This window comes from Pseudomonas sp. NPDC089401 (assembly GCF_044749485.1).
Lineage (GTDB): Bacteria > Pseudomonadota > Gammaproteobacteria > Pseudomonadales > Pseudomonadaceae > Aquipseudomonas.
The window spans coordinates 1-115,343 of record NZ_JBIVIA010000009.1 but is presented as its reverse complement, the minus strand read 5'-3'; the positions used below and the strand labels follow the sequence as shown (position 1 = coordinate 115,343).

Below are 115,343 nucleotides of genomic sequence, written 5' to 3'. Positions count from 1 at the left end.
CAGCCAGAGAGCCCTGCAGGCCCCGGACACCCCCGGTGAGGCCGAACACTTCATCTCCCACCTGAAAGCCCGTCACACCAGGCCCCGTCTCGGCGATCACGCCCGCCAAATCAGTGCCCAATATTGCTGGGAGCTCTGGCATAGCGTAAGGCGCTAGTCCTTGACGAATCTTGTTGTCGATCGGATTTACGCCACTCGCGACTATCCGTACAAGTACCTCACCGGCGCGTGGTGATGGGCGCGGCACAGTCTTCTCCACCAATGTCCCGGTAGCGTAATCGTCCAGCACCATAGCCCGCATCGTGAGGGAACTGCTCATTCGGATCTCCTAACTATTGTTTACAGTGTTTCGCTTAGCGAATAGGGTTAGCTTGAGCCCTTAGGGCAAAACTGTCGATTAGGCACCTTTTTGGATCATAGGCACCTAGAGGTAACCATGAAAAACCCAACTGCTCGCGATCCGGGAAGCCCATTGGTTGTATGTGAGCAATGCCCACCTCGACGGATCCATTTCTTACTGGCTCCAAAATGGTCGTCGATGGTGATCTATGTCTTGAGCTTTGGCCCGCTCAGAACTGGTCAGCTTCAGCGCTCCATGCCCGGCATCTCAAAGAAAATGCTCACACAGACCTTGCGAGAGCTTGAGATTGACCGACTGATTGCCCGCAAGGTGCATGAGGTAGTGCCGCCCAAGGTGGAATACTCGCTCACTGAGTCAGGCCAACGGTTTGTGGAACCATTGATGGCCCTTTATGACTGGGCTGAAGCAAACGCTGACTTGCTGGATGATATTCAGAGCCATCGAGCCGAGGCGGCCAGCCGGGATCTGCAGGTCGGATAGAACAGACGAGCTTTGCATTTACCCCCCACTTGGCTGGCGACAGCCTGTAGGCAAACACACACATGAATATGATCGAGGAAATGGAAATCTTCGTTGCTGTAGTGGAGCAAGGTAGCTACACCCGTGCCGCCGACGCTCTCCAATTGCACCGTCCAGCGTTATCCAAGGCCATCCAGAATCTTGAACAAGAACTTGGTGTGCAGCTGCTCCATCGCACCACCCGCAGGATTCACGTAACCCGTGAAGGTGAAGAGTTCTACGCACGTGCAAAGCAGCACCTGGCTGACCTATCGGACACTCTCGCTTGGTTCTCACCCAATCGCCCACCGCGGGGAAAGCTGCGCGTAGATGCTCCAGTAACTCTGGCGAAGGCATTTATCATCCCTTCCCTCCCTGCATTTCGGGACAAATATCCAGAAATTGAGCTAATCCTCGGCTCGACAGACCATCAAATAGATCTCATCGCCGGAGGTGTGGATTGTGCCATCCGCTTAGGAGAGCTGGATTCTTCGAGCTTGATTGCACGGCGCATCGGAAATGTTTCTATGGTGGCTTGTGCGGCGCCTGTCTACATTGAGCGCTATGGGACACCTACCGGGATAGATGACCTAGCCAGTCATTTCGCTGTGAATGTCCTCATCGACCACCGTCGTCAGATCATGCCCTGGAAATTTCAGCTGAACGGCCAGGAAGGACTGTAGTGGTGATATCGATACGACGATGGCGCTTATCAACGATGGAGAGGTTGAGGTGCTGACTGGTGAAGACATCCAGATCTTCACGAACCTCGCACTGGGCGGTGCTGGCGCCATCTCCGCGTCAGCACACATTCGTGCAGACCTCTACTACGCCTGTTGCACGAGATGGATACCAGTAACCTCATCGCTGCCCGAGCAACGTTCTACCAGCTTCTACCCTGGATTCAGACAGCCTTTGCCGAACTGAACCCTGCAGTGATCAAGGCTGCTCTCAACAGCCAATGGTTCATTAGAAACGAGCTGCGTGAGCCTATGCAGTCCTGCAGTCTCGCGGCCCTGGATCGTCTGCACGGCGTGCTTGAGTCGATCGCCCGTTGAGTGATCCAGCAAGGGTGGTTTTCCGGCAACCACCCTTGTTCTTCACCCGAAGTGCTGCACCGCAAAATCGATGAAAGAACGTACCTTGGGCGTCATCTGGCGATCCTTCACGAATATCAAGTTCATGGGGCGGCTGGGCGAAGGAAACTCGGGCAGCACTTCCACCAGCCTACCCTCCGCCAAGTCCTCCTGAACCAGCTCAAGGGGTTGCAGAATAAGGCCAAGCCCAGCCCGCGCTGCTCCGAGTAAGGCTTCGCCGGTGTCAGCAGAAAGCTGCCCTTGGACTGCAACACTGATTACCTCTTCACGGCCCTGAAAACGCCACTCACGTTTCAGTTCAGGCTGAGCAAATCCCAGGCACTGGCAGGCTTGCAAGTCCCGGGGGTGAGTAATTGGATCAATAGCCTCCAAATAGCCGGGAGCTGCGCACAGAACTAATCGATAGGGCTTAAGCGCTCTCGCCGATAAACCGCTGTCAGTGAGCTCGCCCACCCGGAAAACAATATCCACTCCGGATTGGATCATGTCGATGTAGCGATTGGACTGGGTCAGTTCGACGGATACCCCTGGATTCTGCTTGAGGTACTCCCCTAACCTGGTTGAAAGCGCATGGTTTGAAAATGTAACCGGAGCGTTGATGCGAAGGACACCACGTGGGACGCCCTGAAATTCTGCGGCGAGATCCTCTGCTGCTGCAATCTCGGCCAGTGCAGCTTTGGTGCGGTAGTAGTAGGTCGTTCCAACATCTGTCAGGTGCTGGCGCCGAGTGGTGCGGTTCAGCAAACGAACTCCCAGATGGGTTTCAAGCATGTGCACCTGCTTCCCTACCCCCTGCGCGGTGATTTGCAACGCCTCACCCGCTGCAGTGAATGAGCCCAAATCCACGGTTTTCACGAATGCAATCATGCACGCCAGACGATCCATACGAAACCTATACTTTCAACTGTTGAAATTCTGGAGGTATTAATAGCTCTACGTTTCAAGTCCAGAATGGTCGTCCCTATCTACACTACGAGACGAAAATATGAAAGTCGCAATCATTGGTACCGGGAACATGGCTACAGGTCTGGCGCAGGTTCTCGCCGCATCCGGACATTCCGTATTCATCGGAGCACGCGACTCCGAGAAAGCGAGCGCTCTGGCCAACAGCCTTCCGCAGCCTGCCGAGCACGCTGATGTCAAAACCGCAGTCCAGGTCTCTGACGTCGTGGTACTTGCCGTGCCATACGAGGCGCTGGGGAGTGTCGTTGATGCTGCTGGCGGACTTGCGGACAAGGTCGTCATCGACATCTCCAACCCCATCAGCGCCGACTACAAAGAGCTGGTGATCGGCCACACTACCTCCGCGGCCGAGGAACTCCAAAAACTGGCGCCGAAGGCGAAGGTCGTAAAGGCATTCAACACCGTGTTCGCTCGTATGTTGAGCCCAGAGGCTCGTGCGGGCAAACCTTTGCAGGTGCTCGTTGCAGGAGATGACAGCAAGGCGAAGCAACAGGTGACAGCCTTGGCGGAGAGCGCCGGATTCCAAGCTGTGGATTCGGGCCCCTTGAGCAACAGTCGATTCATTGAGCCGATCGGAGAGATGAACATCCACTTCGGCTACTTCCTGGAAAAGGGCCCAACAGTCGCGCCGGCGTGGATCTCGTACTAACAAGACGATCCTGTCGGGAAAAGGCCTTTGGATATCCAAAGGCCCTCCTGATCACCTCAGTTGGCCGCTAGATGCATTCGAATCAAATCCGAACAGCGCCATTCACCCAGAGCAGGCTGGTTCAAGCGCACTTCTCGATACCACACCAACTGGAGACGAACAAGGCGATTGTCTTCTCAAGGAATCGAGATATCGCTTTGTCGTATCCATTGGACAGCTTGCACTCAGGGCCGAACAAGAGTCCGGGGGTATCTGCCGATTGCGATATCGCGCATACACTCTAATGTGATATGCGACATCCATAGCAGCCGTAAAAAGCCTTCCGAATGAGGCCCTTGGTACAGGGCTTCTTACTGAAGCCATCCTTCAACAGTGTCCGAGCCGTACTGGCTTTTCCAAGCTTTCAACACCGAGTGGTTCCCGCCCTTGGTTTGAACGAGTTCGCCGTTATGCGGGTTTTTGTAGGTCTTCACCTCTCGTGGCTTGCGAGTGCCGGTGGTGCTTGCAGCAGCGCTCACCTGGCGCACGCCAGCCTGCGGATCGAGGATGTTGATGACATCCCGCAGACTGAAACCATAAGTCGCAAGCAGATCGCGGAGTTTGGTTTCAAACTCAATTTCTCTCTGGAGTTCGGCGCTCCCTTTCAGTGCTTCGAGCTCGGCGAGTTGAGCTGCAAGGCTCTGTTCCAGCTTGCGAAATTCTGCAAGGCGAGACATAGATTTCTTCCTTTAGGTCATGATTAAAAGCCCAAGGGGGCATTCTAAACGATTCATCACGGTACGTCGTGTCAGCTCAGTGCAGGGAGCCCACTAGCCCTTCTCTTTAAAGAATTCCTTTGACCGCTCGGAGCACTCAGTGAGCTGTTTCTCGATAGTCGGCATACCCCATTGCATGCCTTGGAACTTGAGCTTGTATTTGTCGCGCAGTGAACGAGAAATCAACAATGCCTCATAGCCGAAATGGCCCACCAGATCCGCATCAGCGTCTAGTGCTTCGTCGGTGTCTAGGTAGGCCTCCCATCTTGCTCGAATACCGTCTGCGCCCAAGCTGACATCGTTCTCAAGCCAGGCAATACGGCAGGCCAGTACACGATCAATTTTGGCAAGCTTCTCCGGCTCAATTTGAAGTTCGGGTTTAGCGCAACCAATGTCATGAGCGTGTTCAGCACCTCTAAGCTGGCTCCACCTGTCGTGGAATTCCCAGTAATTGTTGGCACACGCAACCGCTAAGGCATCCAGTCTGGTTATCAAGTGGATAGCGTCGATCTCTGCTTCTAGACGACGCTGGGCACTCCTCTGACGCCCCTCCTTGATCCAAGTGATTATCGAGCTAACCAAGGCGGCTACAACGCCGCTGCCGGCCGCAATCTTTAGCACGTCCATCAGCGCCAGCTGTTCCATCCATACCGCCTCAAGTGATCGGTTAATCTTGCTCATTCCGAAAACACTTAGCAATGAGCTAAGCGCTTGCTAGTCACTGCAGCATAACCACCAGCATATCCAGACTCATTGCAATCTAACATCACCACAAGCGAAATTCGGATCCAAATATATCTGGATTGGTCACTTGCTAACGGGTGGTGATGGGCAGGATTGGCGCTAACTCAATCACGGTGCGGCTGTTTAAGCCCAACCTGGATCCTGAGGATGGCCTCAGCCCCAAATATGGGCCCAGCGGCACTAAGAAATTGAAGGGGCAGGACTGGGAAGGTGGTGGGGCGGTGGAGCTTTCACAGGATCGCTCCCTGACGGGCGTAAACAGGAGATCGATCGCGCTGCTTGCACCGTGGTCTACGGAATCATGCGATCGCCTTACAAAGGTGGCTCCCTGGGAATCCCGTTTTTTTAGCAAAGTCAGCTTCATGGCCGCCTGTGACCGACTCAGGCGCACGGGTATGAAGATTGGTAAAGAGCTCATCGAAAAGCGTTCGCCGGCGGTAGCAGTCGCCGCCAAGAAGACAAAAGCTAGCCGTACTGCTCAAAAAAGACCGGCTGTAAAAAGGTCAGCGAAGGCATCCAAAGCCCCCTAAACAGGTCGCTGTCACGCTAGCGGACGCATGCCGCTAGCGTGACACCTGGCTCACTGATGGAATGTCACACTACCGGTTAATGGGATCCTACCGACGACCATATTGTTCGCTGCTGCCAGTCGATCCGCATAACCGAAAGAAATACCGAAGAGCATCTTCCATTGCGGATCGATACCGAGGGTAGCTCTCACAGTGTCCGCGTACATGCCTAGCAGTGTCTGCGGGATCCCAGCCAGGCCATGGGCAGTAAGTGACAAAAGGAAAGTCTGACCGTACATACCCATGTCGCTGGCAACCCGAACGCTATCTCCCAAAGGTGGCATGAATAACAACGCCACATGCGGAGCTCCAAAAAATTCCAGATTCAACTGCATCGCTTTATGACGTCCTGCGGCATCATCTCGGTCGACTTGGATGGCGTCATATCTCGCTTTGGCACTGGATTTGGCTCGGCCAGCGTAGAGCTCCGGATAATCAGACATGTCGAAGTAGTAGTCTGGCGAGAAGGCCCCTCTGGCATCCGCTTCGATCAGCGCTGCAGCGAGCTCATCGCGCTTACTGCCCGAAACCACATGAACCTGCCAAGGTTGCGTATTGCAGTTGGACGGTGCCTGCTGTGCATCGTCTAGCACAGCGGTGATCAGCCCTGGACTGACTGGCTCAGGTAAAAATTCACGCATGGAGCGACGGCTCCTGACGATCTGTCCGAACGCTTCTGCTTGCTGATGCATGATGACAAAGCCTTGATAGTTAACGAGGCCGTCAGTCTAGGAAGGTACCGGCGTGCGATAAATGGCCCTTCAGTCGTCTCTATTCTTACTGATAGTGGTTAATCATCTACTCAAGCGCCACGACAGCATCCTCGATAAATTTTCGGAGTTTGGCGCTTCTCTGTTTATCAGCCGGATAGATCAGGTGAACAGGCTTCGACGGGCCACGATAGTCGTCCAATACCTGGACAAGCTCACCGGATCGAATGCTATCGGACACGAGATCCTTCGCTGCCAGCAGGATCCCCATCCCGCATCGCGCAGCATTTAGCTGACCGGTGGGATCATTCACCTTCAATCGGCCACCCACCCGGACATGGAAGTCCTCATTATCTTTGGTGAAAAGCCACTGATCATTGATGACTCGATCCCAGTAGACGTAGCCAATGCAGTTGTGGCTTTCGAGATCCAAAGGGTGTAGCGGCACACCATTGCGTTCCAAATAGCTTGGTGAGGCGCAAGTGATCATTTGGTAACAACGCAGTGGACGCGCTACCAAGCTACTGCTTTCACCAATCCCAGTTTCTCCAATGCGAAAAGCCGCTTCGTACCCCTCCTCAATCACATTGACGGCTCTATCAGAAAGGTTCAGATCAACCTCTATACCTGGATAGCGCTCCATGAATCCAGATACGAACCTCATGAGGCTAAAAGCGCCATATTGATGAGGCGCGCTGATTCGAATACGACCCTGGGGTTCGGCATGTGCTTCAAGAACGAGTGCATCAGCCGCATCTGCAGCGGCCAGCGCTTCTTTGCAACGCTCGTAATAGAGCACACCGGCTTCAGTCAGGCTTTGCTTGCGTGTCGTACGGTTGATCAGCCTGATGTTAAGCCTCTCCTCAAGCGCTTGAATGTGTCGAGCAACCATTTGAGCAGACAGGCCGAGCTGTGCTGACGCGGCAGCAAAAGATCCAGACTGAGCGGTTGTGATGAAAACTTCCATCGAGCGTAATCGGTCGAGCATTTGTGCGAAGCGTCCTCTTAAAACCAGGCCTGAATGGCCGGCCGGCCAACCATGATTCTATCGCCACAGCTCCTAGGTCGAGCAAGTAGCCTGCCTGCTGTAAAGGCGCACCGTGCGATAGATGCCTAAGAACCCCGGTCTAGACGGTCAAGCGACAGCTTTTGGCAGTCCGCACTGATATGATGGCAGTCTGCCAACGTGCCGACCCCAATGGGAATCTAGATGGATCTAGTAGATACGCTTCGGAAAAAGATTGAGGCCTTGGGTGACCAGCACTGTGTACCAGGCCTGAGGGCGGTACTTCTGCACATCGTGACGGCATTCCGTCATCTGTCCCGAGGACAAGAGCATATCGACGATACGGCATTCACCGATGCCATCTATCGTACCAATCAGGCTTTTGAGGGCAGCGTCAAAGAGGCTTACAGGGTTCTAGCGGATAAAGACCCTGACAAGAAAAAGCCATATGAAATCGAGCAATACCTCGAGGAGCACGGCATCTTCAGGTCTCGAGTCCTCTCTCAGCTCACAATCTACCGCACGCATTGGCGTAACCCTTCGGCTCACGACTACCAGCTCAATTTCGACGAGAGCGAAGCGTTTTTGGCGATCATTTCCGTCTCCGCCTTCTCCTGCCTACTTCTGGATCAGATCACTGAGCGCCTGGCATTTATCGCCGGTCAAGCTGAGGCAAACCAGGAAGATCAAGCCGCGGCAGATCAAGTTGATTTAGCTCGCGAGAGGGGCATTTCGTATCTGATCGTCCAAATCCTCCTAAATTTTTTCGCGCACACCTCCGTGTCTGTCGATTCATTTCCTGCGGCACGCGAAGCTCAGATACTTGGGGCGATCACGGGATATGTAACCTCTGCCGCTCCCGATTTATCCGTCAGCACATACGAGGAAGCTATCCAAATCGGTGCTGATCTGCTGGTTAGCGACAGTCAGCACACTGTGGCAGTTGAGGTCACGATGAGCTCTCGGTTTGATCATGAAAATCTAGAAAGCTCGGTTCGTTACTTGGTCACCATCCTGCAGAAAGCACCACAGATCGATTCAGGAATTCTGGTGATCTGGTCACATGAGGAGCTGGTGCAGACGGAGCTCACCATCCCCACCCCGGGAGCCAGGATTACCGTTCTCGCGCCAAAGCGCTTCAAAATTCCCGTTGATTTGGTCGCGCGAAATCGAATGGCTCGCCACTCAGAACAAATTGCAATGGTTTAAATGGAACGGTCAGCTGGCGATAAGCGCTAGCCCAATCCTGAGCGTTTATTAAATGTACAACTGCGCACGCGTCACCTCACCCTCGGGAACCACCGGGGGCCTGATGTAGGGCGTGAACAGGCTCAAGGAGATTGTATGAACACCGATGGACAGAACCCAGGGTTGGATCTTCACGTTCCAGATGAAACGTACGAAGCGCCCGAGCAGGAAGAGAAGCCCGCAGTAGAAGCGTCCAAAGGCGACGCTGAAGGCTTGTATCGCTTGATAAACATCCACCTTGTCGACTCGCTGTCACGTGGTCGGGTTCAGACCATGGGAATTGATGGGGGCATGGCACTGACTGGGCGGAACGGCCGAGGGAAGACCTCCCTACTCTCCCTGGCTCTGTTGTTCGTCGGTGTTGAGCCTCGTGATGTGGTATCCCAAGGAAAAGACTCGTTTATCGACTACTACCTTCCGAATCAGACCTCATACCTTGTCTATGAGTACGAGCGTCCAGATGGCACACGCCGACTCGTAGTCGTGCTCAGTAATTCAACTGCCGACAAGATCCGATTCAGATTCGTAAACAGCCATTTCCGTCGCGAGATGTTTGTCACAGAAGACGGTCAGTTTGTGCTGAACAAGGAGTTTCGTCAGCGTCTGATTCACCTGAAAATCCAGCATGCGGAGAAGCTAGTAGATACCTACACAGACTACAGAGCGATCATCCAAGGATGGCAGCCGCCGCATGTGGATCAGACACATAGGCGTTATCTGTTAGGGATGTCAGATGTGTACGGTTTTACCACCTACAACCGGCCACTGCGTCACCTCGAAAAGCTCACCAAAGGGATGTTCTCCCGCAAAGCCAATTTCGATGACCTTCAGCAGGTCGTGGCTGATTGGGTCTTCGAAGGGAAGCCTTCCGCGGGCATTCATACTGAGCGTAAGCGGGTTGAAACCTGGCCTCGAGATTACAGCGCTTACCAAAGCATCATGAGAATCACCCCTCTCGTGGACGTGGCAAGGATTCAGCGTAGTGAGCTTGAGGCGGCAGAGGATGGCATGCGGGAGATCAAAGAGAAGTTTATTCACCTCAAAGACCACCTCCACTCGAGCAAAACACAGCGTCAGAGCGAGCAATCCCGCAAGCAAACGTACCTAGAGGAAGAGCAGGTTACGCATGATGAGACCTCTAAGACACTGACCAGGTCTATTGAAACAGCTCGAGCCGAGATCGAAGCATGTGATCGTGGCCTCCAGAACATCGAGGCCAGTCGTCTCGACTATGAGGCCAAGGACGTTGAGTCTAAGCGGGCACAAGCAGCACAGCGTGAGCTATTCACTGACGAGCTGCGAAGCATTGACGCCCAGCTCGAGCTCGCTCTCGGAGCCGCGACCGGGATTAAGGCCAAGTACGACAAGCAGATCAACGAAGAGGAACGTCGCCACAACGAGTTCTGCAATGTGGCTATGGAAAAAATCAACCGGCTCAGGGATGCCGAGCATGAGAGCCGGGATAAGCTCGAGGCTGCTTATAAAGAGGCCTCCGAGGTGCTCACCGACTCGTCCGCTGACGAGCTCGACCATCTCTCAAAAGAGAAAGACCGCAATCATGGTGAGTTAGCGCGAGCCCAGGAGCGTGTCGAGAATCCTCCTTTCGACACGGCTGTGAAAAATGCCATCGATGCGAAAAATGGTGAGCTCCGGAACGCCAACAGATCAATCTCAACTGCTCACACCAATGTCATCGATCGCCAGCGGGATGTTGATGGACTGCAATCCTCATCCTCGAGACATGATGAGACAATCGAAGCTCTGCGACTTTCGATTTCCCAGCAGCACACCCTGATCGAAGAGATCAAACGGGCTCATACTCCTGACCAGGATAGCCTTCTGGCTTTCCTTCGAACCAATCGCTCGGATTGGGCAAAAGACATCGCGAAGGTCATCAACCCTGAGCTTCTTCACCGTCACGATCTTCACCCCCAGCTCACTGCAATGGGCGAAAGCCTGTACGGCGTCTTCCTCGACCTTGACTTCGTCGACCCAGTTGACGAGGCAGATGAGTCGAAGCTCAACGAGCGACTTGAGGAAGCCAGCCGAGTCCTGGAAGCATTCGAATCTCAGCTCGAGCGGGCCATTGGGCAACAACTGGAAATCCGGCAGTCCCTGAAGACGGCTAACGAAGAACTCTCGCTAGCCCGTTCCGCACTGACAAAATCGAAATCAGCTGCACAGACGCTGGAGAGAGAAGTTGACCAGCTGAACGAGAAGCTTGAGAAGAAGCTCAACGACGCTCGACAACTTGCCCGAGAGCATTTGGCCGAATGCCAACGCCTCCTGAACCATGCTGTGCAGGCACATGCAGATTTCACTCAGAGGCTAGCGGACAAGCATCAGGCCCTTGTCCTCCAACGGGATCGCGGCATTGCCGAGGCCTCAGAGCTTCTCAAGGCTGAAGTCCGCGAAATTCAAGCTAGCGTTGAGGGCCACAAAGAGACTTGCGACGCCAGCACGAAATTCCTGAGAGAGCAACTGAACAAGGAGCTCGCTGGTGAAGGCGCAGATCTCAACGTCATCTCGGCCCTCGAGGCAAGGCAGACTGCGCTAAATCAAACCCTCGCAGATATTAACTCTTGGAGCGAGCTCCTCGCTCAGTGGCACATCTGGAAGCAACAGGTGCTCCCTGAAATCCCCGTGCTTCAGGCCAAAAGATCCCAAAGACAACTAGACCTAGAGAATGACAACGTTCGTCTGGCTGAAGCTGAGAGTGCGTGGAACCGAAAACGGGAACAAGTGCTCGCTGCAATCACGGAATGCCGTTCCGCGATCGCTGGCTTTGACAGCCAGTTGCTCATCGTCGGCAATTGCCTAGACGACCGCCTAATCGCGTTCGAACCGACTAGCCGGCATGAGGCATATGACGCAGCCTGGGAAGCTCACATCCTGCGCGCGACGATGACCACATTGCTGCAGCAAATCAAGGAAGCCCAGAATCAGCTTCGGAATCTTACCGGAAGAATGCGCACCGCTTTTCATGAAGTGGCTCAAGCGGCTCCCTCTACCTATTTCCACGATCGCCTCTTCAATCTCCAGACGGAGACCGGTGATGAGGTCGATGCTCGCATGATGCTGCGAGTGGTAGAGGACTGGTTTGCAACTGAGCATGATAAGAGCCGGCGTCTGCTGGTTGCGGATGCCAAGACTATCTTTGGCGAAATTCAAGGCCTGCATCGAGAGCTGCAGACCTTCAACAAAAAGCTCACAAGCTTCAACACCGCGCTGCAAGACCACCTTGAACACAGCTCGGCGGTGTTCGATAACCTTTCAGAACTCAAGATCTCGATTTATTCAGGTGTCGAGGAGCTCGATTACTGGTCTGTGATAACCAAAATCACTAATGATCGTGAGGAATGGACTCAAGAGGACGCCTTACCAGGCGCCGATGCTGTGGCTCACCTAAGCGCCCTCCTCGCTCTTTGGGACTCCAAGCGCGGCATCAGTGCCCAATTCAAATCGCTGGTCAGCATCCGTGGTTCGGTGCGCGAGCAGGGCAATTTCCGCCAATTCCGTAATCGTACCGAGCTTGAAAATATCTCGTCGAACGGGCTGAGCTACCTGGTGTTGATCATCCTATTCCTCGGTTTCATCGGGAAGGTGCGGGGTAACGCCCCTGTCCAGCTGACCTGGTGCGTGGATGAACTCAAGGCGATTGATGCAGAGAACATCGTCTCTCTCTGCAACTACCTCGGCCAGAATCGGATTACCCTCTGCACCGCATTTCCTGATCCAGATGCTGAAACGCTGATGCTGTTTGAGCACAAGTACAAATTGGATGCCGAACGACGTTTGGTGCACTGCGAGCTAGCCATTGAAGGGGAAGCGATCGAAGACGGTGAGCTCGAGCTTGCCTGGGAGGACGGCGAATGAGCACCTTTGGACGAGTCGTGACCGCACTCATGCAGGGTGGTTTTGTCTGCGAGATCACCGACTATGACGGTCATCAGTTCCTGGCGAATCCAGTTCACCATAACGATGTTGACCAGTACCTCAGGCGGATCGATCTCAGGTTAACGACAACCCGGGAAGGTGGGGCATTCTTTGCCGCCCATGCAGACATCGATGTGGAGGGGAAGAAGGATGCGAAGAAGCGCTTCGCTGAAGTCAAGAATGTCCTGCGCCCCATGGTCTCTTTTCTTGAGTTGGTGATGCGTATCAGTGGAGATGACGACTCCGTTGCCGCGGGCCAGATTCTGAATCTGAACCAGATGATGGCCAGGATCTCTGACAACCCCAGTCTGTATCTTCAGCTCCGTCAGACCACGATCGACATCAACACCAAGGACGGATCCGATCGTGAGCGCCTAAATAAAATTGTTAGACGCTTTCAGAACGACGGGTACCTACTGCTCGTCAATCAAGAGTCAGAGATCTATATGTTCACGGGTCGTATCGAATGGCTAATGGAGGCTATCGAGTACCTGATGCTGCATGACGAGATCTCGGAGGAGGACAACGAGTACGATAAGCGAGCCGAGTCATGAGTACGCTCGAAGAATCCGTGATGAGACACCTGGAGCTGCTGCATAAAAGCCGCGAACTAATTGCCCAGATGTACTCTGCAGGCTACGTCACCCGGGACGATGAGAATGCCCGGATGCTAACGAAGCTGCAGCAAATCAGAGCGGTGCGAATCAACGCCTCGGTAGAAAACTCATACCGCCTTTCGCCTACCCTGAACCGCCTGCTGAACGAGGCAACCCACCGAGCCCGTAACTACGACATCTCAGCGGACTTTGGCGAGCAAATGGCACGTCTCGTCAAGCTGATGGACGATTACTCGGACGCCTGCCTACAGAATCGCTTCGATGACTCCCTGTTGATCCAAGGTGACATCGACGCAACCTTGTACGAGATGGCGGAGGCCATGAATGACTTCCTCTTGCACGTGCGTACTGCCGCCGAGAACAATTTCGGCAATGTCAGCACCTACAAGGAAAAGGAAAAACAAACCGAGCACTACCTCAACCAGCTTGAGCGCATTCTCAAGGCGCTGAGCATGTTTGACGGTGAGGCAATCCTGGACGAGCTCGTCCATCCAGAACGCGAGAGCCTTGACGCTCTGTACCAGAGCCACATTCTCGACAAGCTGTCGGAGTGGCGCTCCAGGACAGTTGATATCATTCAGGTACTCAAGACCTACCTTTACAAGATCAGGATTATTGCGCCTCGCGCTAGGCGCATCCGAGCACTGCAGCTCTATCTTCAGAAGCATCCTGAGTACGAAGTACGCTCCCCTGATGAGTATCCTACGATCCCAGAGTGGGCATACCATCACGAACCTTTGAAGATTCAGCTTGTGCCTGACCTGGGTAATCAAGACGTGCGCGATGCGCTCGTCGATGTCGCTAAGAGCATCGAAAAGGCAGTCACCGTAGCGGTCAAAACCAGAAAAGCCGGCACCCCAATTGATGAGGTACCTCCGAAGGCTGCATTAATCAAGGGCTCGCCACTCGTGGTGGTGAGTCAGCGCTTGCTCAACGAGGCAGCCAAGTCCCCTACCCAGATCTCGGCCGCAGCGTATTTCATTCAGGCGGAGGAGACCAAGGTCTTGGATCAAGAGTCTTGCATGATGTGCTTCCTGACCTTGATAGAAAAACAAATCAACGCTAACGCCAAAATCATCAGGCGAGTGTCCATGCAGCATTTGGCTAAAAATGAGGACGACAAGCTCAGCGGAAACGTGATCATCGAGGATGTTTTGCTATGCCAACGCTAGCTCTCACCAAAAAGCTCCTTTCTATCTGCCAGTCTGGTGAGCAGGACTTCCGGCCTAGCAAACTGCTTGATGCGTTCTGTGACGATTACGGTGTCGGCCAGCGTGTGGGATCTCTCTGGAGATTCAGCCAGGGCGACAAGGACAAGGTGGCGATTTACCTGATCAACGTGGCCAAGGTCGATCCTAACCAATCACTTAATGCTTGGGATGGCGAGTCTAGACATGGTGCCCTGCAGAAAGGCGGCGATGAGAAATTTGCCACTAAACGCCTCCGAGGTAAGCGAGTCGCAGTCAAAACCCTCCCGGGCCGACCTTTGCTTTTGGGCTCAACCCCAATCCATCTCCCGACCGGCGCCTGTCTGGATCTCGATCGGCATTTTGTGGCTGAGAGCTGTGGCCACGACAGTGTCCTGCTTGTTGAGAATTGGGAGAGTTTTGAGCTCACCCACCAGACGCCACTGCTTGAGCACTTGCCGGGCAATCCACTGGTAGTTTTTCGAGGTGCGCCTGGCAGCTACAAAACCGACAGTAGCAAGGCGTTGCTGGCTGAATTGAACCTGCCGGTGATTGCTTTTACCGACTATGACCCGGAGGGCCTTTGCATCGCGGCCACCCTCCCCGGCTTTTCCCGGTACTTGGCGCCATCGGACGAAATCCTCAAGAAGCTTATGGGCGAGATCAACACCGAACGGCGGTACCAGATGCAGGTGGTTGGAAAGCTGGCCTTCCTCGACGGTCTGACTGATCCCGACCTCGTGAGAGTCTATGAGATCGTTCGCAAGGCAGGTAAGGCACTGCCGCAGGAAAAACTGATCGGACTTAAATTGCCTTGACCTCCGTGTGCCCCTGAAAGTTTGACGATCGCGAACATCAGGGTCGCAGATGCCTTCACCTCTCCCCACGAGGGGAATAACGCCTGACAATCATGGCAAAACAGCGCCTCCCGTTAGGCGCTCTTCCGTCCAACATGAATCGAGACTCGTAACCGTCCGGTAAAGACACCTACCAAACCAGGCAGAAATTGCGTACTGACTAGCAGCAACGCAAAATGGGGTACCCCATCGACGCGGAAGCTTTATCCAGCTACGAAGCAACGATCTGTCATCGTTCGCTACCGTTTGATAGGCTCCTTTGACCCAACGCAAAGATTCGAGCCAAATGCTGGAAGAGCTACGTAGAATCGACCTCAATCTGCTACTGACCCTCCATGCCCTGTTGCTGGAGCGACATGTGACTCGTGCGTCGGTTCGGCTGCACAAGAGCCAGCCAGCCGTCAGTCATGCGCTGGCCCAGCTCCGGGCGCACTTCGACGACCAGCTGCTGATTCGTCGCGATGGCCAGTTGGTACTGACCGCTAGAGCGCAAAGCTTGTTGGCCCCGCTTGAGCAGGCCCTGAGGCACCTCAACGATCTCTTAGGAGCTTCAGAATTCGATCCAGGGAAATCGCAAGCGAGGTTCCGGCTGTCTCTGTCGGACTATGCCACGCGACGTGTACTTCCAAGCTTGGTGCGTCATGTCCGAAGCGTAGCGCCGGGAGTGGATCTGGCCGTCAGCCAGGCGAGCCGTGAGACTATGATGGCACAGCTGGCTGATGGTGAACTCGATGTAGCCCTCGGTATCTTTCCGGAGTATCCCGAAGGCATCCAGGTGCAAGAGTTGTTTCCAGAACGCTTTGTGAGTCTCGCCGATAAAAGCGCGCTCCCAGAATGCGGACAGCTCACATTCGAGGAATGGCTAAACCGTCCTCATGTGATGCTAGCCCTGCGTCCTGACGCTAATGACGAGATCGAAAGAGTTCTTGCCAACCTGGGTGTCCGGCGAAGAATCGCCGTTGCGCTTCCTCACTGGAGCGCTGCAATCGAACTGATAGCAGGTACAGATCTCATTTTGACGGTAGCGAGTTGGGCTGTGAGCGGGCTCGACAGATATCCGACACTACGAACATTCGAGGCCCCTCTGGATCTCCCCGTCCTGTCATATCAGCAAGCCTGGCACGTGCGTAAAGAGGCAGATCCCGCGAATCAATGGCTTCGAAAAGCGATCCTGGATTGCAGTCAGAGCACCTGACTATGGCTCATGCTGTTCCTGGTTGTGCCGGGCCTTTAAGCTCAATTTGATTCCCGTCCGGATCGAAGCAGTAGATCGAGGGGCCGACACCTTGTGCTCCATAGCGAGTTACCGCGTTATCGGCAGCGATGCCGTGCCCCTCCAAGTGAGTAAGGATCGCATCCTCATCAAAGGGCTCGACGCGAAGACAGAAATGATCGACGTTGCGACGCTCCTTCCCTGGCGCACCGCCGCCCATCGCACCGAGTGGGCCATGGATATCTACCAGATCAATCATCGAATTCCCCGCCGCGAGATGGATCATCTCGTATTCTTCATTTCGCTTCTTGATCGAGCATCCCAACACCTCTATGTAGAATTCTAGACTTCGCTCCATGTCTTCAACGCGCAGAACAACGTGGTCAATGTGTTGAACTTTGAAAATAGACACTGGGTTGCTCCTCAGGCAGAAAGCGCCCCCGTACCTTCGGTGCGAGGGCGGGTACAACGTGATTAGTTGATCTTGTCGAACAGGGTGGGCATGTCGCCGGAGAAATCCACCCAGGGATTGGTGTTCAACAGTTGCGCGTTGGGAGCTGTTGGCTCGTCGTAGTGGATGTCGAACTCCTCGGGGCCATGAGCATACGCCACGACCAGCCCTTGCTTGGCATCCATGTAACCGGCGTGGATGCCCATGCCTGGATAACTCAAGCGGATCGCTGTTTCCTCACTCGCCGGGCCTACTGTGAGCCGTACTACGACACTGTCCGGGAGCGCGAACATCCAGGTGAACGGCCCACCCGAAACGACTGTCATCACCTCATCGATACCTACGCCGTTTTGAGCCATGTTCACGTGGAAGCGACCGAAAGTTTCCAGCACTGTGGCGCGGTAATCGTCAGGGATGGCCAACATGTCGTAAACCTTTGGGTAAGGAGCGACATTGGGTTGGCGGGTGCTGAGCAGGCCGCCCCGTGGCGTTTCAGGTACTCGGCCAGCCAGTTCAATCTGTTCCAGAAGCTCTGCGCGGTTCAGGCTGAAGAGCTTGATCAGTTCTTTTTGCTCGGCTTCGGTTACAGTCCGCGACTGTGATGCCTTCAGGATTGGCTTGGCAGCGTCAGGGATATCGACAGTGCTGGCACGAACACCTACGGTTCGGAGTACAGCATTTACGTCTTCCAGGCCTACAGCATTTGGACGGCCATCGCTGAATTGCAATTTTACGATGTTCATAGCGCTTCTCCAGTTTTACGGAAATAGGGTGCTGAACCATTGTTCAAACGCACCGTGCGGTGGACGATTCGGCGAACCGCATCGACCTGAATAAAAAAGGCTGGCCACAAGGGAGCGACAACCAGCCGAAAGGGAGGATCTGTTACTTGAGGGCTGCGGTCACGGGGTGCGATGCTGTGTTGGTCAACACCGACGCAGGCGCTCTGTTTGAGCCTATCTGAACCACAATCAGGCCAAACAGAACGATGAGTACCCCGACCAGCCGAATGACGTTGATGGGCTTCACTGCTAGGCCCAGGAGACCGAAGTGGTCGATGAGCATGGCGGCAATCACCTGGCCCACCATGACGAATAAGATGTAGTTCGAAGCACCCAGCTTAGGTGGCAGGAAGGTGGCCATCGCGACATACACCGCGCCGCTGAATCCGCCAATCCACAGCCACCAAGGGCCTCGTAAAGCTTCTGCGATACTCGGCTGAGGTATGCGAAGTACAGCGATGGTCGCTATCAGCACCGCTGAGCTGACGATCAGCGAAGTAAGCGCCGCCCAGAGTGGATGACCTAACTCGCGGCCCAGTGCGCCATTGCTTGAGGCTTGGAGCGGAATCAGTGCTCCGGCGAGTAATGCCAAGCCCATCGGAGCCAATGCGAGTATCGAAATCTTCCCAAACATAACCGCACCTCTCGTGTCTCGGTTTGGATGAGATCGATGTTGATGTATATGGCCTATGAATGGAAATCGATAGTTCGCACGTCGCACATTCGCTTGGCGAATGATTTCTGGAGTTATCCGTCCTTGGTCAAGCAAACCCATTTATGCGGAAGAAGCTGTGATATTGCTGTTGCTCGCTGCGTCGGCATCCGCGTCGGCGAGCCGTTTAGGTGCAGCCTTCAGCGGGACAAATGCCGGCAGCGAAGGTGTTGCGGTATGGTCTCGATAGAGCGGCAGCCATTTGCGGATGACGTTGGCATTGATGCCGTGGCTGATGGCGACACTGGACACCGTTGCGCCAGATTGCAGGCATTCTTGAACGACTTGGGCTTTGAATGGTTTTGGATAAGAGGTTCGTTGGCGCATGGAAATCCTGGCGATAAGGGTGATCGCGTCCGCTAAAAAATACGCGGACACCATCACCCTTAATGCTGGAGTTCGGAAGGTGAGTTCGCCGGACGCTTACCGAGACTCAGCAATGGCAGCACAGGAACACGTCGATCTTCTGGTAGTTCTTCACTCACATCCAGGACAGGAGCAAGAGCTCAATCAGGTCTTAGAAAATTTACGAGATGCCAGTGTCGCGGAACCTGGATGCGTCCACTACCGCCTCGGCCAATCCAGCTCCAATCCCACAGTGATCTTTATCCAGGAACGTTGGGTCGATGCAGCGGCCTTGCGTGATCATGAGACCACTTCGCATTTCTTGTCTGGAGTAGCGAAAATTCAGCCGCTGTGCTCCGTCGTTCAAATCCACAATGTGGACTGGAAGTGACGTAAGCCGCGCCAGACCACTCGCCATGGCTCATGCAGCCCTGGCGAGCAGTCCAGGCATCATTTCACTTGTTCGCAGAATTGACGAACTCTCCCCACGAGCACCTCATCAACTGAGGCTGGCGCCCCAGAATGTGGTCGTCGTTCCGGTGCTACCGCACATCAATGTGGTGACCACAGCAATCGCTTGGCGCACTGACAATGCAAATCCCTTGGTCGAAGCTCTGGTTGGCCAGGCGACCAACCAGATCTCAAACTCCAGCACCGCTGCACATGCAAATCAGCATCGGCCCCGATGCGGGAGCTGTCAGAGGTTCGCCCAGAGGTCGAAGGACACTCGCTCTTCGGCCACGCCAAAGCGCACCAGGTCTGCCCTACTCTTTTCAAACGTCTCGGGCTTCCTCAATGCAATGATCCATCGCACATCCCTGTCTCGAAGCCCGCTTATCAAGGCCTCGAAGTAGGCTTTATCTACATCACCCAATCCATGGCCTAGCACGCGAACCTCAGTAACGGAATCGAGCCCTTGGAAAAACGACTCGTTATCCTTGATGATTTTTTCGGACGGCTTAAACGTCTTATCAAAGTAAGAATCCAGCTCATCCATAGCCTTAGCAATTCGATGGTCGTAGCTGTCAGGGTCTTCGTCTTCCTGGTTCAGCGACGTTCGATGCTGCGCTTCCCACGCATGCCCGAGGATGAGTTCATCGCCCTCCTCCTCCGAACCATGGATGTACAGCACTCGCTCAGGATCAATGCCATAGACCTCTGTCAGCGTATTGGTGTAGTTGAACGTCAGATAGAACGCTTCTGGATCAAGCGTATTGAGTCGACCAGGAGCGTCGCGGGCCTCAGAAATTGGAAGTGAACTGACCCACTGGCTGAAGAGCTCCTGCAATGAGGACGAGAGACCAGTCGCTACACGCCCAATCTCATATTGGAAATCATGGTGACCTGAATCGCTCCAGTCATCAGCCCCAGGCGACCCCAAAAACTGGGTACGTTCGTCTACGATGTTGTCCGTATCAAGGTGAGCAAGTGCCCCCTCCAGATCCCCCCAAAGATCGCCCGCAGGAATGTATTCCTCCACCCATTCGAAAATCTCAGGGTCGTGCGCCCTGACGAATTCTTTGAAAGCGCCGTAGCTGGAAGGAACTCCATGGTGGAGATCGAAACCATTGCCAATCACGTAGAGCGTCTTTGCATCCATTCGTTAAGCTACCTGTTGCGAGGAAACGCAAACATATCAGCCATGCGTTTTCCTTCAAGCGCTTTGGCGGCAAAAAGCTATACATGCATCCTCCACTACCCCTGCCTTAGGTGCCGTGTCACATTGCACACGCCCGTACCGGTAAGTCCTCACCCTCCTAGGATTCAAGGAACATCTAATTGAACTCGAAAGCCCTTACCGTTCGCGAAGTGACTCAGGTGATTCGTGAGGCTGCATCCGGGTTGCGTCCATTGCGCAAAGCAAGCTCCCCGTGGAGTGCAACTGCCCTGGTAGGGGTAACGACTGTCGACATCGATGGGTGGGTGATCACCATATCGCGCGAGGACGAGAAGCTCTTCCGATGTGGCAGCTGCTACAGCCCAGATGGCAGAAGCTACGACTTCCAATCTCCACTCAACCAAGACACTGATCCCTTCGTTCTGCTGACTCCAGTCGAGTTGGAGCAGCTCAAGGAACGCCTATCTGACGTTAAGGCTGGCAATCACTAGCACTGGCTGAACGATAGCTCTGAGCCGTCCTCTGGTGAGAGATTCGGCGTCACCTCTCACTGTTCACTGCTACATCGCTAATTGCCTACCTCTGGCCAGCGATAATTCAAGCCTTATCGTCCAGATTCAAAAGGGTTGTGGTCGCTCGTCCTCCAGTCAGCGACCATTTGAGTCTTCCTTTATCAAGCCTACCCAACTTCTAAGTAAACATCATCTACGAGACTCAGACGCCATACCCGAATCACCATCAAAAATCTAGCTCTGACTGACCACTCCGAAGCTTTCCAACTGAAGGAACTTGGAACCGAAAACATCCGTGGGAATCTTACGCTTGAGCAACCCAAAAAAGTTTTCATCATGAGTAGAAATGATAATTTGCTTGTCAAAGCGAGCTGATACATTCCGAAGCAAATCAATCGTCGCAAGAACATTGATGGAGTCCATTGATTGAATAGGATCATCAATCAAAATCACATCAAGAGGGGCACCATTTTTATCTTTTGCGTGCAAAGCATTGGCGAGGAACACACTTAGACTCAGGATATTCAACTGGGCAGAACTAAAGTAAAGCATTGGAGAAATCACATCCCCGCGCTCATCTTGCAAAACAATATTAAGACCTGGCTTGTCAGTAATATTGAAATCGGCTACAAACTGCACCGTCTTGAAAGATGGATGCGGATCAATCTTGCTGTAAATAGCATTAATCAAGTCAGTGAAGAAAAATGCTTCGACTCTTTCTCTCAACTTTGACATTACAATTTCGCGTTCAGCAGTTAGGCGTTCCTCAACCATTGCATGCTGGGCTAGATCATGCTCAACCTCTTTGAGCCTATCGCGCAACCTTAGACTTTCAAAATACGGCTTAAACGTTTTCAACAGCTCGCCAAGCAAATCAAGGGACTGAATTTTTTTATCCAGCTCAAAGGATGATTTTTCAATGCTCTGAATAGCGCCATGTATTTCAACACTCGCGACGTCAAAATTTGAGATTAGGTCTTTACCAACCAAGGAACTTAAATTTTGCATAAACCCATTGACAACGGATTGCGTGGCATTGAGTTGTCGTGCTGCAGAGTTTTTGGCCGATTCCAATAGCGCGAAATCAACCCAACTGCCCTCCGCGGTCATTATGTCCTGGAGCTCCCTGCACTCAACGAGTAACTTTTCCATTTTTTCAGAAAGCTCACTCAGCTTGCCTACAAGGGTAATTTTCCTCTGAGTACAGTGCTGGCTCAGCTCATCAAAATTAAGTACAGCTTCCTGAGACGCAAATTGCTTGACGCTATTGTAGTCAGGCTTTGAAACGACTCCTTCAATGGAGTTTTTCAAGCTACTGATCTTGAAATCTAGTTCTTGAATTTTGGCTCGCAACACAGAAGCACTACTTTCAGCTGCGGCCAACTGCTGAACCCATATAGGTCTGTTTGCTGACATGGCTGTGAGCTCAGCCTCAACTCTGCGATGCAATTCTTGCGAGTTTACTCCCCAGACTCTTGGCTGAAGAGCTTGGATAGTTTGTTCAGCGGCATTAATATTTGCTGCAAGCAACCCTTTTTGATTGTCGCCCTCAGTGATCTTTGCGCTTAACTCATTAAGCTTGCTACGTAAAACCGCCACTCTTTCTGCATGCTTGTTCTTCGCGAACGTAACATTTGCCTCGATCTGATCAGAGAGCTTATTGATGCGAAGTGCTAAGCCCTCCAGCTCTTGAGCATTTTGCCTAGCAACTTGAGACAGAAGGTCATTATTTTTGACTGCCGACCTCAGGTCTTCTGGCGACTGATGACGAAGTCTGCAGAGCGGGCACGTATCGCTAGGCCATTTTGTGAGATAGGAAATCCCCTCTGAAACAAGCCTCTGCACTGCCTCCATCTGCTGAGACAGTGCCGCCTGCGTAGTTTTTATTCTCTCCTCATGTAGCCGTAAAGCTGATAGCTCCTCATGCGCAGCGTGAGTTTTCAAGATGAAGTCATCTGGCAGGTTGAGATAACTCGTATCTCCACGCAACAATAAATCAACAGTGACTTGAATTGGATAGATCTTCTCAAGGTCAGAGCTGACTTTATTTCTTTCTGCTGTAATCAACTGAACAGAAGTAAACTTGCTGTTTAGATCCGATTTTAATGCCACCAATCCTGCTTCATGCGAGGCGATTTCCGAGTATACTGCCGGGCTATTCGCCAGCATTGATCGCAGGCCAGCTTCCCGCTGGTCTGCTTCAGCACCAGAGCTTCTGAAATGCGCAATGGACGCTTCTGTGGTTTTTAGCTCGGCGGATGCCTGGGCCTTCTGCGCATTTAAATTAGGTAGTTCAGCAGCAGATTCTGCCCGAAGCTTTTCATCTGTTAAAAAAGAAGGAATTTGCGCAGCTATTAGATCCAGCTTCTGGATGTCTGCATTTGCAGCCTGCCAGTCAGCAAGAAACCGACTATGTGCGGCAGCCAATGCATTGTAATTTACTGAGTCCTGAACAGCTTTTGACGTATGCGCTAGGTAGGATTTCTCACTTACTACAGATTCAAGATTAGTTTTTAACTCTGGCAATCGAGATAATTGATCGATCAGTGCGCCGCGTCGTTGTTTTAGAGCAATCTGATTTGCATTCAACGAATGGGTTCGCGTCACAAGCGATGAGAGAATTTGGTGCTCGGCTTGAGCATTGAAGTTCTCATCGACTAGCGAAATACTTTCACCCTCATCATTAAGGTCTCTAGCTAGTTTGTTGTACTCCTCGAAAATACTATCATCTACAGGGTCTTTGAGGTGTTGCTCAATTTCGCCTCGCTCAGATTGAAGAGCATCTATTTGTAGCTTGTTTTCCATTAAAAGCGTTGTAAGCTCTTGGCGGACTTCTTCTGTCTCGCCACCGAAAAAGCCCATGAACAAGTCATAACGCTCTTGGGGTTTCGCTTCGCGAAGGAAACGATCAATGGCATCTTGCGAGAGAATGATTCTTTTGTAGAGGTCTACATCTTCATTTTTTTTGTTTTTACCTGAGGGAAACTTTAAGTCAGCCGAATTTGAATTCGGCTTTTTCAACACCCGTTCAAACTTAGCAACCGTGGTAAAGACAGCTACCTGAGTAGGTACATCATCAGAGACTTCCTTGTTGCGAAGGATTTTCTGAGCAACCTTAGACATCTTGGTGCCTTTGGCGGCGATAGCATTATTCTTTTTATTGTGCTCCCCCGTGTATCTTTCAAGATTATCAGTAAAAGCCCATTCCACAGCGTCGTAAAATGAGCTTTTACCAAAACCATTAGGTGCATAGATAGCTACAAAATTCGAAGGTTTTTCACCATCAATTGTAAAGTCGAATGTCCCATCCTTCTTCAGCTGATAGGCGCGAAAACCCTCGATTTCAACCTTTGTTATTTTCATCGTTTGACAAGAACTCGATTAATTTGTTGATCATCGCGCCTCGCTCTTCTTTCGCTGCGCTTGTGGTCGCTGATGGGGCGCCCTTCACAAACGAGGCGATTGAAATATCTGCGCCTTCCTTGGTGCTTTCCGAGACGACTTTAAGCCTGAGGTCAGTCCCGAGCAATTCGACATTTACCATTTCCTCGACTGCCTGAGAGTCTGGCAGTACACCAAGCCCGTCCAGGATAATTTTTCTGGCGGCGTAACGATCGTTCTGAATCACGTATTTTTCTTTGACGTCGAGCTTGTCAGCGCATAGCAAAACTAGGTAAATGTTCCACTTAGCATACCTGCCTTCAGGTTTGAATTTCACGGACACGATGCTTTGTATCGCCTGCCAAGAATTCACCAGATCATTTGCTGACTGAAGCCAGCAAACAATACAATTAAGAAACGCTTCATCCGAGGCATACAACTCAAACCTTGCCCCTTCAAACTCAGTTGCAAGATAGCTCAAATCTTGCAGTTTATTTGATAACTTCATTGTAAAAATCTCTGAACAGAGGCAGCTGGTCACTTGCTGAGGCGGCGCCGTATACGCGATGCTTCTTCAAAACATACTCATTTCGCAACCCTTTCATATGAGTAACGGTATATGTCCTGTAGACCTCGCTATGTACGTCATCAATTTTTCGCATTGCTCCAATTTTTGGGGTGGATGCAATATCGTCAATCACATCTTCCAAATCATCTTCATCTGGAAGATGAGGAGCCTCTTCTTGAGGTGAATTGATAATCATGACGCCATGTTCGTCTAGCGCTAATCGCGCCGCCTTTAGCATCTCCGACAGATGCCTGATCCAATGTGCGTTGCTGCTGGAATATACGAATCGACGTCGACTTTCCAATCCACTCAAGTAGTCCGCGTCTACATTGTCCGGCTCATCAATAAGTACACAGACAATAACAAACTCAAAGTAGGCGACCCACAAGTCTCTATCTAGCACGGCCCCATGAGGCTCATGACCAACTAAAAGTTTTTTCTGGTGCTTCAGCATGAAATCATGTGGTGGCGGAAGACCAGCATCTACTAGAGCTTGCGCATACTCACGTAGCTTGTTGTTCAGCCGTAGCACATTTTCAGGCCTGGCGGCATTGAAATGAAAAATATCGTCTTTCAATTGAGAAAAACACTTCATGAAGCTAGGAGCTATAAATGCAAGGCTGTGCGCAGCCAATATGCTTTCATATGGCTTGAGCGAAGTGCAACGAATCCGACCCCATCGATGATTCTCATCCTCGTCGTCCATGCGGTACTCAATGCCTATTAAGTAGGGATAGCCGTTGTAAACATGGTATATCCCCCCTCCCGACATGCCAGCGATAGCCTCCTGCTGAGGCCCATTGTCGAGATTGCATACTATCAGGTCGTCATTAACGCTATTGAGTTGGCCCGTGTAGATCTTATACGGCGTTGCAGTACCCGTATTTGTGTTTGGATATCCTACAAATGAGACTGCAGCGGAAGCACTGATCTCACCTATCCAAGGGCGCTGATTAACGTCCGCCTGGAATTCGACTTGTAGTATTGCACAGTCCAAGGTTGGATGCTGGAATGGGCCGTTCAAAACACGGAGCGGAATACCATTACGCGCCACCTGATTTGCGGCGCCTACAACATGCGTGGCGGTGAATACATAAGTGTATTCTTGAGAGAGCGCGCCTACGAGAACACCGCTCCCTCCGTTAACTTTAACGGCATAGGAGACAATCAATTCATCAGACGTCATAATCAAACTCAATCTGGCTGATCACTTCGAAGCGCTTGGCGTAATCAATACGTTCCTTCGGAAGCAGTATTGACTCAGCGATTTTAGGGTAATTAAAACAAATCAACCCATCTCCTGCCGCGAGGATTCTCGCCACAGTTCTTTTGTTAGGGAGACCATGCTTGGATCCATTGGTAGAAATTACATAGCGGTCAGCTGATACAATTTTTAGAAAATCCATACTGGTATTGTATTCGCTGCCGTGATGTGAAACCTTCAACAAGCTCAATTGAAGTTTATTAGCTTCATCGAACTGCAAACGTCTCAAACCATCTAAAACGCTAGCGTCATGAGCATCACCCAGGAACAACATGGCGTGCCCATTGGCCTCAAGCATGAATGCAATTGAACTCCCATTAGCGATGGAGGTATCACTTACAAAATTATCTTCGGCCCATAGCTTCTCGAAACTAATGGAGTAGTCGGTCTCATCTGCTGACGTATCAGGAGATGATTTCTCTTCCGGCCATACACAAAGTAGCTTTTGAAGTTGTTTTTCAGTTGGCGATAAGATGGTGAATGTAAACGGGCCTAGAACGATTTTTTGCCCAGCAATAATCAAAGGGCCACGATCAATGTCAAGATCTTTCAATAGCTGATCAAACTTTTTTCCTTGCCGCACGCTTGTATTGGGCGAGCCATCAGCAAGGTAGATGTCATTCTCTGGAATCTCAGGAGAGTTGAAATGATCGGTAATAAGTTTAGATGTATTAAACCAAATAGATTTAATCATCTCACCGTAGCCAGGCGCTTTAAACGCTCGGAGAAATCCACCAATATGATCGTCATCAATATGAGTAAGTATCACTAAATCAAGATGCTGATTCTTGGCTTTCAACTCGTCGAGGACTTTGCATAGATCGCCTTTGATACGCTCTTGGGGGCCGTATCTGAAAGCGCCTCCATTTCCGCCGTCAATAAGAAGGTTAAACGTTTCATCAGGCCCGTCATGAGAGACTAGGATGCTGTCTCCGTGGTTTGCCTGCAAAACGCGTACGCGAATGCCCATTCAACCTTCCTTTTGAAATGGCCCGCACAAAGCAAGCGCCATGCTATCAGATGGCCATAAAATAGCGCTTTACACGAGATGTTCCAAGGTCAGGGTCACCCAGTGGCACAGAATCCGCGACCGCTAAGGCTGAAGTCGTGAGAGGCTTGGTTGTATGCGGTACCACTGGCGAAGCCGCGGCAATGAGCAAGGATGAGCAGCTCGCGGTACTGGATGCAGTTCTGCAGATCGCCCAGCCTGGCCAAGTGATCATGGGACTTGCGGGCAACAACCTGCAGGAAGTCCTGGCATTCCAGGAGAAGATCCAGAGCCGTAATATTGCCGGCGTCCTAGTCCCAGCCCCCTATTACATCCGCCCCTCTCAGGAAGGCATCGAATTTTTCTTTCAGCGTGTGGCGGACGCTGCGACCGTCCCTGTCGTTGTCTACGACATCCCCTATCGAACTGGCGTGAAGATCGAGCGGGAAACCATCAGACGGATCGTGCGCCACTCGCACATTGGCGCGGTGAAGGACTGCAGTGGCGATATCGAAACGACGATTGCGCTAATCACCGATGGTGAGGTTGAGGTGCTGACTGGCGAAGACCTCCAGATTCTGACAAATCTTGCTCTGGGCGGAGCTGGCGCAATCTCCGCTTCGGCACACGTTCGTGCAGATCTCTATGTTCGCCTCTTGAAGGAGATGGATAGTGGTGAGCTGAAGGCCGCCAGATCAACGTTCTATCGGCTACTGCCCTGGATACAGACGGCCATCTCCGAGCCGAATCCAGCAGTGATAAAGGCGGCGCTTTACGACCAAAACTCGATTGCAAACGAGCTGCTTGAGCCCATGCAATCGTGCTCGACTCAGATGGAAGAGCTTATCAGAATCGTGCTTGTGGGTCTGACTGAGTCACACAATCGTTTGACTGCATAGGCAAGGCATATCCTTTTAAAAACGTGGTGTCCGCCTGTAGGCACCACGCATGAAGGGGGATATGTAGCTGCGCTTTCCATTGACTAACCTAGTCAGTTACGAACAGCCAACGCGGTCAATATTGTCGCGCTCAGGAGCAAAGCACTACTGGTGAAGAAGGCAGCTTGGTATCCATGTCCATCATAAAGCAGGCCGCCTACGGTCGCCCCCAGGGTGATAGCCAATTGGATCACCGCTACCATCAACCCACCACCTGCTTCAGCATCCCGCGGCATAGCTTTGGTCAACCAAGTGAACCAGCCGACTGGAGCACATGTAGCGACTAGCCCCCACAGGCCAAGTAATGCACCAACAGGTATAACCCATGCCCCCGCCTCCACCACTGCAATGGCGAGACCAGTCATGATCAGGGGTATGCCCACGAGCACCCGATTTAGACTTCGGGTCACTAGGGGGCCAACCAACATCGTTCCAAGCAATCCTGCTGTCCCAATGATCAAAAGCAGCAGCGACAACGTGGTGACATCTACGAGCGTTACCGTCTCCAGGAATGGTCTCAAATAGGTGTAGAGCATGAACTGCCCCATGAAGAGCAATGCCACCGCTGCCATGCCCAAAGCTACCTTGCTATTTCCGAGTAAGCGCAGCGAGCCACCAGCCGATCCCGCTCTCCGCTCACTCGTCATCGCGGGCAGAGTGAAGACTTGCCAGAGCAACGCGGCAGCAGCAAGTGGCAGAACACAGAGGAATGCACCTCTCCACCCTATCAAGCCACCCAAATAACTCCCTACCGGGGCAGCGATCGCCGTAGCCAATGCAGTACCGCCCTGCATCACAGCAATCGCCTTGGGGACGAATGCTTCGGGCGCTATACGCATCATCACTGCAGTCGACATCGACCAGTATCCACCAATGGCAATTCCCAGCACCGCGCGCCCTACCATCAACGTCAGGTAGTTCGGAGCAAACGCCACCATGCCACCGGATACGAGCATCAATGCCGTAGTAGCAAGGAGAACAGGCTTACGGTCGAAACCTTGGGTAATCCTCGACAGCCATAGACTTGTCACAACGGCGAAGAAGCCGGATATCGAAATGGCCTGCCCGGCCTGGCCTTCGGTCAGCGACAAATCAGCAGCCATCGGGGTAAGCAGGCTCACCGGTAGGAATTCTGAAGCGACTAAGGCGAAGGCACACAGGGACATCGCCAGAACGGCGCTCCAGACATGTCGGTTTGAATGCTGAAGAGATAATGCTGAGCTGGTCATAGCAGTTCTCGATTTACCATTTTCAAAGACGCAGATGCCCAGACCCTGCAGATAGGCTGGGCGGGAGTAATCAGCGGGTGTTACTTGAGGTTTTCGCGGAAGAAGGTGCTCAGCTTGCTAAAGGGGATCAACTCCACGCGATCGTAAAGATCGACATGGCCGGCGCCTGGCACGATCACCAGCTCCTTAGGTTCACCGGCAAGGTGATAGGCTTCTTCGCTGAACTCGAGGGAGTGAGCATTTTCTCCCGCGATGAAGAGCATCGGACGGGGCGAGATCGTCTCGATGTCGTTAAACGGATAGAAGTTCATGAACCTGACGTTGCTACTCAGCGTCGGGTGCGTTGTCAGCCGTGGCGACAGGCCCTTCGGCGTGAATTCACCCCGAGGCGTCCGGTAAAAGTCGTAAAACTCTCGCTCGATGGCATTGGAGGTGCTGGTCAGCTTTTCAACAGTGCCGCTGGTGTACTGGGTGTCTCCACCTGCAAACTCGACATCTCGTTGAGCGGCCGCGGCAGCGATAGCCTGCTTGCGCTGCTCCACCGTCACGGCATGTTTGAGGCCATTACGGTTTGCGGCGCCCATGTCATACATACTTACCGTCGCAATTGCTTTCATGCGTGGGTCGATCTTGGCCGCGCTGATCGCGAAGCTGCCGCTACCGCAGATACCCAGAACGCCGATCCGGTTGCGATCGACGAAGCCTTGAGACCCGAGGTAGTCGACCGCAGCACTGAAGTCTTCTGCGTAAATGTCTGGCGAAACCAGGTTGCGCGGACGTCCCTCACTTTCGCCCCAGAATGAAAGATCGATCGCCAGTGTCACGAAACCCTGCTCAGCCAGCTTCTGCGCGTACAGATTGGAGCTTTGCTCCTTCACGGCGCCCATCGGGTGGCCGACGATGATGGCGGGATATCGGGTCGAGGGGTTGAGGTTTTTGGGAACAAACAGGTTCCCTACCGTGTTCATCTGAAACTGGTTCTTGAACGAAACCCGCTCCAGTGAAACCTGTTCGCTCTTGTAGAAGTTGTTGGCTCCATGGGACATGTCGGCGGCTCCAGCAGTGAGAGAACTGGCCATCAAGGCAAACGCTATGATCAAAGACTTCATGCATTTCTTCCTGTCTGCTCGAAATGGATTAGGTATGAGTTGCGAACGCTGCGAGGCAACGTACACCTCCCAACTGCCGCCCATCTTCCTGGCTGACACCGCTGGATCAGTAGAGTAAACGGCTAGTTTTCTTGCCTAAATCTCCAAGACTTGCTGACAGATCGTGTACAACCGTCGTGCGAGGCGTACTGTGTTGGGACGAGAAGATTGGAAGCTTGCCCATGTCCACCACTCTAAAAACGCCACTCCTAGATAACCCTATGGACACGCTCTGCAGGGTGATCGGAGCGCACGCAAAAACCGCAGGTGACTTCCCTACAGCCATTGCAGATCTGAGCGTTTACCGGCGCAATGAGCCTGCCCCTCCGATCACATGCATCGTCGAGCCAAGCATTGTTTTGGTCGCACAGGGCGCTAAGGAAATGGTCATCGGAGGAGATGCCTTCCCCTACGACACAACTCGATTTCTGGTCACCTCGCTAAATATTCCCGCTCACTCTGCGGTAACGATTGCCAGCGACGACGCCCCTTGCCTGGGGCTGGTGTTCAAGCTCGATCTTCGGACACTGGCTGAATTGATCGCGCAGGATGGCCGGCTTCCTTCGAGTGGACATGGCCTCCAAGCAAGTGCCGGTGTAGGCGCGATGAGCTCCAAGCTGCTCGAGAGCTTCACTCGTTTGATTGAGCTCCTGGAGGAGCCCGATGCAATACCCGTCCTCTGGCCCTTGATCCAGCGTGAAATCCACTACCGACTGTTGCTGAGTGACCAGGCACCGCTGCTGAGGAACATCGCCTCGATCGGAAGCAAGGGACATAGGATTGCGAAAGCAATCGACTGGATGAAGCTGAATTATTCAACGCCGCTGCGAGTGGACGAACTGGCTTCACAGGTTCAAATGGGGCTCTCAACCTTCCATCAGCATTTTCGTCAGCTCACCGCAATGAGTCCTCTCCAGTACCAGAAATGGTTGAGGCTGAACGAGGCCAAGCGACTGATGCTGAATGAAAACCTGGATGCTGCCACTGCAGCCTTCAAGGTCGGCTATGAAAGCCCCTCGCAGTTCAGTCGCGAATATGGGCGCCAGTTCGGAACACCACCAAAAACGGACATAGCTGCACTGCGCCGCGGCGTCTCAAAGGTCTAGGTTTGATTCCAATAGCAGCTTATTGTGCTTACTGAAAGTCGCTGGGCATTGGTGTCGCTTCGAGAAGCCTCGCTACCCGAGCAACGTGAATCACTCACAAAAAAATGGAGAGCAGAGTGTGCTCGCGGTTTCCTGTGTCGGTGGCCAGTCGTTGGGTAACCAATCCCAGCTTCGAGGGTTCGATGTCCAGCGCATCAAGGGGATCGAATTCGAAGCTGTATTCTTCGAGCTTATCGAAGCGCAACCTACTCAATTTGAGTGATTCCTTTTATGTGGGTGCTACTAAGGCGGCGATCTACCTCGGTATGGACTGTCATTAGGAACCACCACCGAGTCTCGAAAACCTGCCCTGCCCCCGCTCGGGGCTGGTAAAAAAATCAGGCAAGTTAGGGCAGAAAATCAGATCTTTTGCTAAATAGGAGCTTAGCCATGCAGTACACAGCCAATCAACTTACGGGTGATGTAGGAGAACTTATTGTAAAAAAAGCATTTGGAATGCTGTTTGGATGGCCATATAGACGACAAGAAATCGATCTAGGGATAGATGCTGAATTCGAGACTTTGCTTGAGGGGAACTCAGCCTCTGGCAGAATCGTAAAAGTTCAAGTAAAAGCCACATCCGAATCCTTTGTCGACGGCATTAACACCATCTACCCAAAGCCTGAGCACATTGAGTATTGGAAGAGATTTTCAGTCCCAGTAATACTATGCACAGTGAGCACGAAAACCGAAGAAATTCTTTGGAAAGTCATAGACCCAGAGATCGACTATTCAACAATTAAAGGCGCCAAGGTTGACTTCGACAGAGTGGCGGACAAGCTAGACATATCTGCAAAATCTAAGCTCGAGAGTATCGCAACATTCGGAAACAGTATTATACTCCACCTGGCGAGCACCACATCACGTTCCATAGACCGTTTTTTCGATGAGCGCGGAAATGGTTACATTTCGATAGAGAGCCCATCTTCCCTGGAACAGCACGACGCCAATGAAGAAGCCATAGGCATCTTATACAAGCTGATCAGGCTAAACAAAGGCCGTGTACCGCAACACGTTGTTCAAATGGTGGACAATATGAATCGCCTCTGGAATCAATTAGACCTTGAATTGCACAGACAAAAGACGGCAGATTTCTATTGATATACCAGCACCTCCGCCTGGCGTGAGTCTTGAAAGATTGATGATCTTGTAAACGCGGGCATCGTAAGCGGAGCGCGCAGGCCGGCGGCCGGAGGCGTGCAGGATGGAAGCCCGCAGGGCCGAGCCCCGCAAAATGCGGGGCTCGGTTCACGACAGCCTGGCCGCGCAGCGGCACGCCCAAGCTACCAATCTCAAGCAAACCCCCTTACTTATGGAGCTTACTGAAACGCTCAATCACGACACTCGGAGCAACGCTTGGCCAGGCTTCCAGATTCGCTGATTTACGCCAAAAATCAATAGCGCACCAAAGGAAAAACAATCCAGGAATTGCCCCACCCAGCATTGAATAGCTGTGTAAAACGGGTATAGCCCCCGTCGTAGGGTGTTTTGCGAGCACTGGTAGAAGCGCAAGAAGAAACACGGCCACGTAAGCCACCGCGAACCAGATAGCCCCATAAACCATCATGTACACCGGCGTCGCTAAGCGAAGCTTCGTCAGGCTGCGGATCCGACCACCTTCCTCTTTAAATGCATAGATCACGCCCGTGTTCTTAAGCTTGTTTCGAGACTTCTTGTACACACAGTAAAAATCGTAATGCTTGCCCGCCTCAATCTCTTCGTAAAGCTTAATTGGAACGTCAGTATTCGGAATGAGAACACCATCAATCTTCATGATCACTCGAACACTTCCTTCTTTATGCTCGAAGACTCGAATATCCTCTAGCTTCCCAGAGACCTTGATGTAATCAGCAATTGCCACGATATAACTCCTGTCAAGAAAACACCCAGAACCTGGCGATAGGCAAAGGGAGAGCGCAAGCAGCTCCGAACTGAAGCTACTTTTTGAAAAATTTGGACTTAGTGAGCAACTCCGCGAAGCGGCGTGCCCAAAAACGATGTGCCAGCCTACACCATGGTTTTCAACCCACTTCACTTCCATCGTGTACTGGACACAAGGTACGAACCCACCTACCAGACACTCGCTTACCCGGCGCTCCACAATCTCGCAGGTTCACAGAGACAGCTGAGCAGCAACACTCACTGCACCATGGCAGTAGTCGTCGCCCCCGTCGTAGGAGAAATGGAGCTCGCCGAATTTGGACTTGATCTGCGCAACCGTCACCGGCACCACGCCTGGATGCCGATCCGAGTGCTCCTGCAGGGTGTCGCACAGCGCCAAGGAATCCCTCTCCATCCTGGACTGCAGTAGATATCGTCCACACCAGGATCAGAGAACAACCGCGGATACCGGGCCCTGAATTCATCGATCGAAATCTCTGATAGCGCAGCTGGCAACACCATAATTCTCACCTAGCTAGAAGAGTCTCAAGCCACAGCCATCTGCAGGAAATCCCGCAGAGAATTCCGACCGCCCTCTCGACGAAACGCAGCCATCACATAGCGGCTACCCTCCACAGTGGTCAGCACCCAAAACCGTCCTTCCTTCTCCAGCCGATCGACCTTTGCCGTCTGAACGACACGACCATCAGCATAACGGCCTGCAGGGTCGTCACCTTCGAATCCAAACACCACTCCTCCACCTGCCCGAGACATGATGAAAGCATCTGTTAGGTAGGCGGTAACAGGCGCAGCGAACCCTTGCTCCATCGCCCGGGCGATTCGCAGCAGATCGAAGTCAGAGTGCCGCTTACCGTGAAATTTGAGCTTGATGGATGTGGCCATTGAGTGTCCTTACAACCTGGACTCTTAGCACGTAGCTGCGTGAGGAGCGCTCCAGACGCAGTGCCACGATGCTTAAAAGAAAGAGAAGATGGTTTTGAGGTTGGCCTTCTGACGACGTCCAGAGCCTAGCAGCACGTAGACAGTGTTCCTCGTCGCGGCGAACACCCCATCCACGAATGAGGCACACATGGTCGACCGAACCCAGCCACCAGGTGGGAAACGCCCCTCACTGTCGTCAACAACGCAGTGGGCGAATACGATAAGAGGCACCAGGCCTACAGCCTTCACCTTGGCCAACTCATCCTCGGTTAGGTCAGCCTCGAACAGCGTCCAGTCTTCGACGATGCAGTACGACCTACGTGGGAAGCGCTCGACAACCAGAGCACGAGCAGCTTCAACAGACAGCTCAAGGCCCGCGGCCGGAACACAGTTATCTGATAGCAGCTCACTCTCGACTGAGCTTTCGAGCTTACCTTCGCTCATTGCAAGCTCCTCTTCGCGCTCAGGGCGTCGTACAAAACCCGCATCTTGGTGAGCGACGCTACATCCAGATTCGTACGGTACGAATCGTGGTAAACAGAACCACCGTCAACCGTAACGACGCAGACACTGTCACCATCCTGGTCATCTCCGATCGCCAGGCCCTTCACCTTCTCCATCCGCCATGCACCGCTACCATTCATGCTCGCTGGGGTGACAACCTGAATCTCTTTGACGAAAACCTCCTCGTCCTGGGACTGGAGGACTTGCTGCAATTTCAGCTCGTCATTGACCATGAGCTCAAACTCATGGCCCTTGCCCTGCCCGACCATCACTACCGAGAGATGGAACCAGTGCTTTCGGAGCATTCGGGTCACGGCATGCCAATGAGCAAGCCCCTCACCAAACATCCCTGGGAGGCCTGCCATATCATTGTTGTCTGTTCTGAACATCGATCATCTCGGTGAAGCCATCGCCGAGGCGATGCATTGAAAATTTGAGGTCAGTCGCTTGCTGCGGCTGTGTGCGCACTCTTCTCACCCGACACCAGCGGGATCAGGGCATAGGCGCATATGGCAACGCCAGCGGCACGTGGCCCCGAAAACTCAAGACCCCGCGTGCATCATCGAGATGCATGACCGTGAGAGCCTAGCTTGGAAGATTTTCCATAAATTGGCAGAGCCTGAACCGGGTCGCACTGCCCCCGTGTGCAAGCAAAGGGCCTAGGGGATTGCATTTGCAGGGAATATATTCCATGGATTGAAATTAATCAATGTGGCTCTATCCTCAGCTTTGGGGAGTCGTCATGCCACTCAGAGAGTCATTAGCCGCAATCCTCCGGCTTGTGAGGATTTCGCGCGGCCTCACCAAGGACGACTTCCAGGGAGCAGTTGACTCAAAGCACGTGTACAACATCGAGAACGCTCGTAGCAGCGTGACACTCGATACGCTAGAGCTCCTGGCCTCAGTGCTTGAGGTTGACGCCCTCACCCTAATCACAGTCGCAGCAAGCCTAGACCGTGGGTTGACCCACGCAGAACTGCTTAAGCATCTGGGTGAACAAGGAGAGCTATTGGCTGAAAAAGGCGTGCTTACTAAATGGGCAAGTCAGTTTCAGGACGGAGCTCTGATACCCATGGAGGCTGGCAGAAAGACACCCCTTCCCAAGGTTGAGGCTATCCAGGCTTGCCGAGCGAGGGGACTAAATCAGAAAGATACGGCGACTGAACTCGGTCTTTCTACTTCGACGGTGAGCCGGAACTGGAACAAAAGTGCTGAGTAGATGCCACGGCCATCGTTGCCGAAGGGCCGACAGATGTTGTGAGTAGATCATCGGGAAAGGGAATGGGTAGCGCCCTCCTCTCGGTCGAGATGATCATTCCTCTTTCCAGGACTCAACCACCGGGCGACCATGGGTCGCCTTCCACTCCTTGAGCTTTTTGTGGTTAGTCCCCTTGGTCTCCACCACCTCACCAGTAAACGGATTCCGATAGCGCATTAGAGCCCTACCCTTCCGAACATTTGAATTAGACTTCTCTTTAGACGTGAATACTTGCAAAGCCTCAAAAAATTCGCCCGCATCAAAATCGTTTCCAAACAGATGCCCCGGATCCATCATGGCAAAGGCATCATTTAGATCGAATTGGTATTTCTTCCTTAGCTCATTAAACTCAGCAACGAAAGCTATCTCATTTGCAAGCTCGTCGCTTGCCTGAAGGCGAGAGAGCTCCACAAGCTTCGCATCTATTTCTTCTTTCAAGCGAAGTAACCGGGCAGTCGCCGGTTCCGACTCCCCTGATATTGTGGCTGACTCGTGATTAATTGGTTTATTCATGGATTGCATTCTAAATTAATCCAAAAATTCACGAGACTTTCGATCAGCTCTATTACGCCGCGTACGCCGCGAACAAAAATTTTCAGAATAGACCTGAGCTAAAGCCCCTCCTGGAGCTGTAGCAAGACTCTCCTGCACTATCATCTGACGCTTGATAATTCCTATCGCTTGCTGAGGTGCATAGCCATAGCGCTCCAGAAGCACATTGAGCTCGCGATCAAAATCCATATCAAGGTGATAGTTCGGATCACTTGACTCACTTTCAGCAAGGTCATTCAGCACTTGTGAAAGAACAAATTGTGCCTTTTTGTATTTCAGTAGAGCATGTGACCTAGCCATAATGTGTGCCTACTGCCCAAATTAATATAGTGGCCTGCAGATTGGTCAGCCTATGAATAGCTGAATCTCACTATCGACACCCTCCAGTGTGCTTACAACCACCATTCAAACTGTTGTAGCACTGCCTTCCAACCGCATCAATAGTGGCACCGCCATCAATAAAACTGATGAATTAACGTGCCGCTGCCCAAAGCCCATTGCCTGCCGGTATCTATCCTTTCGATAAATAGCCTATGGGAGACCGGATGCAACCCTTGCCGGAACACCAAGTCAGCGGCGGCACTGTCAATTTATAGCATATGTTTAGCTAGGGCGCTCAGAACCCCTGCTTACCAAAAATAGACTCGCGTAGAATAAATTCAGCATATTCAATGAGTTATGCTTCGGCAATACAGTGATATTCTGAGGTCTCGCGGTTACCCTTGCTGAAATAGTGAGAAATTCAGGCGTCCCGCAGCCAATAGAGTCAGGCTATGATGAGGTGAAACGTTAACACAAGGGATCAAGCAGATGGACAAGAAGCAGGCTTAGCAGAGGAAGACCACAGCTCTAAGGGCGCGTAGATAGCAGGCCGGGAATAATCTGTCGCCTAGGCTCACTACACGGAAGTTTATCCGAACAACCAGTGTAGGTGTTTCACATCACCAGCATACAGACGTCTGCTAGCTAAACGTCTAAATTCCAGCAGATGGTATGGCTGAAAACAAACGGCGAGAGCTCGCAACTCCCCTGCGTCTTTAGGGAATGGAGAATTAGTAAAATATAATACCCTGCTTATAAATTGAACATCTTGAGAGCTCAACAACCCGTATGCACATCCAATAAAAAGATAACTTAATGCTACATCCCTTGGGAGTGACATTTCAACTCCTGCCGTAAGCTCCGCCATCGTAGGTGATCTGAACGGCAGCATGGAGATTTCCATAGCAGCTCGACCAGCACTCCAGAACCATTGCCCAACTCCCCCTTTGCACCTGTAAAAAGGGCGAAAAAGGAAAAAACCTAACAAAAATTCCAAACAATATATTGACGGCCGCGCATCAGTTGGCCGTTCAGCAGCTGAGCTTACCCAACGCATCACTCGCCAAACAATTCGACAGAGTCTTTGTTCAACACTTCCAGTATCAGACAAAGACGTCAGTCGCTGGACAAAATGGTTACCGAAAATAAAGTTACCAGTGACGGCGTGCTGACTGAAGGCAAGCCAGGCCCTGCCCATCTGATCCTTGCTAGCGACCGGTAGGCGCTGGAGCAACACCATATCTTCATGTGCAACACAAAAGCAATTTCCGCGGGTTCTCCACGCCCTGCGCCAGCCGGGTGCATGCATACTGGCGATGTCATCAGCCAAACACTGCGGGCAGTAATTCAGGCTCCTAGAATGGTTGACGGTTGGGGCTGGGAGAATAAATGTCGCGGCCAACGCTTGATGATTTCGCTCCGGGAACAAAGACATAAACGCCTTATGCTCGTATAAGCTGTCTACATCTCCGCCGCCCCCCAATTTTGCCATGCCTCGACAGTCATTAAGAAAATCACTGTGTATTTGCGCCACATGGGAATTGGTCGCGTTTCTGGAAAGCCACGACGATAAGGTTTCATCATGGAGCGGTTTAATCAAGTTTTGCATCAGAGCGCGTGCTCTCATCTCATGCCTCCTACACCAATAGCAGCTGGTAAGTCATAACAGCTGAAGGCCAGCGCAAAGGTCTCGCACAACATCTGCAGTGATTCCAATGCTTCCCTTGGAAAAACGGTGTATCGCTGTGACATCCACCATCGGATCTGTCATACCCTGTCCCTGCCGGTAATGAGCGATCAGACCTCCCACGAAAGCATGATAATGATCGTCATTAGGCATCGGCTTGAGATGATAACTAATAGCCATCACTCCCGTTGTTTCGGCCATTCGGGCCACCGGCTCTAGAGTATTGGCGATACCAAACACGAAGACGTGGCGCTTGTTGGGAAACTCCGTGAGTTGAAACAGCCTTTCAAAGTTTCGCTTCTTGACCGTTTTAGCACAGGTAAAATAATCGTGGCCATCATCCACAAAGACAGCTTGGTAGCCTCTAAGCGCCACTACGGCATCATAAGGTCTTGAGGCTAGTTCGTTGCTCCAGAACTCATCCGTCACCAATGGCACTTCCAGCGTTTGCAAAAAGTGATTCCGAAGGTTGGTGTTGCTACCCCAAGGGGTACCGGGAAGCGCTAGAGACCTAATGCCCTGGCGCTTCGCATAATGATGTAGCCTGTTAGCCAGTGCCGATGCGCCTGCTCGAGGTGCGCCCATCACGAAGATCAGGCGCCCTTGCGGCTCACTCACTTCCGTACTGCCCCTCAGGAGTGCCTCACACTCCTGAAGGACGGACTGATTCCCCGAGCAATCAAGCCATCGCGGCCGCATCACATCGTTCCGTTCGGAGCATAGAAAACCAATGCTTCATTGTAGCTGTCTATAATGACCTGTTCATTGATGCATTCGATCTCATGCTTGATCGCGTAAACCGCCGCGTCAGTCAACACCCGCTTGATATCACGGGTGAGTTGCCCGCCCAGCCTCATCAGCAGATTCTGCATTTCCACGCTGTCGATCACAGAAGGCTTTCGCAGAGGAAGCAGCCTCATATAACCATTGAGAAAACGCGAAAAATCAACGGATTCAGCATCCCAATCCACCATATCAATACGACCGAACCTTGAAGGCAGTTGATCGTTCTTCCTGATAAAGCTGATTACGCCCGGGGTGCCAACGAGCATGACACTTAAGCCGATGTCAGGATTGGACATTCCGCGCAGATAGATCCTGTTGTTTTCCGCAAAATAAGTGGCAGCCACCAACGCGTTGGCCTCGTCTAAAATGATCAGCCTCCAGCCAAGCTCTTCGATCTTGGCCCTAATGCGTTTGACCCCGTCAGGATTGGCCATTCTGTGGGCAGGTTGACTGAAGCCGAGCAATGATGGCAGCAACTCCGTAAGATCCAGGCGACGCCCCCCGAAGGGCGCCAAATCCACTGTCACAACTGGTGTGCTGTCCGGCGTATTGCACGCAGAAGCAACGGCTTTGACCAGCGACGACTTTCCGATGCCCGTATTCCCTACCAATACTCGGCAGACGTTGGTACCGCCACGCTCAATGCGAATTATCTGCTTCGCGTCTTCAATGACGCGTTTTGAAAAGTCGGTATAGACAAAGAAGTTCTTCTTGCAATAGTCGATACGCTCTTCGTCCGACAAATTTGCAATAAGGGCAGTTTTGGGAGCAAGATGATCGTACATTTTGGGCCTCCGAGAGGCTGAACGAATCAAGCTAAAAGCGATCCCAGGGGCTGGAGGAGTTTTCCTGACACTAGGATCGCAATTGACGTGGTTAAATACCTGATCAGGGACGAATGCTCCGGGCCGACTCCAAGCATGGAGGCAACCGCTCAGATGCGGGTACAGCCATTTCAGACCCTGCAGCGAACATGCCTCTGCAACGCTCGCTGTCGACGAGGAAGGCACGGTGAACCGAGCCAGTCATTCTACCTCCTCCCCGTCATACGGCTTGACGATACGAGTGAAGTCCCTCCGTTCGGCTTTGATCACCCGAAGAGGAGCAGGACGCTCACGCGGGGTTGGGCCCTCAAGTAAATCCAGCTCATGCGCAATCACTTCACTGGATTTCAGCAACGCAAGCTCCTTGTACTTCTGCAGGGAATTTGTACGGGCTTTGCGTGCAGCGAGACCATGGGCACCAAGAGTTCCTGGCCTCGGACGAAGAGCATTATTGATCTGCAGCTCGGCGAGGGTTTCAGGCGGATTGCCTCTTGCTGCAGCCTCCTCCCACTCCCCCTCCAACAATATGTAAACGCGCGAAAGATTGGCGTTGTCGTATTTAACCCGAACCTTTTTACCGACCATCTCCCTGAGTAAGGGAGTGTGGTAGAAGATATTATGAATACTCACGCCGGCAGACTGCACCTTCCGAGTAACTTCCGGAAGAATTTCGATGACAAAATGGCGCAGGTTGTGCACCAGCTTTGGCGCTACTGGATTACCATCCTTATCCTTCATCCCCTCCTCCCAGCGCTGGCGAGGGGTCTTATGGTCTTCGCCACCAACCGTGTCGTGATACTCGCAGATGCCCAGTGTTAGCTCTCGGATGAACTCGCCGAGCGTCAGCAAGGCATGCTTAGCCGGATCATAATCTCGATCTTTCCGAGGCCGAGCTGCAGTCCCACCAGGAAGAACACGAATCGTACCAATGTTCAACGTACCAAAGAGCCGCTCGCAAATGCCACCTTCCTGCTTCTCCCTGCGATAACGAACTTTGATGTTCTGAAGCACGCATGCACTGTAGAGGTTTTTTGAACGGAACTCCCTAGCGTTATCCATGAAAAGCTCGATCATCACACCCCAGAACGGATACTCATGATCCTGCAGCCCAAGCTTTTTCATGAACTCCTCTTTGCTCGTAACAGCATGCCTCAGGGCACAGGCAACGCTGCCCAGTGACGGGTACCTGAAGCTCACGTAAAAGCCAACAATGACCTTGGTCTTGGCGCAAACTATGAGAGTAAACCAAGGGCGACCAACCACCTTCGAGCGGTCATCCTGTGCGCAGAGGAAGACATCAGCAAGTGTATGATCCATCTGCGCCTGCTCAAGCGGCTTGAAAAACTCTCGGGTGCCGGCCCTGAGTTTGAAGTGATCCACGGCATAGTCTTTGCCATGAGATGACCGAGCCAGGTCAAGATTGGGGTACTCGGCAATTCGGTCGCACACGGTTTCATACGCCGGCGGTGATTCGTTTGCATCGCGGCAAGCTTCCTGCACGCCTTTCCAAACATTCCTTTTAGAAGGACTTTCACCAACCCACCAGATACCAAGTTGCTCCTTGATTATCTGCTCCACCTTCTCCGAGATCATCTGCGTGCCAACCTTTCGGCCACGCGCCTGGCCAAACAATGACGCAACACCAATCTTCGGGTCGTAACAACGCTTGACTTCATAGTATTGGCTAAGAGACAGTTTGCATTTTTTGGCGGCCTCCTTGGCACTAATATCTCCTGCCAATTCAGCTGAAATAGCATTATAACGCTCTTGAGCCTTTTCCTGTCGCTTCAGGCTTACATTATCAGTATCGACGGGCTCCAGAATTTCAGCATGCTCTTCCGCCTGCTTCTGGAAAGTATCCGCCAAAACGTGTGCATCAACCATCCTGACCAAAGAAGGCTCGACCAAAATAGCCTTCTCACTGTCAAATTGACGAAGCACAAACTTATGACTGCTCGGATCAACTGATTGTATTATCCAAAGCTTCTTCTCATACATGCATGCTTGCAACATGATGACCTCCCACTATTACCCGGGCCAATATTAAGTTCGCCAAAAATAATTTGGCGAACTTTAAATAAAATCACGGACAATAAAATTATCCGCACCCAGCCACACAGAGGCCCCATTCAAAACTAGCGCAGCGAGAGTAGCCCGGAATCTTATGCCGAGAGAGTTTAGAAATTACCTTGAGAATTTTCTGGCACATGATGCTCTCCTCATTCCACCCCTATAGACAGGCATATAAGAAGAGATCAGTAGGGAAGCGCCACTAAATGACTAAACGAAACGCTTTGCGAGTGCTTTCACGTAACGCTTGTGCATGGTGTCTTCTAGGTGCCCGAGTACACACCTATAACAGAACCTTAGGGAAAGTCAAATTGAAATTCCGACCCTGAAATAGTAGAATTCAAGATAACGATTTAATACAATAGATTACGTTGTAATACCTGACCGATCGGACATTAATAATAAACAAGAAATTCATTATAGTTTTTTCTGGTTTATAGATCTGACATAGCTGAAAGTGCCTAGCCACCTGGCGGATGGGCGAGTCCGGGGTTCAGAGGCAGCTCACATCAGTCCTGTCCAATCCCACATACCTCCGGTCAAATCCCCACAAACCCCCGTTCCACCAACCCACAATCGATGCGACTAGGCTACGTGCCTTCTCTGGAGGCCCCGGCCTCTCTGGGCTGAGCAGGTATCGGCCATCCAGAAACTGGATTAGTTTGCAGAGCTCGTACTTAAGCGTCCGCTCGACTTAAGTTGTGGGCCTACCTTCGGTCTGTGCTGTGTGATGAGCCCGGATCGCGTGGAGAGCTTGCTGCAACACCTGCCCTCCAAGCTCCGGCATACACAGGATTGTTCGCTTCATAATGTGGTAGGTTAAGTGATTGCGCTGCCTGGAGGGGATTCCTCTGCGTCCCTAGCCTAGTTAGCGGGAGCAAAACACAGATATTCCAACTCCATGCCTGCCATGGACTCCTGCGAAAGCGCCAGCTCTCGTGCCAGCATGTCATTGACCCGTGGGATATTCACCTTCCCCAGCCACTCGCGGGCGACATGCTGCTTTGTATAGTCCTGGGGTTTATCCCACTCCTCGGCAACGATGTCGTCAATGGAGCTCAATGACGGTACTACGATGCCATGTGCCTTAGCTGTTAGGGTATTCATCCATCCCTGCGGATCATAGTCGGGGAAGCAAATGATCTGCTTAACCCCTGAGAGTGCCCTGGTGACAGCTGCCGGTGTGATCTGGGGACTCCCACGAAAAACCAGAGGAAGGTGCTGCACCTCACTGGGCCATCGATATTCGTGCGCTGCGAACATGACAGCCTGGTTCTCTACCAACAGAACCGCCTCCAAACCGTGTAGCTCTTCAGCAGGAACACTGAGGCTGCCGCCAACCGGGTGGCTGAACCTGCCGGAGGCCAATTGCAGGTGGCCTGACACGGATGCAACCATCACAATCCGATCTCCGGTTTTCAGACGAGCAAGTTTCTCATTGCGTGATTTCTTGGCAACGGCGATACGGTCACCTTCAAGCTCTTCAAGGCTGACGATCAACGCATCCACACCAGCCTCCCTTTTGAGCATCATGCGAACGGTGTGCAGCTCGACCTCAGTCAGTGCAAGGTGATTACTGCCCAGCTTGGTGCCGATGTTGTAATCCTTATTTAGCTTCGACCAGGTTGCGTTGATCTGCACCCTACGCGCGTCCTGCCGAATTGCTATCACTACAGGCTTGATTGCTCTGATTGTACTGAAAATGCTCATAGCCGCCCCACTCTCTCAAGAATCAAATCCAGGACACGTCGGTTGGCAGATACGCGTAGATAGGGGGCATAGATCGGGCTCAAACGATAGTTCAGCTGCTTGTGCCGCACCTTGCTAACAGCGGACTGCAGACTCACGTAGCCATCCAGCGCATACAGCCATATGCTCAGGGAAATCTCTGGGTCGCCATGCTCTCTCCAATACGCAGAAGCTGACTGAGGTCGCTTGGTTTCCTTCAAACTCTCGAGCATGCGCTTCAAATGCTCACGTGCGAAGGGCTTTTCGAGCTCCTTGGGAGGCTCGCTGCTGGGGGCTACAAGATTCGACTCACGAGGCTTAGCGGGTTCTTCTACGAGACGCACCTTGGGTGGCGGGAGTGAAGCGATCAAAAGCTCCAGTTCTTGAAGGCTTTCTCCTGCCTCGACATCGCAGTAAACGCTGCCGGCAAGCGCCATCTTCGCTGCAGGAGTCCAGTTCGCTCCGTCCTGTCTGTCGAATAGGGGATCTAGATCGATAGTGTTCCCTGCCTGAAGGAATAGGTCGACAGCGTGAGCTACCTGACGCATGTGGTTGCGTTTTCGAACCGTTAGACTCAAGCGGTCTAGGCGTCCAATCATCTCGTCCAGGGCAAAACGATTGCGAGAAACGGCACTGAGCAGATAATCGATGAGTATTCGCCGTACCGCACGATCGTTGCCAGCAAGTTGGGTTAGCCCAACGTGCGTGAACTTGCCCAGCTTGTCATGCAGCCGCTTGAGACGACCGATTGCATTGTTGATGTCCCGCAAGCGATCCTTGAACCGCGGCGAGAAACCGTAGCCGCCCTCAATGAACGCTCGTGTCTGGGCGTGCTCATTTCGCAGGTGGTTAACTACCTGCCGGCAACTGTACGTCAGACGCTTTAGGTGCCGCTCGGCCTCAGTGTATGAGTCGTTTTCCTTAGCATCATGGTACGCCTCACAGTGAGCCTGAATGGCAAACAACGACTCTGCAAGGTCGGGCGCAATCCGATCAAATCCCTGAAGGGCGATCTGCGCACCAACGTCCAGCAATAAGCTACTGAGGTAGTAGAGCCCATCGTCCTCTTCGATCAAGCCCTTTGACATGAGAAAGGAAATGCCCTTCGTACGCCGATCGGGCAGAGCTATACCCTCCTCGTCAGCAATCGACAATGCCTCGAGGAAAGGGGCATTCCGAGTGAGAGCATCGCCCAGCTCACTCCAGTCTTCCGCCTTCACAGGTCGAGTCCTCCTTGCTGATCCCCATCAGTACGTTCGCTCTCTCCGACGTCCAGGCTTAACGAGTTGTACTCAGCGATCCAAGCCAAGATGGTGTGTACGTAGCCCATCTTCCCTGTGGCCACGTAGTTGGCAGACTCACTGTTACGCTTAACGATATACCCCGCGTCAGCCAAGGCACGCAGCACCAATTTCAGTCGATCGTTATTGTCCTTGCCGCTCTTGGACTTGTTGAAGAAATCGTATCCACTCAAGTCCCAGAGCTGAGTACGGTAAGTAGGGTGGTTTTCGATCGAGTCAAGCATGTCGGCGAACGAGATGACGTCCCCTGGCGCCAGGCAGGTCTCGCTGCGCCCTGCCCGGTTGATCAGGCGGATGAACTCCAAGCACGGGCGGATCTGATCACGCAACTCCACCAGTTGCAGGGTCGCAGACTCTCGATCATCTGCCTCGGACAGATCAACGAAACGCGCAAAAAAGGTATCGGGAGCCTCGGGCTCGCCGAGGGTAGCCAATTTTCTGCCTAGCGGCTTCAATGCCCTCTCAACAGCCTCCACAAATTCTCCGTTACGCAAGTGGCGATGGAACTCTGGGTAGGCGTATTGGCAAATGAAGCTGCCGGCCAGCAGCTTGGTTAGCACATCCCTCAGTGGACTCACAGTGCATCCTCCCCGTCTTCGTGGCCAAGCGCAGCATTGAGGTCATCAAGTTCGTCATGTTCCTCGATGCCGTACTCTTTCACTACGATGGAGTCGGTATCTGGCCGTCGCTCCAGGCTGTATCGGTTGTTGAATTGGCGAAGCAGCTCCGGGGCGCCACCAGGGAAGCACGCCAGCATGGAGAGCCCGCGCTCGTTAAAGTAATTGACCAGGGCAACGTAGTTTTCTGGAGAGAGCTCCAAAGCTTCATCGATCGGGATGGACATCTGGAAGTCAGCTTCATTGCGCAGCAGCTCAAACAGCGAGACGTAGATCATGGCCACGATGATCTTGGTGAGGCCGGTGCTACTGAGATGGATCAATTCAGCGTTGTTTGTCGCGACCTTAACCCGCCCTTGGTCATTGCAGGTGACTGACACATCGAAGCAGTCCGATAGCTTGGACGTGAAGGCACCGTCTTTAATCTGACGCTCGATGGTACGCAGCGCCTCCATAAAGCTGTCCGAGGGGATTTGCTCAATGGGAACAGAGGCCCAACGCCGGTACTGCTGCTCATAGTTTGTCAGATCATCCCAGAAGGACATGTTGTGGATCCGCGAGGTCACCTTGAACTCGAACTGCCGAATTTGCGCAAAGGCGCTGAGGACTTCACTCGCTTTCTCCGTCGCATCGCGGCCCAGCTTCTGAATGCTTCGGTGCAGTTGCTGAAGCTTCGATCGGTTGTCGCAGAGCTCGTCAGAGAGATTCTTTGCCTGGATGATCAGCTTCGTCTTCTGGTCAGGGTGTGAGATCTCGAGATACTCATGAAGGTTCGGAGCGGCCTCTAGCCAAGCGAACTCAAGCTCAATGGCTGCATGCGCTGCATGGTTCATGATTTGTTCGAAGGCAGCACCCTGAGGGGTGTGCATCAGACTATCTCTCAGGAAATGTCTATGCATCTCGCGGTAAAGAGCTGAACCTTTGCGGTGACAGTCATTGCGCCGGTATTTGAGCTTTGCCACCTCATCTTCAATGTCGGACGCTCTCACAGTTGGGCTGAGGTGTGCCTCCACGGCTGACTCAAACTGGCTGAGTTCGCGCTGCACACGTAATGCAGCGCTCATTTCTAGCCCGTCCTCATGCCCTTCAGTCGCCAAAGCTTTTCTGCGGACACTGATAGATTTCTGCACAGCTTGTATTTCTGCTCGCCACTGCTCGATTGAGCGGTCGATTCGTTCAAGCTCGGCCTTGGTGTGTGCAAGCTTAGCCCTGTACTCCGGGGCCGCCGGTACGGAGTCTTTCATCCACAAACGATAACTGTCGATCAACGACTCGACGCCCTGCAGTTGCTTGACCTGCTTTTCTAGCTCGTCAATCTCAGACGCGAGTCGCTTGCTCTCGGAGTCATCCACCCCAGCGGCCTTGAGCCGAGCTTCCATGTCACGCTTTGCTTGCTCTAGCTCTGCGGCCAACGTGGTATCAATGTGCTCCTTTGCAGTAGTCAACTCCAACTCTGCATCTCGCTGAGCATCAGTCAGGTGCTTTTGGGCAGCATCGCCTTCGGCACCAATATCGCTAAGCTCGCGTTCGTGGCGCACATTGAGGGCGGCTATCTGATTCACGATCTGATGCAGACGCGCTTTCCCTTCGGCGACCCGCTCAGCATAAATCTGTAGCTCGCGCTCAACCTCTTCGCGGGCGCGATCCATTAGTCCAGCGTGGTCACCTTTCAATGTTTGCAGCTCAAGGGCTGCATTGCTCAGGTCTTTTTGCGCGGCTGACAGCTTGAGGGCGTGTTGACGCAGGCGGTCTTCCACGTTGCGCTGTTGTTTCTCTAGCAAATCAATCTCTGAGCCAAGTGCTTGGATCTGTGAGGTCAGTGTGACGATCTCGTCCTCAAGAACCTTAATACTCGCGATGGAAGCTTGGGGGAGTACCTCAAGGTTGAGTTCAACGCCGTACAGGCTCTTCTGATCCTGGTCGATCAACGCAGGATTTAAGTCAGTACGCATTAGCGTTTCTACAGGGATTAGCCGAGCGATGTCTTCTTCCCAAGTGGAATGATTTTGCCGGAGAAATCCAAGGAGCGTCTCGGCGCTCGCGTTGATTTGGGCCTTCAGTGCCTCGCGTTGAGCGCCTAGCACCTCCTTGCGGTGTTGCAATCCATTGTATTCCGCAGCCCGGGCGTCACGCTCCTGGTTTAGTGCATTGCCGTCTGTTGCAATCGACGCGACACTCCTCTGGCGCTCTCCGACAACCTCCAGCTGCTCGTTGATAGCCTGTTGAGAGAGATCCAGTTCTCGCTGTGTGCTGGGTAGCGCCGAAAGGGCCTTGAGGTGAGCCTCCTGAGCGATCGCGCACGAATTCGCGTCCGTTGCATTCAGTTGCTCCTGTTGGAGCTCCGTGAGCTCCGCTAATTGAGCTGCACGAGTCTCCTGCAGCAGTTGATCTTGTGTCTCACGCAGTCGCTCACCCCGTGCTTTTAGGGCCTGCCCTGCTCCTACGTATTTCTGGAATGCAGCGTCCCGGGCAGCTGCGGCAGTCTCTTTAACGGAGGCTTCTCGCTCTTTGTAGACGCTGCGGATATCTGCACCTTCGCGATTGAGATTGATCGCGTGATCCCGCTTCTGGTTTAACTGAGCACGGATTTCGGGGAGCTTGTCGAATTTCTGTGAAAGCTCTTGGGTGCCCTCCTGCTCGTACCAGTTTCGCTTGTCTTCGAAGCGAGCGAGCCAGGCGTCGAGGTCTGACAACGTGGCCTTGACTTCGCTTTTCTCAGCATTGAAAACACCCATCCTCAACTGGTACTGATTCTGCAGCTCTTGATCCTCCTCGTTGATCTCCGCCTGTGCGATGTCACGGGCGTTCTGACGCTCCTTCAATTTCTCCTCGATCATCAGCATACGGCGCTTCTGCGTGCCCAATTGGCGCAAGATCGCTCGATACTCATGGGCCTGCAGGTACAGTTCAGAGATACTGGGCTTCAATGACTCCATGAGTAGGTAACCCGCCCGGTTGTCAATCACACTGCGGAAGGGTTGCGCATTGAGCATCATGAGTGTGCGGCTCGGATCCTCATTGTCCTGCTGGAGGATTTCGGACATGGTCGCTTTCATCGTATCGAAGGTGCCACCACTCTCGATGAGCGCTAGCGTGACGTAGTCGATCCCATTGAAGTCCTTGCGCTTGGGCGCAAGCGAGAAACCCGAACGGAGCCCGACAATCAGCTTGCGCTTGCCAGCGTCGGCAATCCTCTCCAGGTGGGCCGTGCCGCTGTTGAACTGGATGATTTGTCGGTAGTGATAAGGCTGCAGCTCCGGAGAGCACATGACGCCTTGTTGCGTCAGATGGTGGTGCAGATCCCCTGGCAGTACCAGATGACCTGACTCGTAATCGCGATAGAGGAGCTCCTGGTGCCAGCCGCTTGAGACGAGCCTATACGAGTAGCTATCCCCGCTGCGATGCATGATGGCGCACCGCGGCTGGTCGGCATGGTTGAGATACTCAAAGACGATGAAACTAGATGCACGCGGCAAGTACCAGTTCGCGAAGCTTTCACGGTTGGCGCCGGCTTTGACCAAACGACCTGGAGAAGCGCCATAGAACACCGGGATCAGCTTGATAAAAGATGACTTCCCGATACCATTCTCACCGGTGACACTGGTGTTCCCTTCCATGACCAGTTCCGCCTTTGCTCCCGCACAAAGCGAATCAATCAGTACGATCTTGACTAACTGTGACATCGAACGCCTCTCTGGCTAAACCGTGTGGCGGTACCCTCTCCTGAGTATTGGCAACCGCTCCTGATACGCGCCAATTGGTTCCCATGGCGCTTGCTCTCGGCATCAACCATATGTAGATATAGGTGACGCATCTACAGTGTTTACGCATACAGGTAAACTTTTCGAGCACATGGAGGGCCTCATGAAACGGGCAAGTACTGTTGCAGCTGTGCGCTGGGATTTGGCGCTGAGGTACAAGTTGATCGAAACTGTCGCTTGGTGGGAAGGACGCTTAACAACGAATCATCTGATGCAAAGTTTCGGCATCAGTCGCCAGCAAGCATCCAAGGACATCAACACCTACATCGATGAGCATGCGCCCAAAAATCTGGTCTACGACAAGCACCTGAAGGGCTACGTAGCCGGAAAGAATTTCAAACCTCTCTTCATGAAGGACAGCGCTAGCGCCTACCTTCACCTCCTGAATCAGAATCACGAGCGAGCTCCGCATATCGAAGGTTTGACGCTCGCGTATGCGCATATCGATGTCCTAGAGGTGCCCGATCGCTCCATCCGACCGGAGGTGCTTAGGCCACTGCTTAAGGCCTGCAGAGAGGGTCAACGGCTCGAGTGTGAGTACGCCTCCTTTAGCTCGCCAGACGGCGAAACTCGGCTTATTGCACCACATACGCTCATTCACACAGGCATGCGTTGGCATGTCCGGGCTTACTGTGAGAAAAACGGCGAGTATCGCGATTTTGTGCTCAGCCGATTTCGCGGCACACCTGAGCTCATGGACGATGTCACTGAGCACACGCGTCTCCTCGATCCTGGCTGGACGACACCAGCCACTGTGATCCTACAGGCCGACTCCAGGCTCAAACCTGCGCAGCGAGCCCTGCTCGAAGCCGACTACGGAATGGAAGACGGGCAGCTTGTGATCGAAACCCGCGGCGCCCTGGTTCAGTACGTGTTGAATCGCTACCAGATCGACACAACCAAGATGCACATGAAGCCGAGCGCACAGCAGCTGATGGTCGCGAACATCGACGAATTAACTGCCTGGCTTTACTAGAAGCAGCATCATCAACTGAGCAGGTACGGCCTAGATATGTAAAGAAATCACTCATATCCATGTGATCGGCACGACCTTCTCTCAGAGAAATTGGTCAGCAAAGTTAGCAACCCTGTCTCAACAGATTGTCCAGGTTTCACCTTCGAGCATCGCATGTGTGACAGGAGGCGCCGTCCTGAGACGCCTCCTCCTCGGAGGCCTCGCAGCCTAAGCTGTCTGGCTCCGAGCACGCGGCGGCCGTTCTGGGCACAAGTATTTGATAGTCGTGATCAGAGAAGCTGAGCATGCAATCGCAGCCAGTTCTCCAGGTGCTCAAACCCCTCTTACCCAAAGCATTGCAATTTGACATCACCCTCATCCAAAATCGGATCCAACTAGGTATCGGCCCAGTAGATCGCGTGGGGTGAACATGGGAAGAAACGGCACCATTAACTCAATCACTGTCAGATTGCTCAAGTCGAGTAAAGTGCCAGCGGACGCCATCAGCGCCACTTACGGGCCTGGAGGTTCTAAAGCGCTAAAGGATCAGGATTGGGAAGGCGGTGGCGAGGGTATCCTTTACTACGGACAGGTATATGATCGCCCTCCTGAATGGCTGAGCTTGCTCCAGTCCTACATTTCTGCCCCTTTCGATGCTCTACACTCAAGCGGCGCCGCTGCAATCCTCTTCCTAAGTATCGAAGGGCGTTGGATGGCCCTCTGCTTTGGGTATGCCCACATCGCACTCGACGACGACGCTTTCGTCCATCAGTTCGGCCTGAAGGTTGCACTCAATACCGTACCACGAGGTAGCTTGCTCAGCCTTGACCTGGCAACCCCTGATGCAGTGACATTCCAGCGACGAGTACAAGCTAGCAAGCTGTCTGACTTCAGTCAGTTTGGCGTCGATACGCTACGTGATCTCGCTCGTGTCGCCGGGGGCAAGCCAGGGAATGATCAATTTGCAAAATTTGTCGCCGGCAAGGATGCGCTCAGCCTTGACACCCCGCTCACACCGACTCAGTTTCACGACAAGTGCCTAGAGATTTTACGAGCCTTTAAGTCTAAGGCCTATAAGCGGGACTACGCCTGGTTTGATAACGTCAAGCTAGAGACCAACGCACAGCGAATTCAACGATTGGACAAGCTCCTGTACAAGGAGATCCAAGCCGTCCGCGGCGGATCGGACAGCCTCCTTCATATGTCTCCGCCGGAGATCCAAGATTACGTTGAAGGCACGGGCTTGGGTTACACAGGGTTTAGGAGTGGCAAGGCGGAATTCACCAAGCTCTCAATTGAGGATTACGCTGAGGAACTCAATCGCCTTAAATGCACCCATACGATGCAAGAGATCAAGGGGGCTCACAAAATCCGCACCGAAAACCTGAAAACCGGAGTCCTTGAGCCCGGCTGGAAGGTTTACGACTGCCTCAATTGGGAGGTGGTTCTCCCTACCCCAAAACCATCAAACTATGTTCTGTTTGCAGGCAAATGGTACAAAATCTCTGACAAATTCAAGGATAAGGTTGAAGAGCACTTCGATAGCATTGACGACGTTGCCATCATCGGCTCGACTCACTGCCAGAACGAGGAAGACCTGATAGCAGAGATTCTGAAGAACCGACCAGACCTAGTGAAGCTAGATCGCACGAAGATCAATCCGGAGGGTGTCATCGCCGCAAACCTGGAGCCCTGTGACTACTACTCCAATGATAAGTACTTCATCCATCTCAAGGACGGTGAGTCATCTGGCCCTATAAGCCATCTATGGATGCAGGGAGTAGTCAGCGCTGAGGCCTTTGTGGCTGATAGCGAGTTTCGGAGAAAACTCAAAGACACCGTAGCTGCCACGAAAGGAGGCAGCGCTTTCATCGGAACACTTCCAGATGGGCGTAAACGAGAGGTCGATCGCGGAGATTACACCGTGGTCTACGGAATCATGCGCCATCGATACGTCGACGGCTCGATTGGCATTCCCTTCTTCAGCAAAGTGAGCTTCATGGCTGCGTGCGATAGGCTACGTCGCACCGGCATGAACATCCGCAAAGAAATCATTGAGAAGCTACCTCCCGCACCTGGCTCAGCAGCTACGAGAAAGAAATCAAAGGGCACCACTTCATCGAAGGCGAAATCTAGCCCCGCTCAGCCCAGCAGATCTCCGTGAAGCAACAATTTTGGGCTTCGCAAAGACGCCTGGGACAGCCTAAAGGCATCGTATTAGGTGTACGGTTCCGGAATGAGATGGTGCAGATTAATGTTGAATCGTCCTGGACTTTTCGTCCAGGCCTCACAGATCACCTTGAAGGGAGTACGCCATCGTAAAGCCTTGAGGTGTCTGGCGAAGTTGTAAGCCATCACGAAGGCCAGTACGTGCGCCTTCAGCGCATCGAAGTCGGGATAGTGGAAGGCCTTGATCGTGGCGTCTTTGATCGTCCGGTTCATGCGCTCGACCTGGCCATTGGTCCACGGGTGGTAGGCCTTGGTCCGTCAATGTTTGATGGCGGTAAGCGTATGCCCAAGTCACCTTGCGTAATGGGATCCCTCAGAGCACCGCCCTAGGAGATGTACCCCGCTGCAAATCGAGACCCTATGATCTGGCTGCCTTTTAGAGAGACTCCGCATCGAATCCATGCCAGCATACGAACGATCACAGGGAAGGATAAAAGAATGCAACTCAACGATCCGTGTGGGGCGTCCAGGTGGAAAACGTATTACGAGCACCACAGAGACCGTCCAGCATCATCGCTTCTTCACACAGCACTTGGACTTGCTAGCACTCAGACGAACTCTAGAAAAGCTGTGGATCTGGGTTGTGGCTCTGGCAACGAGACTCGCGCTTTACTTCAAGCTGGCTGGGATGTTCTAGCTATTGACCGAGAGCCGGCCGCAATCGAAATGGTACACGCTATCGGTCTGGCTCACCCTGGTGCAAAGCTAGAAACAGCTACCCAACTGTTTGAAAGCCTTGAGTCTTTGCCACCCTCGTCATTGATCCATGCAGGAATGGCCTTACCATTCTGTCATCCAGATCACTTTGAAAAATTCTGGTCAGTTGTGATATCTGCGCTTCTGCCGGGAGGCATTTTCGTGGGCCAACTCTTCGGAGACAAAGATGATTGGGCATCCGACACGGCGAGAACCTTTCACTCTGAGCTAGAGGCCCGTGCGCTATTCCGGGGGCTTAGCTTGAAGGTTTTCGAAATCCTTGAATATGATGGGCCCAGTATGCGGGGCACGAAGCATTGGCATCGCTTTGACGTCGTTGCCCAAAAGCCAGCATCGAGCGAGTGAGCTTGGCTACCTTGTATTTTTACCCCAAAGGGTAACGCCAGTTGTGTGGCAGTAAATTGGCAATTTCGCTTGCCTGCTGCTTCGGCAACTGCGTCAGCACATCTTTGAGATAGGCATACGGATCGTGCCCATTGTTCCGGGCCGACTGGATCAAACTCATGATCGCAGCGGCGCGTTTGCCGCTGCGTAGTGACCCAGCAAAGAGCCAGTTCTTGCGCCCCAGCGCCCAAGGCCGTATCTGGTTTTCACACCAATTATTATCAATGGCTACAGCGCCGTCATCGAGGTAGCGCGACAATGCCGTCCAGCGTTTCAAGCTGTAATCCAAGGCTTTGCCAATGGCTGAACCGTTGTGCACGATATCGCGCTGGGCAATCATCCAGGCATGCAATGCATCCATCACCGGTACCGCTTTCTCTTGCCGTATTCGGCGACGTATGTCCGGCTCCAGATCCTTGATTTCCCCCTCGATCTCGTACAACGCCTGCATGTAACGCAAGGCTTGTTCAGCCAGCGTGCTCTTGTGGGTCGCATGCAGTTCAAAGAACTTACGTCGAGCATGGGCCATGCAGCCGATTTCCGTCACGCCGAGTTCGAAGCTGGCCTTGTAACCGCCGAAATCATCGCAGACCAGTTTGCCCTTCCAGTCTTGCAGGAAGTTACGCGCACTCTCGCCGGCCCGGCTGAGGCTGAAGTCGTAAACAACAGCCGATGTTTCGCAAAACGGGCTGGTGGCATAGGCCCAAACATAGGAACGATGAGTTTTCTTCGTGCCCGGCATGAGCATTTGTACCGGCGTTTCATCAACATGAACGACCGGCTGCTCAAGCACCACTTCGCGCAGCGCATCGACCAGTGGCTGCAACTGTATACCGCAGGCGCCAACCCATTGGGCGAGAGTAGAACGCGGGATAGCCAGGCCGGCGCGGCCAAATATGGCTTCCTGACGGTACAGCGGTAGGTGGTCAGCAAACTTCGCAATCATGACGTGGGCCAACAAGCCCGCAGTCGGGATGCCCTTGTCGATCACCTGCGCCGGCACCGGTGCCTGAATCAGTGTTTCGCAACTGTCGCAGACCCACTTACCACGGATATGGCGCTCCACGGTGAACACGCCGGGTGTGTAATCGAGCTTCTCGCTGACATCTTCACCGATGCGTTTGAGCGCGCAGCTTGGATGACCTGGGCTTTGAAAGATTTGCTGTAGGTTCGGCGCTGAGGGTGCATAAGAAATCCGCTTGAGAGGCCAGAAATGGTGTCCGCTTAAATTAGGTGGACATCATGGCCTTCGGCGGTTGCGTCAGGAAGATGTGTTGGCCGGACGGATACCTTCGGAGCGCAACTCCTAAACGCCGAACCAAAAAAAAGGGCGCCATTACAGCGCCCTTCAGGTATCACTCAAAGTTTAGCGCTATCGCCCTTTCGATACGCTGACGGCCCGCGTGGGCAAGCTTACCGACCCCGGCTTCCTTAGCCACTGCGTAAACCAGCCCCTCTCCTACGTGCCCATGCTTGGTCATTTCACCTACCAAGGCACGTAGTTCGGGCAAGCAGATTTCAGCGAGTGGGCGAATGGCATCGTCATCACCCGGCCTACGAAATAAAACGTTCATATCCGAGTCGAGATGAGTCGGCCAGAAGAATGTTCCTGCCTGCTCCTCTTCATGGGATCGGAATCGTGCCCGCGCTATTTGATCGACGCGATCACGAATGCGCGAACCCGTTCTGACCCAGCCATGAGCACGGGCGATACGCCGTGCAAGCGCCATATCGAGCACAGGCCCCTCCTCTGCTACCACATGGGCAATCATCTGCTCTAAGGTAGCCGTGTAGCTCGCTTCGAAGAATCGGTCTGGATCAACCGCTTCCACCGCCTCGGCAGGGTCTGCTTCCTTGTAAACCAGGTGCTCCACTGGCACATAAGAAATCACGGCATTTTCTGCTGCTTGAACCGCGGCAGCTCTCGCGTATTTTAACTCTGGCATTGCGCCAGACGGATCATTGGCTTCGGCAACTGAAGTCGAAGCTACAACAGCCACCTGATCCACCACCTCAATAACTTCAGCCATAGCGGCATCGACTTTCAGGCGCTCCGCCTCATGCGCAGCATCAATGACGGCTTGCTTGGCTCTCGACTCAGCGAGTAGCTCCGTCAATAGTTGATGAACCTTTTCTGCAGTTCCTACGGCATCAACCCACCAGTCGGTCGACCAGATCCGAACGATTTCCCAGCCAAGTCCCCGCAATACAAATTCCCGCAGCTTGTCGCGATCACGCGCAGTCGCACTTCGGTGGTAGGTAGCACCATCGCATTCGACGCCGGCGAGGAATCGTCCTGGAGCATCAGGGTGCACAACACCCAAGTCTATGCGGAAGGAAGAGACACCAATCTGGGTATGAACCTGCCACCCCTTCTTGGCCAAAGCAGCTGCGACCGCCTCTTCGAACGGGCTGTCGAATCCACCTACGCTGCCGAAGTCAGCCTCTGCCAAGGCCTGCGGGCCACGCTCGGCGAACTCGAGGAAGTGTTTTAGGTCGCGCACCCCGACAGCTTGCGTCCGAGCAAGGTCAATGTGCTCTGGACGCAGGGTAGAGAACAGCACCAATTCTTGGCGAGCACGCGTGATTGCAACGTTGAGTCGGCGCTCGCCACCTGGACGGTTCATCGGGCCGAAATTCATCGACATCGCGCCGGTAGCGTCTTTCCCGTAGGTGGTCGAGAAGTAGATGATATCTCGCTCATCGCCCTGGACACTCTCCAGGTTCTTGACGAATACAGGCTCGAGCTCAGATTCAGCGAAGTACGAGTCAAGCGACGGATCCTTCCGGCATGCCTCATCGAGCATGTCCATGATGAGCTTCTGCTGCTCACCGTTGAACGTGACCACTCCCACGGTGCGACGGCTCTCACGGAAGGCCGGCGACTGAAGGCGAGTGACAAGGTCAGCAACTAGGGCTCTTGCTTCGATCAGGTTGGTACGTGAGCCGCCCTTGTCGTAGACACCTGCCACTGAGCACAATCGCACAGCCTTATCAGCCGTGAACGGCGATGGGAAGGTCACCAGCTTCGAGCCGTAGTAACGTTGGTTCGAGAAGGCGATGAGGCTTTCATGGCGGCTGCGGTAGTGCCAGTTCAGATTGCGCATCGGCAGGTTCGCACTGATGCACTCATCCAGAATGCTCTCGAGATCGGCTTCGACATCCTCATCATCAGCCGTAGACTCAGCACGGTCGAAGAACGAGGTCGGCGGGAGCTGTTTCGGGTCGCCCACCATAACGACCTGCTTCCCTCGCGCCATCGCACCAATCGCATCCCAAACCGGAATCTGAGAAGCCTCATCGAAGATGACCAGGTCGAACGGAGTCGAAGCCGGCGGCAGGTACTGAGCGATGGAGAGCGGGCTCATCAACAAGCAAGGCGTCAGCTTCGTCAGCGCTTCTGGTGCTCGAGTCATCAGCTCCCGTAATGGAATGTGCTTAGTCTTCTTGCCCATTTCATGGCGCAACAGGCCCCACTCAGAAGAGCGACTCACGCTGTCCTGGCTTGGTAGGTCGGCGCACAGCCGCGCCCGGAGCCAGTCCTTCGTCAGCTCAGTAAACTTGTCATCTAGCGCGCGGAAGTCGCGAATGCGTTGTTCGTGCTCGACGCTGACGAACGTCCGAATGACCTCTTCGTTGTCGACAGTGGTATTCAGCCACCAGCGGGCATAGTTCACCTCCAGGACGCGACGGACTTTCCCGGAGGTGATCGCTCCGATTTCCATGGCCTGAACAATCGGCGAGAGGCCAACGGCGATGGCCTCATCACGCACCTTTCTCCAGGAGCACCAAGCCTTGAGTCGCGCCTCAGAAGAAACCACGGTCTCGCAGCTTTTCTTGAGGTCATTCAATGGCAGGTGAGCGGTCTCATCTGAACCTGCTTCGGTGAAGTGACCTATCGAAGTCAGATGCGATGAACGCTCCTGAAGCAACCCAAGCTTGTCACGCAGGGCAACACCAGCAATTGCTATCGCCCCCTCCGGTTCCAGAAGCGCGTTGCCATCGCCCAGGAGTGTTTGCAGGGGGGCTTTGTAAGCAGCAATCTGCTCCGGGTTCAGAGCGAGCTTCGCAACAGCAGTCGCTAACTGCGCCTGGAACGCCACGGCCTGGCGGGCTATCTCTAGCTTGGTCTTCAGGTCACTCCAGACCGGAACCAACTCCCGCAGGTCTGCCAGGTCGGAAAGATCACGCTCAACCGCTGCCCGCTGCTTCAACAAATCGAAGTCACTCTTCAACAACGATCCACAGCGACCCTCTTCTACTTCGGGGTGATCATCAACAAGGCGACCGCGCTCTTCGATATCCCGACGCTCGGCCTGGAAGCGCAGCCCTGCGTTAAGGTGGTCTATGTTAGTACCCTGACCGCTCCATAGCTGTTGCGTGCTCGCGCCAAGGTCGGACAACGCGGCCATATCGCGATCAAGGCGAGTCAGCGTGCGAAGCCGCCGGAGCTCTTCCTTCAATGCGTCTCCCAGCTGGCCTTGCTCGACCAACTGGAATCCATCATCGATCCACTCCGACTCTGCTTGCTGGAGCCGAATGGTCTCTTGAAGCTTGATCGACGTCGCGAGCTGCTCAGCGTCAGACTTTGAGCCTTGCCAAACGGCAACGCACTCATGCCCGGGCTCAAGCTCATCAATAGCGCGGCGCACGGCGCGGATTTCTGCCCAGGTGGCCAAATCTTTACCGTGATCGGCCTCGCCTGCAGTGGTTTGAGACGGGGCTAGCAAACCCGCGATACGACGCTTTCCGAACCAGGACTTTGGCCAGAACGACTCCTCAGCCTCCTTCCACTCACGCAGCAACAGATCGATGTCGAGCGACTCGATCGTATCGCCATATGTCGCACTGAGCTGCTGCTTGAGTTCCACTATTTGACCAAGCAGTGCCACCGCCTGAGCAAGCACATCGGTCACACTCTCCGGCCAGGCTGGGCTGAGCTCACCGAAGGTGGTACGACGTTGCTGTAGAAGCTCGATACCCTGCTTGGCATCGGCCACAACGCGAGAAGGCCAGAGCGGCGAAAGCTTAGCGTTGAGCTCTCGGTGTTGTTCAACCCACGTACAGCCATCGCTCAGCCTTTGAGAAATGGAGCGGGCATCAGGCCGCAGCGCGAAGCGCCAATCTTGTCCTGCTGCCGCTGGTAGTGCCTGGGAAAGAACTGACAACCCCTCAAGTGCAGTCGGGGTGTATTCCGAAGCTGGAAGCCCAGCCAACTCAACGAACCGATCAGTCGCCCGCTGCACATCCAGTACGGCAGGCAACACATCGCGAGCTGCCTGCACAAACTGTTGTTGCCAATGGGGTGACCATTCCGCCTGACCAACCGCGGCTAACGCATTGCCAGCAAGCTGAATGTACCCCACAGCCTGCGCGTTCACTTCGAGGCGATCGCCCAACTCACGAAGCTCTAGCATGGCTTTCTGGTCGTGGGTATCAGGCGAAGCCCAACCAACAGGCGCAACAGCTTCATCGCCACCCGAGGTGACCGTGCCAATAGCATCGTAGATGGTGTAACCGTTGCGATGGCGCCGGTGCAGTCGCTCGACGTAAATGTTCAGACTATCGCGCAGCGTGGCAAGGCGCTGCGCTTCAACCTCCCATGCCGCGGAATCCACTTGCCCCTTGGCTTCCCAAGCAGATTGCAGCTGGGCAAGTACGTCGGTCTTTCGAGCCTTGCTTGAGTGAAGCTCAAGACAGAACTCCCCCAGGCCAATCTCACGCAGTCGGCGGTACACGACATCCAGCGCCGCGATCTTCTCCGAGACAAACAGCACGCGGCGCCCTTGGGCAATCGACTGAGCGATCATGTTGGAGATCGTCTGGCTCTTGCCAGTACCAGGCGGGCCGATGAGCACGAAGTCTTTGCCCTTGGCTGCTGCCATCACTGCCGCGAGCTGAGACGAGTCGGAAGGCAGCGGACAGAAAACATCCGTTGGGCCGTAATCACGATCCAGCGACTGCGCTTCTGGGAACGGGGTGTCCGAAACGAACGAATCGCGCGGTGTATCAAGGAGGTGCTGAACCACTGGGCTCTGCCGCAGGTGCTCGGCGTTCTCTGCCAAATCCTTCCACATGAGGTACTTAGCAAAAGAGAACATCGACAGCACTACATCCTCGTTCAGCTCCCAGCCAGGAATGTCCTTGATAGCATGACCAACTTTGTTCCAGATGCCGGAGATATCCAGACCTGAATCGTCCCGCGGCAGCTCGTGCTCCAGGGAGCCCAATCCCAACTCGAAGTCTTGGCGGAGCATCTCAATCAGCGTAGGGTTGAAGCGTGGCTCATCATCATGGAGCACCATGGTGAACCCGGATCGAGCACTCCTACGCTCCAGCGTGACGGGAACCAGAACCAGAGGCGCCTTGTACTTCTGCCCTGCCCTGTCTTCACGCGTCCAACTCAAGAAACCGATGGCAAGGAAGAGGGTGTTTGAACCACCTTCCTGCAGAGCTGTACGAGCTCCCCGGTAAAGCTCAGTGAGTCGCACATCCATTTCGTTGGATTTCAGTGCAACGAACACCTCTCTACGCTTGAGGGCGTCTTCCGCATGCCGGCGGCGAACATCCTCATGTTCACGTTGTTCGTAAATTGCAAGCTCCCGCGGATCAGCGCCATCCATGAGGTCTGGACGGGTTAGCAGCTTCAACGACTGACCACTGGCCAGTACGTCCTCAAGAGCACCAGGATCTGGCGACTCAAGCTTCAGCGCCCGCTTGCCCGTCTTGAAGTTCAGGAGGTTGTTTCGAAGCGAGAGATCCAGGAGTTTTCGCTGCCACCGGCCAAGCCGATCCGCAGGATCGAGTTTTGAAAGGTCTTCGACTACCACCTCGTGGACTTCATCTGGAATTCCGGCCCCGTTCTCGACTAAGAGGGCTGGAGAATCATCCGCAACCTCATCAGCAATCCGTGCGATTTGAGCTTCAGCACTTGCGAGCGGTTTGATCCGCTGCAGTCGAGCCCGGCGAATGTCGAGCAGCATTTCAAATTCGCTGTCCGCGTCTTCGGCAATCTGTTTTTCCCCCCTCTCGACTGCATAGGAGAAGGTCGGGACAAGATTCTGGGTACTGAGCGTGGTTTCAAAAAGAACGAGTTCCCGCAGCTTCACCCGCTTACGTACCGCCGTTACATCATCGACAAGGGCGGTAGTGAACTCCTCTGGCTTCATCCACAGCCCCGCGAAGGCGTGACCGCGGGTGAAAACGATGACGGGATTGAGCCCGATTTGCTCCAGGGCAGCGCAGAACAACAGGGTAAGATCCATGCAGGTAGCCAAGCCGGTATCGGCAATCTGACTTGGGCTTCGCACCTTTTGACCTGACTGTTCAAAACTCGCCGGCGGCAATGCATAGTCGAGCTTCATCCGAGCGACGGCGCTCCAGACCGCAGACGACAGCTGCCAAGCTCGCTTCGCGCCACCCTCATAGCCATCCAGCGAAGAGGACAGCTCACTTTGGCGAAGCAACTCAGCCGTCTGCTTCAAGAGTCGTTCAACTGCCGGATCATTCGGCTGAACGAAAGCAGCTGTCATGTCAGGAATATGCCGCAAACCACCCCACTGATTTCGGGGCAGAAGATCTACGACTTGCTCAAGACGGGAGACCTCTTTTCTGCCGCTCTGGGCTTCTTTGTCATCCACCTCGAGAACGAAGGTGAATGTCGACAGCTCAGCTTCGGTCAGACGAATAAGCAACGGGCCATCCAGAACCAAGTCGAGTCCAGGAATGATCCGGAAGCTATCTGCCGCAACTTCGTCGATCCGCCAGACCTTGGCCTTGAACACCTCAGGCTCTGAGGTCAATGTCAGAGTTGCATTGACGAAGCGGTCTTCGGTCTCGTTTGCGATACGAAGTTCGCGAATCACGGGAATGGCGTTTTGGAAGTCAGCAAGGTTCAGCTTCGCCACCAAGGTGGCCAGGATCTTGACTTCTTTAGGCGGGATTTCTTCTTGAGCTGTGAGGGGCTGAACGATGTCGTCCATGCGCAACCTTCCTTGTCGTAATGCTCAAGGGAGTGCCGGAATTGGCCGGCCAGAGGGCCCCTCTTGAGCTAGTGGCGGGATGATAGCGCTTCCAGTTAAAGTCGTAATGTGCCTTTGGTCGCGCTAGACGATCGCTAACCATTGAAAGGTTTCAGCAAAAAACAAAATGGCCTATCCGTGTGCCGGATCGCTTCCCTGAAAAGGCACTGAGCGTTTCGAGCCGGTTGCGCATATCTGGACTCAGCGCAAGCAGTCATGGCTTTACTTGCGGAGTAGGTTATTCACGTTCAGCGCCAGCGCCTCAAGTGTGAAGGGTCAGGAGGGATCTGCTTCCTGATCACCATCACAAACTACCCATACTCGAAACGGCTCCGGCGCAAGTACCTCACCTATCGCCATGCCATCCTTGTGGATCTCGACTCGCCAGCTTTCAGTAAGGAAGATAAAAAGCTGTTGCGCAGCTACTTGACTCAGCTGGACGACATTTATCACAGCGTGTGCGATCCAAGCACAACGTATGAAGAAGTCGCGGTTATCGGTTTGAGTCATTTTCAAACCGCCAAAATCCTCGGCAGATTGAATCACCTTGTGTACAAGACGGCGTGATGACTCGCGAGCAATGATGCTTTCAAGCGGAAGTCATCACTCCGCTTGAAAGTGGCAACCCAGCACCCTTTATTTGCCGCGCAGCCGCCTCCAGGGCAGATCTGTCGGGCTCCGCACGTCTAATCGAGAATAGCCACCGCCCGCACAAACCCCGCCGAAGCACGCCGAATCTTGTAAGGAAAACAACTCACCAAAAACCCATCCCCCGGCAACTGCTCCAGATTCGCCAGCTTCTCCATCTGCCCATACCCGATATCCCGCCCAGCCTTATGCCCCTCCCAGATAATCGAGGCATCGCCCGTCTCCCCAAAGCGCTCACGGGTAAACTTGAAGGGCGCATCCCAACTCCAGGCGTCGGTACCGACCACCCTCACCCCCCGCTCCAGCAGGTACAATGTCGCCTCGCGCCCCATCCCCACGCCGGCCTCAAGATAACCAGGCTGGCCAAACAAGCTGCCCGCGCGAGTATTCACCAGCACGATGTCCAACGGCTGCAGTTCATGGCCAATCCGCGCAAGCTCGGCCTCGACCTGCGCCGCAGTGACCACATGGCCATCCGGCAAATGACGGAAATCCAGCTTCACCCCCGGCTGCAGGCACCACTCCAGCGGCAGCTCGTCGATGCCGAAGGCCGGCTTGCCGCCGTCGGTGGTGGATGCATAGTGCCAGGGCGCGTCCATGTGCGTGCCGCTGTGGGTGGTGATCTGCAGGCGCTCGGCCGCCCAGGATTCGTCGCCCGGCAGGTCCTCCTTGCGTAACCCGGGAAACATCGCGGCCATTTCCGGCCAGCCCTGCTGGTGATCCATGTAATCGATCTTCGGCAGCAAAGGTGGCGGATCGGTGTACGGGTTGTTGTCCAGGGTGACGGACAGGTCGAGCAAGCGACGTGTGTTCGAGCTCATGCGAGGATTCCTTTGCCGGTAGCCGCGCGATTGCCGTGGCGCGGCGAGACGTTGAGGGTGTTGCGTAGCAGTCCGGTCACCGAACCGTCGTGGCAGAAGCCCAGTGCGCGGGCGAACGAGGTCCGCAACGGTGGATAGCGGCCGAACAGGGTTTCGAGTTGCGGGTCGGGGTCGAAAGCGATGCGCTCGCGGTTGGCCTCGCCAAAACTGGCCGCCAGCCCGGTCAGTACCTGGGCGATGGTCAATTGCAGCACCGGCAGTTGCCAGACCCGCTGGCTGCCCGGGTCGTCCAGTTCGGCGGCGCGCAGCAGGTTGTCCACGCAACAGCGGGCCGACATCCACCAGGCGCTCGCCTCGGGCGACACCGGGCAGGTGTACGCTTCGCCGGCCGCATAGGCGTGCAACAGGTCGCTCATGAACGCCGAGCGCAGGCCATTGGGCTCGCGCGGTCGGGCAACGATGCCGGGCAGGCGCAAGGCACGGCCGTCCACCTCGCCACGGCGGGCCAGGTCCTGCAGGGCGATTTCCACCATGCGTTTGTGCGCCGCGTAGGACAGCTGCGGTGCCGGCGGCTGGCCTTCGTCCATGCGCGCCGGCAACTGGCCGCCGTATACCGCGACGCTGCTGGCGTAAACCAGCACCGGCGGACACTGGGCATTGCGCAGTTGGTCGAGCAGCTCCAGGCTGGCTTGCAGGTTCACCTGGTAACCCAGTTGGTAGTGCGCCTCGGCAGCGCCGCCAGGCACGCTGACGAGATGGAAGACCACGTCGACGCCGTCGGCCAGCACGCGGCGCAGCAGGGCCGCGTCGGTGATGCTGCCGTGGTGACGACGCAGGCGCGCATCCTCGGGCAAGCCGTCCAGTGCCTGGTCCAGCACCAGCAAGGCGTCGATCGGCTGCCCGCGCACCTCGCCGATATCCAGCAGGCGCTGCACCAACTGGCGCCCGACAAAGCCATTGGCCCCGGTGACTATCACGCGCATGGCCACCCTCCCCGCACCACGCGCTGGTCAATGGCACCGAACAGCACCTCACCGTCCCGCCCGCGCGCTTCCATGCGCACGCGGTCGCCAAAGCGCATGAAGGCCGTGCGCGGCGCGCCGGACGCCAGGGTTTCGATGGCGCGGCGCTCGGCGATACACGCCGAGCCCACGCTGCGGTCGGCGTTGGATACGGTGCCGGAGCCGAGCAGCGTGCCGGCACTCAAGCGCCGTGTCAGCGCCGCATGGGCAATCAACTGGTGGAAACCGAAGTGCATGGCGCCGCCGTGGGGGTGGCCGAACCATTCGCCGTTCCAGTGCACGTGCAGTGGCAAGTGCACCCGGCCGTCGCACCAGGCCTCGCCGAGTTCGTCCGGGGTGACTGCCACCGGTGCGAAACTGCTGGCGGGCTTGGCCTGGAGAAAGCCGAAGCCGGTCTTCATTTCCCGCGGCGCCAGGGCCCGCAGGCTGACATCGTTGAGTTGCAGGATCAGGCGTACATGGTGCAAGGCCTGCTCTGCCGGGCATCCCATGGGGACGTCATCGAGCAGCACGGCGAACTCCCCCTCGAAATCGATGCCGTGGGCCTCGCTGGGCAAGGGAATATCCGCCAGTGGCCCGAGAAAGTCGTCGCTGGCCCCCTGGTAAATCAGTGGCGTGTGCTCGACGCCGTCAATCGGTTCCAGGTTGAAGGCCTTCTGCATCAATTCGCCATGGCTGAGGAAGCACGAGCCGTCCAGCCACTGGCTGGCACGCGGCAGCGGCGCAGCCAGCCGAGCGGGGTCGAGGACAAAGGCACCGGCAACCGCGTTGTCGTTGAGCCGCTGATACAGCGCCTGCAAGCGGGCTTCGACCTGGGGCCAGTTTTCCAGGGCCAGCTGCAAGCTGGTGGCGATATCGCTGGCATCGACCGCATGCCCGAGGTCACGGGCCACCACCAGCAGGCGACCGTCGCGGCTGCCGTCGTCGAACGTGGCAAGCTTCATGGCAGCAGCTCCTCGAGTGCCTCGGCATAACGCCCATCGAGCAGGATGAAGACCATCCGCGCCATCTGCTCGCTGCGGTTGCTCCAGGCATGGTTGGTGCCGCGCTGGACCACGATGTCACCGCGTGTGAGGTGGACCTCGCCCTCGTCCAGCACCAGCCAGACCTCACCCTCGGTCACGATGCCGTAGTCCAGGGTCTCGGTGCGGTGCATCAGCTTGTGCTTCGAATCGGCCTTGCCCGTGCCGGCACTCGCCTGGCCGATTTCGGCGAAAGCTGCGGCCGCTGCGTCGGCACTGACCTGGTTCTGCACGCTGTCCGGCGGAATGTCCACCACCCGGATCACGCTACCCAGCGGGCCAGGGCTCAATTGCAGCGCCTGCGCTGTCGGGTCGTCGCCGTTATCCAGTGGCGCCGGGCTGCCGGCACTGTTCCAGACCTCATAAAACAGGGTGCCAGGCACCGCCTTGAGCGGGAAGTTGTTGGGTGTCGGGCCGGAACTGGCGACCACCGCCTGGCCCTTGGCATCGTGGCCGGTGACCACACGTTTGAATGCAGGAAGCGATTGCATGCTCTCTCCTTTCATTAAGATTCACCCCGCCGGGGAAAAAAGCTCGATCATCGTGCGCCTGCCACGGTCACCGGGGGCCGCTGACGCAGCAGCGTCAGGCAGACAGGCGCCAGCAGCAGTTGCCCGATGGCGACCAGCAGCAGCGCATGGGGCAGCTGCGTAGCCACGCCAGCTGTCAGTGCCAGCACCAACAAGGGACTGACGAACTCGCCCGCGAAAATCGCCGCAGTGAATCCACCCGTGGCACGGCCACGCTGGTCGAAGCCGACCTGTTGCATCACCAGGGTGATCAGGGTGGGCAGCAGCAGGCCGACGCCCAGGCCATTGATCAGCACCGCCAGCACCACGGGCGCGTAGCTGCCGGCCACTGCCAACAGGCCGCCACCGAGTCCCGCCGTGGCAAAGCCCAGGGCCAGCACCCGACCGGCCGGCAAGCGCGCAAGCAGGCGAAAGGCCAATGCGCCGACCAGCACGCCGAGCTGGTTGGCCCCCATGGCCAGGCCGATTTGCCGGGGCGCATCGACCTGCAGCAGTTGCAGCACGTAGCCGGCCTGTACCGGGACGATGAACAGGCTGACACCGGCCAGCCCGGTCAGCAGGTACAAGGGAACCAGGGCAGCCCATGGAAAGCGCGAATCGGCGGTAGCTTCTGGCGCTGCAAGGCTCGCGCGCGGCTCCCACAGCAGCACGGCCATCAACGGCAGGCACAGCAAACCCACCGCATAGAGGGAAAAGGGTGTGCGCCAGTCGCTTTCGCCCAGCACACCGCCCACGCCCATGAACAACGCTGCCGCCAACGAGGTCACCACCATCTGCAAGGCAAACAGCCGCGCCCTGCGCTGGCCATCGAAGTAATCGCCCATCAGCGTGGTGCAGCAGGTCATGATGCCGGCTTCGGCCAGGCCGATGCCGGCGCGGCTGGCGACAATCAGCGCCAGTGAGTCCAGCCACAACGGCAACACCCCGCACAGGCTGTAGAGCAGCATGCTCGCCAGCAGCAGCGTTCGGCGCCCGACCCGATCGGCCAGCACCCCGGCCAGCGGTGCCAACAAGGCGATCACCAGGGCCGGCAGGGTCAGTGCTACCGGCACCAGCACGGCCACGCCTGGCGTCTCGGCAAAATGCACGTGCAGGCGCGGCAGCACCGGTGCGATGAGCACCGCCCCCAGCACGGGCAGGCAGCTGCCGAACAGCAGCAACGCGGCCTGCGCACTGCCGGCGTTGCGTTCAGCGGCCATGGTTCACCTCCTCAAGCAGGCGAAAATGGGCGCCCTGCTCTACCCTGCCTGCACGGTGCTCGGCGCCCGCCGATTGCTGCTCTTGGCGGAGCTGGCGTTGCGGCAACAGGAAGTAGGCCAGCGCCGGCAGCAGGATCAGTGCACCGACCATGTTCCAGACGAACATGAAGGCCAGCAGCACGCCCATGTCGGCCTGGAACTTGATGGGCGAGAAGATCCAGGTGCCAACGCCGATGGCCAGGGTGATACCGGTGAGCATCACCACCTTGCCGGTGAACAGCAGCGCGCGGTAGTACGCCTGGGACAGGCTCGCCCCCTGGCGCAGCTGTGCCAGGACGATACTCATCACATACAGCGCATAGTCCACGCCGATGCCGACGCCCAGGGCGATCACCGGCAGGGTCGCCACTTTCACGCCGATGCCCAGCGCGACCATCAGCGCCTCGCACAGCAGCGAGGTCAGCACCAGCGGCAACACCGCGCAGAGCACCGCGCGCCACGAGCGGAAGGTCACCAGGCAGAGCACGACCACTGCCCCGTAGACCCACCAGAGCATGTCGCGGTTGGCCTGCTTCACCACCTGGTTGGTGGCCGCCTCGATTCCCGCGCTGCCGGCAGCCATGAGGAAACTGGCCTGCTCGCTGTCGTTGGCCTGGGCAAAGGCCTGGACGCTGTCGACCACCCGCGCCAGGGTGTCGGCCTTGTGGTCGGTGAGGTAGGCCTGCAGCGTCAGCAGGCTGCAGTCGTCGTTGTACAGCCCGCGCGGGGCACCGGCGGTGACCATGTTCAGGGTCGCCTGGTTGTTGGCCAGGTCGTACCACTTGGGGCTGCCTTCGGAGAGCCCGACCAGCATCCGGCGGTTGAGCAGCGCCAGCGAGTTGGTCGAGTCCACCCCCGGCAGGCCGCGCAATTGCCACTCCAGGTCGTCCACCCGTTTCAAGGTGTCATAGGCAGAACAGCCGCCGGGGGCGGTGCGCACCATCACCGCGAACACATCGCTGCTGGCACCGTAGTGCCGGGTGACGAAGGCATTGTCGCGGTTGTAGCGCGAATCGGCGCGCAGCTCGGGGGCGCCGGCGTCTAGGTCGCCGACCTTCAGGTGCAGGCTCACGGCGTAGCTGCCGGCGGCCATCAGCGCGGCCACGGCAAGGGTCCCGGCCGCCCAGCGACGCCGGGTGAACAGGTCAAGGAAGCGCCACAGCGCGTGCTTGCGCGCCCCGCTGGCATCGGCCTGTTCGGCACGCAGGCTGCGCCGCGCCGCGTGGGCACTGACCCCCACGTAGGAGAGCAGCACCGGCAGCAGGATCAGGTTGGTGAAGATCAGCACGGCCACACCCAGGCTGGCGATCACCGCCAGGTCCTGGATCACCTGGATCTGGATCATCATCAGCACGGCAAAGCCCACCGCATCGCACAGCAGTGCGGTGAGCCCGGCCAGGAACAGCCTGCGGAAGGTGAAGCGCGCCGCCACCTGGCGATGCATGCCGCGGCCGATGTCCTGCATGATGCCGTTCATCTTCTGGGCGCCGTGGCTCATGCCGATGGCGAACACCAGGAACGGTACCAGCACGGAATACGGGTCGAGCACGTAGCCCAGCATCGGCAGCAGGCCAAGCTGCCAGATCACCGCCACCAGCGAGCACACCACCACCAGCGCAGTGCTGCGCACGCAGCGGGTGTACCCGTACAGCACGGCGGCGGTAATGGCGATGGCGACGGCAAAGAACAGCAGAATCTGCCGCAGGCCGTCCATGAGGTCGCCGACGACCTTGGCGAACCCCGTGATGTGGATCTCCACGCCCTGCGCCTGGAAGCGCTCGCGCAAGGTTTCCAGCTCATGGGCGAAGGCCGCGTAATCGAGGGCCTGGCCGTCCGGAGTGTGCTCCAGCAGCGGCACGTAGACGATGCTCGAACGTTGGTCGAAGGCCACCAGCTGGCCAATCTCGTTGGAACGTTCGACGTTGCGCCTGAGCGCTTCGAGGCTGGCGGCAGCCCCATCGTAGCCGTCGGGGATCACCGGGCCACCTTCCAGGCCCTCCTCGGTGACCCCGGTCCAGCGGGTGGACGGGGTCCACAGCGACTTCATCGCCGCACGGTCGACGCCAGGCAGCAGGTAGATCGCGTCGTTGAGCTGCTGCAGGCTGCGCAGGTAGTCCTGGTCGTAGAGGCTGCCGCGCGGATTGGCCACGGCGATGCGCACCGCATTGCCCAGGCCGGCGAGCTCCTGGCGGTGCTCCAGGTAGTTGTGGATGAACGGATGATCGCGCGGGATCATCTTCTCGAAGCTGGCATTGAGCGTCAGGCGCGAGGCTTGCCAGCCGAGCAGCAAGGTCGCCGCCAGGCACAGCAGCAACACCAGCCCCCGGTGGTTGAACAGCGCACGTTCCAGCAGCGAGCCGGACGCGCTGTCGAAGCCGTCGAGATGGCCGCCGCAAGGCGCAGATGAATTCATGGCATGCATGGCTCAGTCCGTCGAGGGGGAAGAAGAAGGTGCCAGGCGGCGCGCGCCGGCCATGCCAACGGCGACGATGGCACCGTCGGCGGCGATGGTGGCGGCAGTCAGTGGCAGGCCAGCGGAAACCGTCATGGGGTGAGCGACGAAGGCGTCGAGGCCGCTGCGCAGGAGCATCCCCGCCTGGTTGGCGAGCAACAGCTGGCCACCGGCGACGCGCAGGCCATTGAGCGATGCCGGAATCGGGTTGGTCAGTGCCTGGAAGCTGTCGCCACCGTCGTCAGAGGCGAACAGCGACCCGCGCAGGCCGCCGACCAGCAGACGGCCGCCGGGCAACACGGTGGCGGCGAAGTAGCTGCCATCGTAGGGCCCTTGCAGCGCCTGGAAATGCCCGCCGCCATCTTGCGAGCGAAGCAGCAGGCCCTGTTCGCCGGCGACGTACACCTGATTGTCGTGGCGCGCCAGGGCGTACAGGTGCAGGCCACGCCCGTTCGGCAGTTGTCCCATCTGCGACTGCCAACTGCGCCCGCCGTCGGCAGTGCCCATGGCCAGCCCGTAGGCGCCCACCACCATGCCGTTGCGGGCATCGGTGAAACTCAGGGCCAACAGCGGTTTGTCCGCGCCATCGTCCAGCAGCCGTTGCGCGCCCGCCATGCGCTGCTGGTCCGCGGCTGCCTCGGCGGCCTGCACCTCCAGGGCGGCGGCGCGCTTGCCGTCAAGCTGCAGGCTCCAGTGCTCGCCGGCGTCTTCGCTATGCAGCACCACGCCGGCATGGCCGACAGCCCAGCCGTTGCGGGCATCGACGAACTGCACGGCGGTCAGGCTGACACTCACCGGCACCGCGCTGGCCTGGCGCCAGCTGGTGCCATTGTCATCGGACAGCAGGACCACGCCCCGCTCGCCCACCGCAACCAGCCGCGCACCGGCCCGGGCCACGTCCTGCAACACCGCGCGCAGGGCCTGGGGCCCCTGCAGCGCGGGCTGCGCGAGCACATCCACACTGCCAGCGGCGTAGGCCGGTGGCAGCCCGCAACAGGCTGCCAGCAGCCAGCCGTAGAGCATCTTGTTCATCGCACGCACCCTTTTGTTGTTCTTGTTGGTTGCTACAGCCCAGGCACCGTTTCAGCGCACGCCCTCGCCGGCCATGGCGTCGGCGGTGAACACCGAGTCCTTGTAGGGCGGCACGATGCGGTACTGCTCGCTCTTGCCGGCGAACAGGTCGCCAGCGAACCAGGCACCGGAGAGCAGGTCGTAGAAGCCATTGGTCAGGGTCACCACGCCCGGCAGGTCGGGCAGCACCACCGGCGAGGTCCAGACCACCTTGGCCAGCTGGTTGCGGGCGTCGTAGCGCTCGCCCAGCACGGCGGCCCAGGTGTCCTCGTCGAGGTAGTAGGTGCTGCGTGGCATCACATGGCGCTGGCCGTTCTTCAGGGTCGCCTCGACCACCCACACACGGTGCAGCTCCCAGCGGATGGACTCGGGGTTCAGGTGGTGCGGGGCGAGCAGCGCCTCGGCACTGCTGGCGGTGAACACCTTGTTGGCGTTGTAGGGGATGTACAGCTCCTTCTTGCCCACCAGCTTCCAGTCGAAGCGGTCGAGACGGCCGTTGAACACGTACAGCTCATCGAAGCTCATGACCCCGGCGGTGGCCGGCGTCGGCGTGTCGCAGCAGGCGTTGGGCAGGCGACGCACACGGCGTTGACCCGGCAGGTAGGTCCACACCGCAGCCTTGTCGGCGTTGAGGTTCTCAAGCCCGGTAATGGCCTCGCCGGCACGCAGGGGCGGGCCGTCGTTGGTCATGCGGATGGACCAGAACACCCCTTTGTCGCCACTGCCACCGGGCAGGTACCAGGGCATCTGCAGATCGGCGCGCGAGTCGTTGGTGAGCACGTGCTTGCCATCGGCGGTGGTCAGGTACTGGTTGAAGCTGGCGTGCCAGGACACACCGCGCCAACGCAGCAAGTGGTTCCACATGGCTTCCACGCCATTGGCCGGGATCGGGAACGGGATGCCGCCGGATGCACCCTGGGGCATGGGGCCGCCCGGGCCGTCCAGCAGCTTGCCGCTGGTGGCGTTGGCGAGGGTGGCGTCATACACCGACTGCGGCGCAGCCGCGCTGCGGTGGGTCGGGTAGACGTCGAGACGGTAGCTGTCCGGGTACTTCCTGAGCATCGCCTGGATGCCCGGGGTCAGCTTGTCGGCGTACTGCGCCATGTTCTGCGCGGTGATGCGCAACAGCAGCTTGTCGCCGGCGAACGGATCGCCACGCTTGCCGCCGTCCTTGTAGGTCGGGTCGGCCTGGGTGTAGCCACCGGTCCAGGCCGGAATGCTGCCGTCGGCATTGCCGGCGCGCTCGCCACCAAGCGGGGTCAGGCTGGTGTTGAGGGTGGCCGCCTGTTCGGCGGACACGGCGGCAGCGGCGCCTTGGGCGAACAGCAGCGAAGCGCTCAGGGCAGCAATCAGGGGCAGGACTTTGTTGTTGTGTTTCATCGGGTGATCCTCGGTCAGAAGGTGCGGCTGACGGTGAAGGCGATGAAGTCGCGGTCTTTGAGCGACTGTTCGAAGGTGTAGTGGTTGTCGGCGTCGAGGAAGGTGTTCTGCGGCCCGTAGTAGTGCGTGTAGCTCAGGCCCAGACTCCAGGTATTGAGGTAGTTGCCCTTGAGGCCGATGTTCAGGTCACCGCCACGATCGGTGCCAAAGCCGGTGCCCAGCGCCATCGACGCGCCGTGGGTGTAGCTCGCGCCGATCGGCACCGACAGGTCGAGGCCGGGCAGGATCTGCCGGTACATCGGCTCGAACACCAGGCGCAGGCTGGTGGCGTCGCGGTCGGCGTTGGGGTCGACGGCATCGGCGTTCTTGCTCACGCTCATCACCCGGTTGAAGGCGATTTCGCCGATGAAGCTCGACTCGGCAGCGATGAAGTTCGGTTCCAGGCTGGCCAGCCAGGAGACATTGGCGTGCAGGGTGCGGCCAGTGGCGTACACCGGGTTGTCGTCATTGTCGATCGCCTCGCCCGCGGCCAGGGCATGCTGGTTGGTGGAGGCCAGCGGCTGGTTCCAGCGCGTCGACAGCTCACCGGCAAGGTTGAAGTTGCCGACGGTGGTGGAGAAGCTCGCGCCGAACGCCTCGATGCCTTCGGGGTACACCCAGTAGAACTCGCCGGCCTTGCCGCTGACCGGGTCAAGGGTGGCGAAGCCCGGGCGCACGTTGAGCTGCGGCGACTTGTCGTGGAAGCGGATGGCATACAGGCCCCAGTCGACAGTCTCGCTGCGCCAGCGCAGCTGCACGCCGCCCTGCCCCGAGTCCTTGGCCTCCTTGTCATTGCCGTGGAAGAACGCCAGGGGTTGGCCGCCGGGGAAGACCGGTGCGCCGACGAACATGCGCTCGGCGCCATCGCCGAAGAAGTCGTCACTGGAGAAATAGCTGCCCGCCGCCGGCAGGCGGTTGGCCTCCCACTCGAACTGGTAGTAGGCCCCCACCGACACGTCCGGCGTCAGTTGCAGCTGCCCGGAAATCTGCTGTACCGGACGGATCAGCTCCTTGAACTGTGTGTTGGGCACCGACAGGCCCTTGACCACGTCCACCGGCGCCATGCCGCCTGCGATGCCGTTCGCGCCGTAGAACAGGCTCTCGCCCCACTGCATGGCGTATTGGCCCAACCGGCCGGACAACGGCATGTCGCCGATCTCGGTCCTGCCGAAGACGAAGGCGTCGAGCAGTTCGCCCTTGCGCCCATGCAGCTTGCGCGTGGCGTGGGTGAACTGGTCGTGGTCGACCGAGTAACTGTTGGCACGGCTGGGGTCGCCGTTGTCGGTGCCCTGGTTGTAGACATCGTCGTACCAGGCCGCGCCGCTGACCCGTGCGCCGACGTTGTGGTAGGTGATGTCCAGCTCCGACAGCAGGTCGAGGCGGTTGGAGATCAGGCCCTTGTCGAAATTGCGGTCGCCGTCGTCCAGGTTCAGCGCGGTCTGCCCTTCGCTGAGCGTGCTGCTGGCGTCCTGGGTGCGCCAGGCGGCGCTGTACTTCAGGGTGTTGTCCCAGCGTACCCGCAGGTCGGGGTTGCCGCTGTCGAATTCGAAGGCCTGCGCCTGGCTTGCGGCCAGCGCGACGAGCGCCAGGCCGAGGGGCTTGAGCGCCGGCAGTGGCCGTGCGGATGCACCTTTGCGAGTCAACATCGGGGTTTCCTCTTTCTTGTTATTGTGTGGCGGTGTTGGCGTGGCGCCGACGCGCCGGGCAAAGCGCGTCAGATCGGCTGCGCAGTCATCTCCAGCATCCGCTTGACCAGGCCGATGCGGTCGAAGGCAGGATCGCGCTGGATCTCCTTCTCACCTGCCAGCAGGGACATTTCGCTGATGAACCTGCAGCGCTCGAAGCGCCGGCCCATGAAGCGCTGCAATTGCGCGTCGAGGCTGCCAGCGGCGGTGAGTTCCTCGGCCAGCACGACGGCATCCTCGATGGCCATGCCTGCGCCCTGCCCCAGGTGCGGCGTGGTGGCATGGGCGGCGTCACCGATCAGCAACACGCGGCCGCGATACCAGGGCTCGTCGACAAACACGGCTTCGAGCGGCTTGTAGACGACCTCGGCGCTGTCGACGATCTGCTCGCGCAATGCACCGATCAGCCCGCCGAAACCGGCCAGCCGCTGGCGCAGGCCATCGGCCAGGGTGGCGGGTTCCATCCACGGGTTGCCCGGCTCGTGGGAGGTGGTGAAGAGGTACATCAGGTCATCGGCCAGTGGCACCAGGCCCGCGTTGCCGGAGGGCCCCTGGTAGTTGGCAAGGTGATCGATGCCTGCAGCGCGCGGGAAGTTGTAGCGCCACACCGACTGGCCGGTGAAGCGCGGCTGATAACGGTCAGCGAACAGCAGGCTGCGCACCTTCGAATACAAGCCATCGGCACCGACCATGAGCCCGTAGCGCCCCTGGCTGCCGTCGCTGAACAGCACATCCACCGCACTGTCGTCCTGCTCGAAGCTTTCCACCGAGGTGCCCAGGCGCACCTGGGTGCCCAGTTCGATGGCGGTCTCGCTCAACACCTTGTGCAGGGCGCGGCGCGAGATACCGACATTGGCCGGATACTGCGGACCGGCCAGGCGCTGGCCGGGGATGCGCGCCAGTTGCTGCCCTGCGGTGGTGTAGATGGCCACGTCCTCGAAGGCGTAGGCCGCATCCAGGTAGGCTTCGAGCAGGCCCAGGCGGTACATCTCGCGTACCACATTGCTCTGTTGGATGATGCCGACGCCGTAGACGGTCCACTCGGTCTTCAGCTCGACCAGGTCGACGGCGATGCCCTTGCGACGCAGGGCGATGGCGGCGCACAGGCCACCGATTCCGCCGCCCACGATCAACACGTTGTTCACTGTATTCATGGCATGTCTCACGTTTTGTTCTTGTAGTCCGCCCCGTCCTGCGGGGTGGCCGTTTCCTGTGCCTGTGCACAGCTTCCAGGCGTCGTCGGGCGTTGACCAATCGCGTCGCAGGATGCGACCTATCGCGCGGCGCGATAGGTCAGCGCTCAAGCTGTGCCAGCGGCAATAGCAACCAGCCGCCCGCTTCCTGGTGCGCAAGTCCCTCCAGGGCTTCGCCACGGCAGGGACCGTGTACGCAAACGCCGTCCCCGGGCCTGAAGCGCGCGCCGTGGGCGTAGCAGACGATCCACTGGCCATCGGCACTCAGGAAGCGGTGCTTGCGGTATTCCAGAGGCACCCTCAAGTGCGGGCACCGGTTGCGGTACACCCGTACCTGGCCCTGGTGGCGCAGGGCGAACAGGTTGTCACTGCCGCTGCCTTGTGGATCGAAGCCGCGCGCCTGGCCCTCGCCCAGCTCATCGAGCCGGCACAGCGCCACGCAACCCATGCTTCAGCCTTGCTTCCCAGGTGGGCCACCCGGTGCCCACTTCTCCCGCGAGGCGAACAGGAACAGCTGCGAGTTGTCGGCCGACATCGGCGCCTGGCGCGCCGCCCAGTGGTCGTCGTGCTTGTCCATGTCGGCGTCGTACTCGATGTGGCAGCCCAGCGGGCTGTTGAAGTACCAGAACCAGTTGGAACCCAGCAGGTGGCGGCCCGGCCCCCAGAAGCTGGTCCAGCCGCGCTGCTGGAAGCGCGTGCCGGCCAGCAGTACCTCGGTGCCGCTGCCCATGTGGAAGGTGAAGTGCTCGCAACCCTGCATGTGCGGTGGCGTCTGGATCATGAACAGGCAGTGGTGATCGTCCATGGCGGCGCTGCGCATGAACGGGCCGACGCCCACGAAGCTGTCCGTGGTGACGAAGCCCAGGCGATCGCGGTAGAACGCTTCGCCCTTGGCCGCATCGGGTACGAAGTACACCACGTGGGACAAGGTGCGCGGCAACGCCGGCATGTCCGGGGTGATGCCCAGCTGGTTGAGCGGGCGTTGCGCTGCGCTGCCAGGCGCATTGGTCAGGTCGGCGGGCGCGTCGAAGGGGCGACGGCAGGTCACCTGGAAGGCAATGGCAAAGCCCAGGTCGTCGACGGTATGCAACGCGCCACTGGCGTCACGCCGCACTTCGCGGTCACGGCCCAGCTCGTCGGCGATGGCCGCCAGGTCGTCGCTCGACGCTACGCCGTAGACGGTCTCGCGCAGCGACGGCGTTGGCCCGAGCGCCGGCGGCAGGCCAGCGTCGTCGCCGCGGCGAATGATGATCGAGGTGCCGTCCAGGGCCTCGAAACGGCCACCGTCGGCGTCCAGCTGAACGGCCGCGAGGCCATAGTCACGCAGGCAATCGGCACAGGCCTGGATATCGTCGACGCCAAACACCAGTGCGTCGAGACCAAGAATGTTCATGGCTACCACTCCATTGAAATTGTTATTCGGCGAGGCAGGTCACCGGTAGTGGGTCGCGGCGGCACATCGGCCGTTCGACTGGAGCGCAGGTTGCTCGGTGCCGGGGTGGCGTGACCAATCGCGAGTCGAACTGCGAGGCATCGGCAATCGCGATACCTGAGCGCTGGCCCATGCGGGCCGGCGTTGGCTGGCTATCGGGGCCGAGGGGTCTTGACGTATCGGCAATGCAGCGGGAAGGTATCGCGAAAATAACTACAAGAGCCGAGAGCTATCACCATGCGCTTTCACCACCTGGACTTGAACCTGCTGGTTGCCCTGGACATCCTGCTCGAGGAGCAGAACATCACCCGCGCCGCCGAGCGCCTGCACATGACCCAATCGGCCACCAGTGGCGTGCTGGGGCGGCTGCGAACGTTTTTCGAGGACGAGTTGCTGGTGCAGGTCGGGCGCAAGATGCAGCCCACCCCCTATGCCCTGGAACTGGCCAAGCCGGTGCGCGAAGTGCTGCTGACCATTCGCTCGTCGATCACCGCCAGGCCGGTGTTCGACCCGGCCGCCAGCAAGCGCCACTTCCGCCTGGTGGCCTCGGACTACCTGATCAGCGTGGTGTTCGCCCAGGTCCTCCAGAGCATCCACCAGGAGGCGCCGCACATTACCTTCGAGATGATCAGCCCAGGCGACAACAGCGCCGAATTGCTGATGCGCGGCGAGGTCGACATGATGATCGTGCCCGAGCGCTACCTGATCGACGGCCATCCGGCACAGCTGCTGTTCGAGGAAGACCATGTCTGCGTGGTCTGGCGCGACAACCCCGAGGTGGGCGAGCAGCTGACCCTCGAGCAGTACATGCAGATGGGGCACATCTCGGTAGGCTTTGGCCGCAACCGCCACTTGAGCATCGAGGACTGGTTCATGAACCAGTACGGCTTCAATCGGCGCCTGGAAGTCATCACCAACGACTTCAACACCCTGCCCCAGTTGCTGGTGGGCACCGTTCGGATCGCCACCATGCACCGCCGGCTGGCCGAACTGTACGCCGGCTACCTGCCGTTGCGCCTGCTGCCGCCGCCGGTGAAGATCCCGCTCATGCGCGAGTTCATGATGTGGCACCGCAGCATGGACGGCGATCCCATGCACCGGTGGTTGCGCGAACGCATCTGCGATTTCATCCAGCGCGCCAGGCCGCAGCGCGAAACCTTGCGCGCCAGCGCCTGAACCGCACTTATCGCCCCTGCCACCGCAACGGTGGCGGGGCATCGCGTTTGGCGATACCTCGCATCCCCGATCACGATTGGCCCCACCCTGCCCTGCCTGCGTACCTTGCCTTCGAACCGCGCCCTGCGTGCCTGTCGCTATGTGGGCGCCGGACTCCACGACCGCAGAAGGACAACAACAATGTTCCGTTACTTCCCCACCAACTACGTCTGGAATCTCTCGGTGGACCTGGCCATCGAGATGGGTGCCCGCCTGGGTGAAATCGAGGAAATGTGCGCCCCGCTGCAGGAAGCCGCCAGGCAGCCAGACGCCGCCGGCACCCAAGCCTTCCGGGAAACCTGGTCGCGCATGGCCGACAAGCTCTGCGGCCTGGCCGCAGAAGACGAAGCCGCCGGCCGACACTTGTCCGCCGGGGAGAAATACAACCGCGCAGCTACCTACTACCTCACCTGCGAACGCCTGCAGGCCCACGCTGCGCCCGGCCGTGCCGCCCTCTATCAGCGTTTTCTCGACACCTTCGCCCGCGGCATCGACCTGGCCAGGGAGAACTGCGAGCGGGTGGAGATCCCCTACCAAGGCAAGCACCTCTCAGGCTTGCTGGTACGTGCCGAAGGCGTGAGTGGCCCGGCACCGCTGCTGGTGCAAGTCAACGGGCTGGATTCGACCAAGGAAATGAAATACCGCGTCGGCCTGCCCGCCTGGCTGGCCAGGCGTGGCGTGTCGTCGCTGATCATCGACCAGCCCGGTACCGGCGAGGCGCTGCGCCTGCACGGCATGACCGCACGCCATGACAGCGAACACTGGGCGAGCCGCGTCGTCGACTGGCTGGAAACCCGTGCCGATGTGGATGCCAGGCGCATCGGCCTGGAAGGCGTGTCCCTGGGCGGTTACTACTGCCCGCGCGCGGTGGCCTTCGAACCGCGCTTCGCCTGCGGTGTGGTGTGGGGCGCCAACCACGACTGGCGCGATGTGCAGAAGCGTCGTCTGGAACAAGAAGGCAACTTCCCGGTGCCCCACTACTGGGCGCACGTGCAATGGGTCTGGGGGGCGAAGGACATGGACGAGTTCATGCGCATCGCCGAGCAGGTGCACCTCGACGGCGTGCTCGACCGGATCCGCGTCCCGTTTCTGGTCACCCATGGCGAAAAGGACTCGCAGATCCCGCTCAAATGGGCGCACCGCACCTACGAGCAACTGGTCAACAGCCCGAAACGCGAACTGAAGATCTTCACCGACCGTGAAGGCGGCGTGCAGCATTCGAGCTTCGACAACAGCATCAATGCCGGGCACTACATCGCCGACTGGGTCGCCGAAACCCTTGCGAGCGCCCACCGATGAGTGCCCTGCACCTGCACTGCGCCACCCTGTTCGACGGCACCGGCCTGCACCCCCGCCGGCAACAGACACTGGTCATCGAAGGCGGCGTGATCCGCCATGTCGGGCCGTCCAGCGAGGCGCCCCGCCCGCAGCCCGGCGACCGTGAGGCCCACGGCCACTTCGTCATGCCGGGGTTGGTGGACGTGCACACCCACCTGGCGTTTGGCAATGCCCAGAGCGAGGAAGACATCGATATTTGGTCCAGCGATGAGTTCCGTGCCTTGCGCGGGCTGTTCTTCGCCCAACACGTGCTGGCAGCCGGCGTGACCTCGATGGTCTGCCCCGGCGACAGCGGCCAGCTCAGCATTGCCGTGCGCAACACGGTCAACGCCGGGCTGTTCGAAGGTCCGCGCATCGCGGCCAGCAGCCGTGTGATCACCAACCGGCAGAGCCTGAACGACTGGTTTCCCAGCCGCGTCGGCGCCCCTGAGTACTTCACCGCCGCGCTGGTCACCAGCCGCGCCGATGCCATTGCACAGATCCGCAAGCAGGCCAAGGACGGCGTTGACCTGATCAAGATCGCCATGGACGGCACCCACCGTCGCCGCAACGGTGAAATCGTCGCCGCCTTCACCGCCGACGAAACCCGTGAGATGGTCGACGAAGCCCACCGCCTCGGCTGCCGCGTGGCGACCCACGCCTATGGCCGGGAAGCGGTGATGTACGCGGCCAAGGCCGGCGTCGACCTGGTGTTCCACGCCTTCTACATGGATGACGCCTGCATCGAGGCGCTGCTCGAGGCCGGCAGCGTGCTCGCGCCGACCATGACCTTCCCGCAGAACACCGTGGACTTCTGCCAGCCCCATGACCCCGCGGTCAGCACAGGCTACGCCGGTTACTGCGCACGCACCCTGGAGCTCGGCTCGGCGGTGCTCAAGCGTGCCAAGGCCGCAGGCGTGCCCTTCGCCTGCGGCAGCGACAGCGGCTTTGCCGTGACCCCTTACGGCGAATGGCACGCCCGCGAGCTGGAACTGCTGGTGCGGCGCCTGGACTTCACGCCGGCCGAAGCGTTGTTCGCCGCCACCAACGTCGGCGCACGCCTGATGCCGCGCGGCGAGACCCTCGGCACCCTGGAACCTGGCAAACAGGCCGACCTGCTGGTGCTCGACGGCTCGCCCCTGGACGACATCCGCATCCTCCAGGACCGCGAACGCCTGCAAGCGGTGTACAAGGCCGGCGAACCGGTACGGCTGCAACGCACCGCCTACAACCCCAAGCAGGTGTCGGACTTCAACTCGTTGAAATGGACCGACCTCTACACCCGCGACCGGGTGGCCGAGCTTGGCAAATGGAGCCTGTGAGCATGACGACACTTGACTGTGAACTGGCGGGGCAACTGGCCGCCGCGACCCTGCAGCAAGCACGCGCGTTGAACCTCAAGCCGTTGGCCGCAGCGGTGCTCGACATCGCCGGCCACCCGTTGGCGGTGCTGCGCGACGAGCGGGCCAGCTTCCTGCGCCCGCAGATCGCCACCGGCAAGGCCCGCGGCTGCCTGGGCCTGGGCTTCGGCGGCCGTGAACTGGCACGCCGCGCCCAGGTCATGCCGGCGTTCTTCGATGCCATCAACAGCCTCACCGATGGCGAGGTGATTCCAGTGCCCGGCGGTGTGCTGCTGCGCGATGCCGAGGGCCGCCTGCTGGGCGCCATCGGTGTCAGTGGCGATACCTCGGACAACGATGAGCGCTGCGCGCTGCTGGCCATCGAGGCGCTCGGGCTGATCGGTGACAGCGGTGATCCTCGAGCGGCACATCCAGGGCGACCTGCACAGCCATGATTCATTGCGCTACCATGTCCGCCTCTTTCCTGAGGTCGCCTGTAATGAGCAAACACGGCCAGACCATCCTGGTCGCCCTGCGCAAGATGATCGCTTCCGGCGAACTGGCTGGCGGCTACCGCCTGATGGAAGTCCCCACGGCGGAGCGCTTCGGTGTTTCGCGCATGCCGGTGCGCATGGCGTTTCGCACCCTCGAACAGGAAGGCTTGCTGGTACGCCACGGTGGCAAGGGCTTCCAGGTCAGGACCCTGAGCGTCGAGGACATCACCGGCGCCGTGGAGGTCCGCGGTGTGCTGGAGGGGCTGGCAGCGCGGCAATGCGCCGAGCGCGGCCTCGCCCCCGAGGCACTGGCCACGCTCCAGGAATGCCTGGAGCAAGGCGACGCGCTGTTCGACAAGGGCTACATCACCGAGCAGGACCTCGAGGCCTTCCATGACCTCAACCTGCGTTTCCACCAGGTGATCGTCGATGGCAGCGGCAACCCGGCCATTGCCGAGGCCCTGGCGCGCAATGACCACCGCCCCTTCGCCTCGGTGTCGGCGCTGGCCTTCGACCGCGACGACATGGCCCGCGAGTACCGCCGCTTCAACTTCGCCCACATGCAGCACCACTCGCTGGTCGATGCACTGCGCAGCCGCCAGGGTGCGCGCGCCGAAGGCATCATGCGCGAACACGCCAATGCCACGCTGCGCTACGCCGAAGTGTTCGGCGCAGCCAGCGCGGCAGTCGGGGTACAGGTGATTTCCAAGGGCGCCTAGCGCGCCCTTGGCTTACAAGTCCAGCACCAGCACGGCAGACCTGGCGCGGGAGCAGCAGGGAGTGAACTGGTCGTTGGCCGCCTGCTCGTCTTCGGTCAGGTACAGGTCGCGGTGCTCCGGCACCCCCTCCAGCACCCGTGTCAGGCAGGTGCCGCACACCCCTTGCTCGCAGGAAACGGCAATCGACACGCCGTGGCTTTCCAGCACCTGGACCACCGTCCGGTCCGGCGGAATCTCGAACACCTGCCCGGTGCTGCCGAGCTTGACCGAGAAGGTGCCATCGTTGCCGGTGTCGACCGGTGTGCCAGCAAAGTATTCCCGGTGCAGTTGCGCCTGCGGCCAACCCTGGTCGCGGGCCGTGTCCAGCACATGCTGCATGAACCCGGCCGGGCCGCAGACGTACAGGTGATCGTCAGCCCCCGGCTGTGCCAGCACCTGCGCTGCATCGAGGCGTGACTGGGGCGATTCGTCGAAGTGCAGGTGCACCCGGTCGGCGAATGGCGCGTCGGCCAGGCGCTGGACAAACGCCGCCCGCTCGCTTGAACGGGCGCAGTAGTGCAGCTCGAAGTCGTCGCCTTGCAGCCACAGCTGCTCGGCCATGCAGAGTATCGGCGTGATGCCGATCCCGCCGGCGAACAGCAGGCTGCGGGTGGCGCCGGGCACCAGCTCGAAAAGGTTGCGTGGCGCACTGATGTGCAGACGCTGCCCGGCCTGGACCTGCTCGTGCAGGCAGCGCGAACCACCGCGTGAAGCGGCGTCGTTGAGCACGCCGATCAGGTAGCGGTGGCGTTCCTCGGGGGGATTGCACAGGGAATATTGGCGCACCAGCCCGCCGGGCAGGTGCACATCGATATGCGCCCCGGCGTTGAACGCGGGCAACGGGTTGCCCTCGGCGCAGGCCAGTTCGTAGCTGCAGATACCTTCTGCTTCGGTGTTACGGGACTTCACGACAACTTCAATCATGGCGGACCTTCCGTTGACGGCCACCGCAGTGGCCGGGCACGACATCGACAGGGAGCTTCACTGGGCGCTTGCGATCAACTGCGGGGCCAGTTGCGACCGTTCCTCGGCGAGCAAGCGCTCGAGGATCTTGCGCGACTGCACGCCACCGGCATCGATGTTGAGCTTGAGCAGGTTGCGCTGCGGGTTGGCCAGCAGGTTTGCCTGCTGCTGCTCGAGCATGTCGAGGTCTTCGCTGAAGATCTTGCCCTGCCCTTCGCGGATGCTGGCAGTGAGGGCCTGGTCCTGCGGGTTGAAGTTGCGCGCCATGCCCCAGAAGTACCAGATGGAGGTTTCGGTTTCCGGGGTGATGAAGTCGACCACGATGCTCGATGCCTTGTGCTCCGGCGCCGCGTCGTAACCGCCCTTGCCCGCCAACGCCACGCCCACTTCGATCAGTACATGGCTGGGCGGGGTGAAACGGCAGATCTGCCAGCGATCGACGGGCTGGTCGTCGGGCAGGTTGTTGCCGCGCAGGGCCATGCGCCAGAACGGCGGGGCCATGATGTTTTCCATGTGCCGGGCCGTGACGACCTCATCGCCATTGACCGTGGTCACCGGAGGGGCTTCGTCGATTTCCTTCTGGCCGATGCTGGAGGCATGGACGTAGGTTTCGTGGGTCAGGTCCATGAGGTTGTCGATCATCAGGCGATAGTCGCACTGGATGTGGAACAACCCACCGCCGTAGGCCCACTGATCGCTCTCGGCCCATTCCAGGTGGCAGAGGGTGGCGGGGTCGGCCTTGTCCTGCTCGCCCGGCCAGACCCAGATGAAGCCATAGCGCTCGACGGTGGCGTAGGTCTTGTTGCAAGGGAAGCCGCGCACGCGCTGGCCGGGCATCGACACGGTCTTGCCGTCGCAGCCCATCACCAGGCCGTGATAGCCGCAGACCAGCTTGCCATCCTCGACATAGCCCAGGGACAGCGGCGCGCCACGGTGCGGGCAGAAGTCCTCGACGGCGTGGACCTGGTTTTCCAGGCCGCGGTAGAACACCATTTTTTCCCCGCAGATCTGCCGACCCAAGGGTTTGTCAGTGAGCTCATCAGGGGTGCAGGCGACATACCAGGCGTTTTTCGGGAACATGAATCTCTCCGGGATTTTGTTTTTGTGGATCCATTGAAAGCGACAAGGCGCTAGATAGTCAATTTATTTAGCGTTATTTCACTTTTCATGGATCCACAAATCAAAATCACACCCTGCCACTATCTTCAACTGACCGGGTCAGACGCTCAGGGCTCGTAGGTGACACGCACGGCATAGCCGGCGTTGATTACCTACAGAGTGATACACGGCGAGCGTTTCCAGACATATCCCAGACAACCGCCATTGACACCATGGCGCCTCGAACCGCGGCGACATCCCGCACGCCGCGTTCATACCTGGGAGTCCGCCATGCACCACCACGCCAAAACTGCCAGCCTCCATGGCTGGAGACTGTTCTCGTTGTTGTCCCTGTTCGTGCTGATCGTCACTGCGCTGGCCCTGTGGTCCCAACCGCAATGGGTCGAAGCCCTGCGCAGCGCGATCCGAACCACTGCCCGGACATCCTTCGCCTTGTTCCTGCTGACCTTCCTCGCCTCGGCACTGGCGGCCCTGGTGCCCAGCACCTTCACCCACGGCCTGCTGCGCGAGCGGCGCTTCCTGGGGCTGGCGTTCGCCTTTTCCCATGCCGTACACGCGGTGCTGATCATCCTCTACGTAAAGCTTTTCCCCGAAACCTTCTGGCATGGCCGCACGGCTGCGGCGAACATCCCCGGCTCGATCGGTTATCTGTTCATCATCCTGCTGACCATCACCTCCTTCCCCGCCGCCGTGAAACTGCTCGGTGCCCGCGTCTGGAAAGGGCTGCACAGCACCGGCACATGGGTGATTGCCGGGGTATTCGTGCTGTCGTTCTACAAGCGCATCCCCATGGGTTCCTGGTATCCGCTGGGTTTCGCGCTGATCTTCAGCGCCGTTGTCTTCAAGCTCCTCGCCAAGCTGGCCGTGCGCTTGCGGCGTAACGCCCGCACCGCCACAGCGTCAAGCGCCAGTCACTGACTGCTCTCATCGCCGGACAACCGTATCGAGTGGACACGTCAGCGTGATACGCGTACCGCGATCAGCAGGCCCCGCATCGATATCGAGCCCATGGCGGTGCAGGTGAGCGACGGCAGCCACCAATGACAGCCCAAGCCCGTTACCAGGCTGCTGCCGGGTCTCATCCCCCCGGTACAGCCTGCGCGTCACGCTCTTGCGCTCACTGGCCGGGATCCCCGGGCCATTGTCCAGCACTTCGATCTTGACGCTGTCTGCTTCAAGCATGCAGGCCAGAACGATCACCCCGCCCGGCTGGGTGAACTTGATGGCGTTGTCGATCAGGTTGGTCAGTGCTTCGAAAAGCAGTGAAACATCGCCCAGCAACGGCGGGCAGTCCGCACTTGCCTGAAGCACCAGTCGCTGGCGTTTCTCCTGGGCGAGCGGCTCGTAGAACTCGTGCGCCTGAGCCAGCAAGGCCGCCGGCTGAAACGGCTGGAAGGCCGATCGCCGGCGGGTGTCCTCGAGCTCTGAAATACGCAACAGCCCCTGGAAACGCGACATGATCGACTCACTCTCCTCCAGCGCCAGGTTCACGCTGCGCGCGTGGGCCCGTTGCAACGGCAGCTTCTGAAGCTGATGCAGGTGGGTGTTGAGCCGGGTCAGCGGCGTTCGCAGGTCATGGGCGATGGCGTCACACACCCCTTTGACCTCGAGCATCAACTGCTCGATATGCGCGAGCATGGTATTGACTGCGTTGGCCAGCATGTCCAGCTCATCGCGACGGGGCGACAGCGGCAGCCGTTCACGCAGATCCCCCGAAACGATGCGCTCGGTGATGCGCTGCAAGTGCTCGACCCGGCGGATCGGCCGCCGACGCAGCAGGCGCCAGCCGATCAGGCCCGGCAGCAGCGTGAGCGACAGCCCCCAGAAGAACGCGTGGCCGATGATGCCGCCAACTGCGGCGATCGACCCGCCGTCGCGGGAGAACACCAGGATCCTGCCGTCCGGCCTGTTTACCCGTATGGCATAGCTGCTGCGCGTTTCTTCATGGGGCACGGCAATGCGCAAACCGCGCTCCAGGTAGTGCACACGACCGTCATCCGTCAGGTTCCGCCGCAGCTTGAGCAGATGGCCCTGAACATGGGTGCCGTTGGCCTCGAACAGCCCATAGGCGTCGATGCCGGGGACCGAATACACCTCGCCTTCTTCCAGTTCCGCGACCAGCGCCTCGTCACTGACCTTCTGGTAGTAATGCGCGCGCTGCATCAAGGTCCGCTCCGCCACCGAGCCGAGGTAGCGGGCGATTTCCCAATAGAGCACGCCGGTGAACATCGCCCCCCAGGCGACGAAGAACAGCGCGTACAGGCTGATCAGCCGGCTGCCGCTGGAGCGCCAGCGATCAGTGGTTTTCGACCAGAACATAACCTGTCCCACGAATCGTCTGAATGATGGGCGCCTTGGGTTCGGCGATTTTCTTGCGCAGGCGCGCCAGGTGCACATCGATGATGTTGGTGCCCGGGTCGAAGTGGTAGCCCCACACTTCCTGGAACAACATGGTCCGCGTCACCAGCTTGCCGGCGTGGCGCATGAGGTAGGTCAGCAACTTGAACTCGGTCGGCAACAGTGGAATCGGCGTGCCCTGCAGCGTCGCGGTCTGCGCGATCAGGTTGACCTGTAAGCCGCCGTAGTCGATGCAATGGCTGACCATGCCCGATGTGCCGCATCGCAGCAGCACTTCGAGCCGGGCAATCATCTCGATCATCGAGAACGGTTTGGTCAGGTAGTCATCGCCCCCGGAGCGCAAGCCACGCACACGCTCGTCCACATCGGACAGCGCGCTGATCATCAGCACCGGCGTGTGGATCGCCAGCTGGCGCAGGGTGCTGACGATGGTCAGCCCGTCGAAGTGCGGCAGCATGCGGTCCAGGGTGATGACGTCGTACTTTCCGGAAATGGCCAGCGCCAGCCCTTCCCGGCCGTTGTCGGCCCAGGTGGCGGTGAAGTCATGGCTTTGCAACTCTGCAACGATGGCGCTTGCGGTGACCTCGTCGTCTTCAATTACCAGTGCGCGACTCATTCGATGCTCCAGGCTCAGGGGGCATCAGTCTAAAGGCATGGGCATCGGGAGCTGGCGTATATGAAAATTTCTTAACGGAGCACAGATGTACTCCTGGCGATTCTGCAGCATCAGGTGGTGATCATTCGCTGCCCAGGGTCGGCACTTCACCGGGAAACAGCTGCCGGTCCCCGAGCTTTTCCAGCAGAAAGTCATACACCAGCCGGATCCTGCGCGGCACCGCCCCGGGGCGCGTCCGATAGAGCACCAGCTCAAGCGGCTTCGGTGCGAGTTCCGGCAACACCTCTACAAGCGTGCCTTGGGACAAATGAGGTTCGGCGAGGTACAGGGGAATCTGCGCCAGCACAACCCCCTGCAAGACCATCTCCAGTTCGGTTTCCGGGTCATCGCAGGTGAAGCCGGGCAGTTGCGGAATGAAGCTCTCTTCGCCCGGAAAGATCCATGGCCAGCCGCGCCCGGATCGCCGGTCCAGCAGCAGGGACAAGGGCATTGCCTTCAGCTCGTCGAGGTTCGACGGCGCGCCTGCGCTGGCAATCAAGGCCGGCGTGGCCACCACCTTCAATGGCACGCTGGCCACGGTCCTGGCAATGAACCTGCGATCACGTACCGTCCCCACGCGGATGCCGATGTCGATCTTCGATATCACCGAGTCGGTCAACTCGTCATCCAGGGTCAGGTCGATGCTCAGCTTGGGGTGCTTGCGGCGCAGCTCGGCCAGAAAGCGCGCCAGGTAGAGCTTGCCAATCGCATGGGGGGCCGTCAGCCCTACCCGCCCTGCAACTTCCTCGTCCCGGCCGTCGGCCTTCATGAACAGCTGGTCGAAGCTGTCCACGGCAGCTCTGGCCTCCTCCGCCAGCCCCCTGGCGAAATCGGTGATGCTCATTTGCCGCGTGCTTCGATGAAACAGCGGCTCGCCCATGAGCCGTTCAAGCTCCTGCACCGCCCGGGTGACCTTCTGCGGCGAGGTACCGAGCTGGTTCGCGGCCTCACGGAACGAAGAGCAGTCAACGACGGCCAGGAAGACCCTGACCATTTCGAGTCGGTTCAGCACTTTATTCTTCCATTTTACGGAATTTTCAAATCCTGAATATTCCATTCTCCGCGATTGAATGACAACCCATAATCGGTGCCATCTCCACCTGACGAGGTTACTGAAATGAGCAAGGGTATCGAAGCCAAGGTTGTCGTGATCACCGGTGCAAGCAGCGGCCTGGGCGAGGCCACCGCTCGCCACCTGGCCAGCCTGGGCGCCCGGGTGGTGCTCGCCGCACGCCGCGAAGAGCGCCTCCATGCAATCGTCGAAGACATCAAGGCTGCCGGCGCTCAGGCCACCGCGCTCGCGGTCGATGTGACGCGCCGTGAAGACCTGGTCGCCCTGATGCAGCACGCCGTGAACACCTTCGGGCGCGTCGACGTGATGATCAACAACGCAGGCCTGATGGCCATCGCGCCGATCGCCGAATTGCGCGTCGACGAATGGGACCGCATGATCGACATCAACATCAAGGGCGTGATGTACGGTATCGCCGCCGCCCTGCCCCTGTTCCAGCAGCAAGGTTCGGGGCACTTCATCAACATTTCATCGGTTGCCGGTATCAAGGTGTTCAGCCCGGGCGGTTCGGTGTACAGCGGTACCAAATACGCGGTGCGGGCGATTTCCGATGGCTTGCGCCATGAGGTCGGCAGCAGTATCCGCACCACCACGATCGAACCGGGTGCGGTGGACTCCGAACTGAAGTTCGGCAGCGGCCACGAAGCCAGCGCGCAGGCGGTGGCGGACTTCTACAAGCAGGCGATCCCGGCCGAATCCGTTGCGCGGGCCATTGCATTTGCCATTGAACAACCGGCCGATGTCGATATCAATGAAATCGTGCTGCGCCCAACATCCCAGGACTTCTGAGCGAGGAAAACGACGTGAACGTTTTGATGGTAAGGCCCCGATTGGGCGCCTTTCATCATCGAGGGCGGCAAGCTGGTCACCGGGCAGAACCCGGCAAGCTCCGAAGGTGTCGCTGATGCCCTGGTCGCCCGACTGAAGTAACCTGTACAGCCGCACGGCACCTGCCCGAGACGCCGTGCGGCTGAACTTCACCCCGGCCTCAGCCGCCAACCGCATTGGAACTCACGCCGTGTCCAGCCCATCACTGACCTCCCGCGAGGTCTATCAACTGCTCAAGGACCTCGCCCTGGGTGTGCGCACGGTTCAGCGTCTCGAGGCCCAGGCCCGCGGCGGGCTTTGGCTGATGGAAGCCGAAGGCTGGCGCTTGAGCGTGCAACGCGATCGCGACGCCCTGGAATACTGCGAGAGCTGCCACGCGCCTGACGGCCGTGCCTATCACTTCGATACCCGCCAACGCTTCGGTACCGATCCGCTGGAGCTGCTCAGCACCTGGGAGCGCCAACAACTGGAAAACCTGTTGAAGAAACAGTCCCGCATTTGACCAGGGCGTTGTCCCGTCAGATGAGCTGACAGGACATCCAGGTGGTCACTGCGTGTGCCACCTGGAGTGGTGAATTGTCTGACCGCGCCCTTCATGAAACCCTATCGCCTACCGCTCGGCGCCTCCCCGCAAAAACATCTTGCGCACCAACCATCCCCCGCTATGCTGGCAAAAGCCCGCTAATGGCCACTAGCCTTTAGCCGGCCGCCCGGTTTGTTGTCCGGACATCGCAACGCTGATTAGCAGAGAGCTATATGCCGTGACCTGCACGGTGTTTCCCAGGAGGGAGTCATGCCTGCACCAGGACCGTACCTGATCGCTTTGCGCAAAGGCGTCTGCCTGACAAACGCCAGCCTCCCCTTCGCCTCGAAGCTTATCGCTCTGATCGCCAACGACCTGCCCGAGTACTTCGGCCCGAGCTGACAGGCGCTCGGCCGCACGCTTTTCGACCTATGTGCAAGCCACCACAGACTCGCGTTCCTGGCAGTACCGACACTGCTGCCGGATCGTGGACAGGCATCACCTCACCGCATGGAGCATGCCCTCATGACCGCTTCTCGCCAGGATGTCGCAACACTGGGTTCAGGCTGGAACAAGACCCTGCTGAACTACGCCAAGGCCATGCAGGCCATGGACAATCAGCCCCTGCAGGACCGCACCAGCTGGAAGTTCCTCGGCGCCATGCATGGCTTCGACCCGGACCTGTGGCGCCAGGAGCGTCTGATCCAGGCCGGTGCGCCGATTCCGTCGGACCTGACCAACAACACCTTCGGCGACCAGTGCCAGCACGGCAGCTGGTACTTCCTGTCCTGGCACCGCGCCTACCTGTTCGCCTTCGAAAGCATCGTGGCGGCCAAGGTCAAGGAGCTGACCGGCGACGACTGGGCCCTGCCCTACTGGAACTACCTCGACAGCAAGAACCCCAAGGCCCTGTACCTGCCCGATGCCTTCGTGGCCAAGACCCTGCCTGACGGCACGGCCAACCCGCTGTGTCGGTATCCGCGTCGCCCCGGCATCACCAAGCTGGAACCCAACGGTGGCTTCAGCCTGGTGGCGATGGAAGAAGACAACTTCCTCATCGGCAACGGCAAGCTCGGTTTCGGCGGCGGCATCACCGACGATTTCGTCCACTTCGACAACATGACCGGTGCGCTGGAAAGCAACCCGCACAACACGGTTCATCGCCTGGTCGGTGGCTACATGGGCGACCCCTACCTGGCAGGCCTGGACCCGATTTTCTGGCTGCACCATTGCAATATCGACCGGCTCTGGGAAGCCTGGATGAACACCCCCGGCAAGACCATGGTGCACGACCCGCGCTGGCTGGACGGCCCGTTCGACCGCCAGTTCATCGTGCCGACACCCGGTGACAATGCACCGGGCGTAACCTTTACCAGCAAGGACACGCTCAAAGGTGGCAAATACTATCGGCCCTACGATGACCTGGTCAGCGGCACGGGCGTCAAACCGGGAGCAAGCGCTGTGGCAAGGGTCAACATGGGTTCGCCCGAAAAACAGATTGTCCAACCCATTGGCGCCAATGCGGCAGTGGTCACGGTCGGCGCGGCTTCGGTGAACACCCGCATCGACCTGGAACCGACGGCAACGGCCAAGGGCGTGGCCAGCATGGGCGCGACAACAGCCGGCAGTGAGGTGACCAGGCTCTACCTGGCCCTGGAGCAGGTTCGCGGTTCGGCACCCTCGCCGCTGCTGGAGGTGTACCTCAACCTGCCCGCCGGCGCCGACCCTGCCGGACATCCCGAATGCCTGGCAGGCAGCCTGACGCTGTTCGGCCTCAATGCGGCTTCGAAAACCGATGGGCATCACAAGGGCAACGGCCTGGGCTACTCCCTGGACATCACCGACCTGGCCCAGCGGCTGGAGGCCGCCGGCGATTTCGACCCCGATCATTTGCGCGTCACGCTGGTCCCTGGCGAGCAGATATCGGACGCAGCGCCGATCACGGTGGAGCGCATCAGCGTTCTCAAACGCAGCGGTGTAGTGGTGCGCTGAAGGAGTGCCGGCATGCGGCCAGGGCGGGTGCTTCGCAGCTTCACCTACGCGCCGTGGCCCGTCCTGCTGGCCACGGCAGGGCTGGGCCTGGCGCTTTCCCTGTACCACGGGGCAAGCAGCGACGGGCCGGCCTTCTGCGTGGCGGTGAATGGCATTTCGGTTGTCGGCAGCTGGCCTGCGGTGCTGCAGGCGGAACTGGCCGTGAACCCGTTGCAGCGGATCCTTGCGGCCTGGTTCCTCATGCTGCTGGCGATGATGCCGCCGCTGCTGGCAATGCCGCTGATGCATGTCTGGCGCTCCAGCCTGCCGGCCCGGCAGGTACGTGCAGCCGCTGCCTTCGTGCTTGGCTATACCGCCGCCTGGATGCTGGCCGGCCCCGTGCTTTGGGCCATTTCGGTGCTCCTGCAGGTGACGGTGGGCGATGCAGCATTGCCCCTGACACTGCTGTTCGCACTGCTCTGGAGCGCCAGCCCGTGGCACCGCGCGGCGCTCAACCGCAGCCACCGAGCACGCCGGATCGGCCTGTTCGGTTGGGCTGCCGACCGCGATTGCCTGGGTTTCGGCCTCAGCCACGGCGGCTGGTGCATCGCCTCGTGCTGGGCCTGGATGAGCGTGCCGCTGGTGAGCGGGGCGTGGCACTTGCCGATGATGTTGATGGCAGGCCTGATCATGCTGGTCGAACGCCTCGCACCTATGGCTCCACCGCGCTGGCTTTGGCAGACGGCGGTATCCAGCGCATTGCTTCATACCTTCTTCAACCAACGCGACACGGAGCGTCCCCATGGGTAGGCGAGCATGCCTGGCAATTGGCGTCAGCACGGTAAACAGCGTCAGCGCGGACCAGGGGCCGGGCTTCGCCTACCTCGACGGCGCCATCTATGCAGCCCGCACGCTTGGGCAGTGGGCCCAGCGTGCAGGGTTCGGTGCTGACAATGTCCGGGTCGTCGACGACGGTGGCAGCCGTGGCAAGCTCAACCCGGTGACCCGCGAACGGGTGCAGCAGGCGGTGGACGAGTTGTTTCCTCCCCAGGCCGAGGCCGTCGACCAGTTGATCCTGAGCTTTTGCGGCCATGGCCTGACCGATGCGAACCTGAACTCCATTACCTGGCTGTTCAGCGACTCATTGCAGCAGAAGTATTGCGTCAAGGCCGATGCCTTCTACACCGAACTGCTGTTGCATGGCATCAAGCGCATCACCCTGATCAGCGATGCCTGCCGCGAAGCGCCGCAAACCCTGGAGCTGCTGCGGCTGGACGGGGTGCGGGGGATCGTGGTCCAGGGCACCCAGGTCGACAGCCCACGCTTCGATCGCCTGGCCTCCTGCCAGGACGGCAAGCTGGGCTACATGGTCAAGGACCCGTCTGCGGCGGCGCCGGGCAAATGCATCTTCTCGGGCGTCATCACCGATGCCCTCTGGGGCCTGGAGCCCAGCGCCATCGACAACGGGATGATCACCACCGCGACCCTTGGCAAGTGTGTGCGCGTGCGCACCAGCGAGCGTGCCAGCACGTATCACCTGAAGCTCAACCCGCAATGCCAGGTCGACCCCGAATCGGCAGTGCTCTACCAGGGCGCCACGCCGCTGCCGGACCCTGCCGGCCTGCAACCCTGGCCAGCGGGCAGCCAGGCGGCGGTGCTCGGCGCCCAGGTGATGGAAGGCTTCGCGCTCAAGCATGTCGACCTGCAGGTGGCAGACAACCTGCTGTTCGGCCTTGACGATGACGCGCCGGCTGACGAAGGCGTGCGAAGCCGCCTGGAGCGGATCAGTCAGCCTGTGACAGGCAACCTGATGGTCTGGGGCAAGCCGGCGAGGCTCTTCAGCGCGAGCTCGGTCGAACGCGCGGCAGGCGATTCCTTCTTCAGCGCATTCAACGTCGCCAGCGTTGGCGAGCCAGTGCTGGTGGCGCTGGCCGATGGCCAATTCACCCCCGTCGTCCCCTATCAGGGCTTGTATGCCGTCGTCGCTCCCGGTTCCACCGGTGAGGTTTTCCAAGTCTATGGCGCACAAGGCGTGCCCGAGCACTACCAGAACGCCCTGCAGGCCATCGATGACTTCGCCGCAGGCCGACTGCAAGCCGACCACCTGACTCGGCTGGCCGCCATCCTCAAGCATGCAAAGCATGCCGACCCGATGCTGGGCGTCATCTGCGCTTACCTCTACCGGGCGATCGCCGACTACGACAACATCCGGCGCATGGCCTGGTACTTCGCCGCCAATGACCAGCCGGTGCCCTTTGACGTCGCATTGCTTGGGGCAATGGCGGTCACCCGGGATGCCAGCGGCGCCCTTTGCTTGCAAATCCCCGCCGTGAATGCCGGTGAACCGACGCCTGCCATAGCCGCCCGTATCGGTGGCCGTTGCCCATGGCTGGGGCTTGGCTGGGACTATGTCAAGGACCCCAGGGCCGAGTGGGCCGTCCTTGTCGACGGCCTGGCCGACCATGCACCGCATGTTCGTCGCAGCGGCGCGACCGTGCTACCGGCAAAGGTTGCCCATCAACTGGCCAAGGACTGGCGGCTGCTGCCGAGCACGCCGTAGATCGCGGCGACCACCTGCTGCGTCGCCTCCTCGACCGTGCCCTCATTGCGGCACAGCACCCAGCCATGCTCGGCGACCGCACGCTCGAACGCTGCGGTACTGGCCGCCTGCTCTTCCAGCCTGTGGATCACCGTGCTGCCAAGCCCGCGCGTGCGCGCCGCCGCCCTCGCCCATGAAATCTCAGGCGCGGTGACCACCCCGACATGTACGTCGGGCACCTGCACCTGGCGTTCGATGTTCAACCGCAGGACCTCGGCAAACGGGACGCTGCGCCGAAACGCGGCATCCGATGGATACCAGCGGTCGATCAGGATGATGCTGTCCACAGGCTGGTTGGGCAGCACTTGCCGGGAAATCCACGCGCGGCTTTCCGCCAGCCGCTCGCAGACCTTCCACTCGAGCTGCGCCGAAGGGTTTCGCGCCAGGGCGTTGACCAAGGCCATGGTCTCGCCCCGGTTGGGGTCGCGCTTGCGTTCGCACAAGCGGACCACCTTCCTGCCGTCGGCCCGCAAGGCACGGGTGACGGCCTCCAGCAAGGTGGTCTTGCCGGTACCCTTGGGGCCATCGAATGCAACAAACAGAGGACGCTTCATTTTTCCCTGACGCTACTGACACTGGGCCGTGAGCATACCGCACTGGCCTGACGGCCGCCGTATTCACGCAAGGAGAACATCTGTACTCCCCGCGCAAATGCGCCTTTCCTCAGACGATGCTGTACTGTACGTCAGACATTTTTCCAGGCACGGGCCCCATGACCTTCGACCCCCGAGTAAACCTGACCAACTGCGATCGCGAACCGATCCAGATCCCAGGCAGCATCCAACCCCACGGCTGCCTGCTGGCCTGCGACGCGTCGGCGACCACCGTGCTGCGTCATTCGGCCAACCTGGCGGCGATGCTGGGTGTCAGCGGGGATATCAACGGTCAGAAACTGCACGCCGTGCTTGGCGACGAAGTGGCCCATACCCTGCGCAATTCACTGGCGCGCACCCGCGAGGCCGCCCGGCCCTCGCTGACCTTCGGCGTGCAGCTCGCCTGCGGCCAGGCCTTCGATATCTCCGCCCACGTCTACAAAGGCAGCGCGATCTTCGAGTTCGAACCCGCGGGCACCAGCATTGCCGAGCCTATCGAACTGGCGCGCACGCTGATCGCCCAACTGCGCGAGATCGACCAGACCGAGAAGCTGTTCCGCGACGCAGCCCGCTTCGTCCGCGCCGTGCTGGGGTACGACCGGGTGATGATCTACCAGCTCGGCGCGGACGGCGCCGGCAAGGTGGTGGCCGAGGCCAAGCGCGGTGACCTGGAAAGCTTCCTCGGCCAGTACTTCCCGGCTTCCGACATCCCCCAGCAGGCCCGCGCGCTGTACCTGCGCAACCCGATCCGGATCATCTCCGACGCCACGGTCAAGACCGTGCCCCTGGACCCGGTGCTGGACCCATCGGGCGAACCCCTGGACCTGTCCTACGCCCACCTGCGCAGCGTTTCGCCAATCCATTGCGAGTACCTGACCAACATGGGCGTGGGCGCGTCGATGTCGATCTCGGTGATCGTCAACGGCGAGCTGTGGGGCCTGATCGCCTGCCATCACTACGCACCGCGCACGCTGGCCATGGGGCAGCGCGTGGCGGCGGAGATGTTCGGCGAGTTCTTCTCGCTGCATATCGAGACCTTGCGCACCCGGCAGAACCTGGAAGCCGCCGTCAACGTGCACAAGGCGCTGGATTCGCTGCTGCGCGACGCCAACCATGCGCCCGACATCGAGCTGTTCTTCCATTCCCGCCTGGCCGAATTCCAGACGCTGATCCCCTGCGACGGTATCGGCATGTCGCTGCAAGGCCGCTGGACCTCGGCAGGCCTGACCCCGCCCAAGGCCGCCATGCCCGACCTGCTGCGCCTGGCGGAGGTGGTCAGCGAGGGCCGGACCTGGGCCTCCAACCGCCTGTCCATGGCGCACCCGCAGGCCCAGGCCTACTTCGCCGACGTCTCTGGCGTGCTGATCATCCCGATGTCGCAACAGCCACGGGATTACCTGATGCTGTTCCGCAAGGAAGTGCTCGAGACCCTGGACTGGGCCGGTGACCCGAACAAGACCTACGACAGCGGCGCGCTGGGCGACCGCCTGACCCCGCGCAAGAGCTTCGCCATCTGGAAGGAGACGGTGCATCAGCAATCGCTGCCCTGGAGCGAGCAGGACCGCCAGTTCGGCGAAGCCATCCGCACCGCCATCGTCGAAGTGGCGCTGCACAACAGCGAATTGCTGGCCAACGAACGCACCAAGGCCGAGGTGCGCCAGCGCATCCTCAACGAGGAACTGAATCACCGGGTGAAGAACATCCTTTCGCTGATCGGCGCGCTGGTCGCCCACCCCACCTCGGAAACCCAGACCCTCAAGGACTACGTGGCGACGCTCAAGGGCCGCATCCACGCGCTGTCCCTGGCCCACGACCAGGTGGTGCGTGGCGATGGCGGCGGGCGCCTGGCCGCGCTGCTCGAAGCCGAACTGTCGCCCTATCGAACTTCGGCCGAAGCCATCGAGCTGAGCGGGCCCAATGTGATTCTCGATGCCCGCGCCTATTCGGTGATGGCCCTGGTGCTGCACGAACTGGCGACCAATGCGGCCAAGTACGGCGCGCTGTCGCGGACCGGCGGCAAGCTGTGCGTGAGCTGGGCACTGGATGCCGGCAACGCCTGCGACATCGCCTGGCGCGAGAGCCACGGGCCGACGGTTCGCCCGCCGAGCCGCAGCGGCTTCGGCACGGTGCTGATCGACCGCAGCATCCCGTTCGACCTCGGCGGCACCAGCCATGTCGAGTACCTGCCCGAAGGGTTGCGGGGGTTGTTCAGGATCCCGGCCAAGCACCTGACGGTCGGCGCAGCCGCCGAAACCGCGCAGCCGAGCGCGCCCCACGCCCAGGCTCACGATGGCTTTGCCGCCAAGGCCGATACCTGTGTGCTGATTCTCGAAGACCAGTTGGTCATCGCTGTCGGCCTGGAACAGATGCTCAACGATGCGCAGATCCGCGATGTGATCACCGCCAGTTCCGAGGGCGAGGCGCTGCGGTTGCTGGGTAGCCGGGTGCCGGATGCGGCGATCCTGGATATCAACCTGGGGACCGGGACGTCGATCTCGGTGGCCGATGAGCTGGTACGGCGCGGCATACCGTTCCTGTTCGCCACGGGGTACGGCGACGGGGTGAGCATTCCGGAGCACCTGCAGCAGGTGCCGGTGATCCGCAAGCCTTACGACGCCAACGCCATTCTCGCCAGCTTGCAGAACCTGCTCTGAATGGCACCGGCTCTGCCGGTGTTCGCGGCGGTTCGGCGCCCCGATGAACCCGCTCCCACAGGCATATCGAACCTTTAAAAACTTCGCCGCACCTGTGGGAGCGGGTTTACCCGCGAACACCGGCAAAGCCGGTGCCATGCCGCGCGGAATCTACACGATCGATAAGGTGGCTCGAATCAGCGCAGCATCGCCAGCACGCTCTGCGCATCGCTGACCTCGAACTTGCCCGGGGCCTCGACCGCGAGGTGCTTCACCACTCCGTCCTCGACCACCATGGCATAGCGCAGCGAACGCCGCCCCAGGCCACGGGCCGACAGGTCCTGGATCAAGCCCAGCGCCTCGCTGAACGTGCCGTTGCCGTCGCCGATCATCTGCACCGCATCGCCCACCTGCAGGCTGTCGCCCCAGGCATTCATGACGAAGGCATCGTTTACCGACACGCACAGAATCTCGTCGACGCCAGCCGCGAACAGTGCCTCGGCCGCCGCCACGTAACCCGGCACGTGCTTCTCGGAACAGGTCGGCGTGAACGCCCCCGGCAAGCCGAAAATCACCACCTTCTTCTGCTTGCAGCGCTCGCGAACGGAAAAGGCACTGGGCCCGATCGCACAGGCACCCTCGACGGTGTTGTACTGGTACAGGGTCACGTCGGGCAACTGTTCGCCAATCTTGATCATTGCGGCCTCCAGGCGGGCAAAAAAGCCAGTGTAACGCCCTGTCAGGCCTTGGCAATCTCCGGCGCCAGCATCCACTCGGCGCTGTCGTTCCACACATCCATGCGCACGATCTTGCCCGCCTTCACCTCGAACCGGTCCAGGTAGCGGTTGCCGGAAAAGCTGCGCCCGTCCGGCCACTGGCCGTACAGCGTGCCGTTGGAATACACCACGGTGTGGTCCTCGCGCTCGCACCAGTCGAACGCGCCCAGTTGCTTCTTCACCCAGGTGTAGCGGGCGCCATTGAAGGCTGTGATATCGGTCGGCGTGGGCATTGCCCGGCCGCCGGTGAAGGTGATGCGCACGTCGGCGCTCATGTAGGTGGCGGCGCGTACCGGGTCGGGGGCCATGGAGGCGGCAAGGAAGTCGCGGACAATCTGTACGGCGGTCGTGCTGTCAGTCATGGGTAGTCTCCAAGGGTGTCCAGAACGGGGCGCGTGCCCCGTGCGATGCCGCAATCCAGTGCACGGAAAGGCACGCGGGATAGCGGCGGGAGCCCCAAACCACGGGGGTGTCCGGAGTATTTTCCAAATGGCACCTGTTTTGCTAGCACATTCTTACAAATTGCTAGCAATCAGGAGTTCGCACCATGTTCAGCCGTTCCCTGCTGCGTCGTTGGCTGCCTTGCGCCGCCCTTTCCCTGGCCTGCCTCAGCGGCTTGGCCCAGGCTGCCGAGCCGATCAAGGTCGGCCTGGTCGCCGCGTTGTCCGGGCAGTCCGCCAAGTCCGGCGAGGCCCTGACCCGCGGCCTGACCCTGGCCATCGACGAAATCAATGCCCAGGGCGGCCTGCTCGGGCGCCCGGTCGAACTGCTGCGCCGCGACGACGAGAGCAACCCGGCCAAGGGCATGCTCGCAGCCCGCGAGCTGATCCAGCGGGAAAAGGTCAGTGTGCTGTTCGGCGGCCTCGACACCCCGGTGTCACTGGCCATCGTGCCGCTGGCCAACCAGATGAAGACACCGTTCATGGGCATCTGGGCCGCCGGCACCAAGATCACCGAGAACGGTGCCACGGACAACTACGTGTTCCGTGTCTCGGCGGTCGACGAGCAGGTCGATGAAGCGCTGGTCGCCTATGGCCTGCGCCAGGGCATGAAGCAGCCGGGGCTGATCCTTGCCAACAACCCCTGGGGCGAGTCGAACCTGGCCGGGCTCAACGCGGCCATGGCCCGCCGCGACCTGCCCAAGCCACCGGCCGAGCGCTTCGAGGACAGCGACCTGGACATGGTCCCGCAGCTCACCCGGTTGAAGAACGCCGGCGTCGATACCCTGCTGCTGGTGGGCAACGTCGGCCCGTCGGCGCAAGTGGTCAAGTCCCTCGACCAGATGGGCTGGAAGGTCCCGGTGGTGTCGCACTGGGGCCCGGCCGGCGGGCGTTTCGGCGAACTGGCCGGGCCCGACGCCGGGCGCGTGCACTTCATCCAGACCTTTGTCTTCAGCGCCCACAACAGCCCCCGTGGCGAAGCCCTGCTGACCGCCCTCAAGCAGCGCTACCCGCAGATCAAGACCCTGGCCGACGTCACCCCCGCCGTGGGCATCGCCAATGCCTACGACGCCATGCACCTGGTGGGCCTGGCCATCGACAAGGCCCAGGACACCAGCGGCCCGAAAGTGCGCGACGGTTTCTACGCCATCAGCGACTACCCCGGCCTGATCAAGCACTACCAGCAGCCCTTCAGCGCCGACCGGCACGACGCCCTGGGCCCGCAAGACTACGTGTTCAGCCGTTTCGACGGCGACACCATCGTGCCCGTGGCACCCTGAGCGGAGACCTTCGAGATGATCACCACCGCACTGCTCAGCGGCCTGGGCCTGGGCAGCATGTACGCGCTGCTGGCCCTGGGCTTTCACCTCACCTACGCCGTGTCGCGCACGGTCAACTTCGCCCAGGGCAGCGCCATGATGGTCGGCGCCGTGCTCGGCTACAGCCTCAGCGTCACCTGGGGCTGGCCATTGTGGCTGGCCCTGCCGGCAACCCTGGTGCTGTGCGCGGTGCTGGGGCTGGCGATCGAACGCTTCCTGGTCCGGCCCTTCCATGCCCGCGGGTCGGACGCCTGGCTGATGGCGACCGTGGCCGGCGGATTGCTGCTGGACAACCTGGCGATGTTCACCTTCGGCAAGGAGCCACGGCAGTTCGGCAGCGCCCTGGCCAACCTGCGACTGGCGTTCGGCGACAGCAGCCTCAACGCCGTGCAACTGGCCATCCCGCTGGCCGGCGCCGGCGTGGCGGCGGCGCTGTTCTGGGTACGCCGACGCACGTCGCTGGGCCTGCGCCTGGAAGCCTGCGTGCAGAACCCGCGGGCGGCGCGGCTGATGGGTATCGAAGTGAACCGCGTGGTGGCGGCGGCCTTTGCCTTGTCGACGGTATTCGCAGCGATCGCCGGCCTGCTGATCGCACCGCTGTACAGCGTGCATGCCGACATGGGCACGCTGTTCGGCCTGAAGGCCTTCGCAGTGGCCATTCTCGGCGGCATCGCCAGTGCCGGCGGGGTCTTCGCGGCCGGGCTGCTGTTCGGCCTGGTCGAGGCGCTGGTGACCTTGTATTTCGGTTCGGCGTTCACCCAGTTGTTGTGCTTCGCACTGGTGATCGTCGCGCTGGCGTTGCGTCCTGACGGCCTGTTCGGCCGCAAACTCTGGGTGAAGGTATGACCATGCGCGCGCTTCTCGCTCCCCTTGGCCTGGGCCTGCTCGGCATTGCCGGCGTGGCCCTGGCGCTGACCCTGGACAGCTACTGGCTGTTGATCCTGACCCTGTACGCCCTGGCCGTGACCGTGGGCGTGGGCCTGAACATCCTGATCGGCTTGTCGGGGCAGATGTCGTTCGGGCACATCGCCTTCTACGCCATCGGCGCCTACCTCTCGGCCCTGCTGACCCTGGACGGGCTGCCACTGAGCGCCGCCCTGCCGTTGGCCAGCCTCGGCTGCGCACTGCTCGGCGCGCTGCTGGCGATCCCGGCGTTGCGGGTCAGCGGGCCGTACCTGGCAATGATCACCATCGCCTTCGCCCTGGTGGTGCACAACGGCCTGATCGAATGGCGCAGCGTCACCGGCGGCGCCAACGGCCTGATGGGCATCCCGCTGCCGGCGCTGGGCAGCCTGGACCCGACCTTGCTGCTGGCCCTGGGCGCGCTGCTGCTGATGCTCGCGGCGCTGCTGTTCTACTGGAGCCTGCAGCGCAGTGGCTGGGGCCTGGCGATGCGGGCGGTGAAAGCCTCGGAGATCGCCGCGCGCTCGCTGGGGGTCAACCCGGTGCAGACCCGCACCCTCGCCTTCGCCCTGTCCGCCGGCCTGGCGGGCGCGGCCGGCGCGCTGGTGGCGCCGTTGCTGATGTTCATCAACCCGGCAGCATTCCCGTTCTCGCAGTCGATCCTGTTCGTGCTGGCAGTGATCGTCGGCGGTGCCGGCACGCTGTTCGGGCCGGTGCTCGGGGCGCTGGTGATCGTGGTGCTGCCGGAGTTGCTGGCGGACTTTGCCGAGTACCGCCTGCTGGCGTTCTCGGTGATGCTGCTGGCGGTGCTGTGGGCGGCGCCGCGGGGCGTGCTGGGCAGCCTCGCCCGGCGCTTCTGGCGGCCCGTGCACGCGCCGGTCATCGGCCAGGCCGATACGGCGCTGCTCCAGGGCTTTTTCGCCCAGGGTGCTCAGCATGGCCTGAACGTGCAAGGTGTCGGCATCCGCTTCGGCGGCGTGCAGGCGGCGCAGAACGTCAGCCTGCAAGCGCTGCCGGGCAGCATCACCAGCCTGATCGGCCCCAACGGTGCGGGCAAATCCACGGTACTCAACCTGATCAGCGGCTTCTACCGTACCGACAGCGGCTCCATCGACCTGGGCGGCGAACTGGCTGGCCAGCCCGCCTGGCGCATCGCCCGCGCCGGCATCGCCCGCACCTACCAGACCACCCAGCTGTTCGGTGAGCTGAGCGTGCTGGAAAACCTGCTGGTGGCTTTCCCCCAGGGCCGCATCGAGCGCCCCTGGGCACGCCAGCACGCCAGCCGCAAAGCCCTGGCCATCGCATTGCTGGCCCTGGTCGGCTACCACGGCAACCTGCACGTGGCCGCCGATGACCTGCCCCATGTCGATCGGCGTCTGGTGGAAATCGCCCGCGCCCTGGCCACCCGCCCCCAGGTGCTGCTGCTCGACGAGCCCGCCGCCGGCCTCGGCCGCCAGGACACCGACCGCCTGGCCACGCTGCTGCAGCGCCTGGCCAGCTTCAACCTGGCGATCATCCTGGTGGAGCACGACATGCCCCTGGTGATGGCAGTGTCCCAGCGCCTGCTGGTGCTCGACGCCGGCAAACCGATTGCCTGGGGCACGCCCGAGCAGGTGCGCAGCAACCCACGGGTGATCGCTGCCTACCTGGGCGGCACCGCCTACCAGGCACAACCGCGCGCCCAGGCCTGGGCCGGTTCGCGCGATGCCGTGCTGCATGTGCGTGACCTGACCCTCGACTACGGCGCCGCGCCGGTGGTCGAAGGCGTCGACCTGGTGGTCAACCCCGGCGAGCTGATCGCCATTCTCGGCGCCAATGGCGCTGGCAAGTCGAGCATCCTCCAGGCCCTGGCCGGCCTGCACCGGCCCCAGCGCGGCAGCATCGTGCTCGACGACCGCAGCATCGAAAACCTCGATGCCAGCCAGGTCGCCCGCCTGGGCCTGGCCCTGGTGCCCGAGGGCCGGCAGCTGTTCGGCCAATTGAGCGTGCGCGAGAACCTGCTGCTCGGCGCTGGCGTGCGCCAGGGCGCAGTGGACGCCGAACGCGAGATCGAGGCAATCCTCAGCCGCTTCCCGCGCCTGCGCGACCGCATCGACAGCCCCGCCGGGCTGCTCTCGGGCGGCGAGCAGCAGATGGTCGCCATCGGCCGCGGGTTGATGGCCAAGCCGCGCATCCTGCTGCTCGACGAGCCGTCCCTGGGCCTGTCGCCGGCGATGATCGGCGAACTGTACGACGCCCTCGCCGCCCTGCGCGACGAAGGCGTGACCCTGCTGCTGGTGGACCAGATGGCCAACCTGGCGCTGCAAGTGGCCGACCGCGCCTACGTGCTGGAGACCGGGCGCATCGTCAAGCACGGCAGCGCCGAAGCCCTGCGCGGCGACCCGCAACTCGAAGCCGCCTACCTGGGCGCAGGAGCCGCCGCATGAACGACCTGGAACTGATCAACCTACGGCTCGGCGACGACCCGGCCCCGACCCGCCTGCTGATCGAAGCTGGCCGCTTCGTCCAGCGCCTGCGCCGCCCGGCACCGTTGCTGGACCTGGGCGGGCGCCTGGTGCTGCCGGGCCTGGTCGAGACCCATATCCACCTGGACAAGGCCTGCATCCTGTCGCGCTGCCAACTGCACGAAGGCACCCTGGCCGAAGCCATCGCCCAGACCCGCCAGGCCAAGGCCGGCTTCACCGAAGCCGACGTCTACGCCCGTGGCGCGGCGGTGCTGGAGCAGGCGATCACCCAGGGCACCACGCACATGCGCACCCATGTGGAAATCGACCCGGGCATCGGCCTGACCGGCCTGCGCGCGGTACGCCGGCTGCAGGCCGACTACGCCTGGGCCGTGACCCTGGAGATCTGCGTGTTCCCCCAGGAGGGCATGCTCGACAACCCCGGCACCGAAACCTTGCTGTGCCAGGCCCTGGAGCAAGGCGCCGAGGTGCTCGGCGGCTGCCCCTACACCGACCGCGACCCACACGCGCAGATCCGCCGACTGTTCGAGCTGGCAGTGGCCTACGACCGCGACCTCGACCTGCACCTGGACTTCGACCTGCAAGTGGCCGGCATGACCCTTGGCGAGGTGATCCGCTGCACCCACCAGCATGGCTGGCACGGCCGCGTCACCGTCGGCCATGTCACCAAGCTTTCGGCGCTGCCCCGGCCCGAGCTGATGGCCATGGGCCGGGCCCTGGCCGAGGCTGGCGTGCAGGTGACCTGTTTGCCCTCCACCGACCTGTTCCTCACCGGCCGCGAGCGCTTCCACGACAAGCCTCGGGGGGTGGCGCCGCTGGCGCAACTGCAGCAGTGCGGGGTGACCTGCTCGTTGTCGAGCAACAATATCGGCAACCCGTTCACGCCCTACGGCGATGCCTCGCTGGTGCGCCAGGCCAACCTGTACGCCAACGTCGCCCAGCTCGGCACGCCGGAGGAACTGCTGCTGTGCCTGGGCTGGATCTCGCGGGCTTCGGCGCGCCTGCTGCGCCTGCGCGACTATGGCCTGGAGCCTGGCTGCCGGGCCGACTTCGTGGTGTTCGACGTGCCGACGCCAGCCGACGTGGTCGGGCGCATCGCCGCGCCGCTGATGGGCTTCAAGGGTGGCCGGCAGACCTTCCTGCGGCCGGCCGCGCAACTGCTCAGCCCCGCACTCAGAGCCCAGCCAGTGCCTGCCCCAGGTTGACCTCCGGCGCCGGGGCTTGCTCGAGGGCCAATTGGCCCTCGAGTTCGTCCAGGTGCTCGATCATCTCGCGCACCGCGGTTTCGCCATCGCCCACCCGCAGCGCCTCGATCACTGCCTGGTGCTCGTCCGAGGCGCAGGGCGGGCTGTCGCCGCGCTGGTAGAGGGCGACGATCAGCGAGCTGCGCACCATCAGGTTGCCGAGGATGTCGGCCAGCACACGGTTGCCGCACACCTCGCCCAGCAGCAGGTGGAACTCGCTCAGCAAGCGCACGATGGCGCGGCGGTCGGTGCTGGCGGTGGCCTCGCGCTCGTCGCGCATGTGCTGGTCGAGACGCGCCTGGTGGGCGGCGATGTGCGCCGGGGTGATGGCCTCGACGATCGCCCGCTCCACCGCCCGGCGTGCGGCGAAGATCTCGCGGGCCTCGCGGGCGCTGGGCTGGGCCACGGTGGCGCCACGGTTGGGCTGGATGTCGACGATGCGCTGCATGGCCAGGCGCTGCAGCGCCGCCTGCACGTGGTTGCGGTTGGCCTGCAGGGTCTCGACGATCTGCGCCTCGACCAGCCGCGCACCCGGGCGCAGCCGGTGCTGGGCAATGGCCTTGGCGAGCATGTCGGCGATACGTTGGACTTCCTGTTGCTTGCTGCTGACCGCTTTGCCTGTCATCGAAACCTCGAACCCCTCGAACGCGTTGGGCCGGCATTATCCGCCCGGCCCCGGCCCGTTTCAATCGGCCTGGCCGAGGGCACTGCCCTGGCTGCGCGGGTCGTAAGCCGCAGTGCGCCGGCCGTGGGCATCGATGGCGATGACCCCGGCCAGGCCCATCAGTGGGCTCAGGGCCGGGGTGGTTTCGATGGCATGCCCGCGCTCGGCCAGCCCGCGCAGCACCGGCGCGCCGATATCGGCCTCCAGCTTGAGGTTGTCGGTGCTGTCGAAGAAGCTGCGCCCGAGCAGAAAGCGCGGTGTGCGCAACGCTGCCTGCGGCGGCTGCTGGTAGTCGATCAGCTGGGTGGCGAGGACCATCTGCGTCTGCGGCTGGCCATCGCCGCCCTGGGTGCCGAAGAACCAGCGCCGACCGTCGTCGGCCAGGTAGGCCGAAGGGTTGAGGGTGTGCGCCGGGCGCTTGCCGGGGGCCCAGGCGTTGACATGGCCGGGCTGCGGGTTGAAGCCGGCAGCGCGGTTGTGCCAGAGGATGCCGGTGTCGCCGAGCAGGCAGCCGGAACCGAAGTCGTGGAACAGGCTCTGGATCAGGCAGGCGCTGCGCCCTTCACGGTCGGTGGCGGCCATCCACACCGTGTCGGCGGGCTGGCCGGGCTCGGCCCAGGGCGCGGCCTGCTGCGGGTCGAGTGGCGCGGCAGGCCGGGCCAGGCTGTCGGCGAAGTCCCAGCCGCTGGCGTGCGGGTCGTGGAGTTGCCGGTTGCGTTGCAGCAGGCCCTGCTTGATGGCTTCGACCAGCAGGTGGTAGTAGCGCGGGGCGCCATTCTCGCCCAGGTCCATGGCATCCAGTGCGGCCATGGCGCGCAAGGTGTAGAGGCCCTGGGTCGGCGGTGCGACGTTGTACAGCCAGCCGTTGCGATAGCGCACCGAAATCGGCGCAGCCAGGTACGCATGGGTGGCGCGCAGGTCGTCTCGGGTCAGGCCGCAGCCCAGGGTGTCGAAGGCCTGGCCCAGGGCTTCGGCCAGTTCGCCGTGATAGAAATCCTCTGGCCCGCGCCGGGCCAGTTGCTCCAGGGTGTTGGCCAAGGCCGGCTGGCGCAGCCGGTTGCCCGGCTGGCGGCAGAGCATCTGCAGGCCGGGCATGCTATCGATCAGTGCGGCCCGCTGGCCCTGCCAGAATCGTTGCGAAGCCGACACCTCCACGCCCTCGCGGGCCAACCCTGCCGCACCGTTGAGCAGGTCCGCCCAGCCCATGCGCGAACCCCAGCCTTCGCTGAGCGCCTTGGCCTGCTCCCAGCTGGCCATGGCCCCGGCGGTGGTGGCCAGCGAACCCGGCCCGCGCAGGCTGATGGCACCACCGTCCGGCAGCCGCGAACCCGCCTGGCCGATCCCGATGATGGTGCGTATCCGGTCGTCATGGAGCAACCATAGTGCATCGCCCCCCAGCCCGGTCATGTGCGGGTAGACTGCCGCCAGCACCGCGCTGGCCGCGAGCATGGCATCGATGGCGGTGCCGCCGCCGTCCAGCACGTCCAGGCCCGCCGCACTGGCCAGGGGATGTGGGGTGCACAGCACGCCGCCGCGGGAATGGGCGACCAGGGATTCGTTCATTGCTAGCTCCTTCTGGTGGATTGCTAGCAATCAGCAAGGTTCATGCCTCCGTCGCTTGACGACCGCCTTGCTCCCCCCAAAGGGTGATTCCGACCCCGCCCGGAGTATGGGAGCATTCGACTCGCCCCACCTCCCGGCCACACCCCTGATCCAACTCCCTTGCCAGTAGCGAGCTTGCTCGCCTGCTGCGGCTTCCTGCATCCCATTCCAGGAGTTAGCAATGCATACAACAACAACTACAGCCCAACCCCAGCATCCTGAGTCGCCGAGCACCGACCGTTTCAGAAAATCCATGGGCATGACCGCCCTGGTGCTGTTCGGCCTGGCCTACATGGTCCCGCTGGCCGTGTTCACCACCTACGGGCTGGTCACCCAGATGACCAAGGGGCACCTGCCCACCGCCTACCTCCTCACCCTCGCCGCCATGCTGCTCACCGCCTACAGCTACGGGCGCATGGTCCAGGCCCATCCTTACTCCGGTTCTGTCTACACCTACACGCGCAAGGCCTTCGGCAGCCACTTCGGCTTCATGGCCGGTTGGACGCTGCTGCTCGACTACATCTTCCTGCCGCTGCTCAGCTACCTGCTGATCGGCATCTACATGTCAGAATACTTCCCGGCCATCCATGCCTGGGTGTGGGTGGCGGGCTCGATTGCCCTGGTGACCTTTCTCAACCTGATCGGTATCGAGTCGGTGACCCGGGTCAACTGGGTATTGGTGGTGGCGCAGCTGGTGTTCATCGTGGTCTTCGTGGCGCTGTCGCTGCGCAACCTGGGTGAGCAGAGCACGCCGGTCTCGGTGTGGGCGCCGTTCCACCACGAAGGCTTCAGCGTGCCGCTGATCATGACCGGGGCAGCGGTGCTGTGCCTGTCGTTCCTGGGCTTCGACGCGGTGTCGACCATGGCCGAGGAAACCCGCGACCCGACCAGGCGCATCCCCCAGGCGATCATGGCCGTGTCGCTGATCGGCGGCCTGCTGTTCCTGGTGGTGTCCTATTTCGCGCAGAGCGTGTTCCCCGACTGGGGCAGCTTCGCCGACCCGGATTCGGCCTCGGTGGACGTGATGCGCCGGGTGGGCGGCGAATACCTGGTGACCGCCTTCACCGCCACCTATGTCGCAGGCTGCTTCGCTTCCGCCATGGTGTCCCAGGCCAGCGTGTCGCGGGTGCTGTTCGCCATGGGCCGTGACGGTGCGCTGCCGCGGGTGTTCGGCCAGCTGGTGACGAAAAAACGTGTGCCGGCGACGGCGATCATGCTGGTCAGCCTGCTGTCGCTGGTGGCGCTGTTCATCACCCTCGACACCGTGGCCAACATGATCAGCTTCGGCGCGCTGTTCGCGTTTTCGGCGGTGAACCTGGCGGTGGTCAAGCACTACCTGGTGGACCAGCAGTTGCGAGGGATGCGCAATTGCCTGCTGTATGGCGCCATTCCGGCCTTGGGCTTCCTCAGCACGATCTGGTTGTGGACCAGCCTGTCGCAGATGTCCTTCACCATTGGCTTGTGCTGGATGGCCGCGGGGTTCGTTTGCCTGCTGGGGCTGACCCGGGCGTTTCGGGTGAAGTTGCCGGAGTTGCAGATGGCCGAGTGAAGCGCCGTGGTCTTTTACAGAAAGCTGACCAGTTAGTCAGCCTAAAATGCCCGATCTAGAGCAGTTATTTCACTTTTTACCGAGGAATAATTGCGCTACCCTCGCCGCGCCAGAATAACAGCAAGGATTGGGCATGAAGATCGAAATCGCACGTAACGAGCAGGATGCAGGTTGCAAGGTCATCATCGACGGGCACCCGGTGTCGTTCAGCAGCCTGAAAGACGCCGAAGCCTACGTGGCGCGCCTGACCGAACGCCTGCAGGCCGCGCCCCAGGCCTTTGCGCCCGCGGACGTCGAATCGGTCTGAGCCGCCCTCCCGCCCCAACGCGGGATTCTTGAATGGTATGATCCCGCGTTAAACGTTTCAGTATGTTTCAAGGGAACCCAATGTCTGTTCAGGAATTACCGCCACTCGCCGTTGCCAAGGGCGATGTCGGCAAGATGGAGGCTGCCATGGCGCTGGGCAGCTTCGCCATCGGCACCGGCGAGTTCGCCATCATGGGCCTCATGCCCGACATCGCCAGCAACCTGCAGTTGAGCGAGCCGCAAGTCGGCCATGCCATCAGCGCCTACGCGCTGGGCGTGGTGGTCGGCGCGCCGACCCTGGCGATTCTCGGTGCCAGGCTGCTGCGCAAGCACATGCTGCTGTTGTTGATGGCGCTGTACGCCATCGGCAACCTGGCCACCGCCCTGGCCCCGTCGTTTACCAGCATGGTCGCCTTCCGCTTCATCAGCGGCCTGCCCCATGGCGCCTACTTCGGCATCGCTGCCGTGGTGGCCTCGAGCATGGTGCCCAGCAACCAGCGCGCCGGGGCCGTGGCCCGGGTGATGATGGGCCTGACCCTGGCGATGCTGCTGGGCAACCCGGTGGCGACCTTCCTCGGCCAGTGGTTCGGCTGGCGTTCGGCGTTCATCCTGGTCGGTGCCATCGCCCTGTGCACCATCGCCCTGGTGTGGCGCTATGTACCGCAACGCGCCGACGAGGCCCGCAGCGACCCGCGCAAGGAACTGCAAGCCTTCACCCTGCCCCAGGTGTGGATGGCGCTGGGCATCGCCGCGATCGGTTTTGCCGGGATGTTCTGCGTGTTCAGCTACCTGGCCCCGACCATGCTCCAGGTGACCCAGGTGTCGGCGCAGTGGATCCCGTTCGGCCTGGCCGCTTTCGGCGCCGGCGGCATCATCGGCAACATCGTCGGCGGCAAGCTGTTCGACCGCCTGCAGTTCCGTGCGGTGGGTATCGTGCTGGTGTGGTCGATGGCGGTGCTGCTGTTCTTCACCTTCGCCGCCCATGCACTGTGGTCGGTGCTGCTGGGCATCGGCCTGGTCGGCACCATGATCGCCCTGGCCGCGCCGTTGCAGATCCGCCTGATGGACATCGCCCACGAGGCCCCGAGCCTGGCGGCGGCCTCCAACCATGCCGCGTTCAACCTGGCCAACGCCCTGGGGCCGTGGTTCGGCGGCATGGCCATCAGCGCCGGGCTGGGCTGGACCAGCACCGGCTACATCGGTGCCGCAACGGCGTTGGGTGGCTTGCTGATCTACCTGATGGCTCGGCGCATGAAAGGCGGCCATTGATTGCCGCAAAACCTTGGAAGCCCTGCTTGAGCAGGGCTTTTTTATGCGCGCTGTCAGGCTCCGGCAACTATTTCCTGGCCCTCGCGACGACTGGTATCTGGCTGTAATGCAGGTTAACTAGACTGCACCTCGCAGGTGAAGCAACTCCCTCAGGAACTGCCTGCGGGCCGCCGCTAGGATGGGTGGCCTCCTCATAACAAGACAAGGATAGTGCCATGAACCGTACCGACTGTGATTCGGCCATCGCCTGTATCGAAAATGTCTTCATCGAACAAGTCCAGAAGGGGCGCATCGCCGCCGGCCAGTGCCCGGCCCGGCGCCCGGTGTTCCTGCGCCTGCACGGCGTGGCCCACGCCACCCTCGAGGTCTTGCCAACCCCGGCTGGCATCGCGCCGCTCGGGTTGTTCGCCAGGCCCGCGCATTACCCGGCCTGGGTGCGCTTTTCCAGTGACATCCCCGATGGCAAGCCCGACCTGAACAGCACCGTGGGCATTTCCTTCAAACTGTTCGACGTGGCCGGCGAGAAAAGCCTGGAACCGGATTGCCACGCACCGACCCTGGACTTCCTGCTGCAGAACTTCCCGGTGTTCTTCGTCGACGACGCGGCCAACTTCTGCAGCTTCCTGCAGGACGATGCCGCGTATATCAAGCAGCACCCGCTGACCGGCCAGTTGCTCGAGGAGATGCAGAAGCAGGTGCCCACCGCCCTGGGCGAAAAGGCCTGGAGCGTGATCCCGTTCAAGTTCGGCGACACCTGGTGCAAGTACATCCTCGAGCCGGAGCAGGCCCCAGCGCCGGGCAACCCCGACTACAGCGACCCCAACTACCTGGCCAAGGACCTGCAGCAACGCCTGGCCGCCAAGGCTTACCGCTTCCGCCTGCTGCTGCAGCGCCGCGTCGGCAACGAAGACATGCCGCTGGACCGCGCCACCGTGCGCTGGGACGAGTCGCTGTCGGTGCCGCTGCACGTCGCCACGCTGACGATCCCAGCCCAGGACATCAGCGTGCACACCCAGGCCGACTACGGCGAAGCCCTGGCCTTCAACCCGGCCCGCACCCTCAAGGGATTCGAGGCGGTGGGCAGCATTGCCGAGGCGCGCCGGCACATCTACCAGGTTTCCGCCGACCTGCGCCGCAACGTCAACGGCCAGACCCTGGGCGAACCCCAGGTTCCGCGCCCCGACGTCTTGCCGGTAGCCCCGAAAAACCCTCAAACCCGCTGAAGTTTCGCAAGGAGCGCCCCCATGTCCAGCAATCAGCCCGCGGCCGACCTGAGCCGCATCGTGCGTGCCGCCATCCACCCAGCCATCGGCATCGCCCGCCTGGGCAACAGCCCGCACGGCCTGTTCATCGGCCCGGAAACCACCGGCCCCACGGCCATCGACGCCCAGTCCATGCGTGATGCCAGCGGCGCGATCAAGCGTCAGGCCGCACGCTTTCGGGTCTACGGCTACGACACCGACGGCAAGGTGGTGGCCGAACTCAACGCCGAAAATGCCGCGCTCGAATGGAACGTGCACCTGGCCAACCGCAAGGCCGAGTGGTACAGCTTCGTGCTCGCCCTGGACGTGCCGGCGGCCCGTGACCTGCAAGTGCCGCTGCGCAACCCCGGGGTGATCGGCGCCCAGCGCCAGCGCCTGGCCATCGACCCTGGCGCACGCAGCATCGGTGGTTTCGAGCAGCAAGGCGAACAATACCGCTTCGACTCGGGCCAGTTCCTCGGTGAAGCGGTTTCCCTGGGCGAACTGCGCACCGACGAGGCCGGGCGCCTGCTGGTGCTGGGCGGCTTCGGTCGCTCCAATTCGCCGGAAGGCAAACCGATCTTCGACAAGTACAACCCCTCGACCTTCGCCAACGCCCCCGGCTGGCATGACGACACCTCCGACGGCCCGGTGACCGCCAAGGTACGCCTGGGCGAGCGCGACATCCCGGTCGAGGGCGCCTGGGTGGTGTGCGCGCAGCCCAACTACGCACCCAACACCCTCAGCTGGCGGACCATGCACGACCTGCTGTTCGACACCTACGTGCAATATGGCTGGCTCGAGGCGCCGGCCCAGGTGTCCTTCACCCAGCATGTGCTCCCCGTGCTGCAGCGCATGAGCGGCCTGCAATGGGTCAACAAGGGTTTTGCCGCGATGTTCGGCAGCGGTGGGCCTTTCGATTTCAACGACCTGACCTTCCTCGGCAAGCTGGCGACGGCGCCGCAGGCGGGCAACGATGTCTACGGGCAACTGCGGCGTACCGTGTACAACGCCTTTCGCAGCAGTGACAACCCGGTCTACGAACAGCGTACCTGGCCGTGGATCTACGGCGACACCTTTGGCGAGGACACGACCTCGCCCAGCGACATGCTCAGCCCGTCGAGCGTGCGCAGCCGCCTGATGAACCAATGGATGAACGGCACCTTCATCGACGACTGGGACCGCAAGCTGCCGCGCCACCTGCCCCTGGGCAAGGTGGCCCTGGCCGAGCAACCGGCCATGCTCGACAAGGCGGCGCTCGACCACTGCGTTGCCGACGCCTTCCACCCCGGCATCGAAATGAGCTGGCCAATGCGCCACCTGTCGCTGTACAGCGCCCCCTGGCGTATCCGCCATGCCGAAGCCGGCACGTCCGAACCTGACTACGGGCCGACGCTGTCCCAGGCCGTGGTGCTGTCGGCCGAAGGCCCGCTCAACGCCCAGCGGCCGGGCGGCATCAGCCGCTGGATGGCCTTGCCGTGGCAGGTCGATGCGGCGGGCTGCCGCTCGGGCTACGACCATCAGTACGATCCTTACCTGCCGACCTTCTGGCCGGCACGGGTGCCCAACCAGGTGCTGACCGAGGAGGACTACCAGATCGCCATCGACCCCGCACAGCCCCGCGAGGCACGCCTGGCCGCCTTCCATCGCCGTGAACACTGGGACCGCAACCTCAGCGGCAGCGAGTTCGCCGACAAGGCCCAGAGCATGGCCGACCATTACGGTGACATCGGCATCGTCGGCGACCGCCCGGGCGTCAGCGGCGACCCCGACCTGCCCAGCGTGATGCAGGTGGAAACCCGCAACGCGGCGCTGACTCGCCCGCAGCAACTGCGCGCGACGGCAGTGTCCAGCGGCGATCCGGCACTCGACCGTTCGTTGCGCGAAGCCGGCTGGGAAAGCCTGGAGCATTACCGCCAGGCCATGAGCAGGTTCCGCCATTGAGGTTCGATGCCCTGGTGATCGGCGCCGGCACTGCCGGCGCCGTCACCGCGCGACAGCTGCACCGTGCTGGCCTGTGCACCCTGCTGGTGGGCCGGCCGGCGACCGGGTTCAAGCCTGGCGAAAGCCTGCCGGGCGCGGCCCGGCCGCTGCTGCGCGACCTCGACCTGTTGACCGCGCTGGAACACAGCGCGCCCTTGCCCCACCTGGGCAACCTGGCCAGCTGGGACAGCGATGACCTGATCCCCACGGATTTCATCCAGGACCCCAACGGCCCCGGCTGGCACCTGGACCGCCCACGCTTCGACGCCTGCCTGCTGGAGGCGGCGCGCAACACCGGCGTGCCGCTGGTCGCCACCGAGGTCAAGCAGGTCGAGCGTGATGCCGAAGGTTGGCGGGTCGGCACCGATGCGGGCGAGTTCACTGCCCGTTTCCTGGTCGACGCCAGTGGCCGCCACGGCGTGCTGCGCCGGCGCCTGGGGCTGGCGCGGGTCTGCGACACGCCATTGGTGGCCGTGTACGCCAGCGGCCCCGACACCCAGGCAGATCGCCGCACCGTGCTGGAGGCCACCGCCGAAGGCTGGTGGTACAGCGCCCCGCTGCCCGGCGGTCGACGTGTCGCCGTACTGCACACCGACAGCGCCCACGCGTCACAACTGGTCCACGCCCAGCGCCTGTGGCATCAGGGCCTGGCCGCGACCCGGCACCTGCACCGCCTGTGCGACAGCGCCAGCGGCTGGACCCCATTGAGCGCCACCGGCGCTGGCGGTACCGCGTTGCGCACCCCGCAAGGCCAGGGCTGGCTGGCGGTCGGCGACGCGGCGCTGGCCTTCGACCCGCTGTCGTCGCAAGGCATCTTCAACGCGCTGTATACCGCCCTGCGTGGCGCGCAGGCGGTGGTGGCGCAGTGCAGTGGCGACACGGCAAGCGCCGGCGCCTACAGCGCGCAGCTGCAGCAGGTTCGCCAGCAGTATCTGTTGCGGGTCAGGCACTACTACCAGAGCCAGCCACGCTGGCCGCAGGCACCGTTCTGGCGCCTGCGCCGCGACCTGCCTTCGGGCCGCTAGCTACGGGCCCCAAGGCATTTTTCACATTTCCCTCACTTGCCCACGACAGGGCCCGTGGCATTATTGCAACGCGCATTCATTACTTTAATAAATTCAAATACTTCCTAACTTTTGTTTCATTCAAATCGGCTATTTCGTTAATTGCCTTTGCCTTCCCAAGCCGTCGACAATCGCCCCCGCTCCTCGCTGAACGCCACTCCCTGCGCGCCCTTGGCACGAGCCTAGAAAACTACCCAGCCCGTGCCTTCGTCTCGAAGCCAAGCAATAAACTTTTCAGAGGAAGTTTATGAACGCGCCAGCCCCACACATCAACTTCGATCTTCACGAACATATTCTGCTGACCGGCGCCACCGGTTTTCTCGGGGGCTCGGTAACGGCCCAGCTGATCGACAATGGCCGCAGTGCCAACCTGTGCTTCCTGGTCCGCGCCGACAGCCCTGGGCAAGGCCTCGAACGCCTGCGGGACAACCTGCGTCAACACGGTGTCAGCGAACAGGACTGCCAGGCCCTGCGTGCCGAGCAGATCCTCTGCGGCGACTTCCTCGATACCGCCTGGCTGGCCGACGCCACCGCGCGCCTGATGCAGATCGACCGGGTAATCAATTGCGCCGCGGTGGCCTCGTTCTCGAAGAACCCGAACATCTGGCCGGTCAATGTCGAAGGCACCTACGCCTTTGCCGAGGTGATGAGCCGCTCCACCCGCCTCAAGCGCTTCCTGCATGTCGGCACCGCGATGTGCTGCGGCCCGCAGCGGCAGTCGCCGATCAGCGAATCGTGGGACTTCCCGGCCGCCGAACAGCAACTGGTCGACTACACCGCCTCCAAGGCCGAGATCGAGCGGCGCATGAGCGAACAGTTGCCCCAGCTGCCGCTGGTGGTGGCGCGCCCGTCCATCGTCGTCGGCCACCGCACCCTCGGCTGCCAGGCCTCGGCCAGCATCTTCTGGGTGTTCCGCATGGGCTTCGCCCTGGAGAGCTTCACCTGCGAGCTCGACGAGCAGATCGACGTGATCCCGGTCGACTACTGCGCCGAGGCGCTGATCGGCCTGACCCTCAAGCCGAGCCTGGAGCACGACCTCTACCATATCTCCGCCGGCCATCAGGCCGCCTGCACCTTCGCCGAGATCGACCAGGCCTTTGCCGAGGCCAATGGCGCGGCGCCGGTGGGCGAACGCTACCGCAAGGTCGATGTCGACGACCTCAAGAGCCTGGCCCAGGACTTCGAAGCACGCATCGGCCCGGCCAACCCCCGCCTGGTGCTGCGCGCCCTGCGCCTGTACAGCGGCTTCGCCGACCTCAACTACCTGTTCGACAACAGCCGCCTGATCGAGGAAGGCATCGCCATGCCGCCGCGCTTCACCGATTACCTGGATGTGTGCGTGAAGTCCTCGACCGGGGTGAGTATCGCTACCCAGATGCAGTGGGATTTCAAGTAACCGCTCATTCCTGCCAACAAGCCTCTCCCTGTGGGAGCGGGTTTACCCGCGGTACAAACCGGAGACATCGTTTACATTCCAAACCGGGGACATGGTTTACAGGCTAATACGCATGATCAGGA

The 115,343-nt window shown here is 59.2% G+C and carries 96 protein-coding genes and 6 pseudogenes (1 of these 102 running past the window's edge); 43 read left to right on the top strand and 59 right to left on the bottom strand.

Features of this window, described 5'->3' with window-relative positions:
* Positions 1-319, bottom strand: the 5' end (the start) of a protein-coding gene (locus tag ACIP21_RS20280; RefSeq protein WP_400691175.1) for a zinc-dependent alcohol dehydrogenase family protein. The gene continues 683 nt to the left of window position 1, outside the view; the window shows 319 of its 1,002 coding nt (coding positions 1-319); it begins with the start codon at positions 317-319; the stop codon falls past the left edge of the window.
* A 117-nt stretch (positions 320-436) separates the two neighbouring features.
* On the opposite strand from ACIP21_RS20280, the gene ACIP21_RS20275 reads away from it, so the two are divergent.
* The 3 genes and pseudogenes from ACIP21_RS20275 to ACIP21_RS20265 all read left to right on the top strand — a co-directional run.
* Positions 437-841, top strand: coding sequence for a winged helix-turn-helix transcriptional regulator (locus ACIP21_RS20275; RefSeq protein WP_400691172.1), 405 nt, complete (start codon positions 437-439; stop codon positions 839-841).
* Positions 842-903: 62 nt separating this feature from the next.
* On the top strand, positions 904-1,542 hold the full coding sequence (locus tag ACIP21_RS20270) for a LysR family transcriptional regulator (RefSeq protein WP_400691169.1): 639 nt from the start codon (positions 904-906) through the stop codon (positions 1,540-1,542).
* Positions 1,526-1,917: pseudogene (locus ACIP21_RS20265) on the top strand (dihydrodipicolinate synthase family protein); the annotation flags it as partial. The gene ACIP21_RS20270 and the pseudogene ACIP21_RS20265, both read left to right, overlap by 17 nt.
* A gap of 42 nt (positions 1,918-1,959) precedes the next feature.
* Here the strand turns inward: ACIP21_RS20265 and ACIP21_RS20260 are convergent.
* Positions 1,960-2,823 (bottom strand): LysR family transcriptional regulator, encoded by an 864-nt coding sequence (locus tag ACIP21_RS20260; protein ID WP_400691166.1) that lies wholly within the window; start codon positions 2,821-2,823, stop codon positions 1,960-1,962.
* 97 nt (positions 2,824-2,920) lie between these two features.
* Between ACIP21_RS20260 and ACIP21_RS20255 the strand changes: the two are divergent.
* Positions 2,921-3,568: pseudogene (locus ACIP21_RS20255) on the top strand (NADPH-dependent F420 reductase); the annotation flags it as partial.
* A gap of 350 nt (positions 3,569-3,918) precedes the next feature.
* On the opposite strand, the gene ACIP21_RS20250 reads toward ACIP21_RS20255, so the two are convergent.
* From ACIP21_RS20250 to ACIP21_RS20235, 4 genes are all read right to left on the bottom strand, one after another.
* Positions 3,919-4,284: a histone-like nucleoid-structuring protein, MvaT/MvaU family gene (locus tag ACIP21_RS20250; protein WP_400691164.1), complete on the bottom strand. Its 366-nt coding sequence runs from the start codon at positions 4,282-4,284 to the stop codon at positions 3,919-3,921.
* 93 nt (positions 4,285-4,377) lie between these two features.
* Positions 4,378-5,004, bottom strand: a complete 627-nt coding sequence (locus ACIP21_RS20245; RefSeq protein WP_400691161.1) for a hypothetical protein — start codon at positions 5,002-5,004, stop codon at positions 4,378-4,380.
* A gap of 643 nt (positions 5,005-5,647) precedes the next feature.
* Positions 5,648-6,328 (bottom strand): nitroreductase, encoded by a 681-nt coding sequence (locus ACIP21_RS20240; protein WP_400691158.1) that lies wholly within the window; start codon positions 6,326-6,328, stop codon positions 5,648-5,650.
* 106 nt (positions 6,329-6,434) lie between these two features.
* A complete protein-coding gene (locus tag ACIP21_RS20235) occupies positions 6,435-7,313 on the bottom strand; it encodes a LysR substrate-binding domain-containing protein (protein WP_400691155.1) in 879 nt (292 codons plus the stop codon).
* Positions 7,314-7,556: 243 nt separating this feature from the next.
* Between ACIP21_RS20235 and ACIP21_RS20230 the strand changes: the two genes are divergently transcribed.
* From ACIP21_RS20230 to ACIP21_RS20205, 6 genes are all read left to right on the top strand, one after another.
* Positions 7,557-8,561 carry a hypothetical protein gene (locus ACIP21_RS20230; protein WP_400691152.1) on the top strand — a complete coding sequence of 335 codons (1,005 nt, stop codon included), beginning with the start codon at positions 7,557-7,559 and terminating at the stop codon, positions 8,559-8,561.
* Between the two features lie 135 nt (positions 8,562-8,696).
* A complete protein-coding gene (locus tag ACIP21_RS20225) occupies positions 8,697-12,476 on the top strand; it encodes an ATP-binding protein (protein ID WP_400691150.1) in 3,780 nt (1,259 codons plus the stop codon).
* The gene (locus ACIP21_RS20220) at positions 12,473-13,090 is read left to right on the top strand and encodes a condensin complex protein MksE (protein ID WP_400691147.1); all 618 of its coding nucleotides are present in this window, start codon (positions 12,473-12,475) and stop codon (positions 13,088-13,090) included. Before ACIP21_RS20225 ends, ACIP21_RS20220 begins: the two co-directional genes overlap by 4 nt.
* Positions 13,087-14,325, top strand: coding sequence for a hypothetical protein (locus ACIP21_RS20215; RefSeq protein ID WP_400691145.1), 1,239 nt, complete (start codon positions 13,087-13,089; stop codon positions 14,323-14,325). Before ACIP21_RS20220 ends, ACIP21_RS20215 begins: the two co-directional genes overlap by 4 nt.
* Entirely contained in the window at positions 14,313-15,158 is an 846-nt protein-coding gene (locus ACIP21_RS20210) for a hypothetical protein (RefSeq protein WP_400691142.1), read from the top strand. The genes ACIP21_RS20215 and ACIP21_RS20210 overlap by 13 nt, the downstream gene beginning before the upstream one ends.
* A gap of 328 nt (positions 15,159-15,486) precedes the next feature.
* Positions 15,487-16,392, top strand: coding sequence for a LysR substrate-binding domain-containing protein (locus ACIP21_RS20205; RefSeq protein WP_391137303.1), 906 nt, complete (start codon positions 15,487-15,489; stop codon positions 16,390-16,392).
* A 7-nt stretch (positions 16,393-16,399) separates the two neighbouring features.
* Here ACIP21_RS20205 and ACIP21_RS20200 read toward each other — a convergent pair whose 3' ends face one another.
* From ACIP21_RS20200 to tnpA, 4 genes are all read right to left on the bottom strand, one after another.
* Positions 16,400-16,822 carry a VOC family protein gene (locus ACIP21_RS20200; protein WP_391137251.1) on the bottom strand — a complete coding sequence of 141 codons (423 nt, stop codon included), beginning with the start codon at positions 16,820-16,822 and terminating at the stop codon, positions 16,400-16,402.
* A 62-nt stretch (positions 16,823-16,884) separates the two neighbouring features.
* Complete coding sequence (locus ACIP21_RS20195; RefSeq protein WP_400691139.1) at positions 16,885-17,604, bottom strand: hypothetical protein; 720 nt, start codon at positions 17,602-17,604, stop codon at positions 16,885-16,887.
* A gap of 142 nt (positions 17,605-17,746) precedes the next feature.
* On the bottom strand, positions 17,747-18,277 hold the full coding sequence (locus ACIP21_RS20190) for a DMT family transporter (RefSeq protein WP_391137254.1): 531 nt from the start codon (positions 18,275-18,277) through the stop codon (positions 17,747-17,749).
* Positions 18,278-18,418: 141 nt separating this feature from the next.
* A complete protein-coding gene (tnpA, locus tag ACIP21_RS20185) occupies positions 18,419-18,682 on the bottom strand; it encodes an IS66-like element accessory protein TnpA (RefSeq protein ID WP_391125975.1) in 264 nt (87 codons plus the stop codon).
* Here tnpA and ACIP21_RS20180 point away from each other — a divergent pair.
* A complete protein-coding gene (locus ACIP21_RS20180; RefSeq protein ID WP_400691136.1) occupies positions 18,681-19,091 on the top strand; it encodes a putative quinol monooxygenase in 411 nt (136 codons plus the stop codon). The two genes, tnpA and ACIP21_RS20180, sit on opposite strands and share 2 nt — an antisense overlap.
* Positions 19,092-19,397: 306 nt before the next feature.
* Here the strand turns inward: ACIP21_RS20180 and ACIP21_RS20175 are convergent, their stop codons facing one another.
* From ACIP21_RS20175 to ACIP21_RS20155, 5 genes are all read right to left on the bottom strand, one after another.
* Complete coding sequence (locus tag ACIP21_RS20175; RefSeq protein WP_400691134.1) at positions 19,398-20,300, bottom strand: bacteriophage abortive infection AbiH family protein; 903 nt, start codon at positions 20,298-20,300, stop codon at positions 19,398-19,400.
* Between the two features lie 764 nt (positions 20,301-21,064).
* Entirely contained in the window at positions 21,065-24,193 is a 3,129-nt protein-coding gene (locus ACIP21_RS20170) for an AAA family ATPase (protein ID WP_400691131.1), read from the bottom strand.
* A complete protein-coding gene (locus ACIP21_RS20165) occupies positions 24,174-24,719 on the bottom strand; it encodes an ABC-three component system middle component 1 (RefSeq protein ID WP_400691128.1) in 546 nt (181 codons plus the stop codon). Before ACIP21_RS20165 ends, ACIP21_RS20170 begins: the two co-directional genes overlap by 20 nt.
* Positions 24,703-25,965 carry an ABC-three component system protein gene (locus tag ACIP21_RS20160; protein ID WP_400691125.1) on the bottom strand — a complete coding sequence of 421 codons (1,263 nt, stop codon included), beginning with the start codon at positions 25,963-25,965 and terminating at the stop codon, positions 24,703-24,705. The genes ACIP21_RS20165 and ACIP21_RS20160 overlap by 17 nt, the downstream gene beginning before the upstream one ends.
* Positions 25,955-27,013, bottom strand: coding sequence for a ComEC/Rec2 family competence protein (locus ACIP21_RS20155; RefSeq protein WP_400691123.1), 1,059 nt, complete (start codon positions 27,011-27,013; stop codon positions 25,955-25,957). Before ACIP21_RS20155 ends, ACIP21_RS20160 begins: the two co-directional genes overlap by 11 nt.
* 137 nt (positions 27,014-27,150) lie before the next feature.
* Here ACIP21_RS20155 and ACIP21_RS20150 point away from each other — a divergent pair.
* Positions 27,151-27,930: pseudogene (locus tag ACIP21_RS20150) on the top strand (dihydrodipicolinate synthase family protein); the annotation flags it as partial.
* Between the two features lie 92 nt (positions 27,931-28,022).
* On the opposite strand, the gene ACIP21_RS20145 reads toward ACIP21_RS20150, so the two are convergent.
* A complete protein-coding gene (locus ACIP21_RS20145) occupies positions 28,023-29,198 on the bottom strand; it encodes an MFS transporter (protein ID WP_400691120.1) in 1,176 nt (391 codons plus the stop codon).
* An 80-nt stretch (positions 29,199-29,278) separates the two neighbouring features.
* On the bottom strand, positions 29,279-30,307 hold the full coding sequence (locus ACIP21_RS20140) for an alpha/beta hydrolase (RefSeq protein ID WP_400691118.1): 1,029 nt from the start codon (positions 30,305-30,307) through the stop codon (positions 29,279-29,281).
* A gap of 221 nt (positions 30,308-30,528) precedes the next feature.
* On the opposite strand from ACIP21_RS20140, the gene ACIP21_RS20135 reads away from it, so the two are divergent.
* Positions 30,529-31,452 (top strand): AraC family transcriptional regulator N-terminal domain-containing protein, encoded by a 924-nt coding sequence (locus ACIP21_RS20135; RefSeq protein ID WP_400691115.1) that lies wholly within the window; start codon positions 30,529-30,531, stop codon positions 31,450-31,452.
* Between the two features lie 94 nt (positions 31,453-31,546).
* On the opposite strand, the gene ACIP21_RS20130 is transcribed toward ACIP21_RS20135, so the two are convergent.
* Positions 31,547-31,705 carry a hypothetical protein gene (locus tag ACIP21_RS20130; RefSeq protein ID WP_400691112.1) on the bottom strand — a complete coding sequence of 53 codons (159 nt, stop codon included), beginning with the start codon at positions 31,703-31,705 and terminating at the stop codon, positions 31,547-31,549.
* 176 nt (positions 31,706-31,881) lie between these two features.
* Here ACIP21_RS20130 and ACIP21_RS20125 point away from each other — a divergent pair, with 176 nt between their 5' ends.
* Entirely contained in the window at positions 31,882-32,592 is a 711-nt protein-coding gene (locus tag ACIP21_RS20125; protein ID WP_400691109.1) for a DUF4365 domain-containing protein, read from the top strand.
* Between the two features lie 205 nt (positions 32,593-32,797).
* Here the strand turns inward: ACIP21_RS20125 and ACIP21_RS20120 are convergent, their stop codons facing one another.
* From ACIP21_RS20120 to ACIP21_RS20100, 5 genes are all read right to left on the bottom strand, one after another.
* Positions 32,798-33,352 (bottom strand): hypothetical protein, encoded by a 555-nt coding sequence (locus ACIP21_RS20120; RefSeq protein ID WP_400691106.1) that lies wholly within the window; start codon positions 33,350-33,352, stop codon positions 32,798-32,800.
* Between the two features lie 252 nt (positions 33,353-33,604).
* Positions 33,605-33,772, bottom strand: a complete 168-nt coding sequence (locus tag ACIP21_RS20115; RefSeq protein WP_400691103.1) for a hypothetical protein — start codon at positions 33,770-33,772, stop codon at positions 33,605-33,607.
* Positions 33,773-33,918: 146 nt separating this feature from the next.
* Positions 33,919-34,275, bottom strand: a complete 357-nt coding sequence (locus ACIP21_RS20110; RefSeq protein WP_400691100.1) for a hypothetical protein — start codon at positions 34,273-34,275, stop codon at positions 33,919-33,921.
* 72 nt (positions 34,276-34,347) lie between these two features.
* Entirely contained in the window at positions 34,348-34,758 is a 411-nt protein-coding gene (locus ACIP21_RS20105) for a DUF6957 family protein (RefSeq protein ID WP_400691097.1), read from the bottom strand.
* Positions 34,755-35,207, bottom strand: a complete 453-nt coding sequence (locus tag ACIP21_RS20100) for a hypothetical protein (RefSeq protein WP_400691094.1) — start codon at positions 35,205-35,207, stop codon at positions 34,755-34,757. The genes ACIP21_RS20105 and ACIP21_RS20100 overlap by 4 nt, the downstream gene beginning before the upstream one ends.
* 353 nt (positions 35,208-35,560) lie before the next feature.
* Between ACIP21_RS20100 and ACIP21_RS20095 the strand changes: the two genes are divergently transcribed.
* On the top strand, positions 35,561-36,037 hold the full coding sequence (locus ACIP21_RS20095; RefSeq protein ID WP_400691092.1) for a helix-turn-helix domain-containing protein: 477 nt from the start codon (positions 35,561-35,563) through the stop codon (positions 36,035-36,037).
* 93 nt (positions 36,038-36,130) lie between these two features.
* Here ACIP21_RS20095 and ACIP21_RS20090 read toward each other — a convergent pair whose 3' ends face one another.
* From ACIP21_RS20090 to ACIP21_RS20045, 10 genes are all read right to left on the bottom strand, one after another.
* Positions 36,131-36,589, bottom strand: coding sequence for a histone-like nucleoid-structuring protein, MvaT/MvaU family (locus ACIP21_RS20090; RefSeq protein WP_400691090.1), 459 nt, complete (start codon positions 36,587-36,589; stop codon positions 36,131-36,133).
* A gap of 15 nt (positions 36,590-36,604) precedes the next feature.
* Positions 36,605-36,928, bottom strand: coding sequence for a hypothetical protein (locus tag ACIP21_RS20085; RefSeq protein ID WP_400691088.1), 324 nt, complete (start codon positions 36,926-36,928; stop codon positions 36,605-36,607).
* A 610-nt stretch (positions 36,929-37,538) separates the two neighbouring features.
* Entirely contained in the window at positions 37,539-38,558 is a 1,020-nt protein-coding gene (locus ACIP21_RS20080; RefSeq protein WP_400691085.1) for a TniQ family protein, read from the bottom strand.
* Between the two features lie 51 nt (positions 38,559-38,609).
* Positions 38,610-39,089: a hypothetical protein gene (locus ACIP21_RS20075; protein ID WP_400691083.1), complete on the bottom strand. Its 480-nt coding sequence runs from the start codon at positions 39,087-39,089 to the stop codon at positions 38,610-38,612.
* A 245-nt stretch (positions 39,090-39,334) separates the two neighbouring features.
* Positions 39,335-40,207, bottom strand: a complete 873-nt coding sequence (locus ACIP21_RS20070) for a TniB family NTP-binding protein (protein ID WP_400691080.1) — start codon at positions 40,205-40,207, stop codon at positions 39,335-39,337.
* Between the two features lie 240 nt (positions 40,208-40,447).
* Positions 40,448-42,259 (bottom strand): Mu transposase C-terminal domain-containing protein, encoded by a 1,812-nt coding sequence (locus ACIP21_RS20065; RefSeq protein WP_400691077.1) that lies wholly within the window; start codon positions 42,257-42,259, stop codon positions 40,448-40,450.
* Positions 42,260-43,180: 921 nt separating this feature from the next.
* Positions 43,181-44,026, bottom strand: coding sequence for a hypothetical protein (locus ACIP21_RS20060; RefSeq protein ID WP_400691074.1), 846 nt, complete (start codon positions 44,024-44,026; stop codon positions 43,181-43,183).
* A complete protein-coding gene (locus ACIP21_RS20055; RefSeq protein WP_400691071.1) occupies positions 44,023-45,264 on the bottom strand; it encodes a hypothetical protein in 1,242 nt (413 codons plus the stop codon). The genes ACIP21_RS20060 and ACIP21_RS20055 overlap by 4 nt, the downstream gene beginning before the upstream one ends.
* Positions 45,261-45,905 (bottom strand): hypothetical protein, encoded by a 645-nt coding sequence (locus tag ACIP21_RS20050; RefSeq protein WP_400691067.1) that lies wholly within the window; start codon positions 45,903-45,905, stop codon positions 45,261-45,263. The genes ACIP21_RS20055 and ACIP21_RS20050 overlap by 4 nt, the downstream gene beginning before the upstream one ends.
* Positions 45,906-45,919: 14 nt before the next feature.
* Positions 45,920-49,645: an ATP-binding protein gene (locus tag ACIP21_RS20045; RefSeq protein WP_400691064.1), complete on the bottom strand. Its 3,726-nt coding sequence runs from the start codon at positions 49,643-49,645 to the stop codon at positions 45,920-45,922.
* A gap of 181 nt (positions 49,646-49,826) precedes the next feature.
* Between ACIP21_RS20045 and ACIP21_RS20040 the strand changes: the two genes are divergently transcribed.
* Both ACIP21_RS20040 and ACIP21_RS20035 read left to right on the top strand, forming a co-directional pair.
* Positions 49,827-50,699, top strand: coding sequence for a helix-turn-helix transcriptional regulator (locus tag ACIP21_RS20040; RefSeq protein WP_400691061.1), 873 nt, complete (start codon positions 49,827-49,829; stop codon positions 50,697-50,699).
* 409 nt (positions 50,700-51,108) lie between these two features.
* Positions 51,109-52,842, top strand: a complete 1,734-nt coding sequence (locus tag ACIP21_RS20035) for a DUF6119 family protein (protein WP_400691058.1) — start codon at positions 51,109-51,111, stop codon at positions 52,840-52,842.
* A 53-nt stretch (positions 52,843-52,895) separates the two neighbouring features.
* Here the strand turns inward: ACIP21_RS20035 and ACIP21_RS20030 are convergent.
* Positions 52,896-53,162 (bottom strand): annotated as a pseudogene (locus ACIP21_RS20030) (integrase core domain-containing protein); the annotation flags it as partial.
* A 78-nt stretch (positions 53,163-53,240) separates the two neighbouring features.
* Between ACIP21_RS20030 and ACIP21_RS20025 the strand changes: the two are divergent.
* Positions 53,241-53,969, top strand: a complete 729-nt coding sequence (locus ACIP21_RS20025; RefSeq protein WP_400691055.1) for a class I SAM-dependent methyltransferase — start codon at positions 53,241-53,243, stop codon at positions 53,967-53,969.
* A 19-nt stretch (positions 53,970-53,988) separates the two neighbouring features.
* On the opposite strand, the pseudogene tnpC reads toward ACIP21_RS20025, so the two are convergent.
* The 15 genes and pseudogenes from tnpC to ACIP21_RS19950 form a co-directional block, all read right to left on the bottom strand.
* A pseudogene (gene tnpC / locus ACIP21_RS20020) lies at positions 53,989-55,140 on the bottom strand (IS66 family transposase); the annotation flags it as partial.
* A 223-nt stretch (positions 55,141-55,363) separates the two neighbouring features.
* Entirely contained in the window at positions 55,364-61,990 is a 6,627-nt protein-coding gene (locus ACIP21_RS20015) for a DUF3320 domain-containing protein (RefSeq protein WP_400691052.1), read from the bottom strand.
* Between the two features lie 315 nt (positions 61,991-62,305).
* Entirely contained in the window at positions 62,306-62,575 is a 270-nt protein-coding gene (locus ACIP21_RS20010; protein ID WP_400691049.1) for a hypothetical protein, read from the bottom strand.
* A gap of 140 nt (positions 62,576-62,715) precedes the next feature.
* Complete coding sequence (locus tag ACIP21_RS20005) at positions 62,716-63,498, bottom strand: cyclase family protein (RefSeq protein ID WP_400691046.1); 783 nt, start codon at positions 63,496-63,498, stop codon at positions 62,716-62,718.
* The gene (locus ACIP21_RS20000; RefSeq protein ID WP_400691043.1) at positions 63,495-64,481 is read right to left on the bottom strand and encodes an NAD-dependent epimerase/dehydratase family protein; all 987 of its coding nucleotides are present in this window, start codon (positions 64,479-64,481) and stop codon (positions 63,495-63,497) included. Before ACIP21_RS20000 ends, ACIP21_RS20005 begins: the two co-directional genes overlap by 4 nt.
* Positions 64,472-65,464: a fumarylacetoacetate hydrolase family protein gene (locus ACIP21_RS19995; RefSeq protein WP_400691040.1), complete on the bottom strand. Its 993-nt coding sequence runs from the start codon at positions 65,462-65,464 to the stop codon at positions 64,472-64,474. The genes ACIP21_RS20000 and ACIP21_RS19995 overlap by 10 nt, the downstream gene beginning before the upstream one ends.
* Positions 65,461-66,033: a cupin domain-containing protein gene (locus tag ACIP21_RS19990; RefSeq protein WP_400691037.1), complete on the bottom strand. Its 573-nt coding sequence runs from the start codon at positions 66,031-66,033 to the stop codon at positions 65,461-65,463. Before ACIP21_RS19990 ends, ACIP21_RS19995 begins: the two co-directional genes overlap by 4 nt.
* A 47-nt stretch (positions 66,034-66,080) precedes the next feature.
* Positions 66,081-67,271 carry an MFS transporter gene (locus tag ACIP21_RS19985; protein WP_400691034.1) on the bottom strand — a complete coding sequence of 397 codons (1,191 nt, stop codon included), beginning with the start codon at positions 67,269-67,271 and terminating at the stop codon, positions 66,081-66,083.
* Complete coding sequence (locus tag ACIP21_RS19980) at positions 67,261-69,732, bottom strand: RND family transporter (RefSeq protein ID WP_400691031.1); 2,472 nt, start codon at positions 69,730-69,732, stop codon at positions 67,261-67,263. Before ACIP21_RS19980 ends, ACIP21_RS19985 begins: the two co-directional genes overlap by 11 nt.
* A gap of 3 nt (positions 69,733-69,735) precedes the next feature.
* Positions 69,736-70,794 (bottom strand): WD40/YVTN/BNR-like repeat-containing protein, encoded by a 1,059-nt coding sequence (locus ACIP21_RS19975; RefSeq protein ID WP_400691028.1) that lies wholly within the window; start codon positions 70,792-70,794, stop codon positions 69,736-69,738.
* A 51-nt stretch (positions 70,795-70,845) separates the two neighbouring features.
* Positions 70,846-72,213: a DUF1329 domain-containing protein gene (locus ACIP21_RS19970; protein ID WP_400691025.1), complete on the bottom strand. Its 1,368-nt coding sequence runs from the start codon at positions 72,211-72,213 to the stop codon at positions 70,846-70,848.
* Between the two features lie 14 nt (positions 72,214-72,227).
* Positions 72,228-73,898, bottom strand: a complete 1,671-nt coding sequence (locus tag ACIP21_RS19965) for a DUF1302 domain-containing protein (protein ID WP_400691022.1) — start codon at positions 73,896-73,898, stop codon at positions 72,228-72,230.
* A gap of 68 nt (positions 73,899-73,966) precedes the next feature.
* Entirely contained in the window at positions 73,967-75,091 is a 1,125-nt protein-coding gene (locus tag ACIP21_RS19960; RefSeq protein WP_400691019.1) for an FAD-dependent oxidoreductase, read from the bottom strand.
* Positions 75,092-75,230: 139 nt separating this feature from the next.
* Positions 75,231-75,578, bottom strand: a complete 348-nt coding sequence (locus tag ACIP21_RS19955) for a Rieske (2Fe-2S) protein (protein WP_400691016.1) — start codon at positions 75,576-75,578, stop codon at positions 75,231-75,233.
* Positions 75,579-75,581: 3 nt separating this feature from the next.
* On the bottom strand, positions 75,582-76,523 hold the full coding sequence (locus tag ACIP21_RS19950) for a VOC family protein (protein WP_400691013.1): 942 nt from the start codon (positions 76,521-76,523) through the stop codon (positions 75,582-75,584).
* Between the two features lie 276 nt (positions 76,524-76,799).
* Between ACIP21_RS19950 and ACIP21_RS19945 the strand changes: the two genes are divergently transcribed.
* From ACIP21_RS19945 to ACIP21_RS19925, 5 genes are all read left to right on the top strand, one after another.
* Positions 76,800-77,738 carry a LysR family transcriptional regulator gene (locus tag ACIP21_RS19945; protein ID WP_400691011.1) on the top strand — a complete coding sequence of 313 codons (939 nt, stop codon included), beginning with the start codon at positions 76,800-76,802 and terminating at the stop codon, positions 77,736-77,738.
* Between the two features lie 180 nt (positions 77,739-77,918).
* Entirely contained in the window at positions 77,919-79,076 is a 1,158-nt protein-coding gene (locus ACIP21_RS19940) for an alpha/beta hydrolase family protein (RefSeq protein ID WP_400691008.1), read from the top strand.
* On the top strand, positions 79,073-80,416 hold the full coding sequence (locus ACIP21_RS19935; protein ID WP_400691005.1) for an amidohydrolase family protein: 1,344 nt from the start codon (positions 79,073-79,075) through the stop codon (positions 80,414-80,416). Before ACIP21_RS19940 ends, ACIP21_RS19935 begins: the two co-directional genes overlap by 4 nt.
* A 2-nt stretch (positions 80,417-80,418) precedes the next feature.
* Entirely contained in the window at positions 80,419-80,889 is a 471-nt protein-coding gene (locus ACIP21_RS19930; RefSeq protein ID WP_400691002.1) for a heme-binding protein, read from the top strand.
* 44 nt (positions 80,890-80,933) lie between these two features.
* The gene (locus ACIP21_RS19925; protein WP_400691000.1) at positions 80,934-81,647 is read left to right on the top strand and encodes a GntR family transcriptional regulator; all 714 of its coding nucleotides are present in this window, start codon (positions 80,934-80,936) and stop codon (positions 81,645-81,647) included.
* Positions 81,648-81,659: 12 nt separating this feature from the next.
* On the opposite strand, the gene ACIP21_RS19920 is transcribed toward ACIP21_RS19925, so the two are convergent.
* Together ACIP21_RS19920 and ACIP21_RS19915 are read right to left on the bottom strand one after the other, a co-directional pair.
* Entirely contained in the window at positions 81,660-82,610 is a 951-nt protein-coding gene (locus ACIP21_RS19920) for a PDR/VanB family oxidoreductase (RefSeq protein WP_400690997.1), read from the bottom strand.
* A 57-nt stretch (positions 82,611-82,667) separates the two neighbouring features.
* Positions 82,668-83,729, bottom strand: coding sequence for a Rieske 2Fe-2S domain-containing protein (locus tag ACIP21_RS19915; protein WP_400690994.1), 1,062 nt, complete (start codon positions 83,727-83,729; stop codon positions 82,668-82,670).
* Positions 83,730-84,038: 309 nt separating this feature from the next.
* Between ACIP21_RS19915 and ACIP21_RS19910 the strand changes: the two genes are divergently transcribed.
* Entirely contained in the window at positions 84,039-84,686 is a 648-nt protein-coding gene (locus tag ACIP21_RS19910) for a hypothetical protein (RefSeq protein WP_400690991.1), read from the top strand.
* Between the two features lie 6 nt (positions 84,687-84,692).
* On the opposite strand, the gene ACIP21_RS19905 is transcribed toward ACIP21_RS19910, so the two are convergent.
* The 3 genes from ACIP21_RS19905 to ACIP21_RS19895 all read right to left on the bottom strand — a co-directional run bounded on the left by ACIP21_RS19905 (position 84,693) and on the right by ACIP21_RS19895 (position 87,793).
* Positions 84,693-86,087 (bottom strand): sensor histidine kinase, encoded by a 1,395-nt coding sequence (locus ACIP21_RS19905; RefSeq protein WP_400690988.1) that lies wholly within the window; start codon positions 86,085-86,087, stop codon positions 84,693-84,695.
* Complete coding sequence (locus tag ACIP21_RS19900; protein WP_400690986.1) at positions 86,065-86,742, bottom strand: response regulator transcription factor; 678 nt, start codon at positions 86,740-86,742, stop codon at positions 86,065-86,067. The genes ACIP21_RS19905 and ACIP21_RS19900 overlap by 23 nt, the downstream gene beginning before the upstream one ends.
* A gap of 121 nt (positions 86,743-86,863) precedes the next feature.
* The gene (locus ACIP21_RS19895) at positions 86,864-87,793 is read right to left on the bottom strand and encodes a LysR family transcriptional regulator (protein WP_400690984.1); all 930 of its coding nucleotides are present in this window, start codon (positions 87,791-87,793) and stop codon (positions 86,864-86,866) included.
* 105 nt (positions 87,794-87,898) lie between these two features.
* Here ACIP21_RS19895 and ACIP21_RS19890 point away from each other — a divergent pair, with 105 nt between their 5' ends.
* The 7 genes and pseudogenes from ACIP21_RS19890 to ACIP21_RS19860 all read left to right on the top strand — a co-directional run bounded on the left by ACIP21_RS19890 (position 87,899) and on the right by ACIP21_RS19860 (position 93,735).
* Positions 87,899-88,642, top strand: a complete 744-nt coding sequence (locus tag ACIP21_RS19890; protein WP_400690981.1) for an SDR family oxidoreductase — start codon at positions 87,899-87,901, stop codon at positions 88,640-88,642.
* Positions 88,643-88,675: 33 nt separating this feature from the next.
* A pseudogene (locus ACIP21_RS19885) lies at positions 88,676-88,783 on the top strand (type 1 glutamine amidotransferase domain-containing protein); the annotation flags it as partial.
* An 88-nt stretch (positions 88,784-88,871) separates the two neighbouring features.
* Positions 88,872-89,183 (top strand): hypothetical protein, encoded by a 312-nt coding sequence (locus ACIP21_RS19880; RefSeq protein WP_400690979.1) that lies wholly within the window; start codon positions 88,872-88,874, stop codon positions 89,181-89,183.
* 291 nt (positions 89,184-89,474) lie between these two features.
* Positions 89,475-89,606: a hypothetical protein gene (locus ACIP21_RS19875; protein ID WP_400690976.1), complete on the top strand. Its 132-nt coding sequence runs from the start codon at positions 89,475-89,477 to the stop codon at positions 89,604-89,606.
* A gap of 123 nt (positions 89,607-89,729) precedes the next feature.
* Positions 89,730-91,196, top strand: coding sequence for a tyrosinase family protein (locus ACIP21_RS19870; protein ID WP_400690973.1), 1,467 nt, complete (start codon positions 89,730-89,732; stop codon positions 91,194-91,196).
* Between the two features lie 12 nt (positions 91,197-91,208).
* Positions 91,209-91,985 (top strand): DUF2182 domain-containing protein, encoded by a 777-nt coding sequence (locus ACIP21_RS19865; protein ID WP_400690970.1) that lies wholly within the window; start codon positions 91,209-91,211, stop codon positions 91,983-91,985.
* Positions 91,978-93,735: a hypothetical protein gene (locus tag ACIP21_RS19860; RefSeq protein ID WP_400690968.1), complete on the top strand. Its 1,758-nt coding sequence runs from the start codon at positions 91,978-91,980 to the stop codon at positions 93,733-93,735. The genes ACIP21_RS19865 and ACIP21_RS19860 overlap by 8 nt, the downstream gene beginning before the upstream one ends.
* Here the strand turns inward: ACIP21_RS19860 and ACIP21_RS19855 are convergent.
* The gene (locus ACIP21_RS19855) at positions 93,693-94,328 is read right to left on the bottom strand and encodes a dTMP kinase (RefSeq protein WP_400690965.1); all 636 of its coding nucleotides are present in this window, start codon (positions 94,326-94,328) and stop codon (positions 93,693-93,695) included. The genes ACIP21_RS19860 and ACIP21_RS19855 overlap by 43 nt on opposite strands.
* A 158-nt stretch (positions 94,329-94,486) precedes the next feature.
* Here ACIP21_RS19855 and ACIP21_RS19850 point away from each other — a divergent pair, with 158 nt between their 5' ends.
* A complete protein-coding gene (locus tag ACIP21_RS19850) occupies positions 94,487-97,021 on the top strand; it encodes an HWE histidine kinase domain-containing protein (RefSeq protein ID WP_400690963.1) in 2,535 nt (844 codons plus the stop codon).
* A 176-nt stretch (positions 97,022-97,197) separates the two neighbouring features.
* Here the strand turns inward: ACIP21_RS19850 and ACIP21_RS19845 are convergent, their stop codons facing one another.
* Positions 97,198-97,698 carry a peroxiredoxin gene (locus ACIP21_RS19845; RefSeq protein ID WP_400690960.1) on the bottom strand — a complete coding sequence of 167 codons (501 nt, stop codon included), beginning with the start codon at positions 97,696-97,698 and terminating at the stop codon, positions 97,198-97,200.
* A gap of 41 nt (positions 97,699-97,739) precedes the next feature.
* Positions 97,740-98,138: a nuclear transport factor 2 family protein gene (locus ACIP21_RS19840; protein ID WP_400690958.1), complete on the bottom strand. Its 399-nt coding sequence runs from the start codon at positions 98,136-98,138 to the stop codon at positions 97,740-97,742.
* Positions 98,139-98,323: 185 nt separating this feature from the next.
* Between ACIP21_RS19840 and ACIP21_RS19835 the strand changes: the two genes are divergently transcribed.
* Genes ACIP21_RS19835 through ACIP21_RS19820 form a run of 4 tightly spaced genes read left to right on the top strand, consistent with a single transcriptional unit; the run spans position 98,324 to position 104,108 of the window.
* Positions 98,324-99,496: an ABC transporter substrate-binding protein gene (locus ACIP21_RS19835; protein WP_400690955.1), complete on the top strand. Its 1,173-nt coding sequence runs from the start codon at positions 98,324-98,326 to the stop codon at positions 99,494-99,496.
* A 15-nt stretch (positions 99,497-99,511) separates the two neighbouring features.
* The gene (locus ACIP21_RS19830; protein ID WP_400690952.1) at positions 99,512-100,381 is read left to right on the top strand and encodes a branched-chain amino acid ABC transporter permease; all 870 of its coding nucleotides are present in this window, start codon (positions 99,512-99,514) and stop codon (positions 100,379-100,381) included.
* Between the two features lie 2 nt (positions 100,382-100,383).
* Entirely contained in the window at positions 100,384-102,864 is a 2,481-nt protein-coding gene (locus ACIP21_RS19825; protein ID WP_400690949.1) for an ATP-binding cassette domain-containing protein, read from the top strand.
* On the top strand, positions 102,861-104,108 hold the full coding sequence (locus ACIP21_RS19820) for an amidohydrolase family protein (protein ID WP_400690947.1): 1,248 nt from the start codon (positions 102,861-102,863) through the stop codon (positions 104,106-104,108). The genes ACIP21_RS19825 and ACIP21_RS19820 overlap by 4 nt, the downstream gene beginning before the upstream one ends.
* On the opposite strand, the gene ACIP21_RS19815 is transcribed toward ACIP21_RS19820, so the two are convergent.
* Positions 104,077-104,772, bottom strand: a complete 696-nt coding sequence (locus ACIP21_RS19815; RefSeq protein ID WP_400690945.1) for a GntR family transcriptional regulator — start codon at positions 104,770-104,772, stop codon at positions 104,077-104,079. The two genes, ACIP21_RS19820 and ACIP21_RS19815, sit on opposite strands and share 32 nt — an antisense overlap.
* A gap of 60 nt (positions 104,773-104,832) precedes the next feature.
* Entirely contained in the window at positions 104,833-106,374 is a 1,542-nt protein-coding gene (locus tag ACIP21_RS19810; protein WP_400690943.1) for a gamma-glutamyltransferase family protein, read from the bottom strand.
* Positions 106,375-106,594: 220 nt separating this feature from the next.
* Between ACIP21_RS19810 and ACIP21_RS19805 the strand changes: the two genes are divergently transcribed.
* From ACIP21_RS19805 to cprA, 7 genes are all read left to right on the top strand, one after another.
* Positions 106,595-107,962: an APC family permease gene (locus ACIP21_RS19805; protein ID WP_400690941.1), complete on the top strand. Its 1,368-nt coding sequence runs from the start codon at positions 106,595-106,597 to the stop codon at positions 107,960-107,962.
* Between the two features lie 133 nt (positions 107,963-108,095).
* A complete protein-coding gene (locus ACIP21_RS19800) occupies positions 108,096-108,269 on the top strand; it encodes a hypothetical protein (RefSeq protein ID WP_400690939.1) in 174 nt (57 codons plus the stop codon).
* Positions 108,270-108,349: 80 nt separating this feature from the next.
* Positions 108,350-109,537: an MFS transporter gene (locus ACIP21_RS19795; protein ID WP_400690937.1), complete on the top strand. Its 1,188-nt coding sequence runs from the start codon at positions 108,350-108,352 to the stop codon at positions 109,535-109,537.
* A gap of 215 nt (positions 109,538-109,752) precedes the next feature.
* Positions 109,753-110,760: a hypothetical protein gene (locus ACIP21_RS19790; RefSeq protein WP_400690935.1), complete on the top strand. Its 1,008-nt coding sequence runs from the start codon at positions 109,753-109,755 to the stop codon at positions 110,758-110,760.
* A gap of 21 nt (positions 110,761-110,781) precedes the next feature.
* Positions 110,782-112,722, top strand: coding sequence for a LodA/GoxA family CTQ-dependent oxidase (locus tag ACIP21_RS19785; RefSeq protein ID WP_400690933.1), 1,941 nt, complete (start codon positions 110,782-110,784; stop codon positions 112,720-112,722).
* A complete protein-coding gene (locus tag ACIP21_RS19780) occupies positions 112,719-113,786 on the top strand; it encodes a tryptophan 7-halogenase (RefSeq protein WP_400690931.1) in 1,068 nt (355 codons plus the stop codon). The genes ACIP21_RS19785 and ACIP21_RS19780 overlap by 4 nt, the downstream gene beginning before the upstream one ends.
* Before the next feature lie 286 nt (positions 113,787-114,072).
* Complete coding sequence (gene cprA, locus ACIP21_RS19775; RefSeq protein WP_400690929.1) at positions 114,073-115,221, top strand: cationic peptide resistance protein CprA; 1,149 nt, start codon at positions 114,073-114,075, stop codon at positions 115,219-115,221.
* Positions 115,222-115,343 lie beyond the last annotated feature (122 nt).

What these genes read in the sequence shown, in the direction of transcription:
- ACIP21_RS20275 (WP_400691172.1), top strand. Translation starts at nt 437, where the DNA reads ATGAAAAACCCAACTGCTCGCGATCCGGGAAGCCCATTGGTTGTATGT.
- ACIP21_RS20270 (WP_400691169.1), top strand. Translation starts at nt 904, where the DNA reads ATGAATATGATCGAGGAAATGGAAATCTTCGTTGCTGTAGTGGAGCAA.
- ACIP21_RS20260 (WP_400691166.1), bottom strand. Translation starts at nt 2,823, where the DNA reads ATGATTGCATTCGTGAAAACCGTGGATTTGGGCTCATTCACTGCAGCG.
- ACIP21_RS20250 (WP_400691164.1), bottom strand. Translation starts at nt 4,284, where the DNA reads ATGTCTCGCCTTGCAGAATTTCGCAAGCTGGAACAGAGCCTTGCAGCT.
- ACIP21_RS20245 (WP_400691161.1), bottom strand. Translation starts at nt 5,004, where the DNA reads ATGAGCAAGATTAACCGATCACTTGAGGCGGTATGGATGGAACAGCTG.
- ACIP21_RS20240 (WP_400691158.1), bottom strand. Translation starts at nt 6,328, where the DNA reads ATGCATCAGCAAGCAGAAGCGTTCGGACAGATCGTCAGGAGCCGTCGC.
- ACIP21_RS20235 (WP_400691155.1), bottom strand. Translation starts at nt 7,313, where the DNA reads ATGGAAGTTTTCATCACAACCGCTCAGTCTGGATCTTTTGCTGCCGCG.
- ACIP21_RS20230 (WP_400691152.1), top strand. Translation starts at nt 7,557, where the DNA reads ATGGATCTAGTAGATACGCTTCGGAAAAAGATTGAGGCCTTGGGTGAC.
- ACIP21_RS20225 (WP_400691150.1), top strand. Translation starts at nt 8,697, where the DNA reads ATGAACACCGATGGACAGAACCCAGGGTTGGATCTTCACGTTCCAGAT.
- ACIP21_RS20220 (WP_400691147.1), top strand. Translation starts at nt 12,473, where the DNA reads ATGAGCACCTTTGGACGAGTCGTGACCGCACTCATGCAGGGTGGTTTT.
- ACIP21_RS20215 (WP_400691145.1), top strand. Translation starts at nt 13,087, where the DNA reads ATGAGTACGCTCGAAGAATCCGTGATGAGACACCTGGAGCTGCTGCAT.
- ACIP21_RS20210 (WP_400691142.1), top strand. Translation starts at nt 14,313, where the DNA reads ATGCCAACGCTAGCTCTCACCAAAAAGCTCCTTTCTATCTGCCAGTCT.
- ACIP21_RS20195 (WP_400691139.1), bottom strand. Translation starts at nt 17,604, where the DNA reads ATGAACATCGTAAAATTGCAATTCAGCGATGGCCGTCCAAATGCTGTA.
- ACIP21_RS20190 (WP_391137254.1), bottom strand. Translation starts at nt 18,277, where the DNA reads ATGTTTGGGAAGATTTCGATACTCGCATTGGCTCCGATGGGCTTGGCA.
- ACIP21_RS20180 (WP_400691136.1), top strand. Translation starts at nt 18,681, where the DNA reads ATGGAAATCCTGGCGATAAGGGTGATCGCGTCCGCTAAAAAATACGCG.
- tnpA (WP_391125975.1), bottom strand. Translation starts at nt 18,682, where the DNA reads ATGCGCCAACGAACCTCTTATCCAAAACCATTCAAAGCCCAAGTCGTT.
- ACIP21_RS20175 (WP_400691134.1), bottom strand. Translation starts at nt 20,300, where the DNA reads ATGGATGCAAAGACGCTCTACGTGATTGGCAATGGTTTCGATCTCCAC.
- ACIP21_RS20170 (WP_400691131.1), bottom strand. Translation starts at nt 24,193, where the DNA reads ATGAAAATAACAAAGGTTGAAATCGAGGGTTTTCGCGCCTATCAGCTG.
- ACIP21_RS20165 (WP_400691128.1), bottom strand. Translation starts at nt 24,719, where the DNA reads ATGAAGTTATCAAATAAACTGCAAGATTTGAGCTATCTTGCAACTGAG.
- ACIP21_RS20160 (WP_400691125.1), bottom strand. Translation starts at nt 25,965, where the DNA reads ATGACGTCTGATGAATTGATTGTCTCCTATGCCGTTAAAGTTAACGGA.
- ACIP21_RS20155 (WP_400691123.1), bottom strand. Translation starts at nt 27,013, where the DNA reads ATGGGCATTCGCGTACGCGTTTTGCAGGCAAACCACGGAGACAGCATC.
- ACIP21_RS20145 (WP_400691120.1), bottom strand. Translation starts at nt 29,198, where the DNA reads ATGACCAGCTCAGCATTATCTCTTCAGCATTCAAACCGACATGTCTGG.
- ACIP21_RS20140 (WP_400691118.1), bottom strand. Translation starts at nt 30,307, where the DNA reads ATGAAGTCTTTGATCATAGCGTTTGCCTTGATGGCCAGTTCTCTCACT.
- ACIP21_RS20135 (WP_400691115.1), top strand. Translation starts at nt 30,529, where the DNA reads ATGTCCACCACTCTAAAAACGCCACTCCTAGATAACCCTATGGACACG.
- ACIP21_RS20125 (WP_400691109.1), top strand. Translation starts at nt 31,882, where the DNA reads ATGCAGTACACAGCCAATCAACTTACGGGTGATGTAGGAGAACTTATT.
- ACIP21_RS20110 (WP_400691100.1), bottom strand. Translation starts at nt 34,275, where the DNA reads ATGGCCACATCCATCAAGCTCAAATTTCACGGTAAGCGGCACTCTGAC.
- ACIP21_RS20105 (WP_400691097.1), bottom strand. Translation starts at nt 34,758, where the DNA reads ATGAGCGAAGGTAAGCTCGAAAGCTCAGTCGAGAGTGAGCTGCTATCA.
- ACIP21_RS20100 (WP_400691094.1), bottom strand. Translation starts at nt 35,207, where the DNA reads ATGTTCAGAACAGACAACAATGATATGGCAGGCCTCCCAGGGATGTTT.
- ACIP21_RS20095 (WP_400691092.1), top strand. Translation starts at nt 35,561, where the DNA reads ATGCCACTCAGAGAGTCATTAGCCGCAATCCTCCGGCTTGTGAGGATT.
- ACIP21_RS20090 (WP_400691090.1), bottom strand. Translation starts at nt 36,589, where the DNA reads ATGAATAAACCAATTAATCACGAGTCAGCCACAATATCAGGGGAGTCG.
- ACIP21_RS20085 (WP_400691088.1), bottom strand. Translation starts at nt 36,928, where the DNA reads ATGGCTAGGTCACATGCTCTACTGAAATACAAAAAGGCACAATTTGTT.
- ACIP21_RS20080 (WP_400691085.1), bottom strand. Translation starts at nt 38,558, where the DNA reads ATGCAAAACTTGATTAAACCGCTCCATGATGAAACCTTATCGTCGTGG.
- ACIP21_RS20070 (WP_400691080.1), bottom strand. Translation starts at nt 40,207, where the DNA reads ATGTACGATCATCTTGCTCCCAAAACTGCCCTTATTGCAAATTTGTCG.
- ACIP21_RS20065 (WP_400691077.1), bottom strand. Translation starts at nt 42,259, where the DNA reads ATGTTGCAAGCATGCATGTATGAGAAGAAGCTTTGGATAATACAATCA.
- ACIP21_RS20060 (WP_400691074.1), bottom strand. Translation starts at nt 44,026, where the DNA reads ATGAGCATTTTCAGTACAATCAGAGCAATCAAGCCTGTAGTGATAGCA.
- ACIP21_RS20045 (WP_400691064.1), bottom strand. Translation starts at nt 49,645, where the DNA reads ATGTCACAGTTAGTCAAGATCGTACTGATTGATTCGCTTTGTGCGGGA.
- ACIP21_RS20040 (WP_400691061.1), top strand. Translation starts at nt 49,827, where the DNA reads ATGAAACGGGCAAGTACTGTTGCAGCTGTGCGCTGGGATTTGGCGCTG.
- ACIP21_RS20035 (WP_400691058.1), top strand. Translation starts at nt 51,109, where the DNA reads ATGGGAAGAAACGGCACCATTAACTCAATCACTGTCAGATTGCTCAAG.
- ACIP21_RS20025 (WP_400691055.1), top strand. Translation starts at nt 53,241, where the DNA reads ATGTACCCCGCTGCAAATCGAGACCCTATGATCTGGCTGCCTTTTAGA.
- ACIP21_RS20015 (WP_400691052.1), bottom strand. Translation starts at nt 61,990, where the DNA reads ATGGACGACATCGTTCAGCCCCTCACAGCTCAAGAAGAAATCCCGCCT.
- ACIP21_RS20005 (WP_400691046.1), bottom strand. Translation starts at nt 63,498, where the DNA reads ATGAGCTCGAACACACGTCGCTTGCTCGACCTGTCCGTCACCCTGGAC.
- ACIP21_RS20000 (WP_400691043.1), bottom strand. Translation starts at nt 64,481, where the DNA reads ATGCGCGTGATAGTCACCGGGGCCAATGGCTTTGTCGGGCGCCAGTTG.
- ACIP21_RS19995 (WP_400691040.1), bottom strand. Translation starts at nt 65,464, where the DNA reads ATGAAGCTTGCCACGTTCGACGACGGCAGCCGCGACGGTCGCCTGCTG.
- ACIP21_RS19990 (WP_400691037.1), bottom strand. Translation starts at nt 66,033, where the DNA reads ATGCAATCGCTTCCTGCATTCAAACGTGTGGTCACCGGCCACGATGCC.
- ACIP21_RS19985 (WP_400691034.1), bottom strand. Translation starts at nt 67,271, where the DNA reads ATGGCCGCTGAACGCAACGCCGGCAGTGCGCAGGCCGCGTTGCTGCTG.
- ACIP21_RS19980 (WP_400691031.1), bottom strand. Translation starts at nt 69,732, where the DNA reads ATGCATGCCATGAATTCATCTGCGCCTTGCGGCGGCCATCTCGACGGC.
- ACIP21_RS19975 (WP_400691028.1), bottom strand. Translation starts at nt 70,794, where the DNA reads ATGAACAAGATGCTCTACGGCTGGCTGCTGGCAGCCTGTTGCGGGCTG.
- ACIP21_RS19970 (WP_400691025.1), bottom strand. Translation starts at nt 72,213, where the DNA reads ATGAAACACAACAACAAAGTCCTGCCCCTGATTGCTGCCCTGAGCGCT.
- ACIP21_RS19965 (WP_400691022.1), bottom strand. Translation starts at nt 73,898, where the DNA reads ATGTTGACTCGCAAAGGTGCATCCGCACGGCCACTGCCGGCGCTCAAG.
- ACIP21_RS19960 (WP_400691019.1), bottom strand. Translation starts at nt 75,091, where the DNA reads ATGAATACAGTGAACAACGTGTTGATCGTGGGCGGCGGAATCGGTGGC.
- ACIP21_RS19955 (WP_400691016.1), bottom strand. Translation starts at nt 75,578, where the DNA reads ATGGGTTGCGTGGCGCTGTGCCGGCTCGATGAGCTGGGCGAGGGCCAG.
- ACIP21_RS19950 (WP_400691013.1), bottom strand. Translation starts at nt 76,523, where the DNA reads ATGAACATTCTTGGTCTCGACGCACTGGTGTTTGGCGTCGACGATATC.
- ACIP21_RS19945 (WP_400691011.1), top strand. Translation starts at nt 76,800, where the DNA reads ATGCGCTTTCACCACCTGGACTTGAACCTGCTGGTTGCCCTGGACATC.
- ACIP21_RS19940 (WP_400691008.1), top strand. Translation starts at nt 77,919, where the DNA reads ATGTTCCGTTACTTCCCCACCAACTACGTCTGGAATCTCTCGGTGGAC.
- ACIP21_RS19935 (WP_400691005.1), top strand. Translation starts at nt 79,073, where the DNA reads ATGAGTGCCCTGCACCTGCACTGCGCCACCCTGTTCGACGGCACCGGC.
- ACIP21_RS19930 (WP_400691002.1), top strand. Translation starts at nt 80,419, where the DNA reads ATGACGACACTTGACTGTGAACTGGCGGGGCAACTGGCCGCCGCGACC.
- ACIP21_RS19925 (WP_400691000.1), top strand. Translation starts at nt 80,934, where the DNA reads ATGAGCAAACACGGCCAGACCATCCTGGTCGCCCTGCGCAAGATGATC.
- ACIP21_RS19920 (WP_400690997.1), bottom strand. Translation starts at nt 82,610, where the DNA reads ATGATTGAAGTTGTCGTGAAGTCCCGTAACACCGAAGCAGAAGGTATC.
- ACIP21_RS19915 (WP_400690994.1), bottom strand. Translation starts at nt 83,729, where the DNA reads ATGTTCCCGAAAAACGCCTGGTATGTCGCCTGCACCCCTGATGAGCTC.
- ACIP21_RS19910 (WP_400690991.1), top strand. Translation starts at nt 84,039, where the DNA reads ATGCACCACCACGCCAAAACTGCCAGCCTCCATGGCTGGAGACTGTTC.
- ACIP21_RS19905 (WP_400690988.1), bottom strand. Translation starts at nt 86,087, where the DNA reads ATGTTCTGGTCGAAAACCACTGATCGCTGGCGCTCCAGCGGCAGCCGG.
- ACIP21_RS19900 (WP_400690986.1), bottom strand. Translation starts at nt 86,742, where the DNA reads ATGAGTCGCGCACTGGTAATTGAAGACGACGAGGTCACCGCAAGCGCC.
- ACIP21_RS19890 (WP_400690981.1), top strand. Translation starts at nt 87,899, where the DNA reads ATGAGCAAGGGTATCGAAGCCAAGGTTGTCGTGATCACCGGTGCAAGC.
- ACIP21_RS19875 (WP_400690976.1), top strand. Translation starts at nt 89,475, where the DNA reads ATGCCTGCACCAGGACCGTACCTGATCGCTTTGCGCAAAGGCGTCTGC.
- ACIP21_RS19870 (WP_400690973.1), top strand. Translation starts at nt 89,730, where the DNA reads ATGACCGCTTCTCGCCAGGATGTCGCAACACTGGGTTCAGGCTGGAAC.
- ACIP21_RS19865 (WP_400690970.1), top strand. Translation starts at nt 91,209, where the DNA reads ATGCGGCCAGGGCGGGTGCTTCGCAGCTTCACCTACGCGCCGTGGCCC.
- ACIP21_RS19860 (WP_400690968.1), top strand. Translation starts at nt 91,978, where the DNA reads ATGGGTAGGCGAGCATGCCTGGCAATTGGCGTCAGCACGGTAAACAGC.
- ACIP21_RS19855 (WP_400690965.1), bottom strand. Translation starts at nt 94,328, where the DNA reads ATGAAGCGTCCTCTGTTTGTTGCATTCGATGGCCCCAAGGGTACCGGC.
- ACIP21_RS19850 (WP_400690963.1), top strand. Translation starts at nt 94,487, where the DNA reads ATGACCTTCGACCCCCGAGTAAACCTGACCAACTGCGATCGCGAACCG.
- ACIP21_RS19845 (WP_400690960.1), bottom strand. Translation starts at nt 97,698, where the DNA reads ATGATCAAGATTGGCGAACAGTTGCCCGACGTGACCCTGTACCAGTAC.
- ACIP21_RS19840 (WP_400690958.1), bottom strand. Translation starts at nt 98,138, where the DNA reads ATGACTGACAGCACGACCGCCGTACAGATTGTCCGCGACTTCCTTGCC.
- ACIP21_RS19835 (WP_400690955.1), top strand. Translation starts at nt 98,324, where the DNA reads ATGTTCAGCCGTTCCCTGCTGCGTCGTTGGCTGCCTTGCGCCGCCCTT.
- ACIP21_RS19830 (WP_400690952.1), top strand. Translation starts at nt 99,512, where the DNA reads ATGATCACCACCGCACTGCTCAGCGGCCTGGGCCTGGGCAGCATGTAC.
- ACIP21_RS19825 (WP_400690949.1), top strand. Translation starts at nt 100,384, where the DNA reads ATGCGCGCGCTTCTCGCTCCCCTTGGCCTGGGCCTGCTCGGCATTGCC.
- ACIP21_RS19820 (WP_400690947.1), top strand. Translation starts at nt 102,861, where the DNA reads ATGAACGACCTGGAACTGATCAACCTACGGCTCGGCGACGACCCGGCC.
- ACIP21_RS19815 (WP_400690945.1), bottom strand. Translation starts at nt 104,772, where the DNA reads ATGACAGGCAAAGCGGTCAGCAGCAAGCAACAGGAAGTCCAACGTATC.
- ACIP21_RS19810 (WP_400690943.1), bottom strand. Translation starts at nt 106,374, where the DNA reads ATGAACGAATCCCTGGTCGCCCATTCCCGCGGCGGCGTGCTGTGCACC.
- ACIP21_RS19805 (WP_400690941.1), top strand. Translation starts at nt 106,595, where the DNA reads ATGCATACAACAACAACTACAGCCCAACCCCAGCATCCTGAGTCGCCG.
- ACIP21_RS19800 (WP_400690939.1), top strand. Translation starts at nt 108,096, where the DNA reads ATGAAGATCGAAATCGCACGTAACGAGCAGGATGCAGGTTGCAAGGTC.
- ACIP21_RS19795 (WP_400690937.1), top strand. Translation starts at nt 108,350, where the DNA reads ATGTCTGTTCAGGAATTACCGCCACTCGCCGTTGCCAAGGGCGATGTC.
- ACIP21_RS19790 (WP_400690935.1), top strand. Translation starts at nt 109,753, where the DNA reads ATGAACCGTACCGACTGTGATTCGGCCATCGCCTGTATCGAAAATGTC.
- ACIP21_RS19785 (WP_400690933.1), top strand. Translation starts at nt 110,782, where the DNA reads ATGTCCAGCAATCAGCCCGCGGCCGACCTGAGCCGCATCGTGCGTGCC.
- cprA (WP_400690929.1), top strand. Translation starts at nt 114,073, where the DNA reads ATGAACGCGCCAGCCCCACACATCAACTTCGATCTTCACGAACATATT.